Annotated in this window: 98 protein-coding genes (1 of these 98 cut by a window edge); 51 read left to right on the top strand and 47 right to left on the bottom strand. The window is 69.1% G+C overall.

Annotated elements, in window-relative coordinates:
• Positions 1-426 carry the 5' portion of an ABC transporter permease subunit gene (locus G398_RS0104065; RefSeq protein WP_026852636.1) on the bottom strand. It extends 1,326 nt beyond the left edge of the window, so only the first 426 of its 1,752 coding nucleotides appear in the window; it begins with the start codon at positions 424-426; the stop codon falls past the left edge of the window.
• 294 nt (positions 427-720) lie between these two features.
• Between G398_RS0104065 and G398_RS16165 the strand changes: the two genes are divergently transcribed.
• Positions 721-3,894 (top strand): serine/threonine-protein kinase, encoded by a 3,174-nt coding sequence (locus G398_RS16165; RefSeq protein WP_043483493.1) that lies wholly within the window; start codon positions 721-723, stop codon positions 3,892-3,894.
• On the opposite strand, the gene G398_RS0104055 is transcribed toward G398_RS16165, so the two are convergent.
• A complete protein-coding gene (locus tag G398_RS0104055; protein ID WP_026852635.1) occupies positions 3,891-4,244 on the bottom strand; it encodes a hypothetical protein in 354 nt (117 codons plus the stop codon). The two genes, G398_RS16165 and G398_RS0104055, sit on opposite strands and share 4 nt — an antisense overlap.
• Positions 4,245-4,281: 37 nt before the next feature.
• Positions 4,282-5,232 (bottom strand): AAA family ATPase, encoded by a 951-nt coding sequence (locus tag G398_RS0104050; protein ID WP_084511966.1) that lies wholly within the window; start codon positions 5,230-5,232, stop codon positions 4,282-4,284.
• 164 nt (positions 5,233-5,396) lie between these two features.
• Between G398_RS0104050 and G398_RS0104045 the strand changes: the two genes are divergently transcribed.
• From G398_RS0104045 to G398_RS16155, 5 genes are all read left to right on the top strand, one after another.
• A complete protein-coding gene (locus G398_RS0104045; RefSeq protein WP_026852633.1) occupies positions 5,397-6,545 on the top strand; it encodes a thiolase family protein in 1,149 nt (382 codons plus the stop codon).
• Positions 6,546-6,579: 34 nt separating this feature from the next.
• Positions 6,580-8,943: a 3-hydroxyacyl-CoA dehydrogenase/enoyl-CoA hydratase family protein gene (locus G398_RS0104040; protein WP_043483490.1), complete on the top strand. Its 2,364-nt coding sequence runs from the start codon at positions 6,580-6,582 to the stop codon at positions 8,941-8,943.
• A gap of 128 nt (positions 8,944-9,071) precedes the next feature.
• Complete coding sequence (locus G398_RS0104035) at positions 9,072-11,111, top strand: elongation factor G (RefSeq protein ID WP_026852631.1); 2,040 nt, start codon at positions 9,072-9,074, stop codon at positions 11,109-11,111.
• Positions 11,112-11,225: 114 nt separating this feature from the next.
• On the top strand, positions 11,226-12,704 hold the full coding sequence (locus tag G398_RS16160; RefSeq protein WP_052571400.1) for a DUF512 domain-containing protein: 1,479 nt from the start codon (positions 11,226-11,228) through the stop codon (positions 12,702-12,704).
• 82 nt (positions 12,705-12,786) lie between these two features.
• Positions 12,787-13,680: a DMT family transporter gene (locus tag G398_RS16155; protein WP_052571398.1), complete on the top strand. Its 894-nt coding sequence runs from the start codon at positions 12,787-12,789 to the stop codon at positions 13,678-13,680.
• A gap of 41 nt (positions 13,681-13,721) precedes the next feature.
• On the opposite strand, the gene G398_RS19285 is transcribed toward G398_RS16155, so the two are convergent.
• From G398_RS19285 to G398_RS19275, 4 genes are all read right to left on the bottom strand, one after another.
• A complete protein-coding gene (locus tag G398_RS19285) occupies positions 13,722-14,216 on the bottom strand; it encodes an ExbD/TolR family protein (protein WP_052571396.1) in 495 nt (164 codons plus the stop codon).
• Positions 14,216-14,686, bottom strand: a complete 471-nt coding sequence (locus G398_RS19280) for an ExbD/TolR family protein (protein WP_052571393.1) — start codon at positions 14,684-14,686, stop codon at positions 14,216-14,218. The genes G398_RS19285 and G398_RS19280 overlap by 1 nt, the downstream gene beginning before the upstream one ends.
• Before the next feature lie 87 nt (positions 14,687-14,773).
• Entirely contained in the window at positions 14,774-15,502 is a 729-nt protein-coding gene (locus tag G398_RS16140) for a MotA/TolQ/ExbB proton channel family protein (RefSeq protein WP_052571392.1), read from the bottom strand.
• Positions 15,503-15,555: 53 nt separating this feature from the next.
• The gene (locus G398_RS19275) at positions 15,556-16,356 is read right to left on the bottom strand and encodes an energy transducer TonB (RefSeq protein ID WP_052571390.1); all 801 of its coding nucleotides are present in this window, start codon (positions 16,354-16,356) and stop codon (positions 15,556-15,558) included.
• A 262-nt stretch (positions 16,357-16,618) separates the two neighbouring features.
• Here G398_RS19275 and tgt point away from each other — a divergent pair, with 262 nt between their 5' ends.
• Genes tgt through G398_RS0103990 form a run of 3 tightly spaced genes read left to right on the top strand, consistent with a single transcriptional unit; the run spans position 16,619 to position 20,986 of the window.
• Positions 16,619-17,767, top strand: a complete 1,149-nt coding sequence (tgt, locus tag G398_RS0104000) for a tRNA guanosine(34) transglycosylase Tgt (RefSeq protein ID WP_052571388.1) — start codon at positions 16,619-16,621, stop codon at positions 17,765-17,767.
• On the top strand, positions 17,768-18,079 hold the full coding sequence (yajC, locus tag G398_RS0103995) for a preprotein translocase subunit YajC (protein ID WP_052571386.1): 312 nt from the start codon (positions 17,768-17,770) through the stop codon (positions 18,077-18,079).
• Between the two features lie 57 nt (positions 18,080-18,136).
• The gene (locus tag G398_RS0103990; RefSeq protein ID WP_026852628.1) at positions 18,137-20,986 is read left to right on the top strand and encodes a protein translocase subunit SecDF; all 2,850 of its coding nucleotides are present in this window, start codon (positions 18,137-18,139) and stop codon (positions 20,984-20,986) included.
• 213 nt (positions 20,987-21,199) lie between these two features.
• Here G398_RS0103990 and G398_RS16130 read toward each other — a convergent pair whose 3' ends face one another.
• From G398_RS16130 to G398_RS16125, 3 genes are read right to left on the bottom strand one after another with little or no spacing between them, the layout of a single operon-like run.
• Positions 21,200-22,216 (bottom strand): alpha/beta hydrolase family protein, encoded by a 1,017-nt coding sequence (locus tag G398_RS16130; protein WP_043483583.1) that lies wholly within the window; start codon positions 22,214-22,216, stop codon positions 21,200-21,202.
• A gap of 56 nt (positions 22,217-22,272) precedes the next feature.
• Entirely contained in the window at positions 22,273-23,163 is an 891-nt protein-coding gene (locus tag G398_RS0103980; RefSeq protein ID WP_026852627.1) for a polysaccharide deacetylase family protein, read from the bottom strand.
• A gap of 45 nt (positions 23,164-23,208) precedes the next feature.
• The gene (locus G398_RS16125) at positions 23,209-24,990 is read right to left on the bottom strand and encodes a cation:proton antiporter (protein ID WP_052571384.1); all 1,782 of its coding nucleotides are present in this window, start codon (positions 24,988-24,990) and stop codon (positions 23,209-23,211) included.
• A gap of 216 nt (positions 24,991-25,206) precedes the next feature.
• On the opposite strand from G398_RS16125, the gene G398_RS0103970 reads away from it, so the two are divergent.
• Genes G398_RS0103970 through G398_RS16115 form a run of 6 tightly spaced genes read left to right on the top strand, consistent with a single transcriptional unit; the run spans position 25,207 to position 30,834 of the window.
• Complete coding sequence (locus tag G398_RS0103970) at positions 25,207-25,683, top strand: 4Fe-4S dicluster domain-containing protein (RefSeq protein ID WP_026852626.1); 477 nt, start codon at positions 25,207-25,209, stop codon at positions 25,681-25,683.
• Between the two features lie 12 nt (positions 25,684-25,695).
• The gene (locus tag G398_RS0103965) at positions 25,696-27,546 is read left to right on the top strand and encodes an aldehyde ferredoxin oxidoreductase family protein (protein WP_026852625.1); all 1,851 of its coding nucleotides are present in this window, start codon (positions 25,696-25,698) and stop codon (positions 27,544-27,546) included.
• A 15-nt stretch (positions 27,547-27,561) separates the two neighbouring features.
• A complete protein-coding gene (locus G398_RS0103960; protein WP_026852624.1) occupies positions 27,562-28,806 on the top strand; it encodes an NAD(P)/FAD-dependent oxidoreductase in 1,245 nt (414 codons plus the stop codon).
• On the top strand, positions 28,803-29,057 hold the full coding sequence (locus G398_RS0103955; protein WP_026852623.1) for a MoaD/ThiS family protein: 255 nt from the start codon (positions 28,803-28,805) through the stop codon (positions 29,055-29,057). The genes G398_RS0103960 and G398_RS0103955 overlap by 4 nt, the downstream gene beginning before the upstream one ends.
• Entirely contained in the window at positions 29,057-29,332 is a 276-nt protein-coding gene (locus G398_RS16120) for a hypothetical protein (RefSeq protein WP_052571382.1), read from the top strand. The genes G398_RS0103955 and G398_RS16120 overlap by 1 nt, the downstream gene beginning before the upstream one ends.
• 29 nt (positions 29,333-29,361) lie before the next feature.
• Positions 29,362-30,834, top strand: coding sequence for an MFS transporter (locus G398_RS16115; protein WP_084511957.1), 1,473 nt, complete (start codon positions 29,362-29,364; stop codon positions 30,832-30,834).
• 34 nt (positions 30,835-30,868) lie between these two features.
• Here G398_RS16115 and G398_RS0103940 read toward each other — a convergent pair whose 3' ends face one another.
• Positions 30,869-32,875, bottom strand: coding sequence for a sigma-54-dependent Fis family transcriptional regulator (locus tag G398_RS0103940; protein ID WP_026852622.1), 2,007 nt, complete (start codon positions 32,873-32,875; stop codon positions 30,869-30,871).
• A gap of 288 nt (positions 32,876-33,163) precedes the next feature.
• Here G398_RS0103940 and G398_RS0103935 point away from each other — a divergent pair, with 288 nt between their 5' ends.
• On the top strand, positions 33,164-34,894 hold the full coding sequence (locus G398_RS0103935; protein WP_026852621.1) for an aldehyde ferredoxin oxidoreductase family protein: 1,731 nt from the start codon (positions 33,164-33,166) through the stop codon (positions 34,892-34,894).
• Positions 34,895-34,909: 15 nt separating this feature from the next.
• Positions 34,910-35,134 carry a MoaD/ThiS family protein gene (locus tag G398_RS0103930; protein ID WP_026852620.1) on the top strand — a complete coding sequence of 75 codons (225 nt, stop codon included), beginning with the start codon at positions 34,910-34,912 and terminating at the stop codon, positions 35,132-35,134.
• A 10-nt stretch (positions 35,135-35,144) separates the two neighbouring features.
• Here the strand turns inward: G398_RS0103930 and G398_RS21870 are convergent, their stop codons facing one another.
• The 4 genes from G398_RS21870 to G398_RS0103910 are packed head-to-tail and all read right to left on the bottom strand — an operon-like array spanning position 35,145 to position 39,577.
• Positions 35,145-35,846 (bottom strand): PilZ domain-containing protein, encoded by a 702-nt coding sequence (locus G398_RS21870; protein ID WP_026852619.1) that lies wholly within the window; start codon positions 35,844-35,846, stop codon positions 35,145-35,147.
• Positions 35,847-35,859: 13 nt separating this feature from the next.
• Complete coding sequence (locus tag G398_RS0103920; RefSeq protein ID WP_043483485.1) at positions 35,860-36,600, bottom strand: metallophosphoesterase family protein; 741 nt, start codon at positions 36,598-36,600, stop codon at positions 35,860-35,862.
• 28 nt (positions 36,601-36,628) lie between these two features.
• Positions 36,629-37,780, bottom strand: coding sequence for a thiamine phosphate synthase (locus G398_RS19270; protein ID WP_052571380.1), 1,152 nt, complete (start codon positions 37,778-37,780; stop codon positions 36,629-36,631).
• Positions 37,781-37,789: 9 nt separating this feature from the next.
• Entirely contained in the window at positions 37,790-39,577 is a 1,788-nt protein-coding gene (locus tag G398_RS0103910; protein WP_026852617.1) for an ABC transporter ATP-binding protein, read from the bottom strand.
• A gap of 71 nt (positions 39,578-39,648) precedes the next feature.
• On the opposite strand from G398_RS0103910, the gene G398_RS0103905 reads away from it, so the two are divergent.
• From G398_RS0103905 to G398_RS0103890, 4 genes are read left to right on the top strand one after another with little or no spacing between them, the layout of a single operon-like run.
• Positions 39,649-41,400: a M28 family peptidase gene (locus G398_RS0103905; protein ID WP_026852616.1), complete on the top strand. Its 1,752-nt coding sequence runs from the start codon at positions 39,649-39,651 to the stop codon at positions 41,398-41,400.
• Positions 41,397-42,461, top strand: coding sequence for a 3-dehydroquinate synthase (locus tag G398_RS19265; protein WP_052571379.1), 1,065 nt, complete (start codon positions 41,397-41,399; stop codon positions 42,459-42,461). The genes G398_RS0103905 and G398_RS19265 overlap by 4 nt, the downstream gene beginning before the upstream one ends.
• Entirely contained in the window at positions 42,454-44,325 is a 1,872-nt protein-coding gene (locus tag G398_RS21865; protein WP_026852615.1) for a tetratricopeptide repeat protein, read from the top strand. Before G398_RS19265 ends, G398_RS21865 begins: the two co-directional genes overlap by 8 nt.
• A gap of 2 nt (positions 44,326-44,327) precedes the next feature.
• Positions 44,328-44,792 (top strand): hypothetical protein, encoded by a 465-nt coding sequence (locus G398_RS0103890; RefSeq protein WP_026852614.1) that lies wholly within the window; start codon positions 44,328-44,330, stop codon positions 44,790-44,792.
• A gap of 35 nt (positions 44,793-44,827) precedes the next feature.
• On the opposite strand, the gene G398_RS0103885 is transcribed toward G398_RS0103890, so the two are convergent.
• From G398_RS0103885 to G398_RS0103875, 3 genes are all read right to left on the bottom strand, one after another.
• On the bottom strand, positions 44,828-45,532 hold the full coding sequence (locus G398_RS0103885; protein ID WP_026852613.1) for a type 1 glutamine amidotransferase domain-containing protein: 705 nt from the start codon (positions 45,530-45,532) through the stop codon (positions 44,828-44,830).
• Between the two features lie 245 nt (positions 45,533-45,777).
• Positions 45,778-46,491: an alpha/beta fold hydrolase gene (locus tag G398_RS0103880; protein WP_026852612.1), complete on the bottom strand. Its 714-nt coding sequence runs from the start codon at positions 46,489-46,491 to the stop codon at positions 45,778-45,780.
• A gap of 75 nt (positions 46,492-46,566) precedes the next feature.
• Positions 46,567-46,983, bottom strand: coding sequence for a hypothetical protein (locus tag G398_RS0103875; protein WP_026852611.1), 417 nt, complete (start codon positions 46,981-46,983; stop codon positions 46,567-46,569).
• 258 nt (positions 46,984-47,241) lie between these two features.
• Between G398_RS0103875 and G398_RS16100 the strand changes: the two genes are divergently transcribed.
• Positions 47,242-47,880, top strand: coding sequence for a TetR/AcrR family transcriptional regulator (locus G398_RS16100; protein WP_052571378.1), 639 nt, complete (start codon positions 47,242-47,244; stop codon positions 47,878-47,880).
• A gap of 408 nt (positions 47,881-48,288) precedes the next feature.
• Here the strand turns inward: G398_RS16100 and G398_RS19260 are convergent, their stop codons facing one another.
• The 5 genes from G398_RS19260 to G398_RS19255 all read right to left on the bottom strand — a co-directional run bounded on the left by G398_RS19260 (position 48,289) and on the right by G398_RS19255 (position 54,220).
• Positions 48,289-49,119 carry a S1/P1 nuclease gene (locus G398_RS19260; RefSeq protein ID WP_052571376.1) on the bottom strand — a complete coding sequence of 277 codons (831 nt, stop codon included), beginning with the start codon at positions 49,117-49,119 and terminating at the stop codon, positions 48,289-48,291.
• Between the two features lie 4 nt (positions 49,120-49,123).
• Entirely contained in the window at positions 49,124-49,999 is an 876-nt protein-coding gene (lepB, locus tag G398_RS16090; RefSeq protein WP_052571374.1) for a signal peptidase I, read from the bottom strand.
• A gap of 21 nt (positions 50,000-50,020) precedes the next feature.
• Positions 50,021-50,632 carry a hypothetical protein gene (locus G398_RS16085; protein ID WP_043483482.1) on the bottom strand — a complete coding sequence of 204 codons (612 nt, stop codon included), beginning with the start codon at positions 50,630-50,632 and terminating at the stop codon, positions 50,021-50,023.
• Positions 50,632-53,142, bottom strand: coding sequence for a Tex family protein (locus G398_RS16080; RefSeq protein ID WP_425402677.1), 2,511 nt, complete (start codon positions 53,140-53,142; stop codon positions 50,632-50,634). The genes G398_RS16085 and G398_RS16080 overlap by 1 nt, the downstream gene beginning before the upstream one ends.
• Before the next feature lie 67 nt (positions 53,143-53,209).
• Complete coding sequence (locus tag G398_RS19255; RefSeq protein ID WP_052571370.1) at positions 53,210-54,220, bottom strand: CobW family GTP-binding protein; 1,011 nt, start codon at positions 54,218-54,220, stop codon at positions 53,210-53,212.
• A gap of 45 nt (positions 54,221-54,265) precedes the next feature.
• Between G398_RS19255 and G398_RS16070 the strand changes: the two genes are divergently transcribed.
• Positions 54,266-55,534 carry a 3-deoxy-D-manno-octulosonic acid transferase gene (locus G398_RS16070; RefSeq protein ID WP_052571368.1) on the top strand — a complete coding sequence of 423 codons (1,269 nt, stop codon included), beginning with the start codon at positions 54,266-54,268 and terminating at the stop codon, positions 55,532-55,534.
• 15 nt (positions 55,535-55,549) lie between these two features.
• Positions 55,550-56,461, top strand: coding sequence for an ATP-binding response regulator (locus tag G398_RS0103835; RefSeq protein WP_026852610.1), 912 nt, complete (start codon positions 55,550-55,552; stop codon positions 56,459-56,461).
• 103 nt (positions 56,462-56,564) lie between these two features.
• Here the strand turns inward: G398_RS0103835 and trxA are convergent, their stop codons facing one another.
• The 3 genes from trxA to ribB are packed head-to-tail and all read right to left on the bottom strand — an operon-like array spanning position 56,565 to position 58,512.
• The gene (gene trxA, locus G398_RS0103830) at positions 56,565-56,885 is read right to left on the bottom strand and encodes a thioredoxin (protein ID WP_043483480.1); all 321 of its coding nucleotides are present in this window, start codon (positions 56,883-56,885) and stop codon (positions 56,565-56,567) included.
• A 17-nt stretch (positions 56,886-56,902) separates the two neighbouring features.
• On the bottom strand, positions 56,903-57,397 hold the full coding sequence (locus G398_RS16065) for a Crp/Fnr family transcriptional regulator (protein ID WP_052571366.1): 495 nt from the start codon (positions 57,395-57,397) through the stop codon (positions 56,903-56,905).
• A complete protein-coding gene (gene ribB / locus G398_RS0103820; protein ID WP_026852608.1) occupies positions 57,394-58,512 on the bottom strand; it encodes a 3,4-dihydroxy-2-butanone-4-phosphate synthase in 1,119 nt (372 codons plus the stop codon). Before ribB ends, G398_RS16065 begins: the two co-directional genes overlap by 4 nt.
• 102 nt (positions 58,513-58,614) lie before the next feature.
• Between ribB and G398_RS0103815 the strand changes: the two genes are divergently transcribed.
• From G398_RS0103815 to G398_RS0103805, 3 genes are read left to right on the top strand one after another with little or no spacing between them, the layout of a single operon-like run.
• A complete protein-coding gene (locus G398_RS0103815) occupies positions 58,615-59,634 on the top strand; it encodes a DUF4388 domain-containing protein (RefSeq protein ID WP_026852607.1) in 1,020 nt (339 codons plus the stop codon).
• Between the two features lie 11 nt (positions 59,635-59,645).
• The gene (locus tag G398_RS0103810; RefSeq protein ID WP_026852606.1) at positions 59,646-60,734 is read left to right on the top strand and encodes a hypothetical protein; all 1,089 of its coding nucleotides are present in this window, start codon (positions 59,646-59,648) and stop codon (positions 60,732-60,734) included.
• Positions 60,731-61,660 (top strand): cell division protein FtsX, encoded by a 930-nt coding sequence (locus tag G398_RS0103805; protein ID WP_026852605.1) that lies wholly within the window; start codon positions 60,731-60,733, stop codon positions 61,658-61,660. The genes G398_RS0103810 and G398_RS0103805 overlap by 4 nt, the downstream gene beginning before the upstream one ends.
• Positions 61,661-61,696: 36 nt before the next feature.
• On the opposite strand, the gene G398_RS0103800 is transcribed toward G398_RS0103805, so the two are convergent.
• The 3 genes from G398_RS0103800 to murC are packed head-to-tail and all read right to left on the bottom strand — an operon-like array spanning position 61,697 to position 66,288.
• The gene (locus G398_RS0103800) at positions 61,697-62,278 is read right to left on the bottom strand and encodes a UbiX family flavin prenyltransferase (protein WP_026852604.1); all 582 of its coding nucleotides are present in this window, start codon (positions 62,276-62,278) and stop codon (positions 61,697-61,699) included.
• A 10-nt stretch (positions 62,279-62,288) separates the two neighbouring features.
• Positions 62,289-64,913, bottom strand: a complete 2,625-nt coding sequence (locus G398_RS0103795) for a M14 family zinc carboxypeptidase (protein ID WP_026852603.1) — start codon at positions 64,911-64,913, stop codon at positions 62,289-62,291.
• Positions 64,914-64,920: 7 nt separating this feature from the next.
• Positions 64,921-66,288 (bottom strand): UDP-N-acetylmuramate--L-alanine ligase, encoded by a 1,368-nt coding sequence (murC, locus tag G398_RS0103790; protein ID WP_026852602.1) that lies wholly within the window; start codon positions 66,286-66,288, stop codon positions 64,921-64,923.
• A 206-nt stretch (positions 66,289-66,494) separates the two neighbouring features.
• Here murC and G398_RS0103785 point away from each other — a divergent pair, with 206 nt between their 5' ends.
• Entirely contained in the window at positions 66,495-67,268 is a 774-nt protein-coding gene (locus G398_RS0103785) for a hypothetical protein (RefSeq protein WP_157492272.1), read from the top strand.
• 105 nt (positions 67,269-67,373) lie between these two features.
• On the opposite strand, the gene G398_RS19250 is transcribed toward G398_RS0103785, so the two are convergent.
• Entirely contained in the window at positions 67,374-68,333 is a 960-nt protein-coding gene (locus G398_RS19250) for a diacylglycerol/lipid kinase family protein (RefSeq protein WP_052571364.1), read from the bottom strand.
• 433 nt (positions 68,334-68,766) lie between these two features.
• Between G398_RS19250 and G398_RS19240 the strand changes: the two genes are divergently transcribed.
• Positions 68,767-72,585, top strand: a complete 3,819-nt coding sequence (locus G398_RS19240) for a beta strand repeat-containing protein (RefSeq protein ID WP_169720609.1) — start codon at positions 68,767-68,769, stop codon at positions 72,583-72,585.
• Positions 72,586-72,636: 51 nt separating this feature from the next.
• Here G398_RS19240 and G398_RS0103760 read toward each other — a convergent pair whose 3' ends face one another.
• Entirely contained in the window at positions 72,637-73,506 is an 870-nt protein-coding gene (locus tag G398_RS0103760; RefSeq protein ID WP_026852600.1) for an RluA family pseudouridine synthase, read from the bottom strand.
• Between the two features lie 89 nt (positions 73,507-73,595).
• On the opposite strand from G398_RS0103760, the gene G398_RS16040 reads away from it, so the two are divergent.
• Positions 73,596-76,712 carry a C45 family autoproteolytic acyltransferase/hydrolase gene (locus G398_RS16040; protein WP_052571358.1) on the top strand — a complete coding sequence of 1,039 codons (3,117 nt, stop codon included), beginning with the start codon at positions 73,596-73,598 and terminating at the stop codon, positions 76,710-76,712.
• 47 nt (positions 76,713-76,759) lie between these two features.
• Here the strand turns inward: G398_RS16040 and G398_RS0103750 are convergent, their stop codons facing one another.
• Positions 76,760-77,191 (bottom strand): RrF2 family transcriptional regulator, encoded by a 432-nt coding sequence (locus G398_RS0103750; protein ID WP_052571356.1) that lies wholly within the window; start codon positions 77,189-77,191, stop codon positions 76,760-76,762.
• Between the two features lie 126 nt (positions 77,192-77,317).
• Here G398_RS0103750 and cysK point away from each other — a divergent pair, with 126 nt between their 5' ends.
• The 7 genes from cysK (at position 77,318) to G398_RS0103715 (ending at position 82,684) form a co-directional block, all read left to right on the top strand.
• Positions 77,318-78,283, top strand: coding sequence for a cysteine synthase A (gene cysK / locus G398_RS0103745; protein WP_052571354.1), 966 nt, complete (start codon positions 77,318-77,320; stop codon positions 78,281-78,283).
• 8 nt (positions 78,284-78,291) lie between these two features.
• On the top strand, positions 78,292-78,786 hold the full coding sequence (locus G398_RS16035) for a DUF4395 domain-containing protein (RefSeq protein WP_052571352.1): 495 nt from the start codon (positions 78,292-78,294) through the stop codon (positions 78,784-78,786).
• 49 nt (positions 78,787-78,835) lie between these two features.
• Positions 78,836-79,471: a CAP domain-containing protein gene (locus tag G398_RS16030; RefSeq protein ID WP_084511950.1), complete on the top strand. Its 636-nt coding sequence runs from the start codon at positions 78,836-78,838 to the stop codon at positions 79,469-79,471.
• 46 nt (positions 79,472-79,517) lie between these two features.
• Complete coding sequence (locus tag G398_RS0103730; RefSeq protein WP_169720608.1) at positions 79,518-80,303, top strand: MlaE family ABC transporter permease; 786 nt, start codon at positions 79,518-79,520, stop codon at positions 80,301-80,303.
• The gene (locus tag G398_RS16025) at positions 80,303-80,971 is read left to right on the top strand and encodes an ATP-binding cassette domain-containing protein (protein WP_052571350.1); all 669 of its coding nucleotides are present in this window, start codon (positions 80,303-80,305) and stop codon (positions 80,969-80,971) included. Before G398_RS0103730 ends, G398_RS16025 begins: the two co-directional genes overlap by 1 nt.
• Positions 80,968-81,933 carry an MlaD family protein gene (locus tag G398_RS0103720; protein ID WP_026852596.1) on the top strand — a complete coding sequence of 322 codons (966 nt, stop codon included), beginning with the start codon at positions 80,968-80,970 and terminating at the stop codon, positions 81,931-81,933. The genes G398_RS16025 and G398_RS0103720 overlap by 4 nt, the downstream gene beginning before the upstream one ends.
• Positions 81,934-82,129: 196 nt before the next feature.
• Positions 82,130-82,684: an OsmC family protein gene (locus tag G398_RS0103715; protein WP_026852595.1), complete on the top strand. Its 555-nt coding sequence runs from the start codon at positions 82,130-82,132 to the stop codon at positions 82,682-82,684.
• Positions 82,685-82,735: 51 nt separating this feature from the next.
• On the opposite strand, the gene G398_RS0103710 is transcribed toward G398_RS0103715, so the two are convergent.
• From G398_RS0103710 to G398_RS16015, 3 genes are read right to left on the bottom strand one after another with little or no spacing between them, the layout of a single operon-like run.
• On the bottom strand, positions 82,736-83,029 hold the full coding sequence (locus tag G398_RS0103710) for a YciI family protein (protein WP_026852594.1): 294 nt from the start codon (positions 83,027-83,029) through the stop codon (positions 82,736-82,738).
• 22 nt (positions 83,030-83,051) lie between these two features.
• Positions 83,052-83,999: a carbamate kinase gene (locus G398_RS16020; protein ID WP_052571348.1), complete on the bottom strand. Its 948-nt coding sequence runs from the start codon at positions 83,997-83,999 to the stop codon at positions 83,052-83,054.
• A 50-nt stretch (positions 84,000-84,049) separates the two neighbouring features.
• On the bottom strand, positions 84,050-84,586 hold the full coding sequence (locus tag G398_RS16015; protein WP_052571346.1) for a GNAT family N-acetyltransferase: 537 nt from the start codon (positions 84,584-84,586) through the stop codon (positions 84,050-84,052).
• A 58-nt stretch (positions 84,587-84,644) separates the two neighbouring features.
• On the opposite strand from G398_RS16015, the gene G398_RS16010 reads away from it, so the two are divergent.
• The 6 genes from G398_RS16010 to G398_RS0103670 all read left to right on the top strand — a co-directional run bounded on the left by G398_RS16010 (position 84,645) and on the right by G398_RS0103670 (position 92,870).
• A complete protein-coding gene (locus G398_RS16010; protein WP_052571344.1) occupies positions 84,645-85,559 on the top strand; it encodes a glycine--tRNA ligase subunit alpha in 915 nt (304 codons plus the stop codon).
• Entirely contained in the window at positions 85,481-87,694 is a 2,214-nt protein-coding gene (glyS, locus tag G398_RS0103690) for a glycine--tRNA ligase subunit beta (protein ID WP_245576261.1), read from the top strand. The genes G398_RS16010 and glyS overlap by 79 nt, the downstream gene beginning before the upstream one ends.
• Before the next feature lie 7 nt (positions 87,695-87,701).
• On the top strand, positions 87,702-89,552 hold the full coding sequence (locus G398_RS0103685) for a DUF1570 domain-containing protein (RefSeq protein WP_026852592.1): 1,851 nt from the start codon (positions 87,702-87,704) through the stop codon (positions 89,550-89,552).
• Between the two features lie 32 nt (positions 89,553-89,584).
• A complete protein-coding gene (gene guaA / locus G398_RS0103680) occupies positions 89,585-91,114 on the top strand; it encodes a glutamine-hydrolyzing GMP synthase (protein WP_026852591.1) in 1,530 nt (509 codons plus the stop codon).
• Between the two features lie 92 nt (positions 91,115-91,206).
• Positions 91,207-91,653 (top strand): hypothetical protein, encoded by a 447-nt coding sequence (locus G398_RS0103675; RefSeq protein ID WP_026852590.1) that lies wholly within the window; start codon positions 91,207-91,209, stop codon positions 91,651-91,653.
• Positions 91,654-91,787: 134 nt separating this feature from the next.
• Entirely contained in the window at positions 91,788-92,870 is a 1,083-nt protein-coding gene (locus tag G398_RS0103670) for an HD domain-containing phosphohydrolase (RefSeq protein ID WP_043483474.1), read from the top strand.
• Between the two features lie 7 nt (positions 92,871-92,877).
• Here G398_RS0103670 and dsrP read toward each other — a convergent pair whose 3' ends face one another.
• From dsrP to G398_RS0103650, 4 genes are all read right to left on the bottom strand, one after another.
• Positions 92,878-94,125, bottom strand: coding sequence for a sulfate reduction electron transfer complex DsrMKJOP subunit DsrP (dsrP, locus tag G398_RS0103665; protein WP_026852588.1), 1,248 nt, complete (start codon positions 94,123-94,125; stop codon positions 92,878-92,880).
• Between the two features lie 4 nt (positions 94,126-94,129).
• Positions 94,130-95,059: a 4Fe-4S dicluster domain-containing protein gene (locus G398_RS16005; protein WP_026852587.1), complete on the bottom strand. Its 930-nt coding sequence runs from the start codon at positions 95,057-95,059 to the stop codon at positions 94,130-94,132.
• Complete coding sequence (locus G398_RS16000) at positions 95,056-95,622, bottom strand: cytochrome c3 family protein (protein ID WP_052571342.1); 567 nt, start codon at positions 95,620-95,622, stop codon at positions 95,056-95,058. Before G398_RS16000 ends, G398_RS16005 begins: the two co-directional genes overlap by 4 nt.
• 77 nt (positions 95,623-95,699) lie before the next feature.
• Complete coding sequence (locus G398_RS0103650) at positions 95,700-97,493, bottom strand: hypothetical protein (RefSeq protein ID WP_026852586.1); 1,794 nt, start codon at positions 97,491-97,493, stop codon at positions 95,700-95,702.
• Between the two features lie 286 nt (positions 97,494-97,779).
• Between G398_RS0103650 and G398_RS19235 the strand changes: the two genes are divergently transcribed.
• Positions 97,780-98,307: a phosphoglycerate mutase family protein gene (locus G398_RS19235; protein WP_052571340.1), complete on the top strand. Its 528-nt coding sequence runs from the start codon at positions 97,780-97,782 to the stop codon at positions 98,305-98,307.
• Here the strand turns inward: G398_RS19235 and G398_RS0103640 are convergent.
• From G398_RS0103640 to G398_RS0103615, 7 genes are all read right to left on the bottom strand, one after another.
• Positions 98,278-99,885 carry an NAD(P)-binding protein gene (locus G398_RS0103640; RefSeq protein ID WP_026852585.1) on the bottom strand — a complete coding sequence of 536 codons (1,608 nt, stop codon included), beginning with the start codon at positions 99,883-99,885 and terminating at the stop codon, positions 98,278-98,280. The two genes, G398_RS19235 and G398_RS0103640, sit on opposite strands and share 30 nt — an antisense overlap.
• Positions 99,886-99,895: 10 nt before the next feature.
• Positions 99,896-101,428: a polyamine aminopropyltransferase gene (locus G398_RS0103635; protein WP_052571338.1), complete on the bottom strand. Its 1,533-nt coding sequence runs from the start codon at positions 101,426-101,428 to the stop codon at positions 99,896-99,898.
• A gap of 62 nt (positions 101,429-101,490) precedes the next feature.
• On the bottom strand, positions 101,491-102,459 hold the full coding sequence (locus G398_RS20140; protein WP_084511947.1) for a DUF4268 domain-containing protein: 969 nt from the start codon (positions 102,457-102,459) through the stop codon (positions 101,491-101,493).
• 71 nt (positions 102,460-102,530) lie between these two features.
• Positions 102,531-102,749, bottom strand: coding sequence for a DUF350 domain-containing protein (locus G398_RS0103630; RefSeq protein ID WP_026852583.1), 219 nt, complete (start codon positions 102,747-102,749; stop codon positions 102,531-102,533).
• Positions 102,749-102,928, bottom strand: a complete 180-nt coding sequence (locus G398_RS0103625; RefSeq protein ID WP_026852582.1) for a hypothetical protein — start codon at positions 102,926-102,928, stop codon at positions 102,749-102,751. Before G398_RS0103625 ends, G398_RS0103630 begins: the two co-directional genes overlap by 1 nt.
• Entirely contained in the window at positions 102,928-104,952 is a 2,025-nt protein-coding gene (locus tag G398_RS19230) for a DUF4178 domain-containing protein (RefSeq protein WP_052571336.1), read from the bottom strand. The genes G398_RS0103625 and G398_RS19230 overlap by 1 nt, the downstream gene beginning before the upstream one ends.
• A gap of 17 nt (positions 104,953-104,969) precedes the next feature.
• Positions 104,970-106,127, bottom strand: coding sequence for a pyridoxal phosphate-dependent aminotransferase (locus tag G398_RS0103615; RefSeq protein WP_026852581.1), 1,158 nt, complete (start codon positions 106,125-106,127; stop codon positions 104,970-104,972).
• A 509-nt stretch (positions 106,128-106,636) separates the two neighbouring features.
• Here G398_RS0103615 and elbB point away from each other — a divergent pair.
• Entirely contained in the window at positions 106,637-107,314 is a 678-nt protein-coding gene (gene elbB, locus G398_RS0103610; RefSeq protein WP_026852580.1) for an isoprenoid biosynthesis glyoxalase ElbB, read from the top strand.
• A gap of 8 nt (positions 107,315-107,322) precedes the next feature.
• On the opposite strand, the gene G398_RS0103605 is transcribed toward elbB, so the two are convergent.
• The gene (locus G398_RS0103605) at positions 107,323-107,958 is read right to left on the bottom strand and encodes a hypothetical protein (protein ID WP_026852579.1); all 636 of its coding nucleotides are present in this window, start codon (positions 107,956-107,958) and stop codon (positions 107,323-107,325) included.
• A 202-nt stretch (positions 107,959-108,160) separates the two neighbouring features.
• Here G398_RS0103605 and G398_RS0103595 point away from each other — a divergent pair, with 202 nt between their 5' ends.
• The 6 genes from G398_RS0103595 (at position 108,161) to G398_RS15975 (ending at position 113,552) form a co-directional block, all read left to right on the top strand.
• Positions 108,161-108,814, top strand: a complete 654-nt coding sequence (locus G398_RS0103595; RefSeq protein ID WP_157492269.1) for a DUF2520 domain-containing protein — start codon at positions 108,161-108,163, stop codon at positions 108,812-108,814.
• A 23-nt stretch (positions 108,815-108,837) separates the two neighbouring features.
• Positions 108,838-109,686 (top strand): EamA family transporter, encoded by an 849-nt coding sequence (locus G398_RS0103590; protein ID WP_026852577.1) that lies wholly within the window; start codon positions 108,838-108,840, stop codon positions 109,684-109,686.
• Positions 109,683-110,279: a tRNA isopentenyl-2-thiomethyl-A-37 hydroxylase MiaE gene (gene miaE, locus G398_RS0103585; protein ID WP_026852576.1), complete on the top strand. Its 597-nt coding sequence runs from the start codon at positions 109,683-109,685 to the stop codon at positions 110,277-110,279. Before G398_RS0103590 ends, miaE begins: the two co-directional genes overlap by 4 nt.
• An 84-nt stretch (positions 110,280-110,363) precedes the next feature.
• The gene (locus G398_RS19225; RefSeq protein ID WP_026852575.1) at positions 110,364-111,065 is read left to right on the top strand and encodes a TetR/AcrR family transcriptional regulator; all 702 of its coding nucleotides are present in this window, start codon (positions 110,364-110,366) and stop codon (positions 111,063-111,065) included.
• A 19-nt stretch (positions 111,066-111,084) separates the two neighbouring features.
• Positions 111,085-112,884 (top strand): M61 family metallopeptidase, encoded by a 1,800-nt coding sequence (locus G398_RS15980; protein WP_052571333.1) that lies wholly within the window; start codon positions 111,085-111,087, stop codon positions 112,882-112,884.
• Positions 112,881-113,552, top strand: a complete 672-nt coding sequence (locus G398_RS15975; RefSeq protein WP_052571330.1) for a glycosyltransferase family 2 protein — start codon at positions 112,881-112,883, stop codon at positions 113,550-113,552. Before G398_RS15980 ends, G398_RS15975 begins: the two co-directional genes overlap by 4 nt.
• Positions 113,553-113,611 lie beyond the last annotated feature (59 nt).

Raw genomic sequence — 113,611 nt, 5'->3', positions numbered from 1 at the left:
CGACAGCTCGAGCCCGATGTTGCTGTGCGGGAAGAGCGTGAGCATGAGCAGCAGCACCGGCGGCAGGAAGGCCAGCAGGGGGACGCTCTGGAGGATGTCGAGGATGGGCACCAGGATCCGCTCCGCCCGGGGATCCTTGGCCGCCCAGTAGGCCACCACCAGCGTGAAGGCCAGCGAGACGATGTAGGCGGCGATGGCGCGGATCAGGGAGAGCAGCAGGTATTTGGGCAGGGCCAGGGCGCCGAGGGCGATCTCCACCGTGGGCCGCTGGACGGAGGTCCATTCCTTCCCCACCAGCCAGAGCGCCGCCAGCGTGCCCACGAGGGCCGCGAGCACGAGCAGGTCGATCCATCGGCGGTGCCGGATGGGCGCCGTCAGCAGGTTCATCGCCTGGCCCCAGACAGTGTCGAGGAAGCGGTGGATCATGGCCGGTCCGGAGGAGCGGATGGGGCGCGGCCAGGCGCGCCGCCATCCCGTTCAGGGGGCGGATTCGGGGGAGCCGGGGTCTCGCGTGATGGCCGCCTCAGCGGGCGGCGTACCACGACGGAGGCTCGGCGAGGTCGGCTTGTCGTCCCATCGAACCTCCTTTCCGGCGCCAGGGCCATGGCCAGTCTGACCCCGGGCCGGGCCCCGGTCAACACGGGAAGCGCTTCACCTGCGGCCGCAATGGGGGCACCATGATCGGTTCATCGAGGAGCGGAATCGTGCGGAACGGCAGCCATGGCGACCGCTGAGGAGCGGGTGCTGGCCTTGGCCGTGGCCCGCGGGTTCCTCGAGCCCGGCGACATCAGCGGCCAGCTGGACGACCTGGTGGCCTCCGGACGCCTGGGCGAGGCCGATCGCCGCATGCTGGAGCAGGAACTGGCTGACCTGGAGGCCGCGGAGGCGGACCACTGGTCCATGGAGATCACCGCCCAGAGACCCGGGTTGCCCGATGGCCCGGCCACGGGGGAAGGCCCCGGGACGGGGCCCCCGACGCCAGGTCCGGAGGCGTCCGTCCCCCCGGCCGGGCTCCGGCAGAGCGGGATCTTCAGGGCCCGGACCCTCGAGCGGTGGGGGCGGTTCGAGGCTCTGGAGCTGCTCGGCGAAGGGGGCATGGGCCGGGTCTTCCGAGCCACGGACTCCCGTCTCCGGCGCGTGGTGGCCCTCAAGTTCCTCCGGCGGGACGATCCCGCACTCCTGCAGCGGTTCGTCCAGGAGGCCCAGCTCCAGGCCCGCATCGACCACCCCAACGTCTGCCGCGTGCACGAAGTGGGCGAGTGGCGCGGCCAGCCCTACATCGTCATGCAGTTCATCAACGGGGAGACGCTCCTGAAGGCCGCGTCCACGCTGTCGCTGGAGGCGCTCCTGCGGCTCATGACGGAGGTCTGCGAAGGCGTCCACGCGGCCCATCGCGTGGGCCTCATCCATCGCGACCTGAACCCCGCCAACCTCATGATGGAGCGGCTCGAGGACGGGCCCACCCGGGCCTGCGTGCTTGATTTCGGGCTGGCCCGGGGCCTGGAGGGCGGCCGGTTAACGGAGACTGGGCAGGTGATGGGCACCGTCAGCTACATGTCTCCCGAGCAGGCGCGGGGGATGGCGGGCCTGCTGGACCGTCGGTCGGATGTCTATTCCCTGGGCGCCACCCTCTACGAGCTGTTGACCGGGTACCCGCCCTTCGGGGGGGAAGGACTCGACTGCATGGCGCGCATCGTGAAGGACGACCCGGTGCCGGTCCGGAGGCACGTGCCCACCATTCCGCCGGACCTCGACACGGTGGTGCTCACCTGCCTCCAGAAGGACCCGCGCCGCCGGTACGCCACCGCCCGGGCGCTGGGGGAGGACCTCCAGCGCATCCTCGACGGCGAACCCATCCAGGCCCGCGCAGCCACGTCCGTGGAACGGATGGTCCACTGGGCGCGGAAGCGCAAGGCCCTCGTGGCGGCCTCCGCCGCGGTCTGCCTGTCCATTGCGGTCTTCGGCGGGCTGGCCGTGCGGGAGCGGCTGCGCGCCCAGACCCGGGCCGCCCACGCCCAGCAGTTCGGTCAGGCCGCCGAGCGCATCGAGGCCCTGGCCCGCTACCTGCGGATCCAGCCGGCGCGGGATCTGACCCGCGACCAGGCGGATCTCAGGGCCCGTGTCGAGGCCCTGTCCCAGGAGGTCCGGGCCGCGGGGCCGCTGGCGGAGGCGCCCGGCGCCTATGCGCTGGGGCGGGCACGGCTCGCCCTGGACGATCCCTCCGGTGCCCGGACCCAGCTGGAACGGGCCTGGGCCCTGGGCTTCCGGACCCCTGAGGCGGCCCATGCCCAGGGGCGGGCCCTGGCTGCGATCTACCAGATCGAACAGGGGAAGGCCTACGCGCTGCCCGACCCGGACCTGAGGCAGCGGCGGCTGGAGGAACTGAAGCAGGCGCTGCGGATTCCCGCCGCCGACTGGCTGCGGCGGGGCGCCCAGGCCAGCCTGGAGCCTCCGCCTTTCCGCGCGGGGCTGCTCACGCTGATGGAAGGGCGCCCGCAGGAGGCGGTGCAGCTGGCGCGGGAGGCCCAGGCCCAGGCTCCCTGGTTCTACGAGGCTCTGCGGCTGGAGGCGGAGGCCTGGCTCGCCCAGGCCCACCTCGCGCAGGAGGAACAGATCACCAGGCCCGCCCTGGCGGCGGCGGGACGGGCCCTGGCCGAGGCCGAGCTCCGGGCCCCCTGCGATGTGGACCTCCTCCGCCTGGACCTCCGGCGCTGGCAGGAGGCCGTGGCGCTGGGCTGGCAATCGGGGGCGGACCCCCGGGGGCCCGTCCTGGCCCAGGTGGCCGTGGCGGACCGCTGGACCCAGCTGGAGCCCTCTGCTGCCGAGCCCCTGGCCTGGCGGGCGCGGGCACGGGGGGAGATGGCCCGGTACCTGGCCTATCGGGAGAGCGACCCGGGGGCCTGGCTGGCCCAGGCCGGAACGGACGCGGCGGAGGCCCTGCGGCGGGACCCCGATGAAGTCGAGGCCTTCACGGCCCGGGCCTCCGTCCTGCGCACGGAGGGGTTCCGCCTGTTGAGCGCGGGGGCGGATCCCTCCCAGCGCCTGAAGGAGGCCATGACTGCGGCTGATCGGGGCCTGCAGCTCGATCCAGGGCACATCGTCCTGATGAACATCCGCAATTCCGCCCTGCTCGCCTGGATCGACCACACCCGCCTGAAGGGCCTCTACCGCCGCGACGCGGTGGCGCCGTACCTGCAGCAGGCCCGGGCCACGGCGGAGGCGCACCCTGAGGATGCGTACTACCAGTCGAGCCTGGGGGGCGTGGCCCAGGCCATGGCGAAGGCCAGCCTGGCTTCCGGGGGGGATCCCGCCGCCGACGCGGAGGAGGCGGTCCGGGCCTACGAGGCGGCCCTGAAGACCCAGCCCGGCCACGTGGGGTTCCATCGGGGCATCCTCATCGCCCGGGCGGTCCAGGCCAAGGCCCTGGCGCGGGATGGACGGGATCCCGAGGGTGTGGTGGACCTGGCGCGCACGGCCTTCCACCGCGCCCGGAAGGCCCGGGTCCCCCTGGCGACCCTGACACCCTACCTCATGGAGGCGCTCCTGGCCGCCGCCACGCAGGCGCAGGCGCAGGGCCGGGATCCCGGTGGCTACCTGGACGAGGCCGGCCAGCTGCCGGTCAAGCAGGGCGGCAGCGCGGAAGATCCCGTCGAACCGGGCGCCATCCGGCTCCGCTACCTGGCGCTCCTGCTGCGCACAGGGCACCGGCCCCAGCCCCCGCGCCTGCGGGAATCAGGGGAGGACCTGGCCCGGTCCCTGGTCAGGCTGAAGCCCGTGGATCCGGGGTTCTGGCTGGCCCTGGCCCAGTTCCGCGAGGCCTGCGGCGACCAGGCAAGCGCTGCGCAGATCCGGGCCAGGGGCAGGGCCCTGTACCCGGGCTGGCGGGACTACTAGCCGTTCACGGGATTCATGAGGCTCTTCGAAAGGTAGGCCGGCGTGGTCCCGTCCGCTTTGGGGTGGTTCCAGATCTGGTTCACCACGGCCGGGGTCATGGGGAGGTGCGGCTGGTCGCCGATGATCGGTCCGCCGTGCGGGAAGTGATGGAGGAAATCCTCCCGGCTCATCTGCTTGCCCTCGGCCGGGCCGCCCTTGTCGTAGAACTTGCCGAAGACCTCCACGGCCCGGTCGCTCCACACGAGCGCGTCGCAGATCTTCGGATCGATGGTGTGGACCCGCGTGGTGCCGTCGGGCATGAGGAGGTTCACGGTGATGCCGGTGATCCGGGGGCGGGGCGAAGCGGTCATGGGGGATCTCACTGGGTGGCGTGGGCGGCCGATCGGCTCAGGGCCGCGGCACGGCCTGGAGCAGCTGGGCGATGACCTGATCCGTGGTGGCGCCGTCGGCCTCGCTCTCGAAGGTGAGCAGCAGGCGGTGGCGCAGCACGTCCGGGGCGAGGTCCACCACGTCCTGGGGCAGCACGTGGTCGCGGCCCTGGAGGTAGGCCAGGGCCCGTGTGGAGGCCTGGAGGGACAGCGAGGCCCGGGGGCTGGCGCCGCAGCGGAGCAGCTCCTTGCCCTTCCAGGGCTTGCCGTGGCCGGGCCGGGTGGCCTGCACCAGCTTCACGATGTAGGTGCGGATGGCGTCGTCCAGGCGCACCTTCTGGGCCTCCCGGCCCGCGGCCAGCAGGGTGGGGCCGTCCACCACGGGATTCACCTCGTCGCCGTTGAGGTGGGCGCGACGGAGGACTTCCACCTCATCCTCGGCCCTGGGGTAGTCCACCCGGAGCTTGAAGAGGAACCGGTCCATCTGGGCCTCAGGCAGGGGGAAGGTGCCCTCCTGCTCCAGCGGGTTCTGGGTGGCCAGCACGAGGAAGGGATCCGGCAGGCGGAAGCTGTCCTCGCCCAGTGTCACCTGGCGCTCCTCCATGGCCTCCAGCAGGGCCGCCTGCACCTTGGAAGGCGCGCGGTTGATCTCGTCGGCCAGCACCAGGTTGGCGAAGATGGGCCCGCGCTTGGGCGTGAAGGTGAGCTGCTTGGGATCGAAGACCAGGGTGCCCACCACGTCGCTGGGCAGCAGGTCCGGCGTGAACTGGATGCGGTGGAAGCTGGTGTGGCTGGCGGAGGCCAGGGTCTTGATGGTGCGCGTCTTGGCCAGGCCCGGCAGACCCTCCAGCAGCACGTGGCCGCGGCAGAGCAGGGCCACCAGCAGGCGGTTCAGCAGCTGGGGCTGGCCCACGATCACCTTGCGGCATTCGGCGAGCAGGGGTTCGAGGGAATGGGCGGTCTGGGCCATGGGGGATCCTGGGACTCCTCCCATCTTGCCTGGATCGAGGCGCCACCGGAATGCCGCATTGACCCCTGGTAGGTCGTCATGACCCACGGTAAGTGCTTACGGGCTCTGTGGCCGGTGCTAGGCTCCTCCAAACCCCGATCCCAGTCACTTCCCATGGAGGACCCATGCGATCCGCAGTCATCGTCGAAGCCAAGCGCACGCCCATCGGCCGGGGCGTCAAAGGCGCCTACGCCGCCACCCGCCCGGAGCAGCTGGGCGCGGTGGTCATCGAGGCCATCAAGCCCCAGCTGAAGGACTGGTCGGGGCTGGAGGACGTCCTGGTGGGCTGCGCCATGCCCGAGGGCGAGCAGGGCATGAACATGGCCCGCCTCATCAGCTTCCGCGCGGGCCTGCCCATCACCGCGGGCGCCGCCACCGTCAACCGGTTCTGCGGCAGCAGCCAGGAGACCATGCTCATGGCTGCCCGGGCCATCGCGGCGAACCAGGGCGACCTCTTCCTCACCGGCGGCGTGGAGAGCATGTCCAAGGTACCCATGATGGGCTTCAACCCCAGCGTGGATCCCTACATCACCGAGCACTATCCCGAGGCCTACTGCTCCATGGGCATCACGGCCGAGAACCTGGCCAAGGAGTACAAGATCACCCGCAAGGAGCAGGACGAGTTCTCCTTCCAGAGCCACCAGAAGGCCGCGGCCGCCTGGAAGGCCGGCAAGTTCGAGAAGGAGATCGTCCGCTTCGAGACCAAGGGCCTGGACGGCAAGCCCGTCACCCTCAAGCAGGACGAGTGCGTGCGCGCCGACACCAGCGTCGAGAAGCTGGGCGAGCTGAAGCCCGCCTTCCTGGCTGACGGGAACGTGACCGCCGGCAACAGCTCGCCAGTCACGGACGGCGCCGCCTTCCTGCTGGTGATGGAAGAGGGCCTGGCCAAGTCCCTGGGCCTCAAGGCCCGCGCCCGCATCATCGGCGGGGCCGTGGCCGGCGTGGAGCCGGACCGCATGGGCATCGGCCCCGTGCCCGCCGTGAAGAAGGTGCTGGACCGCTTCGGCCTCAAGCTCGACCAGATCGACGCCATGGAGCTCAATGAGGCCTTCGCAGCCCAGAGCCTCGCGGTCATCCGCGAGGGAGGCTACGACATGGCCAAGGTGAACGCCTGGGGCGGCGCCATCGCCGTGGGCCACCCCCTCGGCGCCAGCGGCGCGCGCATCCTGACGACCCTGCTGAACCGCCTCGAGACCGACGGCGGCAAATACGGCATCGCCACCATGTGCATCGGCGGCGGGCAGGGCATCGCGTCCATCATCGAGAAGATCTGATCCAACCACGCGAATCGACATCAGGAGGTTGGACATGACTATCAAGAAGATCGGAGTGCTCGGCTCGGGCGTGATGGGCTCGGGCATCGCGGCGCACGTCGCGTCGGCGGGCTGCCAGGTGGAGCTGCTGGACATCGTCATCGACGAGGCGGCGCCGGACAAGCTGGCGGAAGGCGCCCTGGCGGGCCTGGCGAAGTCCAAGCCGGCCCTCGCCATGCACGCCTCGTACCTCAAGAAGATCCGGCCGGGCAACCTGCGCGATCACCTGGACCGCCTGGCGGACTGCGACTGGGTGGTGGAGGTGGTGAAGGAGGACCTGGCCATCAAGCGCGAGTTGTACGGCCGGCTCGAGGCTCACCTGAAGCCCGGCGCCTGGGTCAGTTCGAACACCTCCGGCATCCCCCTCAAGCTGCTGGTCGAAGGCCGTGGCGATGCCTTCCGCAAACACTTCGTCATCACCCACTTCTTCAATCCGGTGCGCTACCTGCGCCTGCTGGAGTTCGTGAAGGGGCCCGAGGTCGACGAGAAGGAGGCCCAGGCCTTCCGCACCTGGCTGGAGGAGGCCCTGGGCAAGGAAGTGGTGCCCGCCTACGACAGCCCCACCTTCATCGGCAACCGCATCGGCATCCACAGCATCATGGCCACCCTGCAGCTGGCCCTGAAGGAGAAGATCCCCTTCGAGGTGCTGGACTCGGTGCTGGGCGACGCCGCGGCCCGGGCCAAGAGCGCGGCCTTCCGCACCGCGGATCTGGCCGGCGTGGACATCCTCGCGGCCACCGCCAAGAACGTCTACGACCTCTGCCCCAACGACGAGGTGCGCGACGTCTTCAAGTTCCCGGACTTCCTCCAGTACATGCTGGACAACAAGCTCCTGGGCAACAAGACGAAGCAGGGCTTCTTCAAGAAGGGCCCCAAGGACGCCAAGGGCAAGAAGACCTTCCTGGCCCTGGATCCCGCCACCCGCGAGTACGTGCCCCAGGTGAAGCGCGACTGGCCCATCCTCAAGGAGCTGAAGGGCATCGACGACGCCGCCGAGAAGGTGAAGACGCTGCTCACCAGCGACACCGAGGCCGGCCGCCTGGCCTGGCGCTGCATCGCGCCGAATCTCACCTACGCCGTGAACCGGCTGGGCGAGGTGACGGACGGGCCGCTGAATGTGGACCGCGCCATCAAGAATGGCTTCGCCTTCGAACTGGGGCCCTTCGAGACCTGGGACACCCTGGGCGTCGAGCGGGTCGTGGCCCGCATGAAGTTCGAGGAACTGCCGGTGCCGCCACTGGTCGAGCAGATGCTCGCCAAGGGTGTCACCAGCTTCTACCGCTGGGAGCACGGCGTCCCCGTGGCGCAGCTCAACCCGAAGACCCTGGCCCACGACGCGATCCTCGAGGACAAGCGCGTGATCATCCTCAAGCGCGAGGAGGGCCGCGGGAAGGTCGTCGCCGAGAACGGCAGCTGCCAGCTCTTCGACCTGGGCGACGACGTGGCCTGCCTGAGCTTCCACAGCAAGATGAACGCCCTCGACGACGGCATCATCATGCTCATGGAGGACACCATCCAGAAGCATGTGCCGGGCCGCTTCAAGGGCCTGGTGGTGGGCAACCAGGGCCAGCACTTCAGCGCCGGCGCCAACCTGGTGATGGTGCTGAACGCCGCCAAGGACAAGCAGTTCGACCAGATCGAGGAAGTGGCGCGGCGCCTCCAGTACGCCGGCCGCATGCTCACCTACGCGCCGTTCCCGACGGTGGCGGCCCCCTTCAACCTGGCCCTGGGCGGCGGCTGCGAGATGACCATGGCCTGCCAGCGGGCCGTGGGCCACGCCGAGCTCTACATCGGCCTGGTGGAAGTGGGCGTGGGCGTCATCCCCGCGGGCGGCGGCTGCCTCCAGATGCTGCTGCGCATGGAGGACGCCCTGGCCGCCAAGAACCAGCTGGGCCCCATGCCCAAGGTCAAGGCCGCCTTCCAGTTCATCGGCACCGCGAACGTGAACACCAGCTTCGACGAGGCCCAGCGCAACGGCTACCTGCGCCGCACGGACCGCCGCGTCATGAACAAGGCCTTCCTGCTGAACGAGGCCAAGCAGGAGGTCCTGAAGATGGCCGCCGACTTCCAGCCTGTGAAGGAGCGCACCCTGCGCCTGCCGGGCCGGGGCGGCAGCGAGGCCCTCAAGATGGCCGTGAAGGACTTCCAGCTCCAGGGGCTGGCCAGCGAGCACGATGCCGTCATCATGGGCGAGCTGGCGAACATCCTCTGCGGCGGCGACGTGAGCCTCGTCCAGGAGATCACCGAGGAGCGGATCCTGGAGCTGGAGCGGCAGGCCTTCGCCCGCCTCTGCAGCTATGAGAAGACCCAGGCCCGAATGGACGCCATCCTGAAAACGGGCAAGCCCCTCCGGAACTGAACGGAACTCCCGCCATGTTGTGACTTAAGCCGCCTTTTCCCGGGCGGCTTTTTTTTGGGTTGCCAGGTGTAGGGCAGGTCGGAACACTTGGGGCGGTCCACATCGGAACCAGACAATCAGGAGGCGCTGTGAGCGGAAATTCTCAGTCAACTCCACGCGTAGCGGCCATCGTGGGCCCCTACCTCTCCGGAAAGACCTCCTTGATGGAGAGCCTCCTCTTCGCGGCGGGCGCCCTGCCGCGCAAGGGCTCCGTCAAGGAGGGGAACACCGTCGGCGACGCCTCCCTGGAAGCCAAGGCCCGGCAGATGAGCGTCGAGGCCAGCATCGCGTCCTGCACCTACCAGGGTGAGGCCTGGACCCTCATCGACTGCCCCGGCTCCGTCGAGTTCCGGCAGGAGACGGTCCACGCCGTGATGGCCGCCGACATCGCCGTGGTGGTCTGCGACCCTGACCCCGCGAGGGCCCTCATGGCCGCCCCGGCCCTGAAGTTCCTCGACGACCACAAGATCCCCCACGTGATGTTCATCAACAAGCTGGAGGCCGCCGGCAGCGCAGGCAAGCTGAAGGACGTGCTCAACGCCCTCCAGCAGATCTCCGAGCGCCCCCTGGTCCTGGTGGAGATCCCCATCAAGGAGGGTGACCAGGTCACGGGCTATGTGGACCTCATCAGCGAGCACGCCTACAAGTACCAGGCGGGCGACGACGCCGACCTGAAGCAGCTGCCCGAGTCCGTGCTGCCCGAGGAGCACGAGGCCCGCCAGGCGATGCTGGAGAAGCTCGCGGACTTCGACGACCACCTCATGGAGGAGCTGCTGGGCGACGTGGTGCCCTCCCTGGAGGAGGTCTCCGGAGACCTGGCCAAGGATGTGTGCGACGACCTGCTGGTGCCGGTCTACTTCGGTTCCGCCGAGAAGGACAACGGCGTGCGCCGCCTCTTCCAGGCCCTCTGCGACGAGGCGCCGCGGGTGGACGCCACCGCCGCCCGCCTGGGCATCCCCGAGGGCAAGGACACGCTGGTGCAGGTGTTCAAGAGCGTCCATGCCCAGCACGTGGGTAAGCTGAGCATCTCCCGCGTGTGGCGGGGCGAGGTGGCGGACGGCGCCATGCTGGCGGGCAACCGGGTGAGTGGCATCAACCGGCTCTTCGGCTCCCAGCAGATCAAGCAGCAGAAGGCCTCCGCCGGCGAGGTGGTGGCCCTGGGCCGCATGGACGAGGTGAAGACCAGCGAAGGCCTTACGCCCGCCGCCCGGCTGAAGCTGGCCTGGCCTGAGCCCCTCCAGCCCATGCTGGCCCTCAGCCTCCACACCACCAAGGCCGGCGATGACGTGAAGCTTTCCCTGGCCCTCCAGAAGCTGTGCGAAGAGGACGCCTCCCTCCAGGTCGAACAGAACGCCGAGACCCAGGAGCGCATCCTCTGGGGCCAGGGCGAGGTCCACCTCAAGTGCGCCCTGGATCGGCTCAAGAGCCGCTTCGGCCTCGACGTGCAGGCCAACCCGCCCATGGTCCCCTACCGCGAGACCTTCACGAAGGCCGCGAAGGTCCATGGCCGGCACAAGCACCAGACCGGCGGCCACGGCCAGTTCGGGGACGTGTGGTTCGAGGTCAAGCCCCTGCCGCGCGGCACGGGCTTCCAGTTCGAGGAGCGCATCGTCGGCGGCGTGGTGCCCAAGAACTTCTTCGGCGCCATCGAGCACGGCGTGGTGGACTGGATGAAGCGCGGCCCCCTGGGCTTCCCCGTGGTGGACATCCACGTGGCCCTGGTGGATGGCAGCTACCACACCGTGGACAGCTCCGACATGGCCTTCAAGACCGCTGCCCGCATCGGCATGACCGAGGCGGCGCCGGTCTGCCACCCCGTGCTGCTCGAGCCCATCTCCGAGGTGCACATCAGCGTCCCCAGCGAGTACACGCCCAAGGCCCAGCGCCTGGTGACGGGCCGCCGGGGGGGGCAGGTGCTCGGTTTCGACGCCAAGCCCGGCTGGAAGGGCTGGGATGTGGTCTCCGCCTACATCCCCCAGGCCGAGATGAGCGACGTCATCGTCGAACTGCGCAGCCTCACGATGGGGGTCGGCTCCTTCACCTGGTCCTTCCACCACCTCCAGGAGCTGGTGGGCCGCGACGCCGACAAGGTGGTGGAGGCCCGGAAAGCATCGAAGACCACAGCCTGATCCCCAGGGGCTCCGGCCCTGGCGGGCCGGAGAATAGGAAAAGCCATAAAGCCTATGGGATGAGACAATCCTTACTCCGGAATTCCGCAGGAATTCCGGAGTAAGGAGCGGGCAGTGGCACAGAAGGGCGTACAGATCATCGCGGTGGAGCCCGGCAGCCTGGCGGAGGAGGCCGGGATCCGCCCCGGCGACACCCTCCTGGCCATCAACGGCGAGCCGGTCCTGGACCAGCTGAACTACCAGTTCCTGGTGACCCAGCGGGACGAGACCGGCCTTCGCATCCTGCGTCCGGACGGCAGCGCCTTCGAGGCCTCCGTGGAGAACGGCGGCGAGGGCCTGGGCGTGGATCTGGCCCAGGACGAGGTGAAGGTCTGCAAGCAGAACTGCGTGTTCTGCTTCGTGCACCAGATGCCCAAGGGCTTCCGCAAGTCGCTCTACCTCAAGGACGAGGACGTGCGCCTCTCCTTCCTCTACGGCCACTTCACGACCCTTTCCAGCAGCGATGACGCGGAGCTGGACCGCATCGTGCGGGAACGACTCAGCCCCATCCATGTCTCCGTCCACGCCACGGACCCCGTGGCCCGGGTGAAGGTGGTGGGCAATCCCCGCGAAGGGCACATCCTCCGCAAGGTCGATCGGCTGCTGGAGGGGGGCATCGACGTCCACACCCAGGCGGTGGTGGCGCCCGGCCTCAACGACGGAGCCATCTGGCAGCAGACGGTGGACGACCTCTGGGCGCGCCGGAAGGCGGGCCGGGGCGGCGTCCTGAGCCTGTCCTGTGTGCCCGTGGGCCTCACCGGCCACCGGGAGAACCTGCCCGCGGTGGCGGACGTGGACTCGGCCTTCGCCCGGGACTGGGTGGCCCGCTGGACGCCGGAGGTCCGGAAGTACGCCAAGGCCAATGACGGCGAGCCCTGGCTGCTGCTGGCGGACGAGTGGTTCACCCGGGCCGGGGTCGAGGTGCCGGGACGGGCCTTCTACTCGCGGTCCTGGGCCCAGCTGGAGAACGGCGTGGGCCTGGTGCGCCGCTTCCTGGAGCACAGCCGGCGCTTCATCAAGTCTCCACGGGCCAGGGGATTCATGGGGCGTCGAGTCCTCCTCTTGACCGGCGCGAGTTTCGCGCCGGTACTCAGCCGCGTAGCGGCTGAGCTTAACCGCCAAGTGGGGAGCCACCTGCGCGTGGTGCCGGCCCGCAACTTCAGCTTCGGCGACAGCGTGACGGTGGCGGGCCTGCTCTGCGGGGAGGACCTGAAGTATGCCGCCCACGCCGACCGGGACCAGAAGGGTGGCCGGGCGGACTGGGTGGACGCGGTGGTGGTGCCCTCAGCCAGCCTTCGCACCCATACGGGCCCCACGGATCAGTACACCCTGCGGGGACAGGTGGTGCGCGAGGAAGGCACCTTCCTGGACGATCTCACCCTGCCCGGACTGGCGGCGGATCTGGGCGTGCCCACCGTGCCCAGCGGCGCCAACCTCTCCCACCTGCTGGACCACCTGGAGGCCGCGGACCGCGGCGCCTTCCGGGGTGGGGCCCTGGCTTCGGCCTTCCACACCGCCGGGTTGAACCTGCCGCAGGGGGCGTACAACCCTTGAGCTTGCCTCTGCCACGGCCGCTGCGCGGTCGTGGATACCTCCAGGCGAAGCCCGGAGGCCCCTGGCATGGAAGAATCAAGGTATGCCAAATTCAATTGCCCACTCCCGCCGCCGCATGGCGGCCCGGGCGGAGCTTGCAGGCTCCGCCCTCTGCTTCGGCCTCATGGCCATCCTGGCGCGGAAGCTCACGCTGCCGGGCATGGGCTTCACGGCAGGCCATCTGGCGGTACTGCGCTTCGTGGTGGGGGCGCTGGTCAGCCTGGCGGTCTTCGGCCTGATCCCGGGGCTCTACCGGCCCAGCAACTACCGGCTGCTGGTGAGCCGGGGGCTGTCGGGAGGGGCGGTGGTGGTGCTCTACTTCTACGCTCTGGCCCACATCCCGGCGGGCGAGGCGGGCATCCTCTACAACGTCTTCCCGGTGATCGCCGTGGTGATGTCGCTGGCGCTCTTCAAGGAACGCCCCACCATCCACCTCTGGCTGGCGATTCTGGCGGCCTCCCTGGGGGTGGTGCTGGTGCTCAGCCAGGGCCACCTGGGCTTCGGCCTGGGCCGGGGCGAGCTGGCGGCGCTGGCGGCGGCGGTCTTCGCGGCCACCAGCGCCAACGCCATCCGGGCCGCGCGCCACACGGAGAACGCCGCCACCATCTTCTTCTACTTCTGCCTGGCCGGGCTGCCGGTGGTGCTGCCCTTCGCCCTGTCGCCCTGGCCCAGCCTTCTCCACGGGGGCCTGGCGCCCTGGGGGCTGGCGGTCCTCATGAGCCTGCTGGCCTATGGGGGCCAGATCCTGATGTCCGAGGCCTACGGGGCCCTGTCGGTGTCCGAGGCGGCGGTCTGGCTCCAGCTGCTGCCCGTGGTCCAGTACATCCTGGCCGTGCCCCTGCTGGGGGAGCGTGCTACCGGGGCGGGGCTCGCGGGCGTCCTCATCACCGTGGCGGGGGTGGCCTACGGCACCGTGCTGGGGCACCGCAAGGCATGAAAAAGGGCCCCGGAGGGCCCTTTTCGGGGATCGCGGGGCGCCTAGCTGACGGGCGCGGCCACGATGCGCTTCTTGAGGGAGACAGCCACCTTCACGTCGCCGCCATCCTGGCCCTGGAACTTGTCGAGCTGATCAAGGGACTTCTTCTTGGCGGTTTCCGAGGCGACGCGGATGGCGTCGAGCACATCCACCATGGCCTGGAACTTCACGTCCTCGTCCACCTTCAGGAAGACCTTCCGGTAGTTGAGGGGCTGCAGCATCACGGCGTCGGGCAGCTTGTCCTTGATGCCCTGGGCGTCGATCTTGTCCTGCTGGAGGGTCATCGTGCCGTCCTGGTCCACCTGGATCAGGATGTTGTTCGGATCGGGCTTGGGAGGGGTGGCGGTCTGGACGACCTGGGGCACCACCACCTTCATGGCCTTGCTGAGGCCAGGCACCATCACGATGAACACGATCAGGAGCACCAGCACGATGTCGATCAGCGGGGTGACGTTGATATCGGATTTCGCTTTGCCCTTGGGCGCGCCGGCATCCATCAGTTGCCCCCTTCCTTCTTGTCCTTGTCCTCGCTGGTGACGATGGAGGCCTCGTCGGCGCCACCCTTCCGGCAGGACTGGAACAGTTCGTTGATGTACTTGAAGGGCAGGTCGGCATCAGCCTTCACGAACACCCGCTTGTCGTTCAGCATCGAGACGTTGCGGTTGATGTAGTCCTCGAGCTTCTGGCGCTGGGCTTCGTCGTTGATGAAGAACCGCTCGTCCTTCGCGTCCTTGTCGTCGATGAGCACGGCGCCGGGGCCGATCACTTCGTACTTGTCGTTGCGCTTGGAGGTCAGCATGAGGGTCAGGTACTTCTGGCCGGCATCCTGCTGCTGCTCCACCTTCGGGGCATGCTTGGCCAACGGCAACTTCACGGCGTTGTTCACCGCCGGCGTGATCACGATGAAGATGATCAGCAGCACGAGAACGATGTCCACCAGCGGCGTGACGTTGATGTCGGACTTCATTCCACCCTTGGAACCACCTGCATCCATGGTGTGTTCTCCTTAGAAAAATCGCCCGGGAGCTCGCGCTCCCGGGCGGGGGTGGCGATCTTAGCTCTGGCTCTCGCGGCGGATGAACTCGTCGATCATCTGGGAGGCCGCGTTGTTGATGTTGGTGACGACCACATCCTGCTTGTTGGTCAGCAGGTTGTAGATCCACACGGCGGGGATGGCGACGATCAGGCCGAGGGCGGTGGTGGCGAGGGCCTCACCGATGGAGCCGGCCAGGGCGTTGATGTCGCCGGCGCCCTTGGTCTTCAGGTCGGAGAAGACCTTGATGATGCCGATCACGGTGCCGAGCAGGCCGATGAAGGGGGCGAGGGCGCCGATGGTGGCCAGGCCGCTCATGCCCTTCTTGAGGAGCTCGACGACCTCGGCGGTGCCGCGCTGGATGGCGCGCTCCACGGGCTGGATGGCGTCGTGGTTGGGGTTCATGGTCTTGAGCTGCTTCTCGTACTGGAAGATGTCCAGGCCGTGCTTCAGCACCAGGGCGATGTGGCTCTTGTTGTGGGTGGTGGCGGCGCGCTTGGCGGCCTCGAAGTCACCGCGGCGGAGGGTGTCCATGAAGAGCTTGAGGAACTTGTCGGAGGCCTGGTTGCTCTGCGCGTAGGTGACGAAGCGCTCGACGGCCACGTAGATCTGGTAGGCCAGCAGGACGAAGAGGATGACGATGATGAACTTGTTGGCGATGGACGCCGCGCGCCAGATCTCGGCCGCGGAGAAGCTGTCGTGGCCGCCTTCGGCAAGACCGAGCATCAGGGGGGTGGCAAGCAGGTTCATGAGGTTTCCTTATGGAATGGGATAGAGAGGGTTGGACGTAGGAAGGGCGCGGGCTACCGGAGCCGGAACGGCATCGTGAGCTTGAATCGCGCGTACTGGGGGGCGCCGTTCAGGAGGGCGGGCTCGAACTTCCACTGCATGGCGTAGGCTTCGGCCGTGGGCCGGAGCTGGGGGGGGCCTTCCTTCGCGACGGCCGAGGTGGGGATGCCGTCGGGTCCGACCACGATCTCCACGACCACCGTGCCCTGGATCTTGGCGATCTTGGCGAGGGGCGGGTAGGGCGGGGCGGGGGGCTGGTACTTCACCTTGATCTGGCTGAAGTCGAAGTCCACCACCTTGCCGGTGCCGCCGACGACGCCGCCGACCACACCGCCGACCACGCCGCCGATGACGCCGCCGGGAACACCGCCGGGGACGCCGCCGGGGACGCCACCCAGAGAGTGGTCCTGCTTGGGCAGTTCCTTGGGAACCGTCTCAGGCACCACTTCCTGGCGCGGGTCGATGGGAGTCGTATCCGCCTTGCTCGTCGACACGGCGGCCATGGGCGGCGGCGGCGGCGGCGGCGGCGGAGGCGGGGGAGGAGGCGGCGGCGGCGCGGCCTCAGCCTGCTCGGCGAGGTCGATGGCCATGGTCTTCAGCACCTTCTGGCCCGTCTCCGTGTGCTTGGCCAACTGGAAGGCCACAAGCGCGAACAAGGCGTACATCGCCACGGTGGTGGGGATGGTGACCTTGGGGTTGCCTCGCCGGATGGCGTTGTTCCCGGCCGAGAGCGACGACTTGTAGACTGCGTCCTCCAGGGACTCAGCTGGTGCGGCTGTTTTGGCGGGGGTTGACTTCTTGGGATCTTTGCTCATGCGACTCCCGTGAAAGATCCAGGGGAAAAAACAGCGAGCCGAACCGACGGGAACATCGGTCCGGCTACGGAGATGGGGATAAAGAACCGGGGCAAGCCCAACGGCTAAGATGGCAAAGGGTCGGCGGCTGGTCAAGCTGGAATAACGGGCGCAACCCCCCATGAACAGGGCATTCGGCGATTTTTTGGTGGGTTTGGCAACACCCATCTGCGTTTCAAAAGGGTGGCATTGTTAATTTTTGTTAAGAAGGCCTGACTTCCCCATGCTGAAAATCACAACCCCATATTTTTCATTCATCCAGGAGTCCGGAGCCCCCCCCGGGCCCGCCCGCGCGGGGCGATTTCATACCTCGCATGGTGAGGTTGCCACACCGGTGTTCATGCCCGTGGGGACTCAGGGAACGGTGAAGGGGGTCACCCCTGCCCAGCTGGCCGAGATCGGGCCCCAGGTGATCCTGGGGAACACATACCACTTGGGGCTCCGTCCGGGCGATGCCCTGGTGGCCCAGCACGGGGGGCTGCACCGCTTCATGGGCTGGAACGGCCCCATTCTCACGGATTCCGGAGGCTTCCAGGTCTTCTCCCTGGCCTCGCTCCGGAAGATGACGGAGGAGGGGGTGACCTTCCAGAGCCATCTGGACGGCAGCCCCCAGTTCCTCTCGCCGGAGCGCAGCCTTGAGATCCAGCGGAACCTGGGCTCGGACATCTGCATGGCCCTGGACGAGTGCCCGCCGGGCCGGATCGAGCGCGCCAAGCTGGAGGCCAGCATGGCCCGCACCACCCGCTGGCTGGCCCGGAGCCGGGCCGTCCCCCTCCAGCCCCACCAGGGCCTGTTCGCCATCAACCAGGGAGGCACCCACCTGGACCTGCGACGCCGCCATCTGGAGGAGGCCATGGAGCAGGACGCCAAAACCCCCTTCCAGGGCTTCGCCGTGGGCGGCCTCAGCGTGGGCGAGCCCAAGCCCGAGATGAACGCGGTGCTGGTGGAGTTCGTGAAGGAGCTGCCCGCGGACCGGCCCCGCTACCTCATGGGGGTGGGGACGCCCGAGGATCTCCTCTTCGGCATCGAGCAGGGGGTGGACCTCTTCGACTGCGTGCTGCCCAGCCGCGAGGCGCGCCACGGCCGGATCCTCACCAGCCGCGGGAAGCTCAACCTCAAGAACGCCCGGCACCGGGAGGCCGACCAGCCCCTGGATCCGGATTGCGGCTGCTACACCTGCCGGACCTTCAGCCGGGCCTACCTCCACCACCTCTTCCGCTGCGGCGAGCTGCTGGGCTTCACGCTGAACACGATCCACAACCTGAGCTACACTGTGGGGCTCACCCGCGCCGCGCGGCAGGCCCTGCTGGAAAACCGCTTTCCGGCATTCGCCCAGTCCGTGCGCGCCCGATGGCAGACCGAGGAGCCCTAGATGATGTACGCCCTTCTTCAGCAGCCCGCGGCCGGCGGCGGCCCGGCCTGGATCCAGTTCGTGTTCATCGGCGGCATGGCCCTGATGTTCTACTTCCTCCTCATCCGGCCCCAGAGCAAGGCCCGCAAGGAGATGGAGGCCCGCCTCTCGAAGCTGAAGGCCGGCGACGAAGTCGTGCTGACCTCCGGCCTCTATGCCACCATCGACCGCGTCGAGGACAAGCACATCTGGATCAAGCTGGGCGGTTCCCTGGTGAAGGCCCGGCGTGCCGCCGTGGCCTCCCTGGCCTCCGAACCCGAGCAGCAGAACTGACCCCATGACCTTCCGGGCCGGCCTCCCCGCCGGCCCGCTTTCTGTTAGGAGCGCCCCGTGACCAAACGGAGCCTCTGGCGCCTCGCCATCGTCCTCGCCGTGCTGTTCGGCTGCGGTTACTTCTTCACGCCCCTGTCGAAGGTGAAACTGGGCCTCGACCTCCGGGGCGGCGTCCACTTCGAGTTGGAGGTCCAGGGCCAGGAGGCTCTCGCGGCCGACCTGCGCGACAGCAAGGACCGCCTCGCCTCCCGCCTCAAGGAGAAGGGCCTGCCGGGCGCCGTGGTGCTGGCGGACGGCGACGCCCTCCGGGTGACCGGTGTGGGCGCCGACCAGAAGGCCACCGTGGAGAAGGTCGCCAAGGACTTCTTCTCGGGGTACGACCTGGCCGCGGAAGGGGACGCCTTCCTGCTCCGGCAGAAGGGCAGCTACCAGAAGCAGCTGAAGGACGACGCCAACAAGCGGGCCCTGGAGGTCATCGAGAAGCGCATCCGCGACATCGACCCCGCCAACGTGCTCGAGCCCGAGATTACCGCCAGCGGCGCCGAGGGCAACCGCATCGTGGTGGAGATCCCCGGCATCGAGGAGGGCGACCGCGAGCGCATCAAGAAGCTGCTGGCCACGCCGGGCCACCTGGAGCAGCGCCTGCTGGCCAAGGCCCCCCAGATCTACTTCAACTCCAAGGAAGAGGCCCTGGCCTTCTTCAAGGGAACCATTCCCCCCGAGTTCGAGCTGCTGCCCGAGATCGAGAGCGACCGGCAGGCCCGCCGCGCCGGCCAGCCCGTGGTGAAGGCCAAGCCCGGCGAGGAGAAGATCAGCCGGTGGGTCCTGCTGGAAAGCCGCGTGGCCGTGGATGGCGCCGACATCATCGACTCGCACCGGGCCTCCAACTCCCAGACCGAGGCCAACGAGGTCAACTTCACCCTCAACAAGAAGGGGGATGACGACTTCGCCCGCCTCACGGGCATCGCCTCCGAGGAGAACCGCCTCATCGCCATCGTGCTCGACCGCAAGATCGTCACCGAGCTGAGCGCCAAGGAGAAGATCATCGGTGGCGCGGTGCGCATCAGTGGCAGCTTCACCGCCCAGGAGGCCGATGACCTCGCCAGCCAGCTCCGCAGCGGCGCCCTCCGCGCCCCCATGAAGTTCCTGGAAGAGCGCGTCGTGGGCCCCGGCCTGGGCCGCGACTCCATCCACGCCGGCGTGCGGGCGGCCGTCATCGGCTTCGCCGCCATCATCGGCTTCATGGTCATCTTCTACCACTGGTCCGGCGTCAACGCGATCGTGGCCCTCACCGTGAACGTAATCGTGATGATGGGCCTGCTGGGTTCCTTCCGCGCCACGCTCACCCTGCCGGGCATCGCGGGCTTCGTGCTCACCCTGGGCATGGCGGTGGACGCCAACATCCTCATCTTCGAGCGCATCAAGGAGGAACTGGGCCTGGGCAAGAGCGTGGCCGGCGCCATCGACGCGGGCTTCGACCGCGTGTTCTGGACCATCGTGGACAGCCACGTCACCCAGCTCTTCTCGGCCCTGCTGCTCTTCATCTTCGGCACCGGCCCCGTCAAGGGCTTCGCCGTCACCCTCACCGTGGGCGTCGTAGCCTCGCTGTTCACCAGCATCTACATCAGCCGCTACATCTACGACTGGATCCTGGAGCAGCACCCAGGCACCAAGACCCTCTCCGTGGGCACCCACACCTTCTTCAAGGGCTCGGCCTACGACTTCATGAAGTACAAGGGCACGGCCATCGCCATCAGCTGGGGCATCATCGTGATCTCCCTGCTGTACGTCCGCCCCTGGAACCTCACCCACAACAACCGCATCCACCTCGGCATGCAGTTCGTGGGCGGCAACGACATGACCGTGCGGTTCCGCGGCGCCATGGAGCCCGAGTCCATCCGGGCCGTCCTGGCGAAGAACGGCTACTCGGACGCCACCGTGGTGGCCTACGAGAACGCCGACAAGACGGTCCGCGACTTCTCCGTGAAGGTGAAGGCCCGCAAGGACGCGGACCAGAAGGACAGCACCATCCAGGCCAACGCCCTCCGCGCCATCTTCAAGCAGATGGACCCCGAGGCCGCCGCCGGAAGCCCGCTTCCGGCCCTGAACCTCGAGGGCTCCAAGACGCTGACGGATACGCTGGTGAAGGCCAACCCCGCGGGGATCGGCGGTGACGAGATGGCCCTGGCCGCCGCCTATACCCCCTTCGCGGAGAAGATCATCGCCGGCCGCGACCGCCTGCCCTCGGGCCTCTACCAGACCTTCGCCGAGCTGCCCCAGGACCTGCCCCAGGCCGTGAAGGACACGGTCCAGAAGAGCTACCGGCTCGGATCCGTGGGCATCCTCAAGGACGAGAGCTTCTCCCCCAGCATCTCCGGTGAGTGGACCCGCAAAACCCTCACCGCCGTGGCCTGGGCCCTGGGCGCCATCCTCGTCTACGTGATGTTCCGGTTCACGGCCAGCTACGCCGTGGGCGGCATCGTATCCCTGGTCCACGACATGCTCATGGCCCTGGCCCTCTTCGCCGCCTTCGGCTACGAGTTCAACGTGCCCGTGGTGGCCAGCTTCCTCACATTGATGGGCTACTCCATGGCCGACACCATCGTGGTGTTCGACCGCATCCGCGAGAACAGCCACCGGCCGGAGTACCGCCGAGCCACAGTGACCAAGCTGGTGAACGACTCCATCAACCAGACGCTGGGCCGGACGATCCTCACCTCCATGTCCGTGCTGTTCGTCAGCGTCTGCCTCTGGCTCTTCGGCGGCCCGGCCCTCAAGGACCTGGCCTTCCCACTGGTCATCGGCGTCATCACCGGCACCTACTCGTCCATCTACATCGCGAGCCCCGTGGTGGTGTACTGGGACCAGTGGTTCGGCGGCAAGGACAAGCTGAAACAGCATGCCTAATGCTGTTTGGGGGTTACGCGCTTCGCGCACACCCCCAAGCCCCCGCGAGAAAGCCCGGCGAAGCCGGGCTTTCTCTTTCGGCCGCCACCGAGGATCTAAGGTCGCGCTGGCGTGAACATCCCCGGGCCCCCACGAAGAAGCCCGGCAGAGCCGGGCTTCTTCGTTTCCTGCTTTAGCCGAGAGCCGACAGCTGATAGCTGACAGCCGATAACGCTATTTCAGATGCTTCTCCAGGAAGGCATAGATCTCCTTCCGCGACTCCTGGGCCACCGTGGTGTCGATGCGGTTGAAGCTGTGGCCGCCGGGGGCGTCCTGGTAGATCTTGTGCTCGAAGGTCTTGCCGGCGGCCTTGAGGGCGTTGATGAGGGTCTCGACCTCCACCACGTTCACGTCGCGGTCGTTGGTGGTGCTGTGGATGAGCAGGGGGGTGCGGAGCTTCTGCACGTTCCACACGGGGCTGCGGCGCCGCACCATCTCCACATCCTCGCTGGGGGTCTTGCCGGCGAACATGGTGCGGACCACGGCGTCGTCCCGGTATTCCTCGCCGGCGTAGCCCACCCGCATCAGCAGGTCCGAGACGGGCACGCCCGCGTAGCACGCGGCGAACTTCTCCGGGTGGTCGAAGACGGCCATGAGGGAGATGAGGCCGCCGTGGCTCCAGCCCACCATGGCGCAGCGCTTCGGATCCACCGGCAGGTGCTCCACGGCCCAGTCCCGGCCCGCCACCACGTCGTCCACCTCCAGGCCGCCGTAGTCGATGGCGTCATAGAGGCCCTTCCCGTAGCCCGTGGAGCCCCGATAGTCGGGGGCCACCACGATGTAGCCGCGCGTCACCATCTCCCGGACGATGTGGGCGTGGTAGGTGCCGAAATCCGCGTGGACGCCGCCGTGGGGCAGCACGATGAGGGGCAGCTTCCGGCCCTTTTCCGCCTGGCGGGGCACGAAGACGTACTGCTGGATCTTGAGGGGGTGGCGCGCGTTCTTGATGCCGTAGGTCTCCTCGCCCCGGGGGTTCGGGGGGCCCGTGTAGGTGACCTTGTCCACCACGGCCACGTCCGAGAGCCGCTGGAACCAGAGCTGATCGTCCGCCGCCTTGCGGAGGGAGTCCAGCTCCCAGTGGAGGCCGCTCACGCGGGACTCCAGGCGCTTGAAGCGGGCATCCTCCGGGGCCTGGGCGGCCAGAGGGGGCAAGGCCAGGGCGCAGAGCAGGAGCGGGGCGGGAAGGCGCATGGGAACCTCGGGATGGGCACTCCCGAGGTTACTGCAAGAGCCCTCGTCTTGCGATATCAGCCCTCCCAGCTCACCCAGCCGGCCCGGCCCGGGATCTCCCTGCGGGAAACGACCTTGGCCGGCGGGTTCGCGGCCTTCAGCTCCGGCAGCCAGTCCACGTGGGTGCGGGCCTGGACGCCGCGCTCGCGCAGGCCGCCCAGGAAGGCGTCGAAGGTCTCGAACAGCGCGCCGCCTTCGACCTCCGTGTGCAGGGCATAGACGTTCAGGGCGTCCTCCCGCACCAGGCCCCACACCTCCCGGTTCACCTGGTCCGGCGTGCGGCCGTCCAGGCCCAGCAGCTCATCCAGGGTGGGCAGGGTGGTGGGGATCTGGAGGGTGGAGAGGGTCTTGCCCTTCACGATGGGGTAGAAGGGCGCGAAGCCGCGGCAGTCGCCGGCATAGCCCAGGCCGTAGGCCTCCTGGAGTTCCAGGGTGGTGTCGTTGCAGCGCCAGGCGGGGCTCACGGCGCCCAGGGGCTTCTCGCCGAAGACCGTGCCGAAGGCCTCATGCGCGTTCGCGTACCAGTCCGACAGCCACTGCCGCGACTTGCGGTCCAGCAGGTCGTGGTACTGCACGTGGTCCCAGGCATGGATGCCCACCTCGTGGCCGGCCTCCTTGGCGGCACGCATCTCGGCGGCGGCACGCTTCCAGATGGTGGGCGCCGGCAGCAGGACGCCGTACATCATGGTCTTGAAGCCGTAGAGCTTGGTGGCGTTGGTGCGCCGCATCTTGGCCAGGAAGCCCTTGCGGAAGATGCGCCGGATGGCCTTGCCACTGTTGTCGGGCCCGAAGCTGAAGTAGAAGCTGGCTCGCATCTGGTGCTTGTCCAGCAGGCGCAGCAGGGTGGGGATGCCCGTGACCGAGCCTTCCAGGGTGTCGACGTCCACGCGGAGGGAGATGGCTTTCATGGGGGTTCCTTGTCCTCTCCATTGCACCCGCGAAGGGGCCGGGCATCAAGGCGCGGGGCTGGGGGGACCACCACCGCGTTCCCGGCGCCGCTGGACCAGGCCCTCGGTCCCCTCCATCCAGCCCCGCTGGATGGCGCCCATGCGCCGCCACAGGAGGAAGCCCGACAGGAGGACGGCGGCCAGGGCCAGGGCCGGTATCAGGCCCGTGGGCAGGAGGGGCTGCAGCAGGGCCACCAGGGGCAGGGCCACCGTCGCTCCCAGGGCCAGCTCGATGACGAACCGGATGGCATCGCCCATGCCCTCGGTCCGGTCCCCGGAGACCAGGATGGCCCGTTCTGCGATGGCCCGCGCGATGCGGCGGACCTGCTTGAGGATGCCCAGGAGGAAGCGCAGGGCCAGACCGCCGACGAGCAGCCAGACCAGGTACACCGCCAGGGCATGGGACAGTCCCCGGGCCACGACGAGCCCCGTGAGGGTCCGATGGAGCAGGGTGCCGAGGCCCACGGACACGGCCACCAGCAGGCTGTCCAGCAGGAGGTAGCCGAAGGGCCGGCGGAGGTGGAACCAGGCGGCCTTCCGGAACGGGAGGCTCCGCAGGTGGCCCATGGCGGCCCGGTGGTGCAGGAGGAAATGCCGGATCCGGCGGGGCAGCCAGCGCTCGACACCATCCGCCAGGCCCTCCGAGTGCTGGATCAGCAGCGGGGTGGTCAGGGTAGTCAGGGCGCAGGTGGCGGCCAGGACCGGGAAGAGGGCCGGCCCCACCACGCCGAGGCTCTGGCCCAGGGCCGCGATGATGAAGCTGAACTCGCCGATCTGCGCCAGGCCCGCCCCGGCACGGATGGAGCTCCTGAGGCTGTTGCCGCCCAGCAGGCCGCCCAGGGCGCCGGACAGGATCTTCCCCGCCAGGACCAGCAGGGTGAAGAGGGCCAGACCCTTCCAGTTGGGCAGCAGCTGGCCGGGATCGATCATCATGCCGATGGAGACGAAGAAGACCGCCACGAACATGTCGCGCAGGGGATGGACGAGGTGCTCGACCTTCCGCTCCCGGCCCGATTCCGCCACGATCATGCCCGCCAGGAAGGCGCCCAGGGCCACGGAGTAGCCCGCCTTGGCCGCCAGCAGCGAGAAGGCGAAGCAGAGGCCCACCACGGTGACCAGGAGGGTCTCGCTGCTGCCCGTGTCTGCCACCCAGCGCACGAAGCGCGGCAGGATCCAGCGGCCGAGCAGCGTCACCACCACCAGGAAGCCCGCCAGGCGGGCGAGGGTGAGCAGGAAGGCCGGCAGGCTGAGGCCCGCCCCCGAACCCACCGCCGTGAGCAGGGTGAGCATGAGGATGGCCAGGAGGTCCTGCACGATGAGGGTGGAGAGCACCAGGTCCGCCAGGGGGCCCTTGGCATTCATGGCCTCGAAGACCCGCGCGATGATCATGGTGGAGCTGACGGCCAGCGCCGCTCCCGCGAAGACGCTCTCCACGGCGCCCCAGCCCAGGAAGCGGCCGGCGAGGAAGCCCGCCCAGGCCATGAAGCCCCCCTGGATCAGCGCCACCAGCGCGGCGGAGGGGCCGGAGTGCAGGAGCTTCTTGAGGCTGAACTCCAGGCCCAGGGAGAACATGAGAAGGATGACGCCCAGCTCCGAGAGCGTGTGGACGTTGCCCTGGTCGGCCACCAGCGGGATGGGGAGGTGGGGGCCGATGATGAGGCCCGCGAAGAGGTACCCCACCACCACCGGCAGGCGGATCCGCTGGCAGGCCACGGTGGTGAGCGCCGCGACGCCCAGGACCATGGCCAGGTCGGCGAGGATTCCTGGGGTGGCCGGGGCTGCGGTCATGCGCTCCTTTCCGGGATTCCGGATGATAACCCGGCGGCGCGGAAGACTGTTGAGATCGCGTCTCCCGATAGACATTCGGAAGCCGGAAACCTCCGCCGGAATTGGATCTGAGAAGGGTTGAAGAAGGCCGAAAAAGGATGCTCCCGACCCGGTCATCTGATCTATGATCGTGCCGCTATCCAGATCCTGACCAACGGGTCACCAGGAGGTTTTGCCATGCAGAAATCCCTCCACCTCGATCCCAACAAGTGCACAGGCTGCCTCCAGTGCGAGATGGCCTGCGCCTGGGAGAACCACCGGAGCTTCACCATCGCGAAGTCGCGCATCAAGGTGTTCACGTTCCACCATGAGGGGCGCTTCGTGCCCTACACCTGCACGCAGTGCGACGAGGCCTGGTGCATGACGGCATGCCCCGTGGACGCCATCCGTCTGGATCCCGTCACCGGCGCGAAGATCGTGCTGGAGCCCACCTGCGTGGGCTGCAAGGTCTGCACCATCGCCTGCCCCTTCGGCACCATCAACTACGTGGCCTCCACGGGCAAGGTGCAGAAGTGCGACCTCTGCGGGGGCGAGCCGGCCTGCGCCAAGGCCTGCCCGACCGGCGCCATCACCTATGTGGATGCGGACTGGACGGGGCTCGGGAAGATGCGCCAGTGGGCCGGCAAGACCGACACCAACCCGGCGACGGTGTGAGGAGCGACTGCCATGGCATGGACCAAGAACGTTCTCCGCGTGAACCTCGAGGCCGGCACCTGCACCACGGAGCCGCTGAACCTGCAGTGGGCCCAGGATTACCTGGGCCAGCGGGGCCTCGCCACCAAGTACCTCGTGTCTGAGATCGATCCCAAGGTCGATCCCTTCTCCCCCAAGAACAAGCTCATCTTCGTGACGGGCCCGCTCACGGGCACCATGGCCGCCACGGGCGGACGCTATTCCGTGGTCACCAAGGGACCGCTCACGGGCGCCATCGCCTGCTCCAACTCCGGCGGCTACTTCGGCGCCGAGCTGAAGTTCGCGGGCTGGGACATGGTGATCTTCGAAGGCGCCTCGCCGAAGCCCGTCTACCTCCTCATCAATGACGGCCAGGCCGAGCTGGTGGACGCCTCGCACCTGTGGGGCAAGACCGTCTGGGAGACCGAGGAGATCATCAAGACCCAGCTCCAGGACCCCCAGATCCGCGTGGCCTCCATCGGCCGGGCGGGCGAGAACCGCGTGCTCTACGCGGCCATCGTGAACGACCTGCACCGCGCCGCGGGCCGCTCCGGCGTCGGCGCCGTCATGGGCTCCAAGAGCCTCAAGGCCGTGGCCGTGCGCGGCACGCGCACAGACGCCTACGCGCCTGCGAACCCCGAGGCCTTCTTCGCGGCCACGGAGGCCGGCAAGAAGGTGCTGGCGGCCAACGGCGTGACAGGGCAGGGGCTCCCCACCTACGGCACCCAGGTGCTCATGAACGTCATCAACGAGCTGGGGGCGCTGCCCACGCGCAACCACCGCGAGGTGCAGTTCGAGGGCGCCCACGACATCTCCGGCGAGGCCATGCACGAGAAGCGGCCCACGGACGGCAAGACCAACCTCGTCACCAACGGCGCCTGCTTCGGCTGCACCATCGCCTGCGGCCGCATCTCCCGCATGGATCCTGGCCACTTCAGCGTCAAGGACAAGCCCCAGTACCACGGCGCCTCCGGCGGCGTGGAGTACGAGGCCGCCTGGGCCCTGGGCGCCGCCAACGGCGTGAACGATCTGGAGGCCCTCACCTACGCCAACTTCCTCTGCAACGAGGACGGCTTCGATCCCATCACCTTCGGCGCCACCGTGGGCGCGGCCATGGAACTGTACGAAATGGGCGTCCTTACGGAGCAGGAGGTGGGCTTCAAGCTGCCCTTCGGCTCCACGGAGGCCATGGTCAAGCTGGCGGAGCTGACGGCCCGCGGCGAGGGCTTCGGCAAGGTCATGGGCCTGGGTTCCAAGCGGCTCTGCACGAAGTACGGCCACCCCGAGCTATCCATGACCGTCAAGAGCCAGGAGTTCCCGGCCTACGACGGCCGCGCCCTCCAGGGTATGGGCCTGGCCTACGCCACCAACAACCGGGGCGCCTGCCACCTGCGCGGCTACATGGTGTCCCCCGAGGTGCTGGGCATCCCCGTGAAGATGGAGCCCCAGGCCACCGAGGGGAAGCCCGCCATGCTCAAGGCCTTCCAGGACCTCACGGCCGTGGTGGACTCCGCGGGCATCTGCCTCTTCACCACCTTCGCCTGGGGCCTCCAGGACATCCAGCCCCAGATCCAGGCCGCCTGCGAAGGCGACTGGTCCGAAGAGCGCCTGCTCCTGGTGGGCGAGCGCATCTGGAACCTGGAGCGGGAGTTCAACCTCGCCGCCGGCTTCACGAAGAAGGATGACAACCTGCCGCCGCGCCTTCTGAAAGAGCCCGCCCAGACCGGTCCCCAGAAGGGTGCCGTGTCGAAGCTCGACGTCATGCTCCCCGAGTACTACCAGCTGCGCGGTTGGACTCCGGAAGGCGTTCCCACCGCCGAGACGCGGAAGCGCCTCGGCGTCTGAGCGGCGGGGCCTCCCATGCGACACCTCATCATCGGAAGCGGGCCTGCCGGCGTCATCGCCGCGGAGACCCTGCGCAAGGCCGCCCCCGCCGCGGAGATCACCCTCCTCTGCGGTGAGGGCGAACCGCCCTATGCCCGCATGGCCATCCCCTACCTGCTGAAGGGGGAGATCGACGAGGCGGGCACCCACATCCGGAAGGATGCGGACCACTACGACCGCCTCCGCATCAACCTGGTGCAGGCCCGGGCCAGGGCCATCGACATCGCCAACCGCACCGTGGACCTGGGCGGCGGGCGCAGCCTGTCCTTCGACCGGCTGCTCATCGCCACGGGCTCGCACCCCAGCCTCGAGACGATCCCGGGCATGGACCTGCCCGGTGTCCACAGCTGCTGGACCCTCGAGGACGCCCGGAGCATCCTCGCCAAGGCCCGGCCCGGCACCCGCGTCGTCCAGATGGGCGCGGGCTTCGTGGGCTGCATCATCATGGAGGGCCTGCTGTCGCGCGGCGTGGACCTCACCATCCTCGTCCGGAGCGGGTACATGGTGCGGCGCATGATGAACCCCACCGCCAGCAGCCTGATCCGCAGCTGGTGCGAGGCCAGGGGCGTGAAGATCCTCACCCGCACCCAGCCCCTCGGCATCACGGCGGGCGATGGCGCCCTCCAGGTGACCCTGCCGGATGGACGGACCCTGCCGGCGGACCTCTACCTCAGCGCCGTGGGTGTGGACCCCAACCTCGACTTCCTGGCGGGCAGCGGCATCGACGTGGACCGCGGGATCCTGGTGGACCCCACCATGCAGACCAGCGTCGCCGGCATCTACGCCGCCGGGGACGTGGCCGAGGCCACGGACTGCCTCACGGGCCGGCGGCAGCTCAACGCCATCCAGCCCAATGCGGTGGAGCAGGGGCGCATCGCGGCGCTGAACATGGCCGGGAAGCCCGCCCAGTTCCGGGGCAGCTTCGTCTTCAACGTGCTCACCACCCTCGGCCTCGTCTCCTCTTCCTTCGGGGAGTGGCAGGGCGTGCCCCAGGGAGAGTCCACCGAGGTCCTGGACGAGGCCCGCTACCGCTACCTGAACCTCCAGTTCGAGGGCGACCGCCTGGTGGGCGCGAACTGCGTGGGCTTCGCTGACCACGTAGGCGCCTTCCGGGGCCTCATCGAAGGCCGCGTGCGCCTGGGCAAGTGGAAGCAGCGCCTGCTGGACGACCCCACCCGGATCATGGAGGCCTACCTCGCCGCGGCGCACAAGGTGGCATGAAGATCACCCTCAAGCTGTTCGCCTCCCTCGCCGTCCACCTCCCGCGGGCGGCCCGCTCCCGCCACAGGACGGACCTGGAGGTGGAGCCCGGCGCCACCGTGGCCGACGTGATCCTCCAGCAGAGGATCCCGCCGGGCCAGTGCGCCATCGTGCTGGTGGACGGCGTCTGGGTGGCCCCGCCGGAGCGGGCGGCCCGGGTACTGGCCGAAGGCGAGGTCCTGGCCATCTGGCCGCCCGTGGCCGGCGGCTGATGGACCTCCGGCTGGAGATGACCCTCAGCCGCGAGGAGTTCCTGCGCCTCCTGCCGGGGGCCGTGGGAGCCTTCACGGAGGAGGATGGCGGCTTCCGGGGAGGCGACGGTTCGCGCCGCTGGCAGATCCGGCTCGATCTCCTGCCGGACCTCCGGGTGGGGCGCGTGGTCCTGCCCCGGCACCGGGTCGAGATCCGCCTCGAAGGCTATGCGGAGAGGGAGGCCGAGGCCTTCATGGCCCGCTTCCACCGGGGCTTCCAGCGGGGCGGGGGCTAGAAAACCCGAAGGTCCCGTATAATCCCCGGATGCCCACTCAGCGCTCCTCCGGAATCCTCCGCTCCTTCCCGCCGGTCTTCTGGCTGGCGAACGTCATGGAGCTCTTCGAGCGGGCCGCCTACTACGGCCTCAACTCGGTGCTCGCGGTCTACCTCACCAATGAGGTGGCCAAGGGCGGCCTGGGCTTCACGGAGCAGTCCGTGGGCTTCCTCCAGAGCCTCATCTACGCCATCACCTACGTGGTGCCCATCGCCGGGGGCGCGCTGGCGGACCGCTACGGCTACCGGCGCATGCTGATGTTCGCCTTCTCGATCCTCACGGCCGGCTACTTCGTGGCCGGGAACATGACCGCCTACGGGGCGGTGTTCGGCGCCCTGCTCGTCATGGCCACGGGCGCGGGCCTCTTCAAGCCCATCATCTCGGGGACGCTGGCCCGCACCACCACGGAGGAGAACTCCGGCTTCGGCTTCGGCATCTACTACTGGATGATCAACATCGGGGCCTTCCTCGCGCCCCTGGTGGTGAGCGTGCTGAAGGGCTTCTCCTGGCGCTACGTCTTCATCGCCTCGGCCCTCTACTGCGCGGCCATGCTGGTGCCCACGGTCTTCCTCTTCAAGGATCCGCCGAAGCCCGCCAACACCAAGAGCCTGAAGGAGGTCGCCCACGGCGCGGCCATGGTGCTGGGTGACGCCCGCTTCATGCTGATGATCGTGGTCTACTCGGGCTTCTGGATCCTCTACTTCCAGAACTTCGGATCGGTGCTCTGGTACCTGCGCGACTTCGTGGACGCCACGCCCGTGAACCGCTTCTTCGCCTCCTTCGGCGTGCCCCTCAAGTTCGACGCAGAGCACGTCACCGTGGTCAACGGCGGCACCATCATCCTGCTGCAGGTGCTGGTGAGCCGCATCGTCAAGAAGGTCCGGTCCCTGCCCACCATGGTCTCGGGCATCGTCATCGGCACCCTCGGCTTCCTGTGCCTGGCGGCCTCCACCAACGTGTGGGTGTTCATCCTGGGCATCTCGGTGTTCTCCATCGGGGAGATGACGGCCCATCCGAAGTACTACAGCTACGTGGGGCTGGTGGCGCCGGCGGACAAGAAGGCCGTCTACATGGGCTACGCCTTCCTCTACGGCGTCATCGGCAGCCTCATCGGCTCCAGCCTGGGCGGCGCCCTGTACGGCGCCATGCTGAAGCCCCTGGTGGGCCAGCCCGGCGGCCCCGCCGCGGCGCGCACCTTCTGGCTGCTCTTCGTGGCCCTCAACGTGGTGGCCGCCGTGGGGCTCATCCTCTACGACCGCTTCTTCGCAGAGGACACGCCGGAGACCAACGAGAAGGCCCGGAAGATCATGCTGGGGATCTACGTCCTGCTGCTGGCCGCCGGCGCCCTGTTCGTCTGGACGGCGGTGTCCGGGCCCCAGGTGTCCTACAAGACCCTCGTCCAGGCCGTGATCATGCTGGCCCTGGGCGGCGGCGGCGCCGCCGTCAGCCTGCGCAAGGCCTGATCTTCGGGGAAGCGTTCTGCCTCCGGGGCCGGAGTCAGGCCTCCGGGGCGGGGCTCCCGTCCTGGAAGCCCAGCTTCTCCAGCTTCCGGTACAGCGTGGTCCGGCCCATGCCGAGCTTCCGCGCGGCCTGGCTGAGGTTGCCCTTGCAGGCGCGGAGGCAGGCGAGGATCTCCTGCTGTTCTTCAGCGGCGAGCACGGATCTGAGCCCGGACGCCCCCAGGGGAGCGGTGGGGCGAGGGGCCCCGGGCAGCTGTTCCGGCGGGCCCTGGAGCTCCTCCGGGATCTGCTCCACCGACAGGACCGGTCCCTGCGCCGCATGGACCATGCGCTCCACGACGTTCTGGAACTCGCGGATGTTGCCGGGCCACGGATGGCGCCGGAACACCTGGACCACCTGCGGATCGATCCTCAGGGCGGGACCCTTCTTGGCGGCGGTGATCTTGCGGACGAAGGACTCCAGCAGCTCCGGGATGTCCTCGGTGTGCTCCCGCAGCGGGGGCAGCTTGATCATCGAGACGTTCAGCCGGTAGTACAGGTCCTGGCGGAAGGTCCCCTTCCGGACCTCCTCGAGCAGGTCCTTGTGGGTGGCGCAGATGATCCGGACATCCACCACCAGGGACCTGTCCCCGCCGATCCGCGTGATGGTGCGGTCCTGGAGCACCCGTAGCAGGGCGATCTGCTGCTCCAGGGGCATGTCCCCGATCTCGTCCAGAAAGAGGGTCCCGCCGCTGGCCAGCTCGAACTTGCCCGGCCGGCCTCCGCGGGCGGCGCCGGTGAAGGCGCCTTCGTGGTACCCGAACAGCTCGCTGGCGATCAGCTCCCGGGGGATGGCGCCGCAGTTCACCGCCACGAAGGGCCCGTTCCGCCGCGCCGACTGGTTGTGGATGGCCTGGGCGAAGAGCTCCTTGCCCGTGCCGCTCTCGCCGGCCAGCATCACGTTGCTGTCGTTGCCGGCGGCCATGTGGCCCAGGTGGACCGCCTTCCGGATCGCCTCGCCGTGCCCCAGGACGTCCTCGAAGCGGAAGGCCGCCTGGGCCCCGGCGAACCGGTTCACGAGCCGCTTGATCTTGAGGATGGGGTTGGCGAAGAGGACCGCCCCCTGGATCACGCCCTCGTCGTCGAGGATCGGGCGTCCGCTGACGATGCACTGGATGGCGCCCCGGCCCGACTGCAGTTCCATCTCCTGGTCCAGGAACTCGCGGCCCCAGGCCAGGAGGTCCTGGATCGGCGCCGCCTCCCGGACAAGGTCGGCGGCCCACTTGCCGGCCATCTGCCGGCTGGTGACGCCCAGCAGCCGCTCGGCCACGGGATTGGCCTGGGCGAGGGACCCGTCGGCGGCCAGCACGATCACGCCGTCGCTCACGGTACCGAGGATGCTCGCGAGCCGCTTGTTCAGGAGCATGAGCTCGAGGTTCTTCCTCCCCAGCTCCAACTGGTGCTGGATGGCCGCGACGGAGGCCATCACCAGGCCCTGCGTGTGCAGGTGGGTGCCGCCCACGGGGCCGGAGAGCTCCAGGAGGCCCGTCGTTTCGCCGTTCCGGTCGAGGATGGGTGCGCCCGTGCAGGTCCACTTGTGGTGCTTCCGGCAGAAGTGCTCCGGCCCGGACACCTGGAAGGTCCGCCCCAGGACGAGCGACGTGCCGACCCCGTTGGTGCCCACCTCGTCCTCGGTCCAGCAGGCGCCGGGAGCGAGGTTCAGGTCGTCATAGGCCAGGATCCACTCGGGTTCGGCCACCGTCTCCAGGAGGGTGCCGTACTCGTCGAGCAGCAGGACCACGAACCCGGTTCCGGCGACGAGGTTGAACAGGTCCTGCATGAAGGGTTTCGCCACCTCGATGAGGGCGCGCTTCCGCTCCTTGAGGCGGGTCAGGGCCTCCGGATCGAGGGTCCGGGTGGAGCGCCCCGCGTGGGGATCCACGCCAGCCGCGCGGCACCGCCGCCAGGAGGCCTCGATCTCGGGCCTCAGGAGGCCGGGTTCGAGCTCCCCCGTGGCCATGAACCGCTCCCAGATGGCCATCGCGTCCTTCACGGGTGCTTCCATGCAGCCTCCTCCCATCGCCGGGCAGGTCGAAGGACCTGGGCAGCCCGTGGAACGGTTTGGAACAACATGAACCACTGCGGAGCGAATTGGATCACATGTGGGGGCCCTTCCGCCGGACGGGAGGATGTTGGAGGGCTGGCCTTCAGAGGGTTTGATCGATTATTTCGCCGCCACGTCAGACGGCTGAAGGAATGGTGCTGCCTCGGCCGATGGCAAGGTCCGGTGCCAACGGTTCGGCATGCTTCATGCCGGATATCGAGATCTTCTTTCGATCCATCCGGAGGCCCCATGGACAAGCTCATCCGCGTCGACCTGACCCATCTCACCGTCCGCACCGAGGCCGTGCCGGAGGCCTGGCTCGGGCTCGGCGGGCGCGCCCTCACCTCGGCCATCGTGGCTGCGGAGGTCCCCCCCACCTGCCATCCCCTCGGCCCCAACAACAAGCTGGTCTTCGCGCCGGGCCTGCTGTCGGGCACGTCGGCCTCCAACTCGGGCCGTCTTTCGGCAGGGGCGAAGAGCCCGCTCACCGGCGGCATCAAGGAGAGCAACGTCGGCGGCACGGCCGCCCAGATGTTCGCCAAGCTGGGCATCAAGGCCCTGATCATCGAGGGCATTCCCGAAAAGGACACCTGGTACGGCCTCCACATCAGCCGGGAAGGCGTGGCCATCCGGGAGGATGGCACCCTCCAGGGGCTGGGGAACTTCGCGGTCCTGGAGGCGCTCCAGGCCAGGCAGGCGCGGAAGCTCGGCGTGATCTGCATCGGGCCCAGCGGTGAGTACAAGCTCTCGGGCGCCAACATCTCGGTCAAGGATCCTTCCGGCAAACTCCGGAGCCACGGACGGGGCGGCCTCGGCGCGGTCATGGGGTCGAAGCGGATCAAGTACCTCACCATCGACGACGAAGGCGCCCAAGGCCTCCAGATGGCCGATCCCGAGGCCTTCAAGGCGGCCTCCAAGGTCTTCACCAAGGCGCTGATGGAGCACCCCGTGAGCGGCCAGGGGCTCCCGACCTACGGAACCAACGTGCTCGTGAACATCCTCAACGAGGCCGGCGGCCTTCCGACCCGCAACTTCACCTACGGGCAGTTCGACGGCCACGAGCAGATCTGCGGCGAGACCATGCACGAGACCATCGTGGCCCGCGGCGGAAAACCGCGCCACGGCTGCCATGCGGGCTGCGTCATCCAGTGTTCCCAGGTCTACAACGACGCCCAGGGGCAGTACCTCACCTCCGGCTTCGAATACGAGACCATCTGGGGCCTGGGCGCCAACTGCTGCATCAAGGACCTGGATGACATCGCCACGGCCGACAACCTCATGGACGACCTGGGCCTCGACTCCATCGAGACGGCCGTCGCCTTCGGCGTGGCCATGGAAGCCGGACTGCTGGCTTGGGGAGACGGCAAGGAGGTGCTCCGCATCCTCCGGGAGGAGATCGGCAAGGGCACGCCCCTGGGCCGGATCATCGGCTCCGGCGCCGGCTCGGTGGGGCGCGCCTACGGGCTGACGCGGGTCCCCGTCGTCAAGAACCAGGCCATCCCGGCCTACGATCCCCGTTCCGTCAAGGGCATCGGCATCACCTACGCCACCACGCCCATGGGGGCGGACCACACGGCGGGCTACACCATCGCCACCAACATCCTCAACGTGGGCGGCCAGGTGGATCCCCTGAAGAAGGATGGGCAGGTGGAGCTGTCCCGGAACCTCCAGATCGCCACGGCCGCCGTGGACTCCACCGGCATGTGCATCTTCATCGCCTTCCCGGCGCTGGACATTCCCGAGTGCCTGCCGGCCCTCATCGACATGATCAACGCCCGTTTCGGGACCCGGCTGACGGGGGAGGATGTCACCGGCCTGGGCAAGGCCGTGCTGAAGACGGAGCGGGCCTTCAACCTGGCCGCCGGCCTGACGCCGGCCCACGACCGGCTGCCGGAGTTCTTCCGCACGGACCCCGTGGCGCCACACCAAGCCGTGTGGGACTTCACCGACGAGGAAGTGGACGCCTTCTGGGCGTTCTAGGCCCGCGGAGGCACGGTGGTCATCACGATCAAGCTCTTCGCCCACCTCCGCCACGGACGGTTCAAGGAGGACATCCGTCCGTGGCGGGAGGGCACCCGGTGCGGAGACATCGTCCGGGAGCTGGGGCTCCGGGCCGGCGAGCTGGGCATCGTCATGGTTAACGGGGAGCATGCGCCCCTGGACCAGGCCCTGGAGCCGCACGATGTCCTGGCGATCTTCCCGCTCGTGGGCGGAGGCTGATCAACCGGGTTCAGCCCTGCCGGAAGCCCTGGGAGCGGTCCGTGCGGCGGGCCTGGATGAAGCGGTGGATGGGCTCCAGGTCCACGTCCGGGCCCGGGGTCAGCACCACGCCGAGGCGGGTGGGATACTCCTGGCCCTCCAGGTAGGCCAGGTGCCTGACTTCGCCGGGGCAGTGGAGTTCGGAGCCGTCCGGCAGCTGGGCATCGATCTCCACGGGGGCATGGAGGTCCACCATGAGGACCTCCTCCAAGGCGAGACCCACGCCGGTTTCCGTGAGGTTCACCAGCAGGGCGTCGAGGGTGCGCCCGCCCAGGCCCACCCGGACCTTCAGGGGTGCCTGCTCCGGGGCCGCCACGCGCATATCCCGCCGGCGGTGCAGCTGCGCGGGCTCGCGGGGCCAGTCCAGGCGCAGGAGGGTGTCGCCGCCTTCATCGAAGAGAGGCGGGAGGAGGAGGGACTCGAGGGTGAGCACCTCCTCGCCCAGGAGCACCGTGAGGGTCACGGGCGTCCCTTCGGCGGGCACGGCATCGCGGGGGTGGATGCCGGAGAGGTCCAGCGTGGAGCCGGGGCGGAAGGCACGGATGCGGAGGTCCCCCAGGAGGCGGGAGGTGGCGGTCTGGAGCCGCAGGCTCGCCACCGCGCCGGTGAGGCGGGCCTGGATGAGGAACTGCTCCAGGACGGGGGCCGACAGGGCGGAGGTGGGGTATCCCATGGGGTGATGCCTTTCAAATGCCTTGGCTCAACCTGTCAGCCAGGTTGGGGTGCAGCCCTGCGGCCAGGATGGCCTTGGCGGCGCCATGCACATCGTACTCGAGGCGGAGGAGGCGCACCCGCCGCCGTTTCGGGTCATAGGTCATGAAGGAGAGCCTGGGGTCCCGGTCCCGCGGCTGGCCCACGGACCCGGGATTCATGAGGTAGCGGCACTGCGGCTGCATCTGGAACCACTCGCCGGGCTGGAGGCAGATCCAGGTGAGCCGCCCCTGCGTCTCGTCCAGCTCGAAGCAGCCGGGCAGGTGGGTGTGGCCGAAGAAGCAGAGAGGTCCTTCGAAGGCGTCGAAGGCCATGCCGATCTCGCGCATGTGGAGCAGGTAGGCGTCCTCGTCCCCCGGCGACCCGTGGGCGATCTGGTAGTCCCCGCCCACCCACTGGGGTCCCTCCGGCAGGTCCGCCAGGAAGCGCCAGTTGTCCTGGCGCAGCCGCTCCCGGGTCCAGTCCGCGGCCTGGCGGGCGGGCAGGCTGAAGGCGCCATCGGGCTCCAGGCCCGCGCACACCTTGTCGTGGTTGCCCCGGACCGCGAAGCGCGGCCGCAGCTCCCGCACCTTGTCCAGGAGCTGGTTGGGATGGGCCCCATAGCCCACCAGGTCCCCCAGCAGCACGAAGCGGTGGATGGCCCGCCGCCGCGCGAACCGCAGCACCGCCCGCAGGGCGTGCAGGTTCGAATGCAGATCGGAGAGGATCAGATCCAATGGGATATTCCTGGGGGAATGGTCCAGTCTACCAAGCCGCCATCAGGGCGGAGACAAGATCCTCGGGTCCCCGGCCGAAGGGGAGCAGGGCCGGGGCCAGGGACCAGGCCGCGGCCCGGGCGGCGCAGCGGGCCATGAAGGCGCTCCGGTCCTGGGCCAGGGGCCGCCGGGGGTCCCGGCCCACCCGCTCCCAGGCCCGCAGGGGCGGCTCTGCCAGCCAGAGCGGGGCGAACCCGGCCGCGGCCACGGCCTCGCGGTTGGCCGGCGTCTCCCAGGCGCCGCCCCCCAGGGCCACCACCGCGGGCGAAGCCATGAGGGTGGGCAGCAGGGCGGCCTCCAGGGCCCTGAAGGCGCCTTCGCCGCGCTGGGCGAAGATGGCATTCACCGGGAGGCCCTGGTCGGCTTCGATTACATCGTCCAGGTCGCGGAAGGGGAGAGCCAGGCGCTTCGCCAGGCGCCGGCCGAGGGTGCTCTTGCCGGCGCCGCTGCCGCCCAGGATCACCACGCCCTGCCCCGGCCGGAAGGGCGGCCGGACCCGCCATCGCGCCCGCTGGACCTCCCAGCCCAGGGTGGCGGGATCGGCGCTCCGGTGGACCTCGCCCACCATGGCCAGGGCCTCGGCCCCGGCCTCGAAGCAGGCGGCGGCGTCCGCGGGGCCCAGCCCCCCGATGGCGATGGGGGTGAGGCCCTGGGCCCGCAGGGCCGTGCAGCCGGCGCGCAGGCCCTCCAGCCCGATGGGAGCCGCATGGTCCGACTTGGTGGCCGTGCCCCGGAAGGGGCCCACCCCCGCGTGATCGCAAGCGGTGTCCGCCGCCTCCCACTCGGCCGGCGCATGGGTGGAGGCGCCGATGTGGCAGCGGCCCAGACCCGGGAGGCGGAGCGCTTCGGCCGCGGGCAGGTCCCCTTGGCCCAGGTGCAGGCCCCAGGGGGCGAGCCCCTCCTGGGCCGCCAGCATGGCCAGGTCCGCCCGGTCGTTCACGCAGATGAAGGGCCAGCCCCCGTTCGCCGCCGCGTCCGCCAGGGCCGCGCGAAGCTCGGTCCACTGGGCCTTCGCATCCAGGGGCTTCCCCCGGAACTGCACCAGCGGGAACCCCGCCTCCCCCAGCCGCCGGATCTGCGCCGACAGCGGCTCGGGGCGCGAGGCATCGGTGACGGGGTAGAGGGGCGGGAGGGGGAGCATGGCTCCAGTCTAGGCCGCTTCCGAATCCGCGAACTGCAGCCGCACGAGCTTGGCGTACACGCCGTCCTGGGCGATGAGGGCGTCGTGGTTGCCGCGCTCCACGAGGGCGCCCTGGTCCATGACCCAGATCTCGTCGGCGTCGCGGATGGTGGAGAGGCGGTGGGCGATGGTGAAGGTGGTGAGGCGGTGGCTCACATGCTCGATGACGTTCTGGATCTTGGCCTCGGTCTCGGAGTCGATGTTGGCGGTGGCCTCGTCCAGCAGGAGCACGGCGGGCTCGAGGTAGAGCATGCGGGCGAAGGCCAGCAGCTGCCGTTCGCCGGCGCTGAGCTTCTGGCCCCGCTCGCCCACCTGGGTGTCCAGGCCCTGGGGCAGGCGGGCCACCAGGCCCTTCAGCTGGCTCTGCTCCAGCACCGAGGCCAGGCGGGCCTCGTCCAGGGGGCGGTCCAGCACGATGTTGTCGCGCAGGGTGCCGGAGAACACGAAGACATCCTGGAGCACCAGGCCGAAGAGGTCCCGCAGGCTGCGGATCTTCAGGTCCCGCACGTCCACCCCGTCCACGGTGATGCGGCCCTCGTGCACGTCGTAGAAGCGCATCAGCAGGTTGATGAGGGTGCTCTTGCCGGCGCCGGTGTGGCCCACCACGGCGATGCGCTTGCCCTTGGGGATGGCGCCGCTGAGGTCACGCACCACCTTCCGGCCCCCCTCCTCGTAGGCGAAGGTGACGTTCTCCAGGCGGACTTCGTTCGCGAAGGCGGCGGGTTTCGCGTCGGGGGCCTCGGCGATCTCCTCCCGGTTGTCCAGCAGGCGGAAGATGCGCTCGCTGGAGGCCAGGGCCGTCTGCATCACGTTGTAGCGCTCGGCCAGTTCCCGGATGGGCCGGAAGAACCGCCCCGACTGCTGGATGAAGGCCAGCAGCAGGCCCCAGGTGATGGCCCCCGCCTGGAGCTTGAAGCCCGCGTAGAAGATGAGGGCGGCCAGCGTTCCCGAGGTGATGAACTCCACCACGGGGAAGAACACGGCGTAGGCGAAGATGGTGCGGAGGAAGGCCTGGAAGTAGTCCTCGTTCAGCTCCTTGAACTGGGCGCCGCTCCGCCCCTCCTGGGCGTTCACCTGCACCAGGCCCATGCCGGAGATCTGCTCCTGGAGGAAGGCGTTGATGCTGGCGTAGCGCCGCTGGGTCTCCCGGAAGGCCTCGCCGGCCCGGCGGCGGAAGAACTCGGTGGCGACCAGCAGGAAGGGGAGGATCACCAGCGCCACCAGGGCCATGCCGACGTGGGTCCAGAACATCCAGGCCACGATGGCCAGCAGCGAGAGGGCGTCCCCCACGATGGCCACGAAGCCCGAGGCGAACATCTCGTTGAGGTTCTGGACGTCGCTGGTGACGCGGGTCATGAGGCGGCCCACGGGATTCCGGTGGAAGAAGTCCGTGCTGCGGCCCATGAGGTGCGCGAACAGCTGCACCCGCAGTTCGAGCATGGCCTGCTGGCCCACCCGGGCCAGCAGGAAGTAGCGGGCGAAGCTCACCAGGAAGCCCGCGATGAGCACCCCGAAGAATCCCGCCACCATGGGCGCGGCGCCCTTCAGGCTGCCCTGGTCCATGAAGCGGTTGATGAGCCGCAGAGTCAGCTCCGAGGGCAGCACCTCCAGGAAGGCGCCGAGAGCCATGAGGACCAGAAGCGCCAGGAGCGCCGCCCACTGGGGGCGAAGGTAGCCCGCCAGGCGCCACAGCAGCGTGTGGCGCATGGGCCGCTGGTCCACGCGATCGGACTGGAAGAAGGCTTCCTGTTCGGACATGGGGCCATTCTCCCACAGGAATCCCCGGGATCCAGGCGGCGCCGCTACAGTAGAGAGAGCCTGGAGACGACATGGGCCCCTGGATTTCCGCCTTCCTTGCCGCCGCCCTCGTGGCGCAGGTGCCGCCGTCCGGGTCCGCGGCCGAGGGCCGGCTTCGCCGGGACGTGGCGTTCCTGGCCTCGCCGGAGCTCAAGGGCCGGGGCAACGGCTACCCGGAACTGGACCGGGCGGCCGCCCACATCCTACGGGAGTGGAAGGCCCTGGGCCTGAAGGCCGAGATCCAGCGCTTCCCCTTCATCGCGAAGGTGGCGCGGGAGGAGCAGGGCGCCCTGCTGACCCACGGCGAGGAGGAGCGGCCGCTCGTCTGGGGCCGGGACGTGGAGGCTGTCGGCTTCAGCGGGGACGCGGACTTCCGGCGGAAGCCCCTGGTCTTCCTCGGCCACGGGGTCCGGGTCCCCGGGGGCTACGACGATTTCGCGGGCATGGAGGTGAAGGACCGCGTGGTGGTCATCGCCCGGACCCTGCCGGATACGGACGGCTTCGCCCACCTGCCCCGGGGCGAGCGGAGCCTGCTGGCCCGGGTGAAGCGGCTGGAGACCGAGCGGGCCGCCGCGGTGCTGGTGCTGGAGGACGGCCCCGCCCGGCCCCTGCAGCGAGAGGAGGGCCCCGTGAAGCTGGACATCCCGGTGCTCAGCCTCTCGGTGGGCGCCCTCGGGGACGCCTGCGGAGACCTCCAGGCCCGGCTCAAGGCCATCCGGGACACGGGGAAGCCCGCCAGCCAGGACTTCATCTACGCCCCCTGGACCACCCTCACCCTGAAGCTGAAGCTGCACCGGGAGGAGGCCCAGGTGCCCAACGTGGTGGCCCTGATCCCCGGCCGCGATCCCCAGCTGCGGAAGGAATACATCGTCCTCGGCGCGCACCTGGACCACCTGGGCCTGGGCGAGCGCCACAGCCTGGGCGGCGCCGAAGCCCGGGGACAGGTGCATCCCGGCGCCGACGACAACGCCTCGGGCGCCGCCCTGGTGGTGGAGCTGGGGCGGGAACTGAAGGAGGCCCGGCCCCGGCGCTCCATCCTGCTCATGCACTTTGGGGGCGAGGAGGAGGGCCTGCTGGGCTCCAGCCACTGGATCCAGCACCCCACCCATCCCCTGGAATCCGTGAAGTTCATGCTCAACTTCGACATGGTGGGCCGCCTGGATCCCGCCGCCCCGAAGCTGCTGATGGGCGGCCTGGGGGCGCCGAAGTCCGCCCTGGAGGCCGCGAAGAAGCTGGCGCCCGCGGACTTCTCCATCAGCGCCGACGTGGGCGCGGCCGTGGGCGGCTCGGACCACATGAGCTTCTCCCAGGCGAAGATCCCCACCTTCTTCTTCTTCACGGGGATCCACGGCGAGTACCACCGCCCCACGGACACCGCGGACCGCATCAACTTCGCGGGCCTGGCGAAGCTGGCGGCCTATGGGCGGACCCTGGCCCTGGACCTGGCCGACGCCGAGACGGTGCCCGCCTTCGACCCCGAGACCGCCAAGATCGTGATGCGGGGCAACGGGGGCCCCATGCGGGTGGCCTTCGGCACGCTGCCGGACTACGCGGACAACCCGAAGGGCTTCCGCATCAACGGTGTGACCCGCGGTTCCACGGCCGAGGCCATGGGGCTCCAGGCCGGCGACATCATCATCCGGTTCGGTGGCAGGGCCGTGAAGAACATCTACGATTTCATGGACGCCCTCGGTGCCCACAAACCCGGCGACAAGGCCGTGGTCCAATGGCTCCGGGGAGACCAGACCATGCAGGCCGAGGCCACGCTGAAAGGCCGCTCATGAGGCTCGCCACGCCCACCGGATTCGCCACCGAGGTCTTCGTCCAGGAGACGCCGGATCCCGTGCTGCTGCCCGAGGGGCCCTGGACCCTGGTGGGCGACGTCCGCCTGCGCGAGGCCTGGACCGGCGCTGGCCTGCCGGAACCCAGCCACGCCCTCTGGATCTCCGTGTCCGAGGAGGAGAAGAAGCTCCGGACCATCCTCCCCTGGCTGGAGCACTGGGCCCGCGTGCCCCTGCACCGGGACGCCACGGTGGTCGCCCTGGGCGGCGGCGTCCTCTCGGATATGGCAGGCCTGGCCTCGGCCCTCTACCTGCGGGGCGTCGCCTGGCAGGTGTGGCCCACCTCACTGCTGGCCATGGCGGACGCGGCCCTGGGCGGCAAGACCGGCGTGGACCTGGCCGCGGGCAAGAACCTGGTGGGCGCCTTCCATGCGCCGCGCCGCCTGGTGGCCTGCACCTCCTTTCTGGAGACTCTCCCCGTCCGGCACCTGGAGAACGGCCGCTGGGAACTCGTGAAGACCGCCCTCATCCAGGGTGAGACCGCCTGGGCCACGGAGATGCTCCAGGACGGGCCCGTGCGGTTCGCCTGGGTGGAGCGGGCCCTGGCCTACAAGGCCGGCGTGGTGCATCGCGATCCCCGGGAGGCCGGCGAGCGGCGGCTCCTGAACCTGGGCCACACCCTGGGCCACGCCCTGGAGGCCGGCTCGGGCTACGGCCTGCTCCACGGGGAGGCGGTGGGACTGGGGCTGCTGGGCTCCTGCCTGCTGTCGGAGGAACTGGGTCTGAAGGCCTTCCCCGCCGCCTTCCTGGAAACCCTGGCCCGGCGGCTCGCACCGCTGGCGCCGCTGGTCGCCCCCTGGCCGGCCTGCCTGCCCCTGCTGCTCCGGGACAAGAAGGCCAAGCACGTCCCGGGGGCCGCCGAGGACGCTCCGGCCACGGAGATCCACTGCATCCTCCCGCGCTTCGGCGAACCCGCCATCCAGCGCACGCTGCCCCCCGGGGCCTGGGAATCCCCCCATGCCCGCCTCATCGATCTGCTTGAGCGGGAGGCCTCCCGTGCCTGACCTCCGGCATCCCCTCCTGGCCGCCCTCCTGGCGGCGAACCTAGCAGCGAACCTGGCGGCCGCCCCCCCGGAGGACGCCCGGGCGCTGATGCTGCAGGCCCGGGCCCTGCAGATCCGCGGGGGAGGCTCGGACCCCGTCGCCGCCGCCGCCATCTACAGGCGGGTGGCGACGCTGGTGCCGGAGAGCGCGGAGGTCCACCTCCGGCTCTCGGAGTCCCTCCAGGAGGCCCAGGACCCCCAGGGCGCCCTGGCCCCGGCCCGCAAGGCCGTGGCGCTGGCGCCCCGGAACGCCGAGGCCCGCGCCCACCTGGGCCTGCTCCTGTACCAGCTCTTCCAGAAGGACGAGGCCCTGGCGCCGGAGGCGGCCCGCGAGCTGCGGACGGCCGCGGCCCTGCTGCCCCAGGATCCCGAACTGTGGGCCCGGCTGGGCGAGGTGTCCGAGCGCAGGAAGGATGGCGAGGGGGCCCTGAACGCCTGGCTGCACCTGGGCCGCCTCCGCCCCAGCTTCCTGGGGGCCTGGGAACGGGCCGTCATCCACGCCCGGGCCCTCCAGAACTACGAGGGCCGGCGGGAGTCCGTGCTGGCCCTCAATGCCCGGAACCCCGACGAGCGCCACCTCCGCATGCTGGAGGAGCTGGCCCGGGACCAGATCCAGGCCGGCTACCTGGCCCACGCGGAGGAGAGTTTCCTGCTCCTGGCCCAGCACCTGCCGCAGGAGCCGGGGCTCTGGGAGAACGTGGCCCTGGTGCGGCTCCAGACCTCGCGGTTCGAGGAGGCCCTGGAGAGCCTGAAGCGGGCGGAGGCCCTGAAGGTGACGCCCCGGACGGCCTTCAACACGGCCCGCGCCCTCATGAACCTGGGCCGGTTCCAGGAGGCCGAGACCCGGCTGGCCGGCCTGCTCGCCGGGAAGATCCAGGACGACCTGATCGCCGATGGGGCCCAGGCGCTGTACGCCGAGACGCTGCTGCTCGAAGGCAAGGGCGGCGCGCTGCTGGCCTTCCTGAAAGAGCATCCCGGCCGCCCCCAGGTGGCCGGCGAGCTGCAGGTGTTCACCTGCCAGGCCCTCATCAGCCGCAACGACTGGAAGAGCGCCCTGGCGGCCCTCAAGGAGGGCATCGCGCGCTTCCCCAAGGTGCCCTTCTTCCAGCAGGCCGCGGAGCTTCCGCCCGAGTACCTGGAATACCGCTTCTTCGCGCGGAAGGAGACCCGCGCCGCCCTGGAACAGCTGCACCTGGAGGGCATGGCGGCCATCTGGTCCGAGTTCCGGCGCTGGGACAAGTGCCTGGTGGCGCTTGAGCGGGCCCGGACCCTGGGGCCGATCCGCAACGTGGACTTCCTGATCATGCAGAGCAGCGCCTACGACCAGCTGGGGCGCGCCGACGAATCCCTGCGGGTGCTCCGCGAGGCCCAGAAGGCCAGCCCGGGCAATCCCATGGTCCAGAACAACCTGGGCTACCTCCTGCTGGAGCAGGGCAAGGACCTGGAGGAGGCCGCCGCCCTCATCGAGGCCAGCGCCAAGGCCACGCCGGACAACGGCAACGTGGTGGACAGCCTGGGGTGGGCCCAGTTCAAGCTGGGGAAGCTGGCCGAGGCCGAGGCCACCCTCCGCCGCGCCGCGGAGCTGAGCCCCTTCAGCCCGGAAGTGCGCAAGCACTTGGGCGAGGTGCTGGAGAAGCAGGGCAAGCTGGCGGAAGCCGCCGAGCAGTGGGAGCGCGCGCTGGCCTTCGTCTTCCCGGACCGCCCCGCCCTGGAGAAGCGGCTGGGCGAGCTCCGGGTGCGCCTGGCCAAGGAACAGGCCCAGAAGGCCGTCGAGGTGCCGGGTTCCGTGCCGGATGCCGCCCCCGATGACGACGACGAGGACTGACCATGATGCCTTTCCAGACCCCTCCCGCGGACGTGGCGCCCGCCCCGGCCGCACCTGTGCGGGCCCAGTACGGCTGGGGCTACTCCGGGGCCAGCGGTGAGGGCGTCGGCACCCTGAACCTGCTCATGGAGCCCGGCTCCGGCCGCCTGGTGGCGGAGCTGCACGGCCTCGGGGAGCGACTGATGCTCCTGGAGGGCGACCGCGCCTCCGGCTACCACCTCCGGGTCCCCCGCCAGAAGATCGATCAGCGGGCCGCCACCCTGGCGGAACTGCCGCTGCCCTTCCTGCCCCAGGTGGCCAGCGTCGAGGCCCTGCTGCGCCTCCTCCGCCAGGGCGAAGGCCCCGGCGTGGCCGTCCTGAAGAAGGATGCCGCCGGCCCCAGGAAGCTCCACTGGCGGGGCCGGGATCCCCAGGGCAAGGACGAGCAGGTCTGGCTGGAGCGGAAGAGGTGGATGGAGGGGAAATAGAATCCCCTCGTCCGCATCTGCTGAAATCTGAAGGTTCAACGCTGCAGGTGCTTCCTGTCGCCTGTCACCAGGTCTGCGATGACAGTCGCTACTCTCCTCGCAGATGCCGGGTTTTGGCCAGTCACGAGTCGTCCGTCCTGGACCACGTGACCTTCAAATGGCTGTGCGTGCGAATGGATGGCCCCTTCCTCTCGGAGCGCATCATCGAGCATGAAGGGCACGTCCTCTCTTGAATGTCCTTCCTCTTCAGCCGTCGTGAAGGAGGTGACACGCTTCCCTTTCAGGAGCGACTCGCCGTTGGCGCGCGTCACACCCAGCAAGGCGACCGGCCCGTGGCAGACTGCCCCTACCACCCGCCCACTGTCATAGGCGCGTGCAATGACTGTTTTCACGAGCGGTGACGCCGCCATGTCCACCATCGGGCCAAGGCCCCCAGGAAAGAAGACCGCATCGTACTCCGTTGGATCGACCTCCGACAACACGAGGCTCTTGCCTAGCCGGACGAACCCGTCGCCCTTCCGGAATGCAACGCTGACAGGGTCGCTCGCGTCGTACCCATCTTCAGGCGGACGGCCTCCCTCGGGGCTAGCGAAGTCGATGTTCCACCCGCGCCTCACGAATTCGTCGTACGGGTTGGCGACTTCCGAGAACTCATAACCGGTGGGTCGGGCATTCGGCCCGATCACAGCCGCGTTGGTCAACACAAACAGGACCGAGGGCTTCGAGAGAGTTTCAGACATGGCGTTTCCTTCCTTTTCGAGGTTGCCTTAGGCCCGCACGTCGAGCCGTGCTGATGGTTCTATCCATCGACTTGCGGTGTGCGTGTCGGCTTTGTCCCGCAGCTTTGGAGAGCGCAGTGAGCGTCTATGTAAACAACGTCTCAGACCCACCGGACATGGTGATTTGATTTGCCATTGACGTTCCAATGCCGTTTCGGCTCGGTGGGCCTTGACGTGCCGCCCACCGAGCCTCGGCTTCGAATGCCTTACTTCCTAATCACTTCAAATAGGCTACTAGCTATTGATGTCATCGGAAAATGGCCGGATGCCAACGTAGACACCTGATCCACCTTCCAATTGGCGATCATTTCATCTTGCAGTGATGGTGAAAGCACCTTATCTAAACTCGCGCGCACGTAGTGCTTGCGAACCGATCCGAAATTGGCGGCGCTTAGCTGAACCGCCGCCATAAACGGTTGTGTCGCTTGTTTCATGGAAAGCTTGGGAATCATTTCACCGATGTGCGCGTCATCGGCGTCATGCAGCAAAATTTCACGGATGTCTTCCGCCCTGAGTGTTGCATAGGTTTGGCACTCAGAAAGGACCAGCTTCGATAGCAGTTGACCGTCCTTGTCGCTTTGCATCAGACCCATAGCCGTATCGCCGTTCTTCGGAAGCATTGCACAGACATAGACAAGTCGCTCAATCTTCTGAGGAATGCTTTCAGCCACTTGCGAGATGATCATCCCTGCCAGGGAATGTCCCACGAGAATCGCCTTTCCATCAACATCATTGACGGCGTCAGCCACCCTTTCGACATACGCATCCATGGTGACCTTGTTGATCGGCCTGAAGTTGTTCCCATGCCCAGGCAGGTCCGGTGTGAAGACTTTGCTTCCATCCGCGCGAAGCAACTTCTTTACCTCGTCAAATTCCGACCCTTCGCCCCATGCGCCGTGGACCATGACGTAGTTTTTCATTTCTCGCTCCAGTCATTGATGTAACTGTTTTATTGCAGCGGTCCAGTCACCGTTGCTTAAGGTTGAGCAATTTGACTAGCCCTTGCTAATCGCAGCCTTGATCTCGGTGTTGGTCATTGCCAGACCATTGAAATTCCAACCGCCATCGACAGCATGGAGGACGTTGACATAAATATTGTCCAGCGGTTGTTTGTGGCCAGAGAGCTCATGAATGATGTTGGTCGCGTCAGCAAAGAAGCCTTGCTGAACTTTTCGGTCGGCAAGCGCAAATGATGGCACTTTCCATTCAACCCAAGCTCCGGAGAATTCTTTGCCGCCAGAGAAAGTCAATTCCTTCGGCAACACATGGACGGTGGCGGTGATGTTGGCCGCCATCGTCTTGTTGCCGGCCAAACCGTGATGCTTCAGGAATGCTTCAGTGATTCGAGCAATGGCTTGTTTTTCAGTTCCCTTGGGCAAAACGCCCTCGGTGAGGGTGAGCGTGAGCGGCATGTCAAAACTCCTGTGGATTAGGTTGAACTTGCCGCTCGTGCGGCGAGTTCAACTCGTCAGATGGGGGATTGGAAAGGTGAATAGACACTCTACGGATGGGAACCACGGTCTAAGAGGTCTGCATGGCTACTCCCGCGGTCAAAAGAAAGGGGTGTGGATGGCTCGAGCGATCATTGGATAACGATCGTGATCGAATGATGGATGACGATCGTTATCCTGTCAAGTACACTGAAGGAAGTTTTTTGATGGGAGCACTCCATGCGTTACAAGCCGGAGCAGAAAGAGCAAACCGCCGCGAATATCCTCGCTGCGGCTGCGCGCGAATTCCGTCTGGGCGGCTTCGGTGGGACCGGGGTCGATGGATTGGCTAAGGAAGCCGGGGTGACTTCCGGTGCGTTCTATAAGCATTTTCCGTCGAAGACGGCCGCCTTCGAGGCCGCAGTCGTAGCGGGCCTGGAGGACTTCCGGCGCGGGATTGAGACCTTCCAGGCCGAGGGCGGAGACGAGTGGCTCACCGCATTGACGGACTACTACCTCGGCCTTGAGCACCGCGCCAATCTGGCCGGCAGCTGTGTCGTTCCAGGGCTTTCCGCCGAAGTGATTCGATCAACCGACGAAGTCCGTACGGTCTACCAGGTAGGCCTTGAGCGGATCGCTGCGGCAATGCAGCTCGGTTTTCCGGGTCTCGGTGAGCAGGAACGGAAGCAACGTTCATGGGCCCTTCTGGCCATGCTTACGGGCGGAGTGATCCTTTCCAGAGCGGTGCGTGGTGAGAAGGTCGCCAATGAAATCGCCGAGGCCGCCCATGACGCCGTGCTGGCACTTGGAGAAGCCTCGACAACCGGCCCAGCCACTCCGCCGGCACGGAAGAAGACCCAGCGCTCAAAGAAGGACTGAGAGTGTGTTTTAGAATTCGCACGAGCCGCGCTGGGAGTGCCGGGCGAGCATGGCTAGGACAGGGCCCGCAGGCATGGTGGTTCATGTCGAGGCCCTGGACGACGCCAGGCCCTCCACCTGACGCCACGCGATGCGTGGCTCCCGCTCGCAAGCTCGCGGAGGTGGAGCCTCCCCGCCGCCTCAGCCCGGAGGGACGGTGCCCAGCCGCGCGCCCAGCTGCGCCACCGCGGTTGGAGGATATCCCGCATCGCCCTGTGCGCGCTTCCTTCTCGGTATCGCCTTCGGCGATACACGAGACAAACTGATATCTGCTGGATCACGCGGCTGGCCGCCGTCGCGGCTCGCGGGAATTCTAAAACACACCCTGATTGGGCAAACCAGCAGGTGGATCACCGGTGAAGGAACCGCCTACGGTTTCATGAATTCAACTTGGCTGGGCTTGCCCGCCTCGATCCACGCGTTGAGGATCGCGTCTCCGAGGTGCCGCCCCGCGAGCTGCAACTGCTGCTTCACCACGGGACCCTGCTTGGCCCAGAAGATCGCCCAGTAGGCCTGGGTGCGCCGCTTTCCGCCTTTCCCCCGGGGGGTGGTACGGTCCGCTTTGCGGTCGTCCTCCAGGAGGCGAGGCACCAGGGCATGGGAGGCCCGGAGCCAATCCCAGGTGTGATCCGGAAAGGCCGGGTCGGCCTCGGCGGGCATGGCTTCGAGGTCCCCGGGCCGGATGAACCGCTCGACCAGCCCCGTTTCCCAGCGGCTGTGGATCCCCCGCTGATCCGTGAGTTGGCCGTCGTGGTTCTCGGTGGTGTGCAGGGGCACGTGAGCGTCGGCGACGTAGTGGCTCAGGATCGAGGTGGCCAGGGCCACCCGGGCCCCGTCGCCGGAGCGGAAGGCCTCCACCAGATCCCGCCAGCGGTCCTGGATGATCCAGGGCACCACGCCCTTGCGGTAGTAGTCCCCGCCGATCCGGGCCCGGGCCTCCCCGAGGGTGCGGGGCAGGTGGCCGGGGCCCCCGTAGGGCTCCATGTCGAAGTAGTGGCGAGGCCCTTCCTTGCGGTCCTGGCGCCAGTGGTCGGGATCCGAGGCGTGCTCCTCCACCTCCGCCTCGCGCCCCGCGTACCAGGCGCGGGGGCCCGGCGGCAGGCCCTCCAGGGCCAGGGTGCAGACGAGGCGATGCCCCTTGTCCCCCCAGGCGGAGAGGGGCAGGGCCGCCAGGAGCATCAGGAGGACAGGCGCCTTCACAGGGCTATTCGGGGATGGTCCCGGTCCGCTCCCAGCGGGTGCGGGTGAAGAAGTGGCGGGCGGCGTCGATGAAGTCGGCGGCCACGTCGCCGGGGCCTTCGGGCACGCGGCCGTTGTCGTTGTCCGTGTCGCCCTCGCGGAAGCTCCACCAGACCATGAAGGGCCGGCCCCGCAGGTGGTCGGCGGGGAGGAAGCCCCAGTAGCGGCTGTCCATGCTGTTGTCGCGGTTGTCGCCCATGGCGAAGATGTGGCCTGGCGGCACGGTGACGGGGCCCAGGTTGTCCTTGAACCCCTCCTGGATGAGGCTGTTCATGGACTGCATCTGGTTGTGGTCATGGAGCGCGAGGACTTCCGGATCCGCCTGGCGCCACAGCCCCACGGGATGCTCGGCCTCGCCGGCGTAGCGGCTCGGAGGCCAGGGCCCGGGCGTGGGGCCTTCGGAGCCACGGCCGAACTGGAACTCGAAGGGGCCCGTGACCTGCTTGCCGTTCACGTACAGGCGCTTGTCGCGCATCTCCACCGTGTCGCCCGCCAGGGCCACGCAGCGCTTCACGTAGTCCTGGTCACGGTCGATGGGGTAGCGGAAGACGATGATGTCGCCCCGCTTCACGCTCCGCATGGGGAACAGCGTCTCCTCCCAGGCCCACTGGGGCTGGGCGAAGATGAACTTGTTGGCCAGCAGGTGGTCGCCGATCATCAGCGTGTTGCGCATGGAGGCCGAGGGGATCTTGAACTGCTGGCCCACGAAGGTCTTGAAGAACAGGATCAGGACCATGGCAAAGCAGATCACCTCGAGGTTGTCCCGCACGGTGCCCTTGGCGGCGCCCGGGGGCAGGACCACTTCGGTCTCTTCAGGCTTGTCGGTCGTCTCGGCGGCCATGGCGGCTCCAGGAAGGGTCGATCAGGGGCGTCGGTCGAGGGGGGCGGCGGGCAGGTCCACGAATCCGCGGGCCACGAGCCGGTTCACGGTCACCCAGGCGCCGCCGCGCTCCTCCTGGGACTCCACCTCCCCGAGGTTGGGCAGGTAGAGCGTGCGCCGGCGCGGCCCCTGGGACGGCTGCGCCTCCACCCACAGGCCGACGGGGTCCGAGGTGGCCGGCAGGAGGGCAGCCCCCTCCCAGGTGGCGCGGCCCACCACGCGGTAGCGGGTGCCGCGCTCCTCCCAGGCCATGGTGGCGGGGAATCCCGCGGGAAGCGTCTGGGCCAGGACGCGGCCATCGTCGCCCAGGAGGGCGATGCCGCCGTCCTGGTGGCGGACCATCAGGCTCATGTGGCTGTTGAGGCTGGTGAGGTCCAGCTGCACGAGGCGGGGCGCGCCGGGCGCCATGGAGGATCTCGCCACGCGCACCTGCAGCCGGTCCGCCGAGCGCTGGGGCTGGGGCCGGGAGGGATCCTCGAAGGCCAGGGTGAGACCCTCCTCCCAGGGGCCGTAGACCGGCGCGGCGGCGCGGGGCTGGCAGGCCAGGGAGAGCAGCAGGGCCACCGGGGTCAGCAGGCGCAGGGCCAGGCGCATCAGCGGGGCCCCTTGTTGAACTTGGCCATCAGGTCCGAGAGCGAGGCGCCCGTGGCCGGCACCGCGGGTTCCCGCTTGGGCTGGGCTGGGCGGGCCTCACGCTCAGGCCGCAGAGGCCGGGCCTCCTGGGGCCGGGGGGGACGTGGGCCTTCGGGGCGCGGCGGCCGCTGGCCCTCGGGCCGGGGCGGGCGGGGGCCCTGGGGCCGGCCCCCGGCCTGGGGGGCGCCCTGGGGCCGCGGTGGGCGGGGGCCTCCCTGAGCCTGGCCCTGGGCGCGGCCCTGGGGACGGCCCTGTTGCGGATGGCGATGGTGGAACTGGGGCCGGTCGGCGCCCTCGGGGGCGGCCAGCAGCGCCTTGATGGAGAGGGCGATGCGCTTGGCCTCGAGATCCACGGCCAGCACCTTCACCTTCACGGCCTGGCCCACGCTGAGGGCGTCCGCGGGGTTCTTCACGTAGCGGTGGGCGATCTCGGAGAGGTGCACCAGGCCGTCCTGGTGGACGCCGACATCCACGAAGGCGCCGAAGTCGGTGACGTTCGTGACGATGCCCTGGAGCTCCATGCCCACTTCCAGGTCGCTGGGCTTGTTGACGCCCTCGCGGAACTGCACGGCCTCGAACTTGTGGCGGGGATCGCGGCCGGGCTTCTTCAGCTCGGCCAGGATGTCCTTCACGGTCTCCACGCCGAACTTCTCGTCGACGAGCAGCTTGGGATCCAGCGCGTCCAGCACCGCATCGTTGCCGATGAGCTCGGGGACGGTCTTGCCCGCCAGCTGGCAGATGCGCTGCACGACGGGGTAGCTCTCCGGGTGCACGGCGGAGGCGTCCAGGGGATCCTCGCCACCGGGGATGCGGAGGAAGCCCGCGGCCTGCTGGAAGGCCTTGGCGCCGAAGCGGCCGACCTCCAGGAGCTGCTCCCGGCGCTTGAAGGCGCCGTGCTCAAAGCGGTGGGCCACGATGTTCTTCGCCAGTCCCTCGCCGATGCCGGCCACGTAGGCCAGCAGCTTGTAGGAGGCGCTGTTGAGGTCCACGCCCACGCGGTTCACACAGCTCTCGACCACATCATCGAGGCCCTTCTTCAGCGCGGTCTGGTTCACGTCGTGCTGGTACTGGCCCACGCCGATGCTCTTGGGGTCCACCTTGACCAGCTCGGCCAGGGGATCCTGGAAGCGCCGGGCGATGCTCACGGCGCCGCGCACGGTGACGTCGTGCTCCGGGAACTCCTCCCGGGCGATGTCGCTGGCGGAGTACACCGAGGCGCCCGCCTCGCTCACGCTCACGCAGATCAGGCCCGTGCGGTTCGTTTCCTTCAGCCACTCGCGGATGAAGGCCTCCACCTCTCGGCCGCCGGTGCCGTTGCCCACGGCGATGGCCTCCACGGGGTTCTCGGTGCAGAGCTTCTCGAGGATGGCGCGGCTGCCCTCCAGGTCGCGCTTGGGCTCCAGGGGGTAGATGACCTCGTTCTGGACGAGCTGGCCCAGGCGGTTGATGACCACCAGCTTGCAGCCCGTGCGGATGCCGGGGTCCACGCCCAGGGTGCAGCGCTGGCCCGCGGGCGGCGCCAGCAGCAGGTGGTCCAGGTTGGTCTGGAAGACCTTGATGGCCTCGCCGTCGGCCTTCTTCTTGGCCTCGTAGCGCACTTCGGATTCGATGGTGGGGGCCAGCAGCCGGTCGAAGGCGTCGCCGGCCACCTCGTTCAGGAAGCGGCGGTAGCCGCTGCCGGGGTTCACCTGCACCTTGGAGACGAGCTGGCTCACCAGGTTCTCGCGCTCCACCAGGAGCTTCACGGTGAGGATCTCCTCCTTCTCGCCGCGGCGGAGGGCCAGCAGGCGGTGGCTGGGGATCTTGCGGATGGGCTCGGAGAAGTCGAAGTAGGGCTTGAAGCGGAGCGCAGCCTGGTCGGCCTTGCGCTCCTCGCGGATCTCGGACTTGAGGATGCCGTGCTCGTGGAACTCCAGGCGCAGCCAGGCGCGGATCTCCGCGTCCTCTGCCAGGCGCTCGGCCAGGATGTGGCCTGCGCCCTCCATGCACTCGGAGGGGGAACGGAGGCCCTCTTCATCCTTGATGAAGGGCTCGGCGATGAGGAAGGGATCGGCGCCGCTCTCGTCCGCCAGCAGCGAGTCAAGCAGGGGCTCCAGGCCCCGCTCCCGGGCCACCGTGGCCTTGGTGCGCTTCTTGGGCTTATAGGGCAGGTAGAGGTCTTCCAACTCGGCCTTCACCCAGGTGCCTTCGATCTTGGCCTTCAGCTCGGGCGTGAGCTTGCCCTGCTCCTCGATGGACTTCAGCACCGTCTTCCGGCGGTCCAGCAGGTCCTTGTAGTAGGCGTTGCGGTCTTCGACGGCGCGGATGGCCACTTCGTCGAGCGATCCCGTCGCCTCCTTGCGGTAGCGGGAGATGAAGGGCACCGTGTTGCCCTCCTCCAGCAATGCGACGATGGCGGCCACGCCGGCGCGGGGGAGCTTCAGCTCCTTGGCCATGAGGTCGAGCACTTGATCCACACTTGCTCCTTGCATCCCGGGGACCGGGCGAACTGCTGATCATACCAAGCTGGGCGCGGATCCGGCGATCGGTGGGTCCGAGCTAGAGAAAGGCCTTGCGCCGCGCGCCGGCCGGCGCCCGCTCGAGGCCGCGCAGGGCCTTCTTCCACGGGGCGGCATCCAGACCGGTGCCGATGACCACGGCGGCGCATTCGGCGGCCGTGCCATCGGCGAGGAGGGGCAGGGGCGAGATCTCCAGGCGCCCGTCCGCCAGCTGGAAGGCCCAGCGGTCGCTGCCATCGTTGCGGGCCGCCCAGCCCGCGAAGGCGCAGACGCCCTTGGCGCGCAGCAGCTCGCCCGCCTCGGGCTGGGCCAGCAGGAGGGCCTCCAGGGCCGCGGGATCGATGGGGTGGTCCCAGTGCAGCGTGAGTGACCGGGCCTCGGCGAAGCTGGGCCCCTCCGTGGGCGCCCAACCCTCCGGCGCCGGCCGCAGGTCGCCACGCCAGGGATCGGGGCTGCCCTCGGGAGCGTTCCCGTGGCGCGTGGCGACGAGGGGGATGTGCTTGAAGGCCGCGCGCAGCTCGCCCTCCCAGGCCACGGCGGCGGAGGGGTCGAGATCCGCCTTGCTGAGGTGGATGAGGCTGGCCAGGGCCGCCTGCCGGTGGAGCAGGGGCCTGGTCTTCAGGTGATCCACGGGCGCCAGGCTGGAGATCACCGTGAGGAGGCCTGCCAGGCGCAGGCGCCCGGCCAGGGCGGGTTCCCCCTCCAGATCCAGCAGGTCCGTGGGGTCGGCCAGGCCCGTGGTCTCCAGCACGACGCGCTGGGGCCGCGTTCCGTCCGGCTGGTCGCACCAGGCCTGGAGGGTGGCGACCACATCGTTGCGGAGGCTGCAGCAGACGCAGCCGTTCACCAGGTTCTCCACGCCCGCCAGCTCGGGCCGTTCGGCATCCACCAGGGTGCCGTCCACGCTCACGGCGCCGAACTCGTTGATGAGTACCGCCACGCGACGCCCGGCCGCCACCTCCGCCTTCAGCAGGCGGTTCACAGCGGTGGTCTTTCCGGCGCCCAGGGGGCCGGTGACGATGAGGACTTCCAGGGGGGCGGGTTCGGACATCCTTCCATGATGCCGTCCGGCGCCGAAATGTGAGAGCGTGGAGCCGTGGATGCCCTGGATCTGAGCTACCGCGTGGCCGTCTCCCTGGTCGGGGCGGTGGCCCGCGCCTGCTCCCGCGGCCTGCCGGGAGGCTGGCGGCTGCGCCTGGAGGCGGAGGCGCCGGACCTGCCCGCGGGCCGGTGGATCTGGCTGCACGCCGTGAGCGTGGGCGAGCTGCTGCTGGCGGATGGCCTGGTGGCACGGCTCCGCGAGGCCGGCCATCGCGTCCACCTGAGCACGGGCACGCCCGCGGGGCTTGAACTCCTGGCGAAGCGCCTGCCCGGCTGGGATGCGGGCACGGGCTGCGTCAGCGGCGGCGCCTTCCCCCTGGACGATCCCGCGGGCCTGGAGCCCTTCCTCCGCAGCGCACCCGGCGCCTTCATCGCCCTGGAGACCGAGCTGTGGCCCGGGCTGCTCCAGGAGCTGGAGGTCCGCGGCATCCCGCGCCTCGTGGTGAACGGCCGGCTCACAGCGAAATCGCTCCAGCGGGGCGGCCCATGGCTGCGGCGGGCGGCCTCGCGCCTCAGCCTGGTGGCTGCGCGGGATGAGGCCAGCCTCGAGGCCTTCCATCAGCTGGGGGCGCCGAACGTGCAGCTGGGTGGCAACCTCAAGGCGGACCTGCCCCCGCCCAGGCCCCTGCACGCGGGCTGGGCGGCCCTGCGCGAGGCCTGGTCGGCCTTCCCTGTGGTGGTGGCCGGCAACACGGTGGCGGGCGAGGAGGACTTGGTGCTGGAGGCCTGGCGGACCGCCCGGGCGCGGATCCCGGGCCTCCGCCTCATCCTGGCGCCGCGCCAACCCCGGCGCTTCGACGGCGTGGCGGAGCTGCTGGCGGGCCGGGGCCTCTCCTTCCGGCGCGCCTCCGGCGGATGGCCGCAGGCCCCGGCCTGGTCTCCGATCGACGTGCTGCTCCTGGATACGTTGGGGGAACTCGCCGCCGCCTACGGCGAGGGCACCGTGGCCCTGGTGGCCGGGGGCTGGGCCGCGGAGGGCGGGCACAACCCGCTGGAAGCGGCGCGGCTCGGCGTGCCGGTCCTGCTGGGGCCCGGCTTCGCCAATTTCGATGACCTGGTTCCCCCCCTCCGGGAGGCGGGCCTGCTCCGGGTGGTGGCGCCAGCGGAACTGGGCGCGGTCCTGGGCGAGGCCCTGGCCGCCGCGCCGCGGCGCTCCAGGGGGCCCGTTCCGCTGCCCGAAGCTCTGGGGGGTACCTTGGAGCGCACCCTGGCCCTGCTGACGCCCCATCTGCCCATTCCCGGCAGTCCGGCCCTAGTATCCTGACGACACGGAGCCTCCATGATCCGCCGCGGGACGCACATCCTCCTCATCGATGACGACCCGGCCGTGCTCGAGATGGTCCAGTCGGCCCTGGCCCACTACGGCATGGAAGTCCATGCCTACTCCGACGCGGCCCAGGCCGTGGAGCTGCTCCAGAACGCCCACGCCCCGGCATTCGACCTGGTCATCAGCGACATCAACATGGAGGGGATGGACGGGTTCGACGTGGTCCACAAGGTGAAGGCCAGCCACCCCCACCTGCCGGTGGTGCTCATGACGGGCCAGGCCTCCGTGGACTACGCCATCCAGGCCATGCGGTTCGGCGCCTCCAACCTCTTCATGAAGCCCATCGCCCTGCGCGACCTGGTGCAGAGCGTGTTCCACCTCGTGGACCTGCACCGGGAGCTCCGCAAGGCGGACGACGGCTTGCGGGGCCTGGTCAACGAGCGACGGCACTTCCTCTTCCGGTCCGATGAGCTGGACATCCCGAGCCTCATGCACCATCTCACGGACCGGCTGGTGCCCATGGGCTTCGCCTCCTCCAGCAACATCGACGTCATCGCCATGGCCATCCACGAGGCCCTGGTGAACGCGCTGGAGCACGGCAACCTGGACCTGGACTCGCAGCTCAAGGGGGACCTCTTCGCGGTGGAGGACCCCTATGCCACCCTCCGCGCGCAGCGGATGGCGGATCCCGAGTACGCGGGGCGGCTGATCGAGGTGCGCCTGGCCATGGACACCGAGCGCTTCGAGGTGGAGATCAGCGACGAGGGCCGGGGCTTCGACGCCGCCCAGCTCGCCCCGCCGCAGCCCGATTCGGAGCTGGCCCCCCACTGCGGCCGCGGCCTGCCCCTCATCCTCCTCGTGATGGACGAGGTCCACTTCAATGAGAAGGGGAACCAGGTGCGGCTGGTGCTGAGGAGGAAATAGCTGTTGGCTATCAGCCGTCAGCTATCGGCTTTCAGCCAAAAGCAAAGCGCCGGGTCGCCCCGGCGCTTCTACTGATAGCTGAGAGCTGATAGCTGATAGCCCCTTAAAACGCACTCTCCACGAACGCCTTCAGCTGGGGCTTGGGCTGGCCGCCGATGAGCTTGTTCACGGGCTTGCCGTCCTTGAAGACGATGAGGGTGGGGATGCTCATGATGCCGAACTGGCCGGCCACCTGGGGATTCTCGTCCACGTTCATCTTCACGAACTTGGCCTGGCCCTTCATCTCGGCGGCCAGCTCGTCCAGGACGGGGGCGATCATCTTGCAGGGGCCGCACCAGGGGGCCCAGAAATCCACGAGGGTGACGCCCTGGGCGACAGCCTGGGGGAATTCGGCGTCGGTGATGTGGGCGACGAGGTCAGACATGGGAACTCCTTTCAAGTTCAGGGTACAGGAATGGGGCCGCCGGGATTGGCGCCGCCCCACTGGGCGATGGTGAAGATGCCCATGTAGCGGTCGTTGGTCTCCCGCAGTCGCTGGGCGAGCACCTCGCAAAGGGCGTAGAGGAGCTTGAGGGCGATCTTGTGCTGGGCCTCGATCAGGTCCCGGAGGTCCTGGAGGGGGATGAAGAACAGCTCGGAGGGCTCGTTGGCGATGGCGTCCGCCGCCCGGGCCGCGAGGTCGATGAGGGCCATCTCCCCGAAGAAGGCCGGGGGCGCCAGCACAGCCAGGGCCTCCTCGCCGGTGGCGCTCCGCTTGGAGATGCGCACCGAGCCCTTGAGCACAACGAACAACCCGTCCCCCGCATCGCCCTCCCGGAAGATCAGCTCGCCGGTGCAGACCTGGCGCACCTGGCCGATCATCAGGATCTGGGCGCGCTCCGCCTCGTCCAGGTTCCGGAACAGGGGCGAGCGGGTCAGGAAGAGGGCGTCGATCACTGCCGATCCGTATGGGGCTGTTCCAGGGACGGTTCCAGAGGCACGTGCGCACAGAGGTCGAGGCCGAAGCCCCGCAGTCCAATGTACTTGGTTTCGTGGCGGCTGAGGAGGCGCATTTTTCCAACGCCCAGCTGGCGCAGGATCTGGGCGCCCACGCCGAAATCCCGGTCGTTCATGGCCTGGAGCTGGGCGTGGCCCTCATCGGCGACGCCGGGCGTGCGGGCGTGGCGGCGCAGGTAGACCAGCACGCCGCGACCCTCCTTGGCCAGGGCGGCCATGGCCTTCTGGAAGAGGCCCGACTCGAAGCCGTGCAGGTCATCCGGCAGGGTCTCCACGTGGACCCGGACCAGGGGCGGATCGCCAGCGGCCAGATCCCCGAGGACAAAGGCCAGGTGGCGGCCGCCGTCCAGCAGGCTCTGGAAGCTGTGCACCTTGAGGTCGCCCCAGGTGCTGGCCATGGCCCGCACTTCGAGGGGCTTGACCAGGGGCTCCTGGCGGAGGCGGTAGGCCACCAGGTCCGCCACGGTCACCAGCGGCAGCCCGTGCTGGCGGCAGAAGGGAACGAGGTCGGGCACCCGGGCCATGGTGCCGTCGTCCTTCATGATCTCGCAGATGACGCCGCTGGGGTTCAGGCCCGCCAGGCGCGCCAGGTCCACGCTGGCCTCGGTCTGGCCCGTGCGGGTGAGCACGCCGCCGGGGCGGGCCCGCAGGGGGAAGACGTGGCCCGGCTTCACGAAGTGCTGGGGCTTGGCGTCCGGGGCGATGAGGGCCTGGATGGTGCGGGACCGGTCCTGGGCGCTGATCCCGGTGGTGGTGCCTTCGCGGGCCTCCACGGAGATGCAGAAGGCCGTCTCGAAGGGGCTGGTGTTGTCACGCACCATGAGGGGGATCTGGAGCCGGTCCAGCACAGGGCCTTCCAGCGCCGCGCAGATGAGGCCGCGGCCGTAGGTGGCCATGAAGGCGATGGCCTCGGGCGTGACGTGCTCGGCGGCCAGGGTGAGGTCGCCCTCGTTCTCCCGGTCCTCGTCATCGACCACCACGACCATGCGGCCCTGCCGGATGGTGTCGATGGCTTCCTCGATGGAGGCGAAGGGGGAGTCGGGGCGGGTGTTCATAGACCCATCAGGATCGCGCAGGTGGACCCGGGGGGGAAGTGCGCACTCCGTGGTAAGGTTGAACATCTCCTATAGGCCTCCATTTTCCGAGAGGAACAGCCCATGTCCCAGGGTGTGATCCAAGGCTCCATGCGTGAGGCGCCGCTGCCCGACATCATCCAGCTCGTGAGCCAGGGCGGGAAGTCGGGGTGCTTCCACGTGCAGCAGGAGGCCTCCCGCGCCCGCATCTATCTGAAGGATGGCCGGATCATCCACGCCGTCACGCACGCGGGCGAGGGCTTCGAGGCCCTCATGGAAGTGGCCCTGTGGCTCGATGGCAGCTACCGGTTCGAGGAACTGGTGCCCGATGTGCCGTCCACGATCACCAAGCCCAATGCGTCCATCCTGATGGAGCTGGGACGCCGCATGGACGAGTGGCGGGTCATCAGCCAGAAGGTCCCCTCCGTGGACCTCTACCCCGCCTCCACCCTGCTGCCCGGCGAGACGCCGCATGGGGTGAACCCCCGGGAGGCCCGGATCCTCGCCCTGTCCACGGGCTGGTACAGCGTGGCAGAAGTGGCCGAGGCCGTGCAGAAGCCCGTGCTCACCGTCGCCAAGGACCTCTATGGCCTGGTGATGGCGGGCCACGTGGTGCTGAAGGGCATCCGGTCCGGCAAGCCCCCCAAGATCGATGCTCCGGGACCCTCCGAACCCGTGGCGCAGGCCGCGCCGCAGGTCCAGGTGGAGATCCCGGTCCCCGCCGCGGTCCCTCCTCCGGCGGTGCCCGGCGGATTTCCAGAGGTTCACGAGGCCCTGCCGGAGGCGGTGGGCGGCGGCGTGGCCGGAGCCCCGCATGCGCAGGCCAAGCCCGCTCCCATGGATGACCCCCAGCGCATGGTGAAGCTCATGAACTTCACCCAGCGCATCGCCCAGGCGGCCAAGATGGTCCTGCCCGAGGCCCAGCACGAGATGGTGAACCGGCTCCAGGCCAAGGCCACCCAGCAGATCATCTCCGGCGACGGTCCCGAGGCGGTGAAGAACCTGGCCCTGGCCATCAGCCGCGGGGCGGTGGACGCGGGCTGCGACGCCGACATGGTGCGCACCCTGAACACCCACCTCAAGTCGCTGTTCGCCACCAAGTAGGCGGTATCCCCATGCTCCAGCGAATTCTCACGGGCGTCCTCGCCTCGGTCCTGCTCCTCGCGGTGGGCTGCAAGGAGGCCGATGGCGGCTTCTCCGGAGGCACCACCGGCGTGGCCCTCTATGCCTATGACAGCACCTCCAGCTCGATCTTCGTCTGGAGCGACCTGAGCACCCTGTACGACAACGCCAGCGGCTCCGCGGCCCCCAGCAAGACGATCACCTCGTCCGTCTTCGGGAGCAAGATCGCCAGCCTGGCCTGGGGTGGACTCTGCTTCGACCGGCAGAACGGCTACCTCTACCTGGTCTCCGACGCCGGGAACATCGTCCGCGTGAGCAACATCCGCTCGCAGAACGGGGCCCTCGCCAGCTCGGACGTCGTCTCCTTCAGCCTGTCCAGCACGGGCCGCCTTTCCGGTTCCACCTTCGGGCAGGCCAGCCTGGACATCCAGAGCGACACCCTCTACATCACCGAGAACAGCAGCAGCGGCACCCAGATCTGGGTGGTGGCCAACGCCAGCAGCCAGCCCCAGAGCGCCTCCATCACCCTCCAGGCGCTCTCCGCCAGCGGGGATACCGGCGGGACGGGCGTCGCGGCCTCCGCCGGGGCGGTCTACGCCTTCATGCTGTCCGGCGACACCGTGGGGACGGTGACGACCTACACCGGGCCCCGCCTCCGCCGGGGGACCTCCACGGGCTTCCCCGCCGCCAACACCCTCATCGGACCCGCGACCCTCCTGGGGAAGTACGGGTCCCTCGCCCTGGACACGGGCAACGGCTACCTCTTCGTGGCCCGCCACAACACCGATGCCGGGGCCACCACGGCGCCGGTCCTGGTCTTCACCACCGGCATGTTCGGCCAGGCCTACGACCAGGCGCCGAGCTCCACCCTGGGCAGCGCCACGGACCAGGCGGACCTCCGCGTCATCGCCCATGCCGGCACCAAGGACTGGCTGGTGGGCCTGCGGGGGAACGGCGACACGGCCTACGGCACGATCTTCCTCTGGAAGTCGCCCATGGGCGGCACGGCGGCCAGGACCCTCACGGCCTCGCCGGCCACCTCGCTGTTCAAGGGCGTGGCCGTGGACGGGAACGCTTCGTGACCGCGCTCCGCCTGCTGGGAGTGCTGCTCCAGGACGTGCTGCGGGACCTCTTCCGCCACCGGGGCCAGTACCTGCTGGCCGTGCTCACCCTGGCCTCGGGCCTCCTCCTGGCGGGCGGCGGACTGATGCTGGTGGAAAGCCTGGACCGGTTCGTGGGGCGCGTGGAGGACATGGCCAAGGTGGTGGTCTACGCCGCCGACGGGAAGAGCCTCGACGAGGCCGAGGCCCGGCTCCGCCGGGATCCCCGCTTCCGCGAGGTGCGCCGGGTGACCGCGGCCGAGAACCGCCAGCGCTTCCAGTCCGCCACCCGGGAGGCGGGCCTGCTGCTGGAGAGCGCCGGCCAGGATGCCCTGCCCGAGAGCCTGGAGCTGAGCCTCCGGGAGGATCTGGCCGAGGGCGCCAAGGCCGTGGAGGTGGCCGCGAGCCTGCGGAACCTGCCCGGCGTGGGCGACGTGCTGGCGGATCAGGAGCGGCTGGAGCAGCTCCAGCACATGGCCCGCATGCTGCGTTCCGCCCTGGCCAGCCTGGGCGCTGTGCTCCTCATCGCCGCCGGCTTCGCCACGGGCAACGTCATCCGCATGAGCATCCTGGCCCGCGAGGAGGAGATCAGCATCATGCGCCTGGTGGGGGCCTCCGAGAGCTTCATCCGCACGCCGCTGGTGATCGAGGGCGCCGCCCTGGGCCTGGGCGGCAGCTTCCTGGCCCTGCTGGGCCTCTTCGGCCTGTGGCTGCCCGTCTCCCGGGGCATGGGCGGCCTCTCGCCCCTGCTGGTGGACCTGGCGCGTCTGGGCTTCTTCTCAGCCGGAAGCATGGCCCTGCTGGCTCTCGTGGGCGCCGCCACCGGTGCGCTCGGAGCCCTCTGGGCCTTCTGGACCACCCGCCGCGCCCAGCGCGCCGAGGCCGCGCTGATGGAGAGCGCGGGCTGAAGGACGACTCCAGTCTCCGGACTCCAGCCTGAAACCCTACTCCCGCCACCGCCGCGGATCCGCCTCCCGCAGCCCCAGCTGGTCCAGCACCCGCGTGGCGAAGGTGTCGTAGAGGTCGTCGAGGGCCTTCGGGGCGGTGTAGAAGCTGGGCATGAGGGGCATCACCACGGCGCCGGCGTCGTGGAGGCGCAGCATGTTCTCCAGGTGGATGCGGTTGAGGGGGGTCTCGCGCAGGCAGAGCACCAGCGGGCGCCGCTCCTTGAGGCAGACGTCCGCCGCGCGGCTCACCAGGGACTCGCTCACGCCGGAGGCGATGCGGCCCAGGGCCCCGGCGCTGCAGGGCACGATGGCCATCCCGTCGTGGCGGTGGGAGCCGGAGGAGATGTCGGCACCCAGGTCGCGCTCGTCCCGGAGGCCGACCTTGGGCAGGGCCGCCAGATCCTTGGGGGTGAGGCCCGTCTCGTCCAGCAGGCAGCGCTTCCCCGTGGGTGAGAGCAGGAGGGCGACCTCCTCCACCGCGGGGCTGGCGGCCAGGCGACGCAGCACCGCCACGCCGAAGGCCGAGCCGGAGGCGCCGGTGATGGCGAGGGTGAAGCGGAGGCCTCGGGGCGTCGTCATTCGGGCTTCCTCATTCCGGAGCGGGCCGGTAGGCCCCGAAGAAGATGGCGTTGAACAGCAGGCGGCGCGTGAAGGGCTCCTGGCCGCGGAAGACGGGATCGCCAGCCACCAGGATCACGGCCCCCCGGCCCAGCTTCTCGCGCAGGGCGTAGGCCGTCTGCTGGACCTTGGCCTCCATGGCCTTCGGCACCAGGCCCGAGACCTTCAGCTCCTCCTTGCCGTAGTGGAGGGGATTCTCGCCGCCAGCGCTCAGTTCCAGGATGGGGTCGCTGGCGTCCAGCACCGCGGCGCCGGCCTCGGCATGGAGGCCCCAGGCCAGGGGATGGCTGCCGTCCACCTGGACCTTCAGGAAGGCGCCTGGGATGCTCTCCTCCAGGGCCTGTTCCTCCCGCTTGTCCCAGGGGCGCACCAGCTCGGCGGGATCGGCCTTGGGCGCCTCGCGCTTGGGATCCTTCTCCTTGAGCCGGGCCTCCTCGGCGGCCTTGGCCAGCAGGTGGTAGCCCGTGGGCGTGAGGCCCGCCCGGGAGGCGTAGGCCGCGCCGCCCTGGAAGGCCAGGAGGCTGCCGCCTTCGGTGACCCAGGCCTTGAGCTTCGCCGCGCCGCCTTCGCCGAGGGCCTGCTGCCAGGCTTTCCCCTGGGCGCCATCATCCACCACGATGACGTGCGTGAAGCGGGCCAGGGACGTGGCGCCGAGCCGCTCGGCGCGCAGCTGCACGAAGGGCAGGCCGGCCTCCGTGAGGGTGTGGGCCAGGGCGCCGAAGGCCGTGGGGTTGGCGGGGCGGTCCATGAGCACGGCGATGTGGGGGGAGCGGAGGATCAGGGCGCGGTTGGAGCCCAGGTCCGGTCCGGCGTCCATCTGGGCCGTGTCCACGGCCACCACGGGGTGGTGGTTCTCCCGGGCGAGCACCTGGAGGCGGCCCTGGAGGGACTCCAGGTTCCGGATCCTGGGCAGGACCAGCGTGCCTGGCGCGAAGCGCTGGCCTTTGAAGGTGGCGGCCTCCGCCAGGGCCAGGGCCTTGAACCCATCCTGGAGAAGGGCGGCCAGGGTGCGTTCGACGCCCTCGTGCCCCCCCGGGATGAGGTAGCCCCAGCCGGCCGCGGGGATCGCGCCCTCTTCAGCCAGGGTGAGAGGGGCCGTGGTGGCGACCCGGGGCCGCGTCTTCGCGCGCCAGGCAGGCACGTGGAAGGCCAGGGGGAGGCTCCAGGCGGTGGTGTCGTAGGTGGGCTTGGGCCCCATGCGGGCCTCGCCCTCGAGCAGGGCCTGGGCCAGGGCGCCCCGGGGCTGATCCAGGGCCACCAGGTAGCTGCCCGCCGGCAGGCCCGGGGCCTTCGCGAGGCCGATGGGTTCCAGCCCGGCGGTTCCCAGTGCCGCCGTGGTGCGCAGCACCTCGATGCCATTGCGCCCCAGCAGGTCCGCCAGGGCCCGGGCGCGGCCGGGGTCCTCGCCCTCCGCCAGGAGGAACGCCCCGGCGCGGTCGCCCAGGGCCACGCGCTCCCGGCGGGCCCGCTGGAAGTCCCAGAGCAGGGCCCGGCGCTCCGCCGCGGCCGTGGCCACGGTGGCGAGGCTGGCGGCCACGTGGCGCCGGATGCGGCCCTCCAGAGTGAGGATTTCGCCGTCCAGGCGCCGGTAGGCAGGCCCGCCCTGGCCGGCCACCTCGAAGGTCATGCCCACGGCGCCCTGGAAGGTGGGCCAGGAGTCGCCGTAGCCCGGGTAGAAGAGGTCGAACACGTCGCGGCTGAAGTAGGCCCAGCCCTGGGCATCGAAGGCCCGGGCCACGCTCTTTCCGAAGGCGACCTGCCAGCGGCCCGAGAAGGTCGGGGGCAGCGCCTCGTGGATGGGCTGCATGGTGGGCGGGAAGTAGTAGGTGGCCTCGGGCCACATCTCGTGGTGGTCCGCCAGCACCTGGGGATTCCAGCGCAGGAAGGCGGCCGCCTTGGCCTGCGACTCGCCCTGGGTCTGCCAGGCCCAGTCGCGGTTCAGGTCGAAGAGGCGGTGGTTGAAGCGGCCCCCGGGCCAGCGCAGGGTGTTCTGCGCGTCCGCGGGGTCGCTGGTGCTGAAGGGGGTCGTGGCCTCCGCCACGGCCTGCCGGTGCCGGGCCAGACCGTCCGGGTTCTGCGTGAGGTCCAGGAGCAGCACCACGCGGTCCAGCTGCCTCAGCACCTCGGGGCTGCGGGCGGAGGCGAAGTGGTAGGCCACGGCCAGAGCCGCCTCGGCGCCCGAGGCCTCGGAGCCGTGGACCGAGTAGCCCAGCCAGACGAAGGCGGGATTCGTCTCCACGATGCGCCGGGCCTCGTCCTCGCCGCAGGTCCGGGGGTCCGCCAGCTTCGCGTTGAGGGCCTGCAGGTCACCCAGGCGCTTCAGGTTCTCCGGCGAGCTGATGATCAGGAAGGGCTGCTCCCGCCCCTCCTCGGTGACATTCAGGGTGAGGAGCTTCACGCGGTCCGGCGCGGCGGCGGCCAGGGCGCGGACGTAGGCCAGCAGATCGTGGTGGGCCGTGTAGCGCGCGCCGATGTCCGGCCGGGGCACCTCGGGGCGGTGGTCGGCGGCGGGCAGCAGGCCGGGGGGCAGGCCCGCCAGGGCCACGGCGGGGGCGATGGCCGGGGCGAGGAGGGCGGGAATGAGCGCGCGCTGCATGAGGTGCTCAGGCCAGTCCCAGGAACGCGGGCCCAGCCTGGGTGATCGAGCCCGCACCGAAGGTGATGAGCAGGTCCCCGCTCCGGGTGAGGCGCTTCAAGACGTCGGGCAGGTCCTCCACACGGCCGGCCAGATGGACCTCCTTCTGGCCGTGGGCGCGCAGGGCCTCCACCACGGCGGCGCCGTCCACACCCTGGATGGGCGGTTCCCCGGCGGGGTAGATGTCCGTGACCACCACGGAATCCGCCTCGAAGAAGGCCGTGCCGAACTCGTCCAGCAGGGCCTTGGTGCGGGTGTAGCGGTGGGGCTGGAAGGCGGCCACGATGCGGCGGTCGGGGAAGCCCGCGCGGGCCGCGGCCAGGGTGGCCGCGATCTCCGTGGGATGGTGTCCGTAGTCGTCCACCACCAGCACGCCGTCCTTTTCGCCCCTGAGCTGGAAGCGCCGGTCGGCACCCGTGAAGTCGGCCAGGCTGGTGCGGATGGTCTCGCGGTCCACCTCGAGCTCCAGCGCGATGCCGATGGCCGCCAGGGCGTTCAGCACCATGTGGTGGCCCGGAACGCCCAGGCTGAAGGCACCCAGGTCGTCGCCGTTGGCGCTGACCTTGAAGTGGGTGTGGAAGCCCTCCTGGCGGATCTCCCGGGCCCGGATGTCCACCTGGGGGTGGGTGCCATAGGTGCACACCCGCCGCTTCAGGCGCGGGCGCACGGCCGCGGCGCTGGGATCGTCCATGCACAGGAACACGCAGCCGTAGAAGGGCACCTTGTTGGCGAAGGCCACGAAGGCCTCCTGGATCTCCTCCAGGTCCCGGTAGTGGTCCAGGTGCTCCCGGTCGATGTTGGTGATGGTGGCCAGGGTGGGGTTCAGCATGAGGAAGCTGCCGTCGCTCTCGTCGGCCTCAGCCACCAGGACGGGGCCCTTGCCCAGCTTGGCGTTGCTGCCGATGGTGCCCAGCTTGCCCCCGATGACAATCGTGGGGTCGAGGCTGCCATGGCTGAGCACCTGGGCCACCATGCTGGTGGTGGTGGTCTTCCCGTGGGAGCCGGCCACGGCCACGCCGTACTTCATGCGCATGAGTTCCGCCAGCATCTCGCCCCGGGGGATGACGGGCACCTTGCGGGCGTGGGCGGCCACCACCTCGGGGTTGTCGCCCTTCACGGCCGAGGAGATCACCACGACCTGGGCGCCTTCGATGGCCTCGGCCCGGTGGCCGATGTGCACTTCGATGCCCAGGCCGCGGAGGCGCTGGGTGACGGCGCTCTCCCGCAGGTCCGAACCCGACACCCGGTGGCCCAGGTTGGCGAGCACCTCCGCGATGCCGGACATCCCGATGCCGCCGATACCCACGAAATGGATGTGCTGGATCTTGCCGAACACCTTGAGGCCCCCATCCTTAGGAATTGCCAGGATACCCCAGCTCCTGGCATGGCTCTGGCATCCTAGATGGGGTTCCGCCGGAACCAAGGAGGTGTGCGATGAGGTTCCCTGGTACGCAACTCCGCATGGCAGCCGTCTTTTCGGGTCTTTTCCTGGCCTCGGCCGTCTGTGGCGCATCGCCACAGCAGGAGCGGGGCCGTCGCGACATGCCACAGCCCGTACGGCCCTCGGTCGATCGGCCCTCCCCCGGCGCCTCCCGCGCCGACACCCCCCGGGAGATGTCGGGGCCGGTGTCCGCCGAACGGGCGGGCCGGATGGGAGGCCACCCCGGGCCCCGCATGCGCGAAACAGATCCCCGGCCCACGGACCTGGCCCCCCGGGTGACCAGCGTGAACCTGTATCCGGGCACGCGGGTGGTGGTGCCGCCGGCCTGGAACCGGTGCGAGGTCTTCCCGACCGGGCGCTACTGGCGCGACCGCGACATCATGGCCGAGATCCAGTGGCTCTCCCGCAGGGGGTTTGTCCCCGTCACCCCCATCGGCCTGGGCGTGGATGAGATCAGCGACTACGTCATGCTGCCCGCCGGCTGGCGCGCCTACGGCGTGTCCGTGCCGGCCGGAGGCACGGTGCAGGTCGAGGTCCAGCACTCGAACCTGGGCTGGTTCCGCCTCATGCTCGTGGACAAGTGGGGCCGGCCCGGGCCGGGCATGCTGCAGGCCGCCATCGCGCACCAGCCCGTCATGGTGACCTACAAGAACCCCGGCAAGGAGGCCACGGCCGTCTACGTCATCGTGGACGATCCCGCCTGGTGGTCGGATGCCCGCAACCCCTACCGCCTGGTGGTCCGCCGCGACTGGGATCCTGCCAAGGTGGACCTCAGCGGCGTGAAGATGGTGGCGGGCCTCTGGGGCGCCAGCCCCAGCGTCAGCGCCGAGTTCCGCGGGCCCAGCCTGACCGGGCCTGCCGTTTATCCACGCTAGGCCGTTTCCGAGCATGGAAGGGTTAGGCCGCCCTCGGCCGGCTTCGCCGGACGAGGGCGCGGGGGCTCCGGGGGTGTGCGCGCAGCGCGGAACCCCCGGACAGCATCAGGACCAGGGACACCCTCCGGTCACCCACATGCGGAAAGCCCGGGGTTCGACGGTGAGTTCCGCGCGGTCGCGTCCGGGGGCGGGCTCGCCGTCCAGGTGCCAGGGCAGGGGGCGCTCCAGGCGCAGGGTGGCGTGGCGGATGCGCCCTTCGTGGCGGAGGGCCGTGTGGCCGCCCTCCTGGAAGAGCCTCGGTGCCTCCGTGAGCAGGGTGAGCCAGGATGGCCGGGCCAGGGTGGCCCACTGGAGGCAGCCGTCGGTGGGATCGGCCCCGGGGGCGATCCAGAGCCCGCTGCCGTAGGTCGGGAGGTTCGCGAAGCAGAGGCTCCAGGCGGAGTCCGGCAGGGTGGGGGCTCCGGGATGGAAGGCCGCGCGGATGCGCTCGATGCGGCCGTCCGTGGAGGGCATGGGCGCCTCTTCCGCCTCCCAGGCCAGGGCCGCGGGCTTCCAGGCGCGCCATAGCTCCAGGCTGGCCCGGGCATAGGCGGCGAAGCCGCGGCCCGGGAGGCTGGCGAAGCGGTGGGCCACGGCGGCCTCGAAGCCCGTGCCGCAGACATTCAGGAAGGGCTCGCCGTCCAGGCGCGGCAGATCCAGCCGCAGTTCCCGGCCCTCCAGCAGGCGCTGCAGGGCGCCCGACGCCCCCAGGGGCGTGCGCAGACCCCGCACCAGCCCGTTGCCGCTGCCGCCGGGGATCGCCCCCAGGGGAACCGGGCAGCCCCGCTCGACCAGCGCCCTGGCGGCGTGGTGGAGGGTCCCGTCCCCGCCCCACACCAGCAGGGGGCCCTCCGCGCGGCGGGCCTGCTCGATGGCGGGCTCGAAGTCCCAGGGCGGGCCGAAGGGCAGGGGCTCGACCCGGTCCCGGAGGTGCTGCGGCAGCGGCCGCAGCAGGGCGTCCGGGTCCTTGGGGGAGGTTCCCGAGGCGGAGTTGAAGAGGACGGGCAGGGTTCGGCAAGCGGGCATGTCCGACTCGGGTCCAAATTTCAAAATGTTACAGGACGAGGCCGTTATGTTAAAAGACCTGCGTATCGTTAATATTTCACGGGGTGTTCCGCTTATTGTAAATGAAACATCGTCTTTTTCTCAATAACATCAAGTTTTCAAAAATTATGTTCTGGATCAAGACCACCGAAAGGTCTATATCTCGAATGTCCCCCTTTTCAAACCTTCTCATCCAGATTCATTGCCCGGCGTTCCTTTTCTGGTCTGTACGGTTCAGTTCGATTGTTTTCTGGAGGTTCCCATGAGGTCCCTGAAACGTGCGGTGAGCGTCCTTTTTTCGCTCACTGCGGTCCTTTCACTGTCAGTTTTCCTCGCCTGCGGCGGCGGTGGAGGAGGAAGCACTCCGGCACCACTGATTCCCCCGACCATCGGCACGCAGCCTGCCAATCAGAGCGTGCTTGAAGGAGCCACGGCCACTTTCTCAGTGACCGCCAACGGATCAGCCCCGCTCACGTACCAATGGAAGAAGGGCGGGACCGCTATCTCCGGCGCCACTGCCGCCAGCTACACGACCTCCGCCACCGTGCTCGCCGACAGCGGCTCCAGCTTTACCGTGACGGTGAGCAACGCCGCCGGATCCGTTACCAGCAACGCCGCGACCCTGACGGTGAACCCCGCGCCGCCGACCATCACGACCCAGCCGGTCAACGTCACCGTCACCGCTGGAGCGACGGCCTCCTTCAGTGTGGCGGCCACAGGCACTGCGCCACTCACCTATCAGTGGAAGAAGGGCGGGACCGCCATTTCCGGCGCTACCTCCGCCAGCTATACGACGGCTGCCACCACCCTGGCCGACAATGGCTCCAGCTTCACCGTCTCGGTGACCAACGCCCAGGGCACGGCCACCAGCAACGCGGCCGTTCTCACGGTCCAGGCTCCTCCGGTGTTCACCACCCAGCCGGTGGGGTCCACCACCGTGACCGCCGGCGCCGCCGTGACCTTCACGGCCGCCGCCACGGGCAACCCCGCGCCCACCTTCCAGTGGTTCAAGGGGGCGACCCTCCTCACGGGACAGACCGCGGCCACGCTCACCATCGCCAGCGCCACCCTGGCGGACGCCGGAAGCTACACCGTCGTCGCCACCAACTCGCTGGGATCGGCCACCAGCTCTGCTGCCGTGCTGGTCGTGAACCAGGCGCCCGTCTTCACGACCCAGCCCGCCAGCCAGACTGTGGTCGCCCCCGCTTCCGTCACATTCACGGCGGCGGCCAGCGGCTTCCCGGCTCCCACCTACCAGTGGCAGAAGGGCGGCGCAGCCATCGCCGGGGCCACCAGCGCCACCTACACCATCGCCACCACCTCGCTGGCGGACGCCGCGACCTACACCTGTGTGGCCACGAACAGCCTCGGTTCCGCCACCAGCAATGGGGCGGTCCTCACCGTCCAGGTGCCTCCGGCCATTACCACCCAGCCGGTGGGTACCACCGTGACGGCCGGCGCGTCCGTCAGCTTCACCGTGGTGGCCACCGGCACGCCGGCGCCCACCTACCAGTGGCAGAAGAGCGGTGTGAACATCGCCGGCGCCACCAGCTCCACCTTCACCATCGCCAGCGTGACCCTGGCTGACGCGGGCGCCTACACCGTGGTGGTCACCAACCCCGCGGCCAGCATCACCTCCAGCGCCGCGGCCCTCACGGTCAACGCGCCGCCAGTCATCACCGCCCAGCCCGCGAATCAGAGCGTGGTGGTGGGCCAGACGGCCACCTTCTCCGTCACCGCGACGGGCAATCCCGCCCCCACCTACCAGTGGCGGAAGGGTGGCGTGGCCATCGCCGGCGCCACCAGCGCCAGCTACACCACGCCGGTCACGGCCATCGGAGACGATGGCAGCACCTTTGATGTGGTGGTGAGCAACAGCCTGGGCAGCGTGACGAGCACTATCGCCACCCTGGCGGTCGCCCCCGCGCCCGTCGCTCCGACCATCACCACCCAGCCGACGAGCCAGACCGTGGCGGCCGGGGCCTCCGTGACATTCAGCGTGGTGGCCACCGGAACACCGTCGCCCACCTTCCAGTGGAAGAAAAATGGCGCGAGCATCGCCGGCGCCACCGGATCCAGCTACACCATTCCCGCCGTGGTCTCCACGGATGCGGGCAGCTACACCGTGGTGGTGACCAACAGCCAGGGGAGCATCACCAGCTCCGCCGCGGCCCTCGATGTCCTGTACAAGCCCGTGATCACGACCCAGCCCGCCAGCCAGACCGTGGGCCAGGGTTCGAACGTCACGTTCTCGGTGGTCGCCAACGGCAATCCCGCTCCCACCTACCAGTGGCAGTTCAACGGGACTCCCATCGGCGGAGCCACTTCCTCCAGCTACACCATCAACAGCGTGGGCGCCGGCAATGCCGGTAGCTACGATGTGGTGGTCACCAACTCCCAGGGCAGCGTGACCAGCAACGCGGCCACGCTGACGGTCACCCTCAACCATGCCGTTTCCGGCCGTGTTACCCTTGTGAACAGCGGGTCCGGCGTGGCCGGCGTGACCGTGAGCATCAATACCACGCCCAGCGCCACCACCGCCATCACGGATGGATCGGGCAACTTCACCCTGACGAACATCCCGGACGGCGCCTATACGGTGACCCCCAGCCTCAGCGGGGCCAGCGCCATGTTCTTCCCGGCCACCTCCTCGGTGACGGTCTCGGGCGCCGACGTGACCAACGTCCAGTTCCAGGCAGCCGTGGGCTATAACGTGTCCGGCACCGTGGCCTATGCCGGCAGCAAGACCGGGCGCATCTTCCTGCGGCTGGATAACGGCTATGGCGACAACAACCCCGGCGTCAGCATCTCGGCCGCCGGCGCCTTCACGATCCGTGGCGCCTCCCCAGGCACCTACACGCTGAGGGCCTGGATGGACACCGTCGGACAGACGATCCCCAACGCGTCCAACCCGACGGGGACCACCCTCAACGTCACAGTCACCAGCGGCAACGTGACGGGCGTCAGCCTCACGCTGACCGACCCCGCCGCGGTCAGCCTGACTGGAACCGCGGGCCCGACCCTCAATGGCGTCGCGCCCATGAATGGCGGGGCCTTCGTCAGCTGGAGCCCCCTGGTGGACGCCCAGTCCATCGAGAAGGCGGATTCCTACCGCATCGAGTGGAGCACTTCCAATACGTTCGCCTCCATCACTGGAAACACCACGGTTCCGGCCATGGGAGACAACAACCCGATCTACTTCACCACCGCGCCGTTGACCAACGGGACCTCCTACTACTTCCGAATGTATGGGAAGGCAGGGGCGACCACCAGCAATGCCTCCAACACCTTCGGCCCGGTCGTGCCGGCGGTGGGTTCCGGTGGCAGCACAGTCTCGGGGACGGTCACCTTCCCCGGAACGGCGACAGGCCCCCTGTACGTCGGTGTGTTCGACGAATCCGCGGGACGCCCCTATGCGGTGCGGATCGCCAATCCCGTCAGTCCCCAGGCATTCAGCATTCCGGGAGTCCCGAACGGCACCTTCTTCTTCTTCGGGATCATCGACCAGAACAACGACGGCCTGATCGACGCAGGTGACATCTCGAACACCAATAGCAACATCTCGTCCCTCATCACGGTCTCAGGCAATCTCTCCGGGCAGAGCCTGGCGCTTTCGAACGCCGGTGCGATCGCCACGGTTTCCACCTCGCACCAGAAGTACACGGGCGCGGGTGGCTCGGGCGAGACTTACGGCCTGAACTTCAGCGTGGACCAGAACACCCAATTGCCCGTCAACGTGGCCATCCAGCTTGGTTCCGCCGTGCTGGATGTCGGGAAGCCCGTCACGAGCAGCGGGTACTGGTACTGGACGAACCTGGGGTCCCTCCGCCCGGTGGTTGGCGATGCCTACACGGTCATCGTGGGCTACGGCAACGGCACCTCGGAAAATCTCACGGTCACCGTGTCTGCTGTTCTGGATACCTTCCCCACCAACCTCGCCCCAGTCACGGGCGCCGCTGCGGGAACCACACCGACGTTCACCTGGTCGGCACCCTCTCCAGCGCCGTCCTTCCCCTATACTTACAGCTTCTGGATGCAGCAGCAGAATGCAGGCCAGATCTGGAGCTATCCCTCCAACGGGGACATGCCCAGCTCCCAGCTTTCCCTGGTCTACAACGTGGACGGCTCGGCCTCTCAGCCGGCGCTGACCTCGGGCCTCACCTACGTCTGGTCCATCTCGCTGATGGATGCCAACGGCAACTCGGCCCAGCAGACGGTCGAATACAAGCCCTGAAGCGGAATGGCTTCACATTGGAACGGCGGGGGGCGACCTCCGCCGTTCTTCTTATGCCAGGAACCTCGCGGGCGGCGCTTCCAAGTGGAGATCCTCACCCGTCACGGGATGCCTCAGGCCCAGCCGCCAGGCATGCAACCACAGGCGGTCCGAGGGCGCCCCGCCGTAGAGGGCGTCGCCCAGGATGGGGCGCCCCAGGTGGGCGAGGTGGACGCGGATCTGGTGGGTGCGGCCCGTGTGGAGGCGGGCGACCAGGTAGTGGCCGGGCGCAAGGCCGGCGGTCTCCTCTGCGGTGGCGGGCCTGAAGTCCGTGCGGGCGGACTTGGGCTCCATGAGGTCGCCCTCGCAGCCGAAGCGGCCGGGATCGGCGCCCCGCAGGCGGCCGATGGGGGCCTCCACCGTGCAGGCCTCCAGGGGCCCCGAGATCCGCGCCAGGTAGAGCTTCTCCAGATCGCGGCCCGCGAAGGCGGCCGCCAGGCCGGGGTTGGCCCTGGCGTCCTTGGCCAGCACCAGCAGGCCCGAGGTGCCCTGGTCCAGGCGGTGGTGGAGGAAGAGCTTCAGGTCTGGCCGCTGGGTCCTCAGCAGGGCCAGCAGGTCGTGGCGGTCCGTGGCCCAGGTGCCCTGGGTGGCGATCCCAGCGGGCTTGTCCACGGCCAGGAGCCAGGCGTCCTCGAACACGATGGGAATGGCCATCGTCGGCACGGGCGGCAGGTCGGGATCGTAGGCCACCCGGATTTCCGTGCCAGGCTTCACCATCCGGCCGGCCACCTTCACGCGCTTGCGGTCCACCTGCACCCCGCCCAGCTTCAGGGCCTCGCGGGCGGCCCGGCGGGACAGGTCGGTGTGCTGGGCGATGAGCTGGTCCAGGCGCAGCTCGGCATCGCCGGAGTCCACGGTGAAGGTCCATTTGCGAAGTGTCATGGTTCCAGCGTAGCGGGTGCTTCAAATTGCCTCGAAAAGCGAGGCAATTTGAAGGCAGGTTTGGCATGCTGGGGGGTGGAGGCTCCCCCATGTTTCGAACGCTTCGCGCCGGGCTGCTGCTGGCCCTGGCGGTGCTCGCCACCGCCGCCGACCTCTCCGTGTCCGGGTTCGTCCTGAAGCCTGGTTCAGCGGGCCAGGCCCAGGGATTGCGGCTCGCCGCGCCGGCCACCGGGGCGGAAGCCACGCTGGTGTCGGCCCCCGTGATGCTGAAGGTGGGCGAGCTGTACCGGCTCAGCGCCACCATCTGCACCGAGGGCGTGAAGGCCGATGCCCTGGCCCGCTACCCCACGGCCCTGGGGGCCTGCCTCTCCATGGAGAGCTTCCCCTTCACCAACGCCTCCCAGAGCGTGGCGGGCGACTCGGAGCGCAAGGTCTCGATCCTGTTCCTGGCCACGGCCCCCACGGATCGGGTGCAGCTGCACCTGGGCCGCAACGGCAAGGCCACGGGCGCGGCGACCTTCAGCCATGTGAAGCTGGAAAAAGTGGAGGACGTCACCGCCTTCATCCCCCTGCAGACCGTGCGCTGGGCGGGCAAGGGCTTCCGCTACGAGATGGGGGGCTGGACCTTCCTGCACATCGAGGGCGCGCCCTACGCGCGGGGCCGCCAGCACGGCGAGCTCATGGCCGAGGAGATCGTCCGCTACATCACCAAGCTGGGCGTCCTGAAGAACGCGGCCGATCCCGTGCGCGGCTGGAACGACCAGCGGCAGACCGCTGACGCCCTCTTCTTCCGCAAGTACGACGTGGAGTTCCTGGAGGAGATGAAGGGGATCGCCGACGGGGCCGCGAAGGCGGGCGCTGCGTTCAGGGGCCGCCCCGTGGACCTGCTCGACATCGTGACGCTGAACAGCGCCGTGGACATGAGCTCGCTCCAGGAGGGCCTGGCCCGGGCCGCGAATCCGCTCTCGGGCCGCACCTTCATGACCGGCGACGATGAGATGGCCAAGGGCGGCGAGGGCGACCACTGCTCCTCCTTCGTGGCCACCAAGGACGCCACCAAGTCGGGCCGCTTCATCTTCACCCAGATGTTCATGTGGAACGGCTACACGGGCACCGAGTGGAACGTGATGCTGGACATCGTGCCCGAGAAGGGCCACCGCCTTGTGATGCAGACCTTCGCGGGCGGCATCCACAGCGGCACCGACTGGTACCTGAATGCCTCGGGCCTGGTGATGGGCGAGACCACCGTGGGCCAGACCCCCTTCAACCCCGACGGCACCCCCCAGAGCAACCGCATCCGCAAAGCCGCCCAGTACGCGGGTGGCATCGACGAGGCGGCGGGCATCCTCTTCAAGCAGAACAACGGCCTCTACACCAATGACTGGACCATGGCCGACACCAAGACCGATGAAGGCGCCTGCTTCCTGCTGGGCACCGAGAAGGCACGGATGTGGCGCACGGGCACGAAGGGGAAGTCCGCCGACACGCCGGGCAACCACCGCGACTTCATCTGGGCCAACAACAACAACCGCGACCTGGAGGTCCGGGGCGAGTACACGGGGAACGCGGAGAACGCGCCGGCGGACCTGGCCTTCAACACCTGGAACCGCGACATCGCCTTCCAGGACGCCTTCAAGGCCTACGGCAAGGGCGGCTTCGACATCGACGCCTCCACCCGGCTGATGGCCAGCAGCCCCATCAACCGCCCCCACGCCTGCGACGCCAAGCTCACCACGTCCGAAATGGCCGAGAAGCTCGTCTTCATCGCCCACCAGGGCAAGACCACCCAGCGCGAGAAGCTGGTGGGCGGCCGCTGGATCGCGGACCTGCCGGGCGCCACGCCGCACCTGACCCATGGGTACACGGCGTTCAGCCCCATATGGGTGTCCGCCCGGCTCCAGGCCGCTCACGCGGCCTGGAGTAAGGAAAAGAGGCAGAAGGATTCGCCTGTTCCGGATGTGGGCAACGTGAAGGAGGCGTTCAGCTATGACGCGAAGGGGCTCTGGACAGGGACTGTCAGGCCGGCGTCGGATGCGGACAACTGGTTTGTCAGCGGGTCGGCGGCCTACTGGCAGCAGCTCAAGCACCTGCCTGCCACGCCTGCCAAGGCCTTCGAGACTCAGAGCGCGGCGTTGGCGGACCTGGCCACGCGCCACCTCTGGCTGGGCGCCACCGAGGGCGCCAAGGCACCGCTGGCGACGGTCACGGAGTACGACCGCTACGGCGCCTACCAGATTCCCCGCATCCGGGGCCTCTTCGCCCTGCACCAGCTGCGCCTGATCCTGGGCAACGCGGCCTTCGCCAAGGCCATGGGAACCGTCCAGGGCCGCTACGCGGGCAGGGCGGCCGCCACCGCCGACATCCTGAAGGCCCTGTCCGAGGGCGCCGGGAAGGACGTGGCGCCGATCCTGAAGCCCTGGCTGGAGCGGGCCGACCTGCCTGCGCCGAAGGTCCGGGCCCGCGCGGAGAAGGCGGACGGTGCCTATGACGTGAAAGTCGAGGTCGAGCAGTCCGGCTTCACCTATCCCTTCGTGGCCTTCGCCAGCCTGGAGACGGAGAAGGGCGCCCGTCTGGAGCGCCTGGAGGTGAAGGGCGCCCGGGCCGCCTTCAGCTTCCGCAGCGAGGCCAGGCCCACGCGCCTGGTCTTCAACGCGGGGAATGACCTCCCCATGCCGCGCGCGAACTTCTGGGTGCCGGGCAATCTGCTGGACGACTGGAGCCGCGCGCTGCTGGTCTTCGGCACGGCCCGCGAGGTGGAGGCCCAGCGCACGCTGGCGCTGAGCTACCGTGAGGCCCTGGCCGACAACATGACCGAAGTGCTGCTGCCCCTGAAACCCGATGCGGAGGTCAGCGAGGCCGACCTGGCGGCCAGCGACCTGGTGCTCTTCGGCGGTCCCGCCGACAACGGCGTGGTGGCCCGCCTCCAGGCCGAGGGCAGGCTGCCCTTCGAGGCCGGTTCCGGCTGGTTCCGCTGGCAGGGCCGCACCTACGGCCGCCCCGACGACGGCCTCCTGGCGGCCTTCCCCAACCCCTGGAACCCCAGGCGCATGCTGGTGGTCGTGCTGGCCAACAGCCGCGTCCAGCAGTGGGCCATGACGAAGACCATCCCCCGCGGACTGCCGGGCTGGACCCTCTACCGGGGCGGCGAGGTGAAGGAGAAGGGGCATGCGGCGGCCGAGGGGACGATCCTGGCCTTGAATCTCTGATGCCCGCAGGGCCTGCGCGGAATCCGCAGCCGCGGATTCCGCGCAGGTCAGATCGAGTACCCCTGGCTGTCCACCTCCAGCGCCTGGTGCCGGAAGGCGAGGTCGGCGAGGGTGGTGCCCCGCAGGACCGCGCGGGCGGCCTCGGTGCTGCGGCTCCAGAGCTCGCGGATGGCGCGGGCGCCGTAGGTGGCGTCCGCGGGCAGGCTGCCGGCCACGAAGCGGCCTTCGAGGGCCTCCAGCACGTCCAGGGCCGTGATGTGGCTGGGGTGCCGCGCCAGCTCGCACCCGCCGTTGGGGCCGCGTTGCACCTTGACCAGGCCGGCGGCCTTGAGGTTGCCCAGCAGCACCCGGAGGAACTTGACGGGGAGGGCCTGGCGCTCGGCGATGTCCGCCACCAACATGGGGCCCCGGCCCGCGTGGAGGGCCAGCTCCACCATGAGCAGCAGCCCGTAGCGCCCCTTGGCTGAACCCTTCAACATGCGGCCTCCCCGGACAGTCTAGCGGTCCTTCGAAATACATAATAAAATTAATTAACAAACTTGACAATATAAAAAACCTTTGCATACTTCAGGTTCCGGGCCGAGCCCGAGACCAGAGGAGCCCTCATGAGCCAGCCGAGCCGTCCCACCGAACGCCCCAACCGCGTCGAGCACGCCTACGACCTGGTGGGCTACACCCCCGTGGTGCGTCTGAACCGCGTGGTGCCCAAGGGCTCGGCCAAGATCTACGTGAAGCTCGAGAGCGCCAACCCCGGCGGCAGCGTGAAGGACCGCATCGCCCTGAGCATGATCCAGGATGCCGAGGCCCGCGGCGCGCTGAAGCCCGGCATGACCCTGCTGGAGGCCACCAGCGGCAACACTGGCATCGGCCTGGCCTTCGTGGCGGCGGCCAAGGGCTACAAGATCACGCTGGTGATGCCGGACACCATGACCCAGGAGCGCCGCGCCCTGCTGAAGGCCTATGGCGCCGAGCTGCTGCTGACGCCGGGTTCCGGCGGCATGAAGGCCGCTGTGGACAAGGCCGAGGAGCTCGCGGCCGGTGATCCCTCCTACTTCCTGGTGCGCCAGTTCGACAACCCCGCCAACCCTGCCGTGCACCGCCGCACCACGGCCCTGGAGGTGCTGGAGCAGGTGCCTGAGCTGGACGCCTTCGTGGCGGGCGTGGGCACCGGCGGCACCGTGACCGGCGTCGGTGAAGTGCTGGCCGAGAAGAAGCCCGGAACCCTGGTGGTGGCGGTGGAGCCCGAGACCTCGCCTCTGCTGAGCACCGGGAAGGCCGGCCCGCATAAGCTCCAGGGCCTGGGCCCCAACTTCGTGCCCGGCATCCTGAACAAGAAGGCCTTCCAGCGCATCCGGCCTGTGGGCTACGACGACGCCATCGCCGTCGCCCGCCGCCTGGCGCGGGAGGAAGGGCTGCTCACGGGCATCAGCACCGGCGCCATCGTCTTCGCCGCCCTGGAAGTGGCCAAGGAGCTGGGCGAGGGCAAGACCGTGGTGGCCGTGCTCTGCGACACCGGCGAGCGCTACCTGACGCACCCGCTCTTTGCGGAGATCGACGGGCCTGCCATCTGAGCGCCCGGATGAACCAGACGTTTCCTCCCGGACCCAGCTGCCCCATCGTCCCGGACCTGGTGGATGAATCCGCCGGGCGCATTGCCGCCTTCCTGTCGCTGGGGCTCCTGGTCCTGGCGGTGGGAAGCGGCCGGGGCTGGGCCGTCCTGGCTCTGGGCGCGGACTTCGCCCTCCGCGCCGCGGGCCGTCCCTCCTTCAGCCCCGTGGCCCTGGCGGCGGGGCGGCTCCGCCGTCTCGCCGGCCTGGCGGAGCGCAGGGTCAATGCCGGCCCCAAGCGCTTCGCCGCTTCCGTGGGCTTCCTCTTCTCCCTGGGCATCGGGTCGGCCCTGCTCGCGGGGCTGCGGCCCCTGGGCCTGGCCCTGGCGGCGATCCTGGGCCTCTGCGCGGGCCTGGAGGCCTTCTTCGGGTTCTGCCTGGCCTGCCGGATCCACCCCTGGCTGCCCTGGGTCCGCGCCGGCGCCACCCGGCTGGAACCCGTCCAGACCGGTGAACCGGCCGCCTGAGCTGGCGGGGCGCCGGCCGCGTATCCTTGGGCATCCTCCCGAGGCATCCATGAGGCTCGCCGTCCCGCCGCTCGCCATGCTCCTACTCGCCAGCCTCTCGCTCGTCCGGGCGGCCCCGCCGGAATCGGCCACGGCCTTCGACCGGGCCGTGGTCCAGGAGATGAGCGACGCGCGGGTCCGGCCGAAGGCCTATGCGAAGCACCTGCGGGAGCTGCGGCCGTACTTCGAGGGCCGGCTCTGGAACCGGCCCGGCCGCGTGCCCCTGCGCACGGAGGAGGGCCTGGCGGCGCTGGACGAGGCCATCGCCTTCCTCGAAGCCGCGCGGCCCGTGGGTCCCCTGCGCTTCAGCGAGGGGCTGGCCCGGGCGGCCCGGCTTCATGCCCAGGACATCGGACCGAGGGGCAGCATCGAGCACACCGGGTCGGATGGCAGCCGGCTTAGGGACCGCCTGAACCGCCAGGGGCGCTGGCAGGGGCTCATCGCCGAGAACATCAGTGCCGGCGAGGACGATGCAAGGCAGGTGGTGATCCAGCTGCTGATTGACGACGGCATCGCCAGCCGCGGCCACCGGACGAACCTCTTCAACCCGGATCTGCACCAGGCCGGAGCGGGCTCCGCACCCCACCGGGACTACCGCACGGTGACGGTGATCGACCACGCCGACGGGTTCGTGGCGGGGCACTGACGCGGCCGGTTTTCTGCTAGCCTTGGAGCCATCCCTCGGGTGAATGATGGCTTTCCTTGCGTGGATCGGCGCGCCTGTGCGCAGCTTCCTGGCGTTCCTGGGCGACCAGGCGCACCTGGTGCTGCGGACCCTGCGCTCCGGGCTCGCGCTCCGGGCCGGCCAGGTGGCGGTGGTGGGCGGGCAGACGAAGCTCCAGGTCCGCTTCACGGGCCTCGATGCCGCGCTGCTCGTGGCCGGCATGGCCCTGCTGCTGGGCGCGGTGACGCTCATCCAGGCCTTCAGCCAGCTCTCCGGCCTGGGCGCGGAGCACTACATCGGCACGCTCATGGTGGTCATCATCCTGCGGGAGCTGGGCCCGCTGCTGACCGCGGTGCTGGTCATCGGCCGCAGCGCCACGGCCATCGCCGCGGAGCTGGGGACCATGCAGCTCAACGGGGAGGTCGACGCGCTCCTGGCCCACGGGGTGGATCCCTACCGCTACCTGCTGCTGCCCCGCTGGGCCGGCGTGCTCGTGGCGGTCTTCGCGCTGGTGGTGTGCTTCGACGCGGCGGCCCTGGGCGGCGGCTTCCTGGTGGCCCGGCTGAAGTACGGCCTCGCCTGGGGCTTCTTCATGGATTCCGTGCGACAAGCACTGTCGAATCTGGACTTCGCCGCGACCCTCCTGAAGGTCGCCCTCTTCGCCGGCGCCATCACCTTCCACGCCTGCCACTTCGGCCTCGGCGTCCGGCGCAGCCAGACGGAGATCCCCCAGGCCGTCACCCGCACCGTGGTCTCCGCCCTGGCGGCGGTGTTCGTCATCGACGGCCTCATCGCCGCGCTCTTCTACTTCTGATGCTCCAGGTCCGCGGCCTCGCCTGCGAGTCCCCCGAGGGCCGGCCCCTGGCCGAGGGTCTGGACCTGGCGGTGGGGAAGGGGGGGAACCTCCTGGTGACAGGCGCCAGCGGTTCGGGGAAGAGCCGGCTGCTGAAGGTCCTCGCGGGTCTGGAGCGGCCCCGGCGGGGGGAAGTCCGCCTCGGCGGCATCGCCGTCTGGCCGGGCGACGGCGCCCTCGCCCTGCTGGGCCGCATCCGGGTGGGCTTCGCCTTCGCGGCCGGCGGGCTGCTCTCGAACCTCAGCCTGGTGGACAACCTGGCCCTGCCTCTCCGGTTTCTGGGCCTGCCGGAGGCGGAGGTATCCCGGCGGTCCGAGGGGGCGCTCATTCGCCTGGGCCTGGGCCCCCTGGCCCGCCTGCGTCCCCACGCCGTCAGCGGCGCGGCGCGGAAGCACGCGAACCTGGCCCGCGTGTTGGCCCTGGAACCGGAGCTGGTAATCCTCGACGACCCGCTGGAGGGCCTGGATGCCGCGGACCGGGGGGCCGCCCTCGAGCTGATCCGGGCCTGGGCCGCGGATCCGGGCTGCACCCTCGTGATGGCGATGGAGGAGGCGGAGACCCTTTCCGGGCTCGCGGCGGAGCGCCTCCACCTGCAGTCAGTGCCTGCCGCGCCCATGGAGCCCGCATGAACTTCGAGAAGCAGGATGCCCGGCTGGGGGTCTTCGTCCTCCTCGCCCTGGCCCTCTTCGTGGGCCTGCTGGCCTACAAGAACGCCGGCGCCGTGACCGAGAGGACCTATCCGCTGATGGTCCGGCTCGACCAGATGGAGGGGCTGGTGCCCGGGACGGATGTCCAGCTGAAGGGCTATCGGGTGGGGGCTGTGGAGCGGGTGGACATGCGGCGGGAGGGCACGGACTACCACTTCCTGGCCACCCTGGCGGTGCGCTCGGATATCCAGCTCTGGCGCGGCACCTGCGCCGTGGTGGCGCCCAAGGGCGTGGGCAGCGTCATGCTGGATCTGCGGCTGCCCCCGCCGGGGGAGCGCACGGTGGCCCTGGCCGCGGGCGACCAGATCCCCGGCGAGGAGGGCGTGTCCCTGGGCGGCGTGCTGGAGCGGGCGGACCTCCTGCTGGCCAACCTCAACGGCTCCCTGGAGGACGTCCGGGAGCGGGTGCGGACGAAGGGGCTGGGCGATCTGCTGGAGCATCCCTCCGTGGCCCGGGCCCTGCACTCCCTGGATGCCACCCTCCGGGAGTTCCAGGCCCTGGCCCGGGATGGCCGCAGCCTGGCCTCCCACGCGGACCGCAGCATGGGGGAGGCGGACAGGGCCCTGGCGGACCTGGAGCGGAGCCTGGCCGTGACCCGGACCCTGGTGGAGGCGCGGGCCCCGGAGCTGGACCGGATCCTGGTGAGCCTGGCCTCGGTGCTCCAGCAGTCGGACGCGCTGCTGGCCCGCTTCCGGGCCGAGGACCAGCCGGAAGTGGAGGCCAGCCTCAAGGCCCTGCGGCGCTCGCTGGATTCCGTGGAGGAGCTGCTCCAGCTGCTGAAGCAGAAGCCCAGCCGGGCCGTCTGGGGCACCCCGGGAGAGGCCGAGCGGGAGCGGGCCAGGAAGGCCCTGGAGGCTGCCCGGGCCGCGCCGCCTTCCAAGTGACTGGACCCGGGCCGGATGTGCCGGAAGGGTGTCCTGGTTCGAATTTTGCGACCTTGTTTCAACCCCGGGGCGGCCCATGTTGGAGGCTCTTTCCAGAGGGCCCCGTGGCTTGCGGGACCCTTGTGGGTGTCCTATACGCGCTTCCCGTCCGGGGCTGGCCTCCGGCTGGGATTGTGCCGGTCCAGGAGGAGGATCCATGGGCAGCATCGCAACCATCCACAACGGCGTGAATGTGGATGCCCTCAACACCACCGTCTCGATGGTGAAGGCCAATCCCGCCCTCGCCAAGTTCACCTTCCGGTCCAAGGCCAAATGGATCAACGGAGCCCATTCCCAGAGCACCTTCGATTCCCTCTACGGAGCGGGGATGGAGCACAAGCGGGGCACGCCGATGTTCCTCGAGGCCGACGAGCCCGAGGCCCTGCTGGGCACGGATCTGGCCCCCAACGCGGGGGAGGCGGCCCTGCACGCGCTCAGCGCGTGCCTGAGCGTGACCTACGCCTACAACGCCGCGGCCCTTGGGCTGGACATCAGCAGCCTCAGCTTCGACATGGAGACGGATTCCGATCTCCAGGGCTTCCTGGAGCTGGACAAGAACATCCGGCCCGGGCTGTCCCAGATCCGCGTGAAGGTGAACCTCGCCTGCAGCGGCACGGCGGCGCAGATCGAGGATCTCCACGCCCGGGTGATCCGCACCTCGCCGCTCTATGACACCTTCAAGAACCCCGTGGACATCAAGATGAGCCACTGAGGCCGGTTTGAGGCCGATCCCCGTCCGGCGGTCAGGCCCGGCGGGCGGGGGTCAGATCCGGTCGAGCTCTTCCTTGCCCGCCAGCACCTTCCAGGGCATCAGCTCGTAGTTGGTGAGCCCGGCCTTGTGGAAGGGATCGCCGTCCCTGAGGGCGTCCAGGTCGGCGAGGGGGTTCTCGTCCTGCACACGCACCAGCCAGATGGCGCCGAACCGCGGTTCCAGGGGGCCCGAGGCCAGGAGGATGCCCTGGGCCTTCAGGGTGGCCAGGTAGGCCCGGTGGGCCTCCGTGACCGCCTCGATCTCGGGCAGCGGCCGGCGATAGCGGACGAGGATCATGGCGTACATCGGGGGGGCCTCCGGGGAACCCTCAGTCTCGCACGATGCGGGTGCCCACGGTGGCGGGGTCCTCGGTGGCCAGAGCCTCGGCGGTGGTGATGAGCACCTCGTGGCCGCCGCCCTCCAGGTAGGCCAGGGCGCTCTCGATCTTGGGGCCCATGCTGCCGGGCGGGAACTGGCCCTCCGCGAGGTGCTTCCGGGCCTCGCTGGCGGTGAGGCGGTCCATCCAGCGCTGGGTGGGCTTGCCGAAGTCCAGGGCCACCTTGGCCACGCCCGTGAGGATGATGAACAGGTCCGCGTCCAGCTGGGCCGCCAGCAGGGCGCTGAGACGGTCCTTGTCGATGACGGCCTCCACGCCCACCAGGAGGCCGCTGGCGTCCCGGATGACGGGGATGCCGCCGCCACCGCCCGCGATCACGGAGCTGCCGGACTGGAGCAGGGTCTTGATGGCGCCGAGCTGGACGATCTCCAGGGGGCTCGGCGAGGGCACCACCTTGCGCCAGCCCCGGCCCGAGTCCTCCTTCATCTTCCAGCGCTTGGAGCGCATCAGCTCCAGGGCGCGGAACTCGGGATAGAAGGGGCCCACGGGCTTCGTCGGGTCCTGGAAGCCCTTGTCCTCCTTGTCCACCACCACTTCTGTGAGGACGGAGGTGACCGGCGCGTCGAGGCCCATGAAGCGCAGGCGGTTGATGAGCATGCGCTCCAGCATGTAGCCCATGGAGCCCTGGGTCATGGCGCCGCAGATGTCCAGGCTGTAGGGCGGGATCTGGCCGGAGCCGGCCTCCTGCTGGATGAGCAGGTTGCCCACCTGGGGTCCGTTGCCGTGCACCACGCAGAGGGCGTAGCCCTCGGCCACCACCCGCGCCAGCATCTCCGCCGTCTCCCGGGCGTTCTCCAGCTGCTCCTCCTGCAGCCCGCGCTCCTTCTCTTTCAGAAGGGCATTGCCGCCGATGGCCAGGAGTGCGATTTTTCGGGTCATGCAGAACCCCGGGAAACCGGGATTCTAGCAAGACGCCAGGAAGACGGCCATCACACTGGACGAACCATCAAGTCATGCACCAGCAGGCGGTCCCGGTCCACCTGGTTCCCGATGCGGTAGGTGGCCCCGCCGGCGTCGGCGAAGCCGGCCTTGGCGTAGAACCGGATGGCGCGGGGGTTCTGCTCCCAGACCTGCAACCAGACGCCATCGTGGCCCGCTGCCGCCGCGTGATCCAGGGCGGCGGCCATCAGCGCCTGGGCGGCGCCGGTGCCGTGCAGGGCGCGGTCCACATAGAACCGGGCCACCTCCAGGGGGTTGACGAAATGGAAAGAGGCCCTTGCTTCCTCCGGGCCACCGGACCGGAGCAGGGCGTAGCCCATGAGAGTGCCCCGATCCCCCGCGATCACCAGCGTCCGGCAGGCGGGATCCGCCAGCTCCTCCGCCTGCTGCTTCCGGCCGAAGGTCTTGGCCAGGTGCAGCTCCAGGTTCGATTCAGGGATCAGCCCCGCATAAGTCTCGCGCCACAGGCGCCTGCCCAGGACCGCCAGGTCCTGGGCCTCGTCGGGAAGGGCAGGCCGGATGAGCATCCCCCGAGCTTAACGGAAGGGCGAAAAGCCGCTACAATGCTCGTTTTGGCGAGCCCCCATGCACATCCAGGAACTGATCCTCCGCCTGCAGCGGTTCTGGGCCGACCGGGGCTGCCTCATCGGCCAGCCCTACGATCTGGAAAAGGGCGCGGGCACCATGAACCCGCTCACCTTCTTCGGCGCCCTGGGGAGGAAGCCCTGGAACGTGGCCTACGTGGAGCCCTCGCGGCGTCCCGCGGACGGCCGCTACGGCGAGAACCCCTTCCGGGTCTACAAGCACCTCCAGTTCCAGGTGATCCTCAAGCCCAGCCCCGCCAAGGTTCAGGACCTCTACATCGAGAGCCTGGAGGCCCTGGGCATCGACCTGTCCAAGCACGACCTGCGCTTCGAGGAGGACAACTGGGAGTCGCCGTCCCTGGGCGCCTGGGGCGTGGGCTGGCAGGTGGTGCTGGACGGCATGGAGATCAGCCAGTTCACCTACTTCCAGCAGGTGGGCGGCCTGGACTGCCGGCCCGTGAGCGCCGAGCTCACCTACGGCATCGAGCGCATCTGCATGTTCCTGGGTGGCTACGACAACATCTTCGACCTGATCCATGGCGAGGTGAAGACGGACGATGGCGTGTTCCCCGTGACCTACGGCCAGATGCGCCAGCGCGAGGAGTTCGAGCTGAGCGCCTACAGCTTCGAGCACGCGGACCTGGACCTGCACCGCCGCCTCTTCGACGCCTTCGAGAAGGAGGGCTGGCACCTGCTGAACGACCTGGGCCACTTCCTCAGCGCCTACGAGCAGGCCCTCAAGATGAGCCACACCTTCAACGTCCTGGATGCCCGCGGCGCCGTGAGCACCACCGAGCGACCCGGCATCATCAAGCGCGTGCGCGACCTGGCCTGCGCGTGCGCGAAGGCGTATCTGGAGCATGCGGAGGGCGCCGTCGCACCTGCCGAAACCACTGGGAAGGGGGGTGCGAAGTGAGCGGCACGAAGACCTTCCTGCTGGAGCTGCATTGCGAGGAGATTCCGGCGCGGTTCCTGGAGCCCCTGGCCGATGAACTTGCTGACAAGGTTGAAGACGCCCTCGAGTCATGGATCCCGACGGGGGATTCTGCGAATTACGGAATCAAGATTCAGAAGTTCTACTCGCCACGCAAGCTTGCGTGGCGAGCCCAGGGCCTCCCCATCGCCCAGCCCGACCAAACCGACACCCAGGTGGGCCCGCCCCAGCGCATGTGCGTGGGCGAAGACGGCAAGCCCACCCTCCAGGGCCTGAAGTTCGCGGAGAAGTGGGGCGTCGATTTCAGCGCCGTGCGCTTCGAGCAGCCCGCGGGCAAGAAGGAACCCTGCGCGGTGGTGACGCTCATGAAGCGGGGGCGACCCACGGTGGACCTACTGGCGGAGGCCCTGCCGGGGCTCATCGCCGGGTTACACGTGCCCAAGGCCATGCGCTGGGGCAGCTCCGAGTTCGAGTTCGTGCGGCCCATCCGCAACATCCTCTGCCTGTTCGGCGATCAGGTCGTGCCCATCACCGTGGATGGCGTCAGGGCCACGAACACCACCTGGGGCCACCGGCTCTACCACCGCGAACACCCGGCCCCGGTGGCGATCGCCACGCCCGAAGCCTATGAATCGGCGCTGGAGGCCGCGGGCGTCGTGGTCAGCGTGGAGGCCCGCCGGACCCGCATCGCCCAGCAGCTGGAGGCGCTCGCCGCCGAGGTGGAGGGGCGCGTGGTCGCCGATGCGGAGCTGCTGGACACCCTGGCCGAGATCGTGGAGTTCCCCAAGATCGTGCGCGGCGAGTTCCCCGCCGATTTCCTGGAGCTGCCCAAGGAGGTGCTGGTCACCAGCCTGCGCGAGCACCAGAAGAGCTTCTGCATCGAGGGGCCGGACGGCGCGCTGCTGCCCTTCTTCCTCACGGCGGCCAACCGCACGGACGACCCCGCGGGCTTCGTGAAGGCGGGCAACGAGTGGGTGCTGAAGGCGCGGCTTTATGACGCCCATTTTTTCTTCGCTGAGGACCGAAAACACTCCATTGAGACTAGGGTGAGCTCATTAGAACAGTTGGTTTTTCAGCGAGAAATTGGCTCATATCTGGAAAAATCATTAAGAATTTCTGACCTTGCTAGAAAGCTCTCTCTGAAGGTAGGGTTGGATCCCGATAAAGCTGCGTCCGCAGGACGGCTTTGTAAATTTGATCTTCGCTCGCTGATGGTAAATGAATTTCCCGAACTACAGGGAATTATGGGTGGAGAATATCTTAGGCTTGCTGGAGCCCCTACTGAGGTCTGGAAAGCAGTAAAAGAACACTATCGGCCCATTGGACCTGAAGATAGTATTCCTGATTCAGACCTGGGATGCCTTATATCTCTGGCAGATAAATCTGACACGGTTATCGGGTGTCTCAAGAATGGTATGTACCCGACTGGCTCCAAAGATCCACTTGCATTGCGTCGATTTACATTGGGCGTGATTCGTATTATATGGGAGAAAAATTGGAATATTGATTTTAAATCATTAATTTCAATTGCTTACAGCTTGGTTCCTATGAAGGGAAACGTCTTTGCCATCATTCCCCCCATCCCACAGGAGGAGGGAGCCCCTCTTTCCAAACCTCGCTGGTTTGATGGGCCAATCGAAGCAATCGAAGCTTTCTTCAAGGACCGCGTGGCCTACCAGCTGGAGGTGGCCGGGTACGCCGGGTCCGTGCGCCGTTCAGCGCTGGCCGCCGGCTGGGAGGACCTGGCCGACCTCAAGGCCCGCTGCGAGGCCCTCTCCGCCTTCGCCGAGGACCCCCGCTTCGCCAGCCTGGCCCAGAGCGCCAAGCGCATCGGGAACATCCTCAAGGACGAAATCGCCTCTGGCGATTTCGATAGGGGCCTGCTGACGCAGGCCGAGGAGAAGGTTCTTGCGGAGCGGCTCGGGAAGCTGGAAACCACGGCCGACCGCAAGGCGCTTCTCGAAGCCCTGGCCGACCTCGCCGAGCCCCTGGAGGCCTTCTTCGCCGCCGTCATGGTGAAGTGCGAGGACCCCGCCCTGCGTGCTGCCCGCCTCAGCCTCCTCCACCGCCTCCGCCAGGCCTTCCTGCGCGTGGCGGACTTCAGCCTCTGGCAGTAGGGCCGACATGCGCCGCGGACCCTCCGTGATCGCCCGGGCCGGGGGCTCCAGCCGATGGCTGAAGCCCCTCGCCTTGGCACTGGTCCTGCTCAGCGGGGTTCCAGCCGCACGGGGGAAGGAAACCTGGACGGAGATCCGCTCCGCGCACTTCACCGTCTATTGCGAAGATGGCGAGAAGGAGGGCCGGAAGGCGCTCCTGGGGTTCGAGTCCATCCGGAGCGTCTTCGGCCGGGTGTTCCCGGGTCTCCAGCTCGATCCTCCCAAGCCGATGGTGGTGATCGTCACCCGGGATGAGGACTCCATGAAGCGGTTCCGGCCGGCCTCCTTCGAAGGCAGGGATCCCGTCCGCCACTCGGGCTACTTCCAGCAGGGGATGGACCGCAACTACGCCCTCATCCGCCTGGATGTGGAGTATCAGGCCAGCCAACCCTACTTCGTGGTCTTCCACGAGTACGCCCACTCGATCATCCACCTGAACTTTCCGGCGATCCCCACCTGGCTCGACGAGGGCCTCGCCGACTTCTACGGAGCCACGGAGCTCCACAAAGGCCGGATCCACCTGGGAAGGATCCCCAATGACCGGTTGGGGACCCTCCGCAGGGGGCCGATGCTTCCCCTGGAGAGCCTCCTCACCGCGACCCACGATTCCCCCTACTACCAGGAGGGGACCAAAGTCGGGCCCTTCTATGCCGAGAGCTGGGCGCTGGTCCACTACCTGCTGATGGATGAAAAGGCCCGGCAGGCCGGAGTGTTCAAGACCTATCTGAAGGCGCTCGACCGCCCTGGTCCGCCTCTGCAGCAGGCCCAGGAGGGGTTCGGCGACCTGAAGGACCTGGAACGCAGGCTGTTTGCCTACGTCCATCGCACCACCTACCACTTCATGGAACTCGACATGCCCTCCCAGCCCGAAGGGGCGCCTCCGGCTGTGCGGACCCTCGACGAGGCGGAAGCCCTGGTGGTCCGGGCCGAATTCCTGATGGAATCCCGGCAGGAGCCGGCCTCCCGTCCCCTGCTGGAGAAGGCCCTGGCGCTCGCGCCCCAGCGGCCGGAGGTCCATGCCGCCCTGGGGCTCGGGGCCGTGCATCGGGGAGAGAGGGGGAAGGCCTGGACCGCGCTCGAAACAGCCCAACGCCTTGGCAGCGGGGACTTCAGAGTCCCCTACCACCTCGCCCTGCTGGCGCAGGAAGGCGCGGGACCGGAGTCTATCGCTCCGGCACAGATCCTGGCCTTGTTGGAGGAGGCCCAGCGCCTCCGTCCGGATTTCCCGGGAACCTGGATGGCCCTGTGCCGCCAGTACACGATCCAGCCGCGGGATGCCAAGAAGGCCGTGGAGGCGGGCACCCGCGCCGTGACCCTCGAACCCCGCAACCTGGCGAACTGGGCCAATCTGGGATCCGCCTGCATGAACCTGGACCTCCCGCCCCGGGCCCGGGAGATCGGCGACCGGCTGAACCGCATGGCCTCCAGTCCGGATGAGCGGCAGATTGCCGTGGCCTATGCCGAGCACCTGGCCCGGTTTGAGCAGATCCAGCAGCAGCGGCGGACCGCGGAGGCCGCGGGATCGGCCATCCTCCCGCAAGGTGCCTCCGCTTCCCCGGAGACCTTGCCGCCCATGAAGTTCAGCCTGCCCTCCAACCTCGCCCCCTTGGGGCAGGAGGTCATCCAGCTGGCGAGCATGGGCCGGCTGGACGAGGCCATCCAGAAGGTCGAGGCGGTCCGGAAGAAGGTCAAGAGCGCCTACGAGCGGAACAGTCTCAAGGCCCTGCTAGATCAGCTCAGGGCCAGGAAGACCGTCCAGGCCAGGCCGGTCCAGCCACCCGGGCCGGATCCGGCGTCCAAGCAAGTTTCCGTTCCGTGACCCCACTTCGTTCCTTGAATCTAGAGGCTCCCATGCACCACGAACGCATCGCGATCATCGACTACGGCAGCCAGTACACGCGGCTGATCACCCGGCGCCTGCGCGAGCTGGGGGCTTTCGGGCTGGTGTACAACAGCGGCGCCACGGCGGCGGAGATCGGCGGCGCCGACCTCAAGGGGGTGATCCTCTCGGGCGGGCCGAACTCGGTGCTGGAGCCCGGGGCGCCGGACCTGGACCCGGCCATCCTCGGCCTGGGCGTGCCCATCCTGGGCATCTGCTACGGCCAGCAGCTCCTGGCGCGGAACCTGGGCGGCCAGCTGCACCGCTCCGCCAGCCGGGAGTACGGAAAGGCGGAGATCCAGGCCAGGCCTGAGGGTTCGATGCTGTTCGAGGGCCTGCCCCACATGCAGCAGGTGTGGATGAGCCATGGCGACCACGTGGAGGTCGCCCCGCCGGGCTTCGCCGTCACCGCGACGACCCCCAGCGTGCCCGTGGCGGCCATGGAGGATCCCAAGCGCGGGATCTACTGCCTCCAGTTCCATCCGGAGGTGACCCACAGCGCCCACGGCACGCCCCTGCTGCTGAACTTCCTGAGGCACTGCGGCATGGCCCTGGACTGGAACGCCGGCAACTTCATCGAGGAGAAGGTGAAGGCCATCCGTGCGCAGGTGGGCGAAGGCACGGTGGTGCTGGGCCTCAGCGGCGGCGTGGACTCCAGCGTGGCTGCCCTTCTGCTGCACAAGGCCATCGGCCGGCGGCTCACCTGCGTCTTCGTGGACCACGGCCTCATGCGCAAGGATGAGATGAAGCAGGTGCAGGCCTACTTCGCGCCCTTCGAGCTGAACGTGAGGTGGGTGGACGCCTCGGAGGAGTTCCTGGGTGCGCTCAAGGGCGTCACCGACCCGGAGCAGAAGCGGAAGATCATCGGCGGGAAGTTCATCGAGGTCTTCGAGCGCGAAGCCGGCAAGGTGAAGGCCGACTTCCTGGGCCAGGGCACCACCTACCCAGACGTGATCGAAAGCAGTGGCATCGGCGGCGCCATCCTCGTGAAGTCCCACCACAATGTGGGCGGCCTGCCGGAGCGCATGAAGCTCAAGCTGGTGGAGCCCCTGCGCGAGCTGTTCAAGGACGAGGTCCGGGCCACGGGCCTCGCGCTGGGCCTGCCCGAGGAGATGAACCTGCGGCACCCCTTCCCGGGCCCCGGCCTCGCGGTTCGCCTGCCCGGCGCCATCACCCGCGAGCGGGCCACCATCCTCCAGAACGCCGACGCCATCTTCCTCCAGGAGCTGCGGGAGAGCGGCTGGTACACGAAGACCAGCCAGGCCTTCGCCGTGCTGCTGCCGGTCCAGACCGTGGGCATCATGGGCGACGAGCGCACCTTCGAGTGGATGTGCGCCCTGCGGGCCGTGACCAGCGAGGACTTCATGACCGCCGACTGGGCCCGCCTGCCCCACGAGCTGCTGGACCGCATCGCCCAGCGCATCGTGCGCGAGGTGAAGGGCATCAACCGGGTGGTCTTCGACATCACCTCGAAGCCACCCGCGACGATCGAATACGAATAAGCAGCCACTGATGAACACGGATGAACGCGGATAAAGGCACAGGCGTTCCATCCGTGTTCATCTGTGTTCATCCGTGGCAAATAAGAGGCCCCATGGCAAAGCGCACTGAACCCGTCCGCAAGTCGGTGAAGGAGATCCTGGAGGACGTGCTCTCGGGCCACCGGGAGGCAGCGTTCAGCGGGCCGGAATCGGCGCTGAAGTACCTGCGCCGCACGTTCGAGGGCCAGACGAGCCTGCCCAACGCCGTGAAGGCCGTGGCCTACGACCGGATGGCCGAGGCCCAGGCCCAGACGGGGCAGTGGGAGGCCTGCGTGGACTCGGTGGACGCGGCCCTCGCTCTGCTGCCTGAGCTGGAGGCCGCCTTCCCCCACGAGTACCGGCGGATGCTGGAGGGCATGGCCTGCTTCGAGCGGGGCATCCAGGCCCGCAGCGAGCTGGGGGACTTCCACGGGGCCCTGGAGCTCTGCGAGCGGGCCATGGCCCTGGAGCTGGGCGCGCACTACGAGGCGAAGCGGGATTCGCTGGAGTGGGCCCGGTAGCCGGCAGGATGTGGAACAGGACAAACCGTCCCGGCTGTTCCATGAATGGATCTTCACGGTTTTTTATGGCCATGCGATCATCGATACCGCAGTCATCCAAGAACCTGCGCTGAGTCGTGATCCAGAGAGGGGCCATGGGCGGAGAAATCCAGGTGGTGCCGGAGCAGGTCAGCGTCCTGGTGGTGGACGACCTGCCCATCATCCGCCTGTCGCTGGAGCGGATCCTCACGAAGGCCGGGTACCGCTGCCGCACCGCCGGAGACGTGCCGGGCGCCCTCCGGGCCCTGGCGGAGGAACCCTCGGATCTGGTGCTCAGCGACATCCAGATGCCCGGGGCCTCGGGGCTGGACCTGGTGAAGGCCCTCCAGCCCCGCATCCCCGACATCTCCGTGGTGATGGTGAGCTCCACGGAGGCGACGGAGACCGCCATCGAGTGCCTCCAGCAGGGGGCTTTCGGCTACATCCTGAAGCCCTTCCAGCCGCGGGAGATCCTGGTGCAGGTGAACGCGGCCCTGAGGCGCCGCATGCTGGAGATCGCCTTCCGCGACCGTGAGGCCCAGCTGGCCCAGAAGGTGCGCGAACAGACCGAGCAGATCAGGGCTTCCCGGGAGGAGGTGGCGTTGCGCCTCATCTCCGCCAGCGAGCACCGGGACCATGAGACCGGCACCCATGTCCGCCGCATCGGCCTCTATGCCGCCGAGATGGGCCGGCTGCTGGGCTGGGACGAGGAGGCCGTCGAGACCATCCGCGCCGCCGCCCCCATGCACGACATCGGCAAGGTCGGCGTGCCGGACGCCATCCTCCAGAAGCCCGGCGCCCTCACGGACGAGGAGTGGGTGACCATGCGGCGGCACACCTCCATGGGAGCCACCATCCTGAAGGGATCGAAGGTCCCCTTCATCCAGATGGGGGCCCGCATCGCCTTCGGCCACCACGAGAAGTGGGACGGCTCGGGCTACCCCAGGGGCCTGAAGGGGGAGGCCATTCCCATCGAAGCCCGCATCACCACGCTGGTGGACGTCTTCGACGCGGCCAGCAGCCGGCGCCACTACAAGGACTCCTGGCCCGAGAACCAGGTGGTGGCGCTCATCCAGAGGGGCCGGGGCGTCCATTTCGACCCCAGGCTGGTGGACCTTTTCCTCGCCCACGTGGACCGCTTCGCCGCGATCCTCGCCGCGAACCCCGATGAGGAACGCGACGAGGATCCCGGGATCTAGCCTGACCCTAGTGGACGGTCTCCCCGGAGGAGGCCCGCCCCTTGGTGATCGTGAACTCGCCCAGCATCATGGGCACGGCGGCCTTCAGCATGAGCGTGAAGACCAGGAAGCCGATGGCGAAGATGCCCGCGGCCACGGCGATCTCCGTGAAGGAGGGGCGGTAGACGTAGATGTCCCCCAGCACGTCCGGCGTGAGGCCGGGGATGATGAGGCCCATGCCCTTCTCGATGTAGACGCTGGCGTAGATGAGCACGCAGCCGATGTTCAGCGTCACCCAGTTGGTGCGGGTGCGGGGCACGAGGAAGAGGATGAAGGCCGCGAGGCCGCAGAGAATGGAGGCCCAGGCGTAGGGCACCAGCGTGGTGTGCCCCTTGAGGCCGAACAGCAGGTACTGGAAGTACACCACGTGCTCGGTGCCCGAGTACAGCTCCTTGAAGGCCTCGGCGGCGGTGAGGAAGAGGTTGAAGCCCATGGTGTAGGCCATCAGCTCGGCCACCTTGAAGATGGCCTCGTCCTTGATGCTGAGCCGCGTGGTCTTCCGCAGCACCTGGAGCAGGATGAGCAGGATGGCGGGCCCCGAGCAGAAGGCCGAGGCCAGGAACCGCGGGGCGAGGATGGCGGAGTTCCAGAAGGGCCGCGCCGCCAGGCCGTTGTAGAGGTAGGCGGTCACGGTGTGGATGCTCACGGCCATGGGAATGGAGAGCAGCACCAGGGGCAGCACGAGCTTCTTCACATAGTGGCGCTCGGTGTAGGCGCAGAACAGCAGGTAGGTGACCACGAACCAGTTCAGCAGCAGGTAGAGATTCAGCACGATCACGTCCCAGGCCAGCATGGACTGGGGCCAGTTCAGGCGGCCCACCAGCGGGATGATGTGCCAGAAGCGGTCGGGCCGGCCGATGTCCACCATCACGAAGCCCAGGCACATGATGAGGGCGCTGATGGCCAGCATCTCGCCCAGGATGGTGATCTCCTTGATGGGCTCCCAGTCGTAGATGTAGGCGGGGATGACCAGCATGATGGCGGCGGCGGCCACGCCCACCAGGAAGGTGAAGTTGCCGATGTAGAAGCCCCAGGAGACCTGGTCGCGCATCTTGGTGACGATGAGGCCCTGGTTGAGCTGGCCGATGTAGGCGGCGGCCCCGATGGCGATGAGGAGCAGGAGGAAGCCCACCCAGGCGTAGTAGAGGCGGCTGCCCTTGGTGACGAGCCGGAGCGTGTCGGAGAGGAATCCCGAAAAGTTTCTCAGCGTGAACATGGCCTCACACCCCGTAGAAGTAGAAGAAGTTGGGTTGGGTGTTCAGGTCTTCCTTGAACTTGAAGACGCGCTTGTTCTCGAGGACGTAGCGGATCTCGCTGTCCTTGTCGAGGAGGTTGCCGAACTTGCGGGAGCCCGTGGGGCAGATCTCCGCGCAGGCCGGGTACTGGCCGTTGCGGGTGCGCTGGATGCAGAAGGTGCACTTCTCCACCACGCCCTTGGGCCGGGGGCGGTTCCCCAGGTAGTGGGTGTTGGGGTTCAGCTGGTCCGCGGGGAGGTGGGGCTCGCCCCAGTTGAAGTGCCGCGCGCCGTAGGGGCAGGCGGCCATGCAGTAGCGGCAGCCGATGCACCAGTTGTAGTCCACCACCACGATGCCGTCCTTGTCACGCCAGGTGGCGCCCACGGGGCAGACCTTGGTGCAGGGTGGCTTCTTGCACTGTTGGCACTGCACCGGCATGTAGAAGTGGCCCTCCTGGGGCACCTCTTCAGGGTTGTAGTAGGCGTCGGCATGCTGGACATTGACGCCCTCCTCCTTGTCCATCTGGAGGACGCGGATCCACTGGATCTCGGGGTCTCGCGACTGGTTGTTCTCCTTCACGCAGGCGTGGACGCAGCGGCGGCAGCCGATGCAGCGGCTGAGGTCCAGGGCATAGCCGAAGATCACGCCCGGGATGGGCTGGGTGTTGGCGACCTTCACCTCCTTGCCGAACTTCGCCTTGTATTCCTTCTCCAGGCGGGCGATGACGTCGAGCACCTCCTGCTTGGACAGCTCCTTGAAGTTGCGCTGGAGGAACTCCTCCTTGCTCAGGGTGCCGCAGCCGGTGAGGGCGGTGGCCATGGCGGCGGTGGCCGCGCCGAGGAACTCCCGCCGGGTGCCGCAGCCGGAGCCGCCGCAGCTTTCAGGCGGATTCGAGAGCTTCTGGTCCGTCGTCATCGGGCACCCCCTTTCCGGGCCTGGATCTGTTCGGGTCGGGCGGGCGGGGCCATGGGCTTCAGGGCCTTGAACCGCGGGGAGTGGGGGTTGTGGCAGTTCACGCAGAGGAGGTACTGCTTGGCGCCGTTCCAGTTGCCGGTGCGCTTGCCATGGACGCCCACGCGCCAGTCGCGGTACTTGTCGCCGTGGCACTGGCCGCAGAGCTGGTAGGAGGCCGTGAAGGGGATCTTCTCGCCGCTGGCCAAGTGGAGGCTGTCGCGGTTGTTGGTGTCGTGGCAATCCAGGCACCAGCGGCTGGCGGGGCCGTGCTCCAGGACGATGTCGCCATGCATGCCGGTGAGCTCCCGCCGCCGGGGATCGGGCTTCTGGCTCTTGCCGTCGTGGCAGGAGGTGCAGGGGAAGATGCCTTCGCTGAAGGGAGGCTTGGGCACCTGGATGCCCTCCTGGATGGCGGGCTCTTCCGCCTTGGCGGAGGGCGGCTTGGCGGGCGGATCCGCGAAGGCCGAGGATCCCAGGAGGATCAGCAGGCCGGCCGCCAGCGTGGACAGGGTGGGGAGGCGCATGGAGGATCCCTTTCGTGCAACGGGGCCGCAGGGCGGCGGTGGAACCGGGTGGGGAGGAACGGAGGGGCGGAGGTTCTTCATGGGGCCTCCTCCTCGTCCGCCTCCCGGAGGGCGGCGTTCCGCAGGAGGCGCGGAGCGAGAATGAGGGTCGCCCCGAAGCCCATAAAGGCCAGGAAGAGGGTGAGGGGGCGCCCCACGGCCAGATCCTCGAACAGGACTTTCAGGGTGGTGACGGCCAGGAGGGGATAGACCACCCAGCGCAGCTCCAGTACGGGCAGGCGCCGGCCCAGCCAGGCCAGGGCGATGGTCAGCGTGGACAGGACCAGGGTGCGGGCCAGGGCGAGGCCGCCGGCGTCGTGGGTCCGGCCGCCGCAGCAGGCCCAGATTGCCACGGCCCCGAGGCCCACGGCGGCGAGGGCGCCCAGCAGGAGGATGGCCGGCCGCATGAGGATCGTGACGGGATCCGGAGGGCGCCTAGCCAGGAAGAGCCCCAGGGCGGCGACCAGCGCCGCAAGACTCAGGAGCGCCGCGGCCGTGGGCGCCGCCACGGGGCCGGCAGGATCCATGAAGGCGCGGAAGGCCCAGGCGCCCAGCCCCGAAGCCAGGGCCGAGGCCGCCAGGAAGAGGCCGCTCTGGAGGACCAGGACCTTACGCCGCAGGCGCAGCGCTGCGGCCATGGCCGCCAGGCCCAGGACCCCGCAGAGGCCCGCGAAGAAGGGCATGGGCAGGACGAAGGGGCCGCCCAGCAGGAGGAAGATCTGGGCCAGGAAGGTGAAGAAGTTGAAGTTCGCGCGGGTCTCCTCCTGGTCGTCCACGAAAGGCAGGGCCGCGGCGTAGCAACCCACACCGGCAAGGGAGACCCCGGCGCCCAGCAGGGCCGTGCCCGAGCCCGAGGCCAGGGAGACCCGGACGGCGCCCCCGAAGCCCACGAGGAGGACCAGGGCCGTCTGGATGAACTCGAAGGCGTTCACCACCCGGCGCCGCTGGAGCATCCGCACGGCGAAGCTGCCGAGGTAGATGGCCGCCAGGGCCAGGGCCAGGAACATGGCCCGCCCCCGGGACAGCTCCCGGTAGACGCCCTCGGCGGCGCCGGGCCAGGCCGCGAGGAGGGTGAGGACCAGCACGCCGGTGTCCGCCGCCAGGGCCGTGGGCCAGCGCAGCCCATGCCAGCGCCGTCCGTAGGTGAGCCACAGGGCCCCCGCGCCCAGGGCCAGGAAGGCCGCGGCGAAGGGCTCGATGGACCGGCGGGCCATCATCACGATGAAGCCGGAACCCAGGGCCGCCAGGGTGGCCATCCAGAGGACGGCGTGGAGGTCCCGGCGCCATGCCACGGCGGCGTGCAGGACCGCGACCGCGACCAGGGCGAGGGCCGCCAGGCCCGGGGCCAGGATGCCGAAGCGGGTGGAGGATTCCACGATCAGCGGGTAGGCGATGAGGATGGAGGCCGCGGTGCGGAAGGCGGCATCGAGGGGGCGGCGGGCCCGCTGGCCCAGCAGGGCCCAGCTGGCCGCGTAGGCGAGCCCCAGGGCCACGCCCGCGCCGCGGGGCAGGGTGCCGGCGTCCACCAAAGTCCGGATGAGGTAGGCGCCGCCGAGGATGAGGCAGACCCGGCCCACGAGGCCCAGGATGCGGGTGGGGCTCGGCAGGGTGGGGTCCGGCAGGAGCGCGTCCGCCGCAGGTCCGGATCCCGGGGCCGGCGCTGCGAAGCCCGGTCCAGGGGCCGGTGCGGTCCGGAGGGCCGCTTCCAGGGTTCCCACCCGGGCCTCCAGGCTCCGGACCGCCTCCGCCAGGGCGGCGAGACGATCCTCCTGCTCCGCCGGCGGAGCTTCGCCGGACGGAGTCTTCAGGGATGGGACCTGGACAGTGGACATCGACCTTCCTCCGGGGAGGTGGGACCGAATCTGGAAAGGGTTTGGTTGACCCCATGCTCACTCCGCACCGGGGGACGTCAAGCCCGATGAAGCCATTCCAAATGATTCATAAAGAAAACAATGAATAGTGTTATCACATGCACAAAGAGGTCCGGCGGCGCCGCTGGCGGAAGCCGTGGGAAGAAACAGATCGCCACAGGTGTCCCGACCTTCCACCGCCCTGGGAGATCATGTGTCCTCCATCACAGGGGAGCCGGACCTCCGTTAACCTGGAGGTGGAGCTCCCATGACCCTGGCCCGAACCACCTTCCTCGTCTGGCTGGCCCTTTCCGCCCTGGGATTGGCGGCCCAGGACACCACGGTGGTCCTGCTGCGGCACGCGGAGCGTCAGTCCATCTTCGACGGGGACTCGCCCCTGGCCGAGGCCGGCCGGCGCCGGGCCGAGGCCCTGGCACCGCTGCTGGCGGGCTACCGCCCGGCGGCCCTCTACGCCTCGGACCTGAAGCGCACCCAGCAGACCCTGGCCCCCACGGCCGCCCGTCTGGGCCTGTCGCCGGTCCTGAGACCCAAGGACGGCAGCGCGGCCCTGGCCGCGGAGATCCTCCGTGAGCGCCGCGGCCAGACCGTGATCGTCTGCTGGCACCACGACCTCATGAAGAAGCTCGTCCGCGCCCTGGGCGTGAAGGGGCCCGTGTCCTACTGGTCCCTGGACACCTATGACTGGATCTGGATCGTGACCATCCCCGCCCAGGGGGAGGCCCGGCTCGTGGAGAAGAAGCAGGAACTAGCGCCAGCTCTGGCCGCGGCGTCCTGAGGCCGCCAGCGCTTCCTCCGCCGCCCGCAGGCCGTGGTCCTGGGCCTCCTCGAAGAGGGCCAGGCCGCTCAGTTCCGTGTGGGCGAAGTGGATGTTCCCGAAGGGTCGCGCCAGGGCGAGGACGTCCGGATTCCACAGCAGGCCGGGCTCGGGGCGCACCATGGCGTGACCCCAGCGCATGACGTCCAGACGCGCCACCAGGCCCTCGAGGTCGGGATGGGCCGGGCGCAGGTCCTCCATCACCAGGCGGGCGCAGGCGGGCCAGTCCAGGGCGCGGAGCCGGGCGCGCTCCCCGTCGCAGTCGGTCCCGGAGAAGGGCCGGTACCAGGTGAGCACGGTCGGGCCGTGATCCTTCAGGCTCTGGTGCGTGGCCACCACATAGCCCAGGGCCTCGCTGTCCCGCAGCACGTTGTCCCAGGCCAGGGGGAAGGTGGGCTCCTTGGGCCGCCCTCGCAGGGTGAGGTTGGCCACCATCCAGGGGGCGTTGCGGATGCGGGTCGAGGCCGGCCGGGCGGCGGCGAAGCCTTCGATCACATGGCGGGCCACGTGCTGCGGCCCGGCGAAGATCACGTGCTTCGCCTTCCAGCCCACGCGGCGCTGGTTCAGGTGGTCCCAGGCGGTGACGAGGATGCCGTCCTTCTCCTCGCGGATGGCGGTGGCCATGACGCCGCACCGGAGCCGCTCGCCGAGGGCCCGGCGCAGGTGGTTGACCAGGAAGCCGTTCCCTTCGGGCCAGGTGAGCAGGGGGCGCGAGTCCTCACCCGGCCCCTGCTTCCGTGCCGCGAAGTAGAAGAGGCCCGCCCAGGCGCTGGTGGTCTCCAGGCGGGCGCCGTAGTCGTCCCGGCAGGCGTAGTCCAGCAGCCAGCGCAGGCGGGGCGAGGTGAGGCCGCGCTGATCGAGCCAAGCGGCGAAGGAGAGGCCGTCCAGGGCCGTGGCCTCCGGCGCGTCCGAGCATCGCGAACGCGGGATGCTGAAGGCGGGGCGGCCCTTCGCGTCGCGGAAGGCCGCCCAGTGGTCCACCTCCCGGAAGAAGGCGTGGTACTGGCGCTCGTCCTCGGTGCTGGCCCCGGCCCGGAGGTAGAGGCCCTCCCACCACTGGCCGTAGGCCCAGATCCGCTCCTCCGGGGCCCGCACGGTGGCCTCCTCCGCGAAGACGGGCTCGCCCTTCGCGTCGAAGCCCTCCAGCATGCCGCACTCGTCCAGCAGGTGCAGCACCGCGTGGTTGCCGCGGTCGGGCACCGGCAGGTAATGGGCGGCCCAGGGGAAGGCGCCCACGTGGTTGCGGCCCGAGCGGGAGGTGCCGCCGGGCTCGACCTCCAGCTCCAGCACGCGGAAGTCGTCCACCCCGCCGCCGGCCAGGCGCCAGCCGGCGCTGAGGCCTGCCACGCCGCCGCCCACCACCAGCACGGAGATGGGCTCGAAGCGCTCCGGATCCGGAAAGGCGCCGCCGCGCAGCCAGTGGCCCAGGGCGAGGTCGGGCCCCACCAGCTCGCCCTGGAAGGGGAACTCCGGCTTCCGCCGGCAGGCGAGGGAAGCCGCGGACAAGGCCCCCGCGGCGAGGAAGTCTCGGCGTTTCACGGCTGTGGCCTCACGACCACCGCCGCCACTCGCGGGTGTAGAGGTGGACCAGCACCTGGTTGTCGAGGCGGTTCACTTCGGTGGGCACGCGGTCCATGTCCTTCGGGAAGGCGAACATGGCGGCCGTGGCCTCGTCGGACAGGTGGCGCAGGCCCGGCAGCACCTGCGTGGGGATGGCGAAGTCGCGCTTGGAGGCCAGGGCGAAGCCCCACACGCCGAAGGAGGGGACGGCCAGGTGGTAGGGCTTCACCTTCAGGCCCGCGGCCTCCATGGTGGCGGCGATGCACCAGAAGGACTGCCGGGCCATGAGGGGCGAAGTGCTCTGCACGGCGATCATGGCGTCGTCCGTGAGGCGGCGCTGGAGCAACCGGTAGAAGCGCGAGGTGTAGAGCTTCCCCAGGGCGTAGGTGTTGGGATCGGGGAAGTCCACCAGGGCCAGGTCGAAGGGCGGGCCCGAGGTCTCCTGGAGCCAGACCATGGCGTCGGCGTTCACCACCTTCACCCGGGGGTCCTCCAGGGAGGCCCCGTTGAGTTGGCGCACCATGGGTTGGAACCGCGCCATGTCCGTCATGGCGGGGTCTAGGTCCACCAGCACGATCTCCTGGACCGAGGGATGCTTCAGCACCTCGCGCACGGCCAGCCCGTCGCCGCCGCCACAGATGAGCACCCGCTTCGCATCCGGCTTCACGGCGAAGGCGGGATGCACCAGGGCCTCGTGGTAGCGGTACTCGTCGGCGCTGGAGAACTGGAGGTTCCCGTTGAGGAAGAGCTGGAAGCTGCCCCGGCCCCGCGTGAGGACGATGCGCTGGTAGGGGCTGTCCTTCGCGTAGACGATCTCGTCCGCGAAGACCTCCTCTTCCAGCGCCAGCGTGAACTTCCCGGCGAAGGCGAGGCCCAAGGCCAGGATGGCCATCACGGCCAGGCAGCGGAGGCGGATCATCCGCGTGGGCCCCAGCTGGGACTGGAGCAGGCGGGTGGACCAGAGGCCCACGGCGGCGTTCAGCAGGCCGAAGAGGAGGCTGGTGCGCACCAGGCCCAGCTTGGGCATGAAGAGCAGGGGGAAGAGGATGCTCGCGAAGAGGGCGCCCATGTAGTCGAGGGTGAGCACGCCCGCGATGAGGTCCTTGAAGCGCACCTGGTCCTTGAGGATGCGCATGAGGATGGGGATCTCCAGCCCCACCAGCGTGCCCACCACCGCCACCACGCCGTAGAGCACCACACGGAAGGCGTGGGTGTGGGCGAAGGCCTGGAAGAGGATGGGCGCCGAGAACCCGCCCACCAGCGCCACCGCCAGCTCCAGGTCCACGAAGCGCCGGGCCAGGCCCCGCTGGAGGAACTTCGAGAGGTACGAGCCCAGCCCCATGGCGCTGAGGTAGACCCCGATCACCGTGGAGAATTGCATGACGGAGTCGCCCAGCAGGTAGCTCGACAGCGTCCCCGCCACCAGCTCGTAGATCAGCCCGCAAGAGGCGATGAGCAACACGCTGATGAACAGCAGCGGCGCCTTGAGCGTCGATGGGGTTTGCTCTGGAGGTTCAGGCATGGTCGAGGTCAAAGAAGAAAGGATTCACCACCAAGACACCAAGGCACCAAGAAAGCTGGAGGTTAGGAATCGGATTCTGGTGCACTGAGCTTTTTGACACGATCTTGAAATGCGAGGAACACCTTGGGCGTCCACTCGGCGAACCAATCACAGACTTTCTTCCGATTGGCTGAATCATCCGGATCGATCTTTTCTTCCAATAACACTTTGGATGACGCCTTCTCTGGCATCGCCCGCCATTGCAATGACCGACCAACTTCTTCCTCAATTTCCTTGGCCTGTGCATGAAGCTGCTCGAAGGCGGTCTCCTTCCAGCCGTCAGGCTGGATCACCATTTCAGCGACAATGCTTTGGTTTTTTGGTGTTAATAGCATGTTCACATGAAAACCAGAGCGTCCAATGGCGATCGATGACCAGTGCCCAGGCCCCGGCTTTTGAAGCCGAAAGGGGAGTTTTTCAGCTTTCATCTTGTGGTGAATGTCTTGCCAAAAGGCGATGCGCCATTCTCGACGTTCCTTGTCTCCCGGAGAAAGATCTGCATTAGCCTGCTTCACGGTGATGTTGGGGCGGCATACCAGATCAAGTTGAGGTGCGGCAGCGCTGGCTCCGATGGTGTAGGCCTTCAATTCGGCTAGGTAGAGTGCAACCGTGTCGGGGGTGTTCTCATTCAGCCAATCAATGACTTGGCGATGATCGTCTGCAACCTCTTCTGCGATCCATATGCCCGTCATTGCCTTGTGGGCCGCAGCGTACGTGAGGAGTTTGGCTAAGTGGTCATGATTGGTTCGCCCGAACTGGTTTTCAATGACGACCACATGTTTTTCATCCCCCACGCGGTTTGCCACGACATCACATGAAAAGTTGGCTCCTCTGGCCTCACGACGGGGGTTTTCGATCTCCACCTCTAGGTCTTCGGCGAGAAGATCGATGCCGTCTTGAGTGATGAGCCAATCCGAAAAATCAGTTTCTTTTGGCCACACCGTTCGCATGTTTTGAACAGATGACCGCTTGGCAATAGGCAGTTTGGTCATGGCTATCCCTCAAGGAAGCATGCAGTTCTTGGCGCCTTGGTGTCTTGGTGGTGAATCTTTAGCACCCAGAATCACCCATGGATCGCGGCGGCGATGATGAGGCTGATGCCCAGGATGAGGCTGCCGAGGACGATGCCCAGGGCGATGTTCTGGTCGTCCTCCATCTCCTTGCGGAGGGAGAAGGGCAGGATCTTCACCAGGATGAGCCACACCACACCGAGGATGACGAGCCCCAGGATGGAGAAGACGGTGGCGACGAGGAGCTGGTGGAGCAGCTGGTTCGCGATCATCACTTACCCCCGTGAAAGCCGTTGTTGTGAAGGAAGGTGCGGTAGGCCCCGGGCGTTTGGCGCACGCTGGGGGGCAGGTCCGCACGGCGGCGGGCGCCGAAGAACTCCCGGCCGAAGAAGCCGTTGGCCACCATGAGGCTGAAGCCACCGCCGAGGAAGATCAGGTAGAGGATCCGCATCAGTCATCGCCTCCCGAGGCGCCCGCGTTCGGCGCGTACATGCTCTCCTGCCAGCGCCGGCTCTCGAACGCCACCATGCGGAGTACCATGAGCAGGGGCACGAGCAGGATGGCCAGCAGGGCGAGCCCAGGGTAGAGCCAGCGCATGACGCCCTGCCGCAGCCGCACGTCGATGGCCCTGACGGGCGGAACCTTCCCGTCCCACTGGGGCGCAAGGCGCAGCACGTAGCTGCCCGGCGGCACGGCGCTCAGGAACACCGTGTCCGTGCGGCCGCCCTCGGACCAGGATTCGCCGCCATCCACGCCGTGGTACCAGCTCGACTCCACCAGGAAGAGCTCCGCCACGCCAGTGGTCTCGCTCACCAGGGCTCCCTCCAGGCCCACCCAGCTGTTGTTCACCGGGGCGCTGAGGGTGACCGCGAGGTTCTGGTGGCCATCCTTGATCTCGATGGGTTCCGAAAAGAAGACCGGCTCCTGGGGCTCCGCCGGAGCCGCGGGAACCACCGGGGCCTGGGGCCTGCGCGCGGGGATGCCCGGACGGGCGGCCCCGGGGGCTTCCGCCTGGATGCGGGCCAGGTCGTACAGGTCCAGCTGCCGGTGGAACAGCTCTGTGCCGCGGTGCGTGATGGATTCCGCCATCACGAGCAGCAGCAGCAGGCCGAGGGCCCCCACCAGCCAGAGGGCGGACTTCGCCAGGGCGGCCTTGTGGGGGTTGGGCTGGAAGGAGGCGACGCCGACGGGTTCCAGGGGGGCGCCCTGCAGCTTGAAGGCGGACCAGACCTCGCCGGGCTCCAGGTAGGTGGAGAGGCTCCAGTTCACCTCGCCGCCTCCGCCCTTGTGGGCCTGGCGCTCGCGGGTGAGGCTGCGGGGCGGGGCCACGAACTCGGCCACCTCCACCCGCTCGCCCTGCTCCACCTGCCAGTAGAACTCCCCCCACACGCCCTCGACCACCGCCTCCACATCCTGGAAGCGGCGCCAGTTCTGGCCCTGAGCCCAGAGGTTCTTCTGGCCGTCGCGGACCTGGGGGACCTCCCCTGGCGCCACGGCCACGGCCAGGCTCCAGTGCCCGTCGCTCTGCACCAGCCACTGGAAGCCATGCCGGCTGTCCAGGAGCAGGTACTCGTTCCAGGGGTAGGCCGTGCCTTCGATGGTGCAGCTCCGCCGCAGCTGGCCGATGCAGATGACGGACTCCCCGCGCAGCGTGCCTTCGGCGCCCAGGGGGATCACGATGTCTTGTCGCGGCTGCTTCAGGCTCTTGAGGAAGGCGAGCTTGCCTCCCTCGGTGGAGAGCAGGCTGCCGCAGCTGGGACAGCCCACGCGCTGGGTCTGGTCCGGGGCCCGCAGAGCCAGGGCGCCTCCGCACTTGGGACAGTTGAGGGCCTGGGTGCCCACCTTGGGGGGCTTCTTCGCGCCGCCCTGGATGCCCAGCTCCGTCAGGGACACCTCCCGGCCCAGGAAGAAGAGGGGCGGATCCTCGCCGTAGTCGAGGGTGGCGAAGGCGCCGTTGCGGCCCGAGAGGTCCGCGTAGCGGTAGGTGGCGCCCGGCTCCACGGCCCAGGGGATCTCGCCCTCGGCGCTGTGGAAGGCGGCCTCGCTCACCTCGTCCACGGTCCAGAGGCCGTCCGGTCCCAGGTCCGCCAGGCCGCCAGGCTGCAGGTCCGCGGGGGCCGGCAGCGTCCCACGGGGCGCCTGGGTGAAGGTGAGGTAGAAGCGGCCCTGGGCCTCCGCCAGCCAGCCCCAGCGGCCGTCATCCAGGGCCAGGTACCACTCGTCCCACACGCCGCCCAGGGGATGCTTGAGCTGCACGCGGCCCGCCAGGCTGAAGGTCCGGCCCGTGTAGCGGCCCGTGGCGCCCAGGGCCAGGGGCGAGCCCGTGTCCACCAGGTCGGCCACCTTGCCGATCAGCTCCGGATCGCGGTCGCGCCGGGCGGCCAGGGCCTTGCAGTAGGAACAGACGGCCACCATGGTCCCGGGCCGGAAGCTCAGGGGGGCACCGCAGCTGGGGCAGGAGGCGAGGGGGCTCATGGGGATGGGCGATTATGTCAGAGGATCGGAAGCATCCGGTCGAGACCCTCGCAAAAGGCCGCCTCCGGACCCAGCAGGCTCAGCACGAGGTGGCCGTCCCCGGGCAGGTCGAAGAAGGAACCCGGGTGGGTGAGGACGGCCGCCTGCTCCAGCAGCCGGAGGGCGCAGGCTTCGTCCGCGTCCACCGCGGGCCGGCGCAGGAGGACGGACCAGCCGCCCTCTACGGGCAGGCGGGTGAGGCGGGGGTGCCGCGCGAGTGCGGCGTCCAGGGCCGCGAGGTTGGCGGAGAGGCGGGCGCGCACCTGGGCGCGGATCGCGGGTGCCAGGGCCAGGAGGGTGGGAGCCGCGGCCTGGACGGGGGCCGAGACGGACAGGTACTGATCCGCCAGGAAGGCCAGGGCCTCCAGGTGTACCGCGGCACCGGCCCCGCGCGCGGCGGTCCAGCCGAGCTTGAGCTGGGGCAGGGCGGCCACCTTGCTGAGGCCCGAGAGCAGGAACACAGGGCAGGGCGGGTTGGCGTCCTCGAGGGCCGTGGCCAGACGATCCGCGGGCGGCTCCAGCGCGTAGTCCGCGAAGACCTCGTCCACCAGCAGGGCCAGGCCATGCCGGGCGCAGAGGGCCGTGAGGCCGTTCCACTCGGCCCTGGACAGGAAGTGTCCGGTGGGGTTGTTGGGGTTCACCACCACCACCGCCCGCGTGCGGGGGCCCACCGCCACCTCCAGGGCGCCCAGGTCCAGGTGCCAGCGGTCGTGGAAGTAGGAGGGCACTGGCCGGGCGCGCAGGCCCTCCAGCCGTGCCAGCCACTCGAAGAGGGGGTAGCTGGGGCTGGGCACCAGGATCTCGTCGCCGGGATCCCCCAGCAGCTTGAAGAGCAGGCCGTAGCCCTCGCTGGTGGACGCCGTGAGCAGGAGATCGTCTGCCTGGAGCCCGTGGCCGTGGTGGGCGGCGACCGCCTCCCGCGCGGCGCGGGATCCCAGGGGGTCTGGGTCGTAGGCCAGCACGCCGGGCGAAGACAGCGCCGCGCGGATTTCGGTTTCGGGATAGGCGAAGCCGCAGCGCGTGGGGTTCGATACGGTCAGGTCGAGGATCGTCCGCCCCTCCCCCCGCAGCCGCGCCAGCGCCGCCGACAGGGCGTTCGGTTCGAAACTGTGCGGAAGGCGCGACGAAAGAAGCATGGGACCAGGGTAGACGAAGCGGCTGTCTCACCGCGGAGAACGCCGAGAACGCGGAGATAAAATGGTCAGCGCTTATCGGCCGGGCTCAGCCCGGTGCTCGCAAGATGAAAGGCTCAAGCCGGAGATGACGGAGAAACGGATTCAGGGCCACGGATTTCACAGGTTCATATGGATTGAGAATGGGGCTGGGGCTGGTCTGGGGATGGCTGCTTCGCAAGCGTGGGCTCCATGGGGTGCGCCAGGGTCGCGCTCTATTTGAGGCGCGCGGCCCTGGTGTACCCCATGACCTCCGGCAGCGCCGGAGGCCGCCTTCGGCGGGCCCGCGCACGGTGGGTCGAGTCCCCCCCGCGCTCTCCGCGCGCCCAAAGGGCGTCTCTGCGTCCTCTGCGCTCATCTTTTCTGGCTCTGCCTGAGGTTCGCCGATCATCAGGAATGATTTTTACCCTGCGCTCCCCGCGGTTGGTGATTGCCTTTCAAGCGATAATCGACCCAAGAATCAGGAGGCTCCCATGGCGAAGACCCCGAAGGTCGCGGTGCTGCTGGCCGGCTGCGGCCACCTGGACGGCGCGGAAGTGCGCGAGGCGGTGCTCACGCTGCTGGCGCTGGACCAGCACGGCGCGGCCTTCCAGTGCATCGCGCCCAACGCGGACCAGCACCACGTCATCAACCACGCCACGGGCCAGCCCATGCCTGGCGCCACCCGCAACATCCTTGAGGAGTCCAGCCGCATCGCACGGGTGGGCCAGTGCCTGGACCTGGCGCAGGCGAAGGCGGGGGACTACGATGCGCTGGTGATGCCCGGCGGCTACGGCGTGGCCAAGAACCACTGCACCTTCGCCTTCAAGGGCGCCGAGGCGGACGTGCGGCCCGACGTGGCCACCTTCGTGCGGGACTTCTTCGACGCGAAGAAGCCCGTGGGCGCCATCTGCATCGCCCCGGCCCTGGTGGCCCTGGCCCTCTCGGGGAAGGCCTCCGCCGACCTCACCCTGGGCAACGACAAGGGCTGCGCCGAGGCCGTCACCAAGCTGGGCCAGCACCACAAAGACACGCCCGATTCACGCGGGATCGTCATCGACGAGGGCTGCAAGCTCGTCACCACGCCGGCCTACATGTTCGACGATGCGCGGCTGAGCGATGTGTGGACCGGCATCGAGCGCTGCGTGGCGGAGGTGCTCAAGCGCTGCTGACCCTGGGGCTACTCGGCCTCGCGCCGGGGATGCACCATCCGGCGAAGAGCCGGCGTCAGGGTCCGGCTGGCGGCCAGGACGCGGGCGTCCTCGTCCAGAGCCCTGATCCAGGGGGCCGCATGTCCGAGGGCCAGGCCGGAGTCCGGGAGGGCCAGGCTGCGGTCCAGGGCGCGCAGCACCTGGTCCGCCACGGGGCCCGCCTCGCGCCAGCGCGAGATGGCCAGGGCCTCGGCCTGGGCGGGGCGGAGGGGGGGCTGGATGAGGGCCACCAGGGCCTCCAGGCCCAGCTTGGGATTCTGGAGGAAGGCTTCGAGGATGGCCGCGCCGGGGGCCCGCCAGATCAGCGCCCAGAGGGGCCGCGGGGCGTGGAGGGCCAGGCTCCGCCGCTCGCCCGGGGTCATGGCCGCCCAGAGCTGCTGGAGCTTCTCGATGGCCTGCTGCCGCGCCTGGGGATGCGCGGCCGCATCTCCCGCCACCGCCGCCAGGGCCCGCCAGGGCAGGCGCGCCATGAGCGCCGAGCGCAGGTGGGCCGGCGCCTTGGGGTGCTGGGCGATCCAGCGGAGCAGGAGGGGCCGCTTGCGGAGCTCCGGCAGCTCCGCCGCCGCCTCCAGCCACCCCCGGGGCGGCTCCGGATGCCGCAGCATGCGCAGGAACCTCGGCCAGGGAGCCTCGGGCGGCAGGGCCCAGGAAGTGGGGGAGGGGCGCGGCATGGAGACAGTGTAAGGAGGCTGGAGTCCACTACGTCTACGACACCGTGGCGGGCCTGCTGGGGGCGCGGCATGGAGACAGTGTAAGGAGGCTGGAGTCTGAGGACTGAAGACTGAAGACTGAAGACTGATCACCGATTTGCGCCACACTATCCCCATGACGCCCGAGTTCACCATCCTGGGCCGTGGCCGTGCCGGCCGCGCGCTGGCGGCGGCCTGGGGTCCGCGGGCCGCGCTGCTGGACCACGGCGCCCGGCCGGAGGGGCTGGTGCTCCTGGCCGTGCCGGACCGGGCCCTGGAGAGGCTGGCCGCCGAATTCCCGGGGCGCTGCGTGCACCTGTCCGGCAGCCTGGACCTGCCGGGCGCGCCCTGCGCCCACCCCCTGACGAGCTTCGACGGCCGGGCCCGGGACTGGACGGGCACGCCCCTGGCCATCACGGGCGCAGTGCCGGACGGGCTCCGGCGGGCCTTCGGCGACCTGGGCTTCGTGGCCTTCGACCTCCCGGCGGAGCTGAAGCCCCTCTACCACGCGGCGGCGGTGCTCAGCTCGGGCCACGCCGCCTCGCTGTGGCTGGGGGCCGAGTCCCTGCTGCGGGCGCGGGGCGTGGCCCTGCCGGGCCGGGGCCTGCTCCCGCTGGCCGAGGCTACGCTGCGGAACGTGGCCGCCCACGGCGCCGCCGGCCGGACGGGCCCCTTCGTGCGCGGCGACGAGGCCACCATCGCCCGGGACGCGGAGGCCCTGCCGGAGCCCTGGCGCCAGATCTTCCTGAACCTCGGCCGAAGCCTCGGCTGAACCCTCGAACCACCCGGAGCGCCATGTCCCTCCTGCTCGCCGTCTCGATCCTCTGGGCCCTCTCCTTCGGGCTCACGGCCCAGGTGAGCGGGCTCGGGGCGCCCTTCGTGACCGCGGCCCGGACCCTCCTCGCGGCCCTGGTGTTCCTCCCCTTCATGGACGTGAAGGGGCTGTCCCGCCGGCAGGTGCTGGCCTTCGCCGGCATCGGCGCCCTCCAGTTCGGCCTGATGTACCTGCTCTACATCGCCTCCTTCCGCTGGCTCCAGTCCTCGGAGGTGGCGCTGTTCACCATCTTCACGCCGCTCTTCGTGACCCTGGTGAGCGATCTGATGGAAGGCCGCATGTCGTGGATGTTCCTCCTCACGGCCGCCCTGGCGGTGCTGGGGACGGGCATCTGCGTGTGGTCGGGCCTGGGGCGGAAGGGGCTCCTCCTGGGCTTTCTCTCCATGCAGGCCGCGAACCTCTGCTTCGCCCTGGGCCAGGTGCTCTACCGGCGCCTGGCGCCCGGGTCCGGCAAGCGGGACCGCGACCTCATGGGCCTGCTCTACCTGGGGGCCTCCGCGGTGGCCGTGGCCATGGCCGCGCCCTCCATTCCCTGGGCCGGGATCGCGGCCATGGGGCTTCGGCAGTGGGTGGTGCTGGTCTACCTGGGCGCCGTGGCCTCGGGCCTGGGCTTCTTCCTCTTCAACGCCGGGGCGCGCCGCGCAGACATCGGCACCCTGGCCATCTTCAACAATGTGAAGATCCCCCTGGCCATCCTGGCCTCGGGCCTGGTGTTCCGCGAAGCCGTGGACTGGCCGAGGCTGGCCGCCGGCGGGGCGGTCATCGCCTGCGCCCTGGGGCTCAATGGCCTGTCCGGAGGACGTCCATGACCGCCTTCGCGCCACCGCTGGCCCTCCGGGCCGAGACCCCCTCCGAATGGGCCGAGGCGGCCCTGGCGGACCCGGAGGCCCTGCTCTCCGATCACGCCCACTGCGAGAAGAAGGCGGCCCTCACGGCCCTGAACCTGGCCCGGCACCTGGGCGACATGGCCCGCGCCCCGGGCCTGCTGGCGCGGCTGGCGGACGAGGAGTTGGACCACTACCGCCGGGTGCTGGAGGGCCTCCAGGGCTTCGGCTGGACCCTGCTCCCTGACCGGGGCAATCCCTACGCCCAGGCCCTCCACCGCCTGGCCACCAAGGGCCTGCTGGACCAGCTGCTCATCGCGGCGGTCATCGAGGCCCGGAGCTGTGAGCGGCTCTGGCTGCTGGAGCGGGCCGCCACGGGCCACCTCACCCTGGGATCCGCCGGCTGGCTGGGCTTCCTGCTGGAGTTGGAGCGCTGCGAGGCGGGCCACGCCCAGGCCTACCGGAGCCTGGCGGAGGAGCGGTTCGGCCGCGAGGCTGCCCGGCAGCGCCTGGACTGGTGGCTGGACCGCGAGGCGGAGGTCATCCAGGCGCAGCCCTGGCGGTCCGCGGTTCACTAAAGGTTTTTGGGAATTTCTGCGCCCCCTGGGGTCTTCTGACCACTGGTAGGTCATGGCATCCTGGACTGTCCCTCGAGGCAGCCTATGTCCACTGTTCCTGACCACGGTCTCAAAGAGATGGTGCCGGTCTTCGGACCCGACGCGCTCGGGGCCCATGCCGGCGCTAGCTTCCATCAGGCGCTGGCGCGGCTCAGCGAGGGCGGCGACCTGAAGGCCCGCCTGCTGCTGTCGGCGCTCTCCCACTTCGCGGCCAAGGGCTACGACGGCGTGCAGGTGAAGGAGGTGGCCGAGGAGGCCGGGGTCTCGAAGCCCACGCTCTACTACCACTTCGGAAGCAAGGAGGGCCTCTTCCGCCAGCTCTGCCTCGTGTCGCTCTCGGCCATGGCTGTGCGCATCCAGAAGCTCGTCGAGCCCTTCCTGGCGGCCCCGGTCCGGGGGAAGGAAGCGGTGGACGAGGCCTGCGTGAAGCTGGCCCAGGCCTACCTGGACCTGCTCCTGGAGAGCCAGGAGTTCACGGGCTTCATCCTGCGGTCCATCGCCGTGCCCTCGCCGGATTCCGGCTTCCGCGACCTCATGCCCCTGGTGGAGAAGGGGCTGAGTCCGCTGGGGCTCTTCATGGACCATGTCTTCGGCACGGGCCTGGAGCAGGCCCGCAAGGAGGTGCTGCTGTTCACCTCCCTTGTGGGCGCCCTCATCGAGGAGAAGCTCCGGGACCCCCAGTACCAGATCACCGGCGAGGAAGTGCGGTGGGTGACCCGCCGCTGGCTCTACGGCCTGCAGGGCTGACCCGCCGAGGAAGGACGCCATGGCCAAGCTCGCCCCCATCCGGGCCACCCTCCGTCCGCTGGACCTGCCCCAGCATCTCTTCGAGGTGGAGCTGACGCTCCCCGCCGAGGCGGTGGCCTCCGGCGCCGTGGCGGCCATGCCCGCCTGGACCCCGGGCTCGTACCTGGTGCGGGACTACGCCCGGTTCGTGGACCGTGTGCGCGTCCTGGAGGGCCGCCGGGAGCGGCCCCTGGTGAAGCTCGACAAGCAGCGCTGGGAGGTGGCCGGCTCGAAGCGCGACCTCACGCTGCGCTACCGCGTGTACGGCAACGACCTCACGGTGCGGACCAACCATGTGGACGCCGCCCACGCCCAGATCATCCCCGCCGCCACTTTCCTCTACCTGGAGGGCCAGCTCGATCGCCCTGTGGAAGTGCGCTTCGAGGGCTTCCCGGAGGCGTGGAAGGTGGCCTCGGCCCTTCCCCGCAAGCAGGGCGCCCACCTGGCGAAGGACTTCGACACGCTCGTGGACTCGCCCTTCGAGCTGGGCAGCTACCGGACCCGCGGTTTCAAGACCGGAGGCACGGCCTTCGAACTGGTGTTCACCGGAGCGCACAACGGCGATGAAGGCCGCATGGCCGAGGCCACGCGGAAGATCGTGGAGGCCGCGGGCGCCCTCTTCGGCGGCTTCCCCTTCAAGCGGTACGTCTTCTTCTTCACCTTCACGCCCAAGCTGCGCGGCGGCCTGGAGCACCGGGACTGCACCAGCCTCATCGCCGACAGCCATGCCTTCGACAAGCCCGAGGGCTACTTCGCGCTCTACCAGCTCGTGGCCCACGAGTTCTTCCACGCCTGGAACGTGAAGCGGCTCCACGACCCGGTTCTGGGCCCCTTCGACTACAGCCGCGAGAACCCCACGAAGATGCTCTGGTTCCACGAGGGCCTCACCTCGTACATGGAGCACGTGATCGTGCTGCGGGCGGGGGTGGTGCCATGGAGCCACACCTCGAAGGAACTGGCCAAGTGCTGGACCGAGCAGGTGCAGCGCCCGGGGCGAACGGAGCAGAGCCTCGAGGAATCCAGCTGGGACGCCTGGATCCGCTTCTACAAGCAGCACGAGTTCAGCCCCAACAGCTCCGTCAGCTACTACGACAAGGGCGAGATGGTGGCCTGGCTCATGGATGCGGCCCTCCGCGAGGGCAGCGGCGGGAAGGCGGGCCTCATCGATCTCTTCGCCCTGCTCTGGGCGCGGCACGGCGAAGCCGGCCTCACGGATGCGGACGTGCGCCGGGCCTTCGAGGAACTCTCGGGGAAGCCTCCGGCGCCCTTCTGGGACGCCTACATCTCAGGCCGTGCGGAGCTGGATCCCGCGCCCCTGCGCCGGGCCTTCGGCCTGGCCATGGAGGCCAAGGCGCCCTGGGAGGCCCTGGGCGCCGGGGAAGCCCAGGATCCGGCGGCCCAGCGCCGGACCAGGTCCTGGACGGGCCTGGTGCTGGCCGCCAACGGGCCCGCCATCCAGAACGTGATCCCCGGCAGTCCCGCGGCCAAGGCGGGCCTCAGCTTCGGCATGGAGGTCCTCGCCGTGGACGGCTGGAGGACCACCACCGCCGCGGAGGTCCAGCGGGGCCTGGCGGAGCCCGGTCCCGGCGGGAAGGTCCGGGTGCTGGCGTCTGAGCGGGGCCGGGTCTTCGAGGTGGAGGTGCCCGTGGTCGAGAACCCCGACCGCTTCCACCGGCTGATGGCGGACCCCCGGGCCGGGGCCGTCCAGCGCGCCGCGTTCGCCGCATCCTATGGCCAGGCCTTTCCCGCCGCTCCCGTGAAACAGAGCCGGCGCCGGTGAAGGTCGCCGCGATCCTGGCCGCCCACAACGAGGCGGATCACATCGGGCCGGTGCTGGAGGGCCTGAGGCCCTTCGCGCTCCACCGGGTGCTGGTGGTGGACGACGGCTCCTCGGATCGGACCGGGTCCGTGGCCGCGGCCCACGGCGCGGAGGTGCTGCGCCTGGAGCCGGGGCAGGGCGGCGGCAAGGGCCAGGCGCTGCGGGCGGGCATCGCCCGGCTGCGGCCGGATGGCTTTGACTTCTACCTGTTCCTGGACGCCGACGGGCAGCACGATCCCGCCGACCTCCAGCGGTTCCTGGACCACCTGGCCGCCCACCCGGACGCGGACTTCCTCATCGGTTCGCGCTTCCTGGACCGGGCGAAGATCCCCGCCAAGCGCTGGCGCACCAATGCCCTGGGCACCTGGACCCTGGGCCGCATCGCGGGCGTCACTTGGGAGGACAGCCAGAGCGGCTTCCGCATGATCCGCAAGAAGGTGCTGGACCGGCTGGAGCTGCGCTCCACGGGCTTCGCCATCGAAATGGAGATTGCCATGAAGGCCGCGGACTGGAAGCTGCGCTGGGCGCACATCCCCATCCGGGCCATCTACCAGCCGGGGCCGCACCGGAGCCATTTCAGGGGGGTGATGGACACCTGGCTGATCGCCTGGGAATCTCTGAAGTGCTAGCTGGCTTCAACCCGGTCAGGCCTTGTCACTTGGCGCTGCCCCGCAGCGCCAAGCTCGGT

The organism is Geothrix fermentans DSM 14018, assembly GCF_000428885.1.
In the GTDB taxonomy this organism is placed as follows: domain Bacteria; phylum Acidobacteriota; class Holophagae; order Holophagales; family Holophagaceae; genus Geothrix; species Geothrix fermentans.
This window is presented reverse-complemented; position numbering and strand designations above follow the sequence as displayed.

Bases quoted from the DNA above. Each gene is read 5' to 3' on its own strand.
- G398_RS16165 (WP_043483493.1), top strand. From the start codon at position 721: ATGGCGACCGCTGAGGAGCGGGTGCTGGCCTTGGCCGTGGCCCGCGGG.
- G398_RS0104055 (WP_026852635.1), bottom strand. From the start codon at position 4,244: ATGACCGCTTCGCCCCGCCCCCGGATCACCGGCATCACCGTGAACCTC.
- G398_RS0104050 (WP_084511966.1), bottom strand. From the start codon at position 5,232: ATGGCCCAGACCGCCCATTCCCTCGAACCCCTGCTCGCCGAATGCCGC.
- G398_RS0104045 (WP_026852633.1), top strand. From the start codon at position 5,397: ATGCGATCCGCAGTCATCGTCGAAGCCAAGCGCACGCCCATCGGCCGG.
- G398_RS0104040 (WP_043483490.1), top strand. From the start codon at position 6,580: ATGACTATCAAGAAGATCGGAGTGCTCGGCTCGGGCGTGATGGGCTCG.
- G398_RS16155 (WP_052571398.1), top strand. From the start codon at position 12,787: ATGCCAAATTCAATTGCCCACTCCCGCCGCCGCATGGCGGCCCGGGCG.
- G398_RS19285 (WP_052571396.1), bottom strand. From the start codon at position 14,216: ATGGATGCCGGCGCGCCCAAGGGCAAAGCGAAATCCGATATCAACGTC.
- G398_RS19280 (WP_052571393.1), bottom strand. From the start codon at position 14,686: ATGAAGTCCGACATCAACGTCACGCCGCTGGTGGACATCGTTCTCGTG.
- G398_RS16140 (WP_052571392.1), bottom strand. From the start codon at position 15,502: ATGAACCTGCTTGCCACCCCCCTGATGCTCGGTCTTGCCGAAGGCGGC.
- G398_RS19275 (WP_052571390.1), bottom strand. From the start codon at position 16,356: ATGAGCAAAGATCCCAAGAAGTCAACCCCCGCCAAAACAGCCGCACCA.
- tgt (WP_052571388.1), top strand. From the start codon at position 16,619: ATGCTGAAAATCACAACCCCATATTTTTCATTCATCCAGGAGTCCGGA.
- yajC (WP_052571386.1), top strand. From the start codon at position 17,768: ATGATGTACGCCCTTCTTCAGCAGCCCGCGGCCGGCGGCGGCCCGGCC.
- G398_RS16130 (WP_043483583.1), bottom strand. From the start codon at position 22,216: ATGCGCCTTCCCGCCCCGCTCCTGCTCTGCGCCCTGGCCTTGCCCCCT.
- G398_RS0103980 (WP_026852627.1), bottom strand. From the start codon at position 23,163: ATGAAAGCCATCTCCCTCCGCGTGGACGTCGACACCCTGGAAGGCTCG.
- G398_RS16125 (WP_052571384.1), bottom strand. From the start codon at position 24,990: ATGACCGCAGCCCCGGCCACCCCAGGAATCCTCGCCGACCTGGCCATG.
- G398_RS0103970 (WP_026852626.1), top strand. From the start codon at position 25,207: ATGCAGAAATCCCTCCACCTCGATCCCAACAAGTGCACAGGCTGCCTC.
- G398_RS0103965 (WP_026852625.1), top strand. From the start codon at position 25,696: ATGGCATGGACCAAGAACGTTCTCCGCGTGAACCTCGAGGCCGGCACC.
- G398_RS0103960 (WP_026852624.1), top strand. From the start codon at position 27,562: ATGCGACACCTCATCATCGGAAGCGGGCCTGCCGGCGTCATCGCCGCG.
- G398_RS0103955 (WP_026852623.1), top strand. From the start codon at position 28,803: ATGAAGATCACCCTCAAGCTGTTCGCCTCCCTCGCCGTCCACCTCCCG.
- G398_RS16120 (WP_052571382.1), top strand. From the start codon at position 29,057: ATGGACCTCCGGCTGGAGATGACCCTCAGCCGCGAGGAGTTCCTGCGC.
- G398_RS16115 (WP_084511957.1), top strand. From the start codon at position 29,362: ATGCCCACTCAGCGCTCCTCCGGAATCCTCCGCTCCTTCCCGCCGGTC.
- G398_RS0103940 (WP_026852622.1), bottom strand. From the start codon at position 32,875: ATGGAAGCACCCGTGAAGGACGCGATGGCCATCTGGGAGCGGTTCATG.
- G398_RS0103935 (WP_026852621.1), top strand. From the start codon at position 33,164: ATGGACAAGCTCATCCGCGTCGACCTGACCCATCTCACCGTCCGCACC.
- G398_RS21870 (WP_026852619.1), bottom strand. From the start codon at position 35,846: ATGGGATACCCCACCTCCGCCCTGTCGGCCCCCGTCCTGGAGCAGTTC.
- G398_RS19270 (WP_052571380.1), bottom strand. From the start codon at position 37,780: ATGCTCCCCCTCCCGCCCCTCTACCCCGTCACCGATGCCTCGCGCCCC.
- G398_RS0103910 (WP_026852617.1), bottom strand. From the start codon at position 39,577: ATGTCCGAACAGGAAGCCTTCTTCCAGTCCGATCGCGTGGACCAGCGG.
- G398_RS0103905 (WP_026852616.1), top strand. From the start codon at position 39,649: ATGGGCCCCTGGATTTCCGCCTTCCTTGCCGCCGCCCTCGTGGCGCAG.
- G398_RS19265 (WP_052571379.1), top strand. From the start codon at position 41,397: ATGAGGCTCGCCACGCCCACCGGATTCGCCACCGAGGTCTTCGTCCAG.
- G398_RS0103890 (WP_026852614.1), top strand. From the start codon at position 44,328: ATGATGCCTTTCCAGACCCCTCCCGCGGACGTGGCGCCCGCCCCGGCC.
- G398_RS0103885 (WP_026852613.1), bottom strand. From the start codon at position 45,532: ATGTCTGAAACTCTCTCGAAGCCCTCGGTCCTGTTTGTGTTGACCAAC.
- G398_RS0103880 (WP_026852612.1), bottom strand. From the start codon at position 46,491: ATGAAAAACTACGTCATGGTCCACGGCGCATGGGGCGAAGGGTCGGAA.
- G398_RS0103875 (WP_026852611.1), bottom strand. From the start codon at position 46,983: ATGCCGCTCACGCTCACCCTCACCGAGGGCGTTTTGCCCAAGGGAACT.
- G398_RS16100 (WP_052571378.1), top strand. From the start codon at position 47,242: ATGCGTTACAAGCCGGAGCAGAAAGAGCAAACCGCCGCGAATATCCTC.
- lepB (WP_052571374.1), bottom strand. From the start codon at position 49,999: ATGGCCGCCGAGACGACCGACAAGCCTGAAGAGACCGAAGTGGTCCTG.
- G398_RS16085 (WP_043483482.1), bottom strand. From the start codon at position 50,632: ATGCGCCTGGCCCTGCGCCTGCTGACCCCGGTGGCCCTGCTGCTCTCC.
- G398_RS16080 (WP_425402677.1), bottom strand. From the start codon at position 53,142: ATGCAAGGAGCAAGTGTGGATCAAGTGCTCGACCTCATGGCCAAGGAG.
- G398_RS19255 (WP_052571370.1), bottom strand. From the start codon at position 54,220: ATGTCCGAACCCGCCCCCCTGGAAGTCCTCATCGTCACCGGCCCCCTG.
- G398_RS0103835 (WP_026852610.1), top strand. From the start codon at position 55,550: ATGATCCGCCGCGGGACGCACATCCTCCTCATCGATGACGACCCGGCC.
- trxA (WP_043483480.1), bottom strand. From the start codon at position 56,885: ATGTCTGACCTCGTCGCCCACATCACCGACGCCGAATTCCCCCAGGCT.
- ribB (WP_026852608.1), bottom strand. From the start codon at position 58,512: ATGAACACCCGCCCCGACTCCCCCTTCGCCTCCATCGAGGAAGCCATC.
- G398_RS0103815 (WP_026852607.1), top strand. From the start codon at position 58,615: ATGTCCCAGGGTGTGATCCAAGGCTCCATGCGTGAGGCGCCGCTGCCC.
- G398_RS0103810 (WP_026852606.1), top strand. From the start codon at position 59,646: ATGCTCCAGCGAATTCTCACGGGCGTCCTCGCCTCGGTCCTGCTCCTC.
- G398_RS0103800 (WP_026852604.1), bottom strand. From the start codon at position 62,278: ATGACGACGCCCCGAGGCCTCCGCTTCACCCTCGCCATCACCGGCGCC.
- G398_RS0103795 (WP_026852603.1), bottom strand. From the start codon at position 64,913: ATGCAGCGCGCGCTCATTCCCGCCCTCCTCGCCCCGGCCATCGCCCCC.
- G398_RS0103785 (WP_157492272.1), top strand. From the start codon at position 66,495: ATGCCACAGCCCGTACGGCCCTCGGTCGATCGGCCCTCCCCCGGCGCC.
- G398_RS19250 (WP_052571364.1), bottom strand. From the start codon at position 68,333: ATGCCCGCTTGCCGAACCCTGCCCGTCCTCTTCAACTCCGCCTCGGGA.
- G398_RS0103760 (WP_026852600.1), bottom strand. From the start codon at position 73,506: ATGACACTTCGCAAATGGACCTTCACCGTGGACTCCGGCGATGCCGAG.
- G398_RS16040 (WP_052571358.1), top strand. From the start codon at position 73,596: ATGTTTCGAACGCTTCGCGCCGGGCTGCTGCTGGCCCTGGCGGTGCTC.
- G398_RS0103750 (WP_052571356.1), bottom strand. From the start codon at position 77,191: ATGTTGAAGGGTTCAGCCAAGGGGCGCTACGGGCTGCTGCTCATGGTG.
- cysK (WP_052571354.1), top strand. From the start codon at position 77,318: ATGAGCCAGCCGAGCCGTCCCACCGAACGCCCCAACCGCGTCGAGCAC.
- G398_RS16035 (WP_052571352.1), top strand. From the start codon at position 78,292: ATGAACCAGACGTTTCCTCCCGGACCCAGCTGCCCCATCGTCCCGGAC.
- G398_RS16030 (WP_084511950.1), top strand. From the start codon at position 78,836: ATGAGGCTCGCCGTCCCGCCGCTCGCCATGCTCCTACTCGCCAGCCTC.
- G398_RS0103730 (WP_169720608.1), top strand. From the start codon at position 79,518: ATGGCTTTCCTTGCGTGGATCGGCGCGCCTGTGCGCAGCTTCCTGGCG.
- G398_RS16025 (WP_052571350.1), top strand. From the start codon at position 80,303: ATGCTCCAGGTCCGCGGCCTCGCCTGCGAGTCCCCCGAGGGCCGGCCC.
- G398_RS0103720 (WP_026852596.1), top strand. From the start codon at position 80,968: ATGAACTTCGAGAAGCAGGATGCCCGGCTGGGGGTCTTCGTCCTCCTC.
- G398_RS0103715 (WP_026852595.1), top strand. From the start codon at position 82,130: ATGGGCAGCATCGCAACCATCCACAACGGCGTGAATGTGGATGCCCTC.
- G398_RS0103710 (WP_026852594.1), bottom strand. From the start codon at position 83,029: ATGTACGCCATGATCCTCGTCCGCTATCGCCGGCCGCTGCCCGAGATC.
- G398_RS16020 (WP_052571348.1), bottom strand. From the start codon at position 83,999: ATGACCCGAAAAATCGCACTCCTGGCCATCGGCGGCAATGCCCTTCTG.
- G398_RS16015 (WP_052571346.1), bottom strand. From the start codon at position 84,586: ATGCTCATCCGGCCTGCCCTTCCCGACGAGGCCCAGGACCTGGCGGTC.
- G398_RS16010 (WP_052571344.1), top strand. From the start codon at position 84,645: ATGCACATCCAGGAACTGATCCTCCGCCTGCAGCGGTTCTGGGCCGAC.
- G398_RS0103685 (WP_026852592.1), top strand. From the start codon at position 87,702: ATGCGCCGCGGACCCTCCGTGATCGCCCGGGCCGGGGGCTCCAGCCGA.
- guaA (WP_026852591.1), top strand. From the start codon at position 89,585: ATGCACCACGAACGCATCGCGATCATCGACTACGGCAGCCAGTACACG.
- G398_RS0103675 (WP_026852590.1), top strand. From the start codon at position 91,207: ATGGCAAAGCGCACTGAACCCGTCCGCAAGTCGGTGAAGGAGATCCTG.
- G398_RS0103670 (WP_043483474.1), top strand. From the start codon at position 91,788: ATGGGCGGAGAAATCCAGGTGGTGCCGGAGCAGGTCAGCGTCCTGGTG.
- dsrP (WP_026852588.1), bottom strand. From the start codon at position 94,125: ATGTTCACGCTGAGAAACTTTTCGGGATTCCTCTCCGACACGCTCCGG.
- G398_RS16005 (WP_026852587.1), bottom strand. From the start codon at position 95,059: ATGACGACGGACCAGAAGCTCTCGAATCCGCCTGAAAGCTGCGGCGGC.
- G398_RS16000 (WP_052571342.1), bottom strand. From the start codon at position 95,622: ATGCGCCTCCCCACCCTGTCCACGCTGGCGGCCGGCCTGCTGATCCTC.
- G398_RS0103650 (WP_026852586.1), bottom strand. From the start codon at position 97,493: ATGTCCACTGTCCAGGTCCCATCCCTGAAGACTCCGTCCGGCGAAGCT.
- G398_RS19235 (WP_052571340.1), top strand. From the start codon at position 97,780: ATGACCCTGGCCCGAACCACCTTCCTCGTCTGGCTGGCCCTTTCCGCC.
- G398_RS0103635 (WP_052571338.1), bottom strand. From the start codon at position 101,428: ATGCCTGAACCTCCAGAGCAAACCCCATCGACGCTCAAGGCGCCGCTG.
- G398_RS20140 (WP_084511947.1), bottom strand. From the start codon at position 102,459: ATGACCAAACTGCCTATTGCCAAGCGGTCATCTGTTCAAAACATGCGA.
- G398_RS0103630 (WP_026852583.1), bottom strand. From the start codon at position 102,749: ATGATCGCGAACCAGCTGCTCCACCAGCTCCTCGTCGCCACCGTCTTC.
- G398_RS0103625 (WP_026852582.1), bottom strand. From the start codon at position 102,928: ATGCGGATCCTCTACCTGATCTTCCTCGGCGGTGGCTTCAGCCTCATG.
- G398_RS19230 (WP_052571336.1), bottom strand. From the start codon at position 104,952: ATGAGCCCCCTCGCCTCCTGCCCCAGCTGCGGTGCCCCCCTGAGCTTC.
- G398_RS0103615 (WP_026852581.1), bottom strand. From the start codon at position 106,127: ATGCTTCTTTCGTCGCGCCTTCCGCACAGTTTCGAACCGAACGCCCTG.
- elbB (WP_026852580.1), top strand. From the start codon at position 106,637: ATGGCGAAGACCCCGAAGGTCGCGGTGCTGCTGGCCGGCTGCGGCCAC.
- G398_RS0103605 (WP_026852579.1), bottom strand. From the start codon at position 107,958: ATGCTGCGGCATCCGGAGCCGCCCCGGGGGTGGCTGGAGGCGGCGGCG.
- G398_RS0103590 (WP_026852577.1), top strand. From the start codon at position 108,838: ATGTCCCTCCTGCTCGCCGTCTCGATCCTCTGGGCCCTCTCCTTCGGG.
- miaE (WP_026852576.1), top strand. From the start codon at position 109,683: ATGACCGCCTTCGCGCCACCGCTGGCCCTCCGGGCCGAGACCCCCTCC.
- G398_RS19225 (WP_026852575.1), top strand. From the start codon at position 110,364: ATGTCCACTGTTCCTGACCACGGTCTCAAAGAGATGGTGCCGGTCTTC.
- G398_RS15980 (WP_052571333.1), top strand. From the start codon at position 111,085: ATGGCCAAGCTCGCCCCCATCCGGGCCACCCTCCGTCCGCTGGACCTG.